The following is a 115,343-nucleotide window of genomic DNA, read 5'->3' on the forward strand; positions in this document are numbered from 1 at the left end:
TGAAGAACATCGGAAAGCCGTATGCGGGAAAACCGCACGTACGGTTTGATGAGGAGGGGCTGGTAATCCCAGCCCTTTACTCTACTATTTCCCTGAACAAGACCGGAAACCGACCAGATTCGGAGTAATAAGGGGTACAAACCGCTCTTAATCTTTAGCATTGGGCTGAAATCTGCCGAATAAGGGTCTCAAACCGCTCTTATGACGCCAACACTCCAGAACGTACGCCTTCGGAACGGCACGAAAGGTGGAATCCAGCAAACCCAACAAATCCAACAAACTTAGTCAATCCTGAGTCCGTGCCCGTCCGCCGCCGTACAGCACCAGACAACCAGCCGATTCGCTTCTATGTCCGACCAGCGCCGTATTTCGTCAGCCCTGCACGGCTTCCACGAAAGTAAGCAGTTCTTGCGCAAGCCGGCTTGGCCGTTCCATCATACTCATATGGCCGCTGTCCTTGATCAAAACCTGTTTGATCGAGTTGCCCGAGACCGAGAACGTCTTCTCCGGTTGAATGATCTGATCCGAACCGCCGGCCAGAAGCAATACCGGGCACGAAGCGTTCTTTATAACCTGATTCCGGTCGGGCCGTTCTCTCATCGCTTCAAGCGTTAAGACGGCTCCTTCCGGCGGAGTGATGTAGCCGATCTCTTTCGCTTCGGCAACTTTCCCTTTCATCGTTTCTACGTGATCCGGGGCGAACAGCTTCGGAATTAGTCCGTCGATAAACGGAACGATGCCGGAATCGAGTACGGTTTGGATCGATTTCAGGCGATTTTCTTTGCCCTTCTCGTCGTCCGGGAAAGCGGTGGAATGGACGAGCCCAAACGCTTGAACCCGATCCGGATGTCTCTCCGCCCCTGCAAGCGTGATATAGCCTCCAAGCGAGTGGCCGATCCATACCGCTTTCCCGACGTTTAATTGACGCAGCAGCTCCGCCATATCGTCAGCAAACGACTCGATGGCATACGGAGCCGCCGGGACTCCGGATTGTCCGTGACCGGGCAGATCGGGTACGATGACTCTGCATCCTTTCAATAACGGCACGACTTCATCCCAGTAATGGGAGCTGCCGCAAAAACCGTGCATCAGCAAGACGGGAAACCCGGTTCCTTCGTCTCTGTAGCGGATTTCGATGGAGCGTTCGGACAGTTGTATCGTATTCATCAGCATTCCTCCCGCATTTATTTTCTCCATGCTACCCAAAAAGAATCAGAAAAGCAAAATGTGCGCGAGCCAAGATTAATTACCCTTTTCCCATTTGTTCAAAACGTCCGTAACTTTCCAAGCTTTCATTCGTGGATACTAGGGAGGGGGAGCGAATGGAGACGAACAGTTTGGATTCCATATACCGTAAGTATGTCAAAGACATCTTTCGTTACTTGCGCTCTCTCTGTCGCGACGAGCATGCAGCGGAGGTTTTGCTGCAGGAAACGTTTTACCGGGCCTATCTGCATTTGGACGATTGCAAGGAAGATAAAATCAAGCCGTGGCTGTTCCGGGTCGCTTACCATGCGTTTATCGACTACATGCGGAAGGAAAGTCGCAGCTCGGTGTACGGAACGGATTACTTTCAACGTCTGGCCGATCGCGATACGCCGGAAACCGCCGTTCTCCGCCAGGAAATCTGGACGGAAATCGGAAAGGTTGTAGCCGGACTGCCGGACAACCAGAGGCATGCAATACTGCTGTACGATTTCCACCAGCTGTCTTATCAGGAGGCTGCCGATATTATGGGCATCCGGTTGTCCCATTTCAAAATCTTACTGTTTCGGGCCAGACAAAAGCTAAGAGAGTACGAAGAGTGGAGGAATCCGGATGAGCGAGGATTTTAAGCGAAAGCTGAAGCAATATGCGGAGGGCAGCCTGCCGGAAGATGAACGTGAAGAAGTGGAGCGGGAGATCGAGAAGCTGGAGCTGTACCAAGGCTACTTGGAGGAGCTCACGGAAAGTGTCGATTACAAAAGCGGAATACGGGGCGGGCGGCAGGCGGAACCGTCTGAAAGCGAGAACAAGCGGCAGCTGCGGAAGGAAGCCAATATTATTCGCAGAGGGAAATGGAAGGCACGCCTGTCCAATGCCCTGACGCTGCTTTCTTTGTTAATCGCTGTGACATTCGTCAGTTCCGCCTGTACGGCGCTTTTTTACAGTATGGGAGAGCCGGACCGTGTGGATTTATACAGAGACGTCGTATCGTCTGCGATCGCCGTTACAGAGCCTAATGTCGAGGTTCATCTGAACGCGCAGGGCAACGCGTTTTTTACGATGGATTTGAAAGGAGAACTCGTCAAGCAGATCGGAGACGCGAGGGTATCGGCGGGAGATTACTCGATCAGGTTTTTGCTTAATCGTACGAATGGCCCGGTCCTGTCATGGAAGGAGCGAAATACGAACGGACGCGGGTTTGCAAGACTTCCCGACTCCAGCACCTACAACGGGGATTCCGAATGGTCGATTCTCGAAAAGCTGCCGGAAGGTACCGTGTCGGAGCTGTATTTCTCGCTGGACCGGCTGTACGAGACGGAAGATCTGCTGAAGCTGCTGGAATCCCGAAATCTGACGCCGCTCTGGTTCGCCGTAGATAACGGCCAGGACAACTCAGGCAGAAGTTGGGTGAGTGATCCCATCGGCTTTCCCTATATGCCGATCTGGCACCATGACGATAAGAAGCTGGAAAGTTATTCGGAGGAAAAACGCGGCTTATTCAGCAAGGTTACGTCGAGCCTCTCTTCTTATCCGCAAGTACAAGCTAATGGCGACGGAGAGCTGCGCAACGATAATTTTAAGAAAACGTTGTACTTGTTGAGAGAGTACAGAGCGATTACGAAAAAAGCAGCCCCCTTCATGAAACTGGATGAAACGATTGGCTATGTGGAGCAGCATGGCGTCAAGCTGTACGGGGCGGTAGTCACCGGTCCGACCAAGGAGTTGCTGAAGCTGAAGCAGGAGCCCTGGGTGAGAGCGCCCCGGGTTGGGGAAGTGCGTCTATGGAACTGGAGGGATAGAGGGCATTAAACGAAGACAAACAAAAAAACGCGGCAGAAATGCCGCGATAGGATGTACAAGTATCGGAACGACAGGATTTGAACCTGCGACCTCTTGGTCCCGAACCAAGCGCTCTACCAAGCTGAGCCACGTTCCGTCAAGCTATGGTGGATTGATAAGCGCGCCACGGCGGGATTCGAACCCACGACGCACAGTTTAGGAAACTGTCGCTCTATCCAGCTGAGCTACGGGCGCATGTGAAAGAAAGATGCAAGGATTAATATAGCACAAGGTTGAGGGGAACGCAAGATCGTGTTTGTAATAAGGAAGGAAATTAAATGACCTCCCCAAGCGAAGCGGCGAATCGCCGGAACGAATGCAAAAGCCCCTGCCTAACCGGCAAGGGGCTTACCTGCATCGTCACGATTTGACGGTAGTCAGCTTCGGCAGCATTTTGGTTTCTAGCACCATTTCTTTGCTGCAGATCGGACAGGAAGGGCTCTCCTCGAACGCAAGATCGACCCTCATCCAACACGTGCACGAAGTATCGGAACATTTCCACACCGGAGTTTCGAACAAGGGAAACGGGCTCGAATTCCGCGGGAACCCTTTTTCCATATAGGATTTGCCGCTCATACAATCACCTTATCACTCGGAAGCCGCCTCGGATTTCCGTTCGTATTTTTTTAACTTCTTCTTGTTGCGGCACAGCTTGCATACTTGCCATACCGTACCGTCGTCTCGGGTAAGCTCGTGAACGAGTTTCACGCCTGTACTGGAACAGTTGGGACACGTGCCTCTTGTGCTTGGCTGCTGCTTCGGCAGCACTTTGATTTTCGGTTTTCTGGACGACATCTCTCGTCTCCTCCTTGTATTCGATAATAGGGATGAAGGGGAGGAGAATAGAGTCCGGCGGCATCAGCTCCCTCTTTCAGGCAAGGGACGAACCAAAATTGCAGGCTGCTGTCGACGATTGTCATCCGGATCTCTTTACGGCTTGTGCATCCGGCTCGGCGCCGGGTTTTGCATGATACACAATCATAATGCTTCTCTTTATGAAGGAGTGCGGTTCACCGGTTTGGATCAGCGCGTACTTGGTTTCGATATACTGACTGGCCTCCAGGGTGTCTAGAAACCGGTTTGCTTTTATTTCAGCAGAGGCATGCAACGTATCCGTAAACGTTTTAATCTGGATCATATTCACACGCGTCCTTATCAGTTAATTCGTCAAGCAAAAGGATTCTGAACGTCGCGCCCTGTCCGCCGGGCTTTGGAAAACGGCTACCCGGCTTGTATGACTAGCGGAACATGGCACCACCTCCTTCACATCCATTAAATGTAAACTGCCATATATAAGCGCAAAGGCACCCCGTTTCAGAAATGAAACGGAATGCCCAGTCCTACCACTCGTATTGCATTTATTATCTCCCGCCGTCTCACAAATGTCAACATTACTGGGATATGGAACCATTTAATGTAAGCTGGGGTAAAAAATAAAAACCAGCGGAAAGGAGGAAGTCAAGAACGGCAGCCGAATTGCTAACAGATACAGGACAGACCCGGAATTTGAAGCAGGGAAGGAGGGGCATGCGGTGGGAAGCCCGTTCCGTTTCGAACCGAGCCTATATCCCGAGGGACCGGGATGCTACTTGATGTTTCATGAACACGGCCAACTGCTGTATGTCGGAAAAGCGATCAATTTGCGCAAACGATTGGCGTCTTACTTCCATTCCAAGCCGGACCGGGAGAAAACGGCCAGACTGGTGCAGCAGATCGCCTCCATCGAAATTATGATCGTCCGGAATGAAAACGAAAGTTTCTCGCTGGAGACTAATCTGATCCAGCACTACCTGCCTCCGTATAACCGGTCCAAAAAAGGAGAGCCCTCTGTGTATCCGTACATTGCGGTCACGCGGGAGCCGCTTCCCCGTCTCGTTGCGGTCGATAAGGACCGTCTAACCCCGCAGTCGAAGGCGGAGAGTTGCGGAGACGGAGAGCTGATCGGACCGTTTCCGAATCCGGTATTTCGCAATTATTCGCTGGAGTTCGCGATCGCCCGTTACCGGCTGCGGACATGCGAGCCTTTAGAGCGGCGTCTGTGCATGCGCTACTATTTCGAAACTTGCGGAGGCATCTGCGAGCAGTTGGAGTCGGCCGAGCAGTACGCCGAACGTGTGGTTGGTGCTGCTCGGCTGCTGTCGGACGCCCGGGCGATTCCGGCAGAGATGGTCACGGCCATGGAGGAATGCTCGGAGAAGCTGCAATTCGAGAAGGCGAAGGAGCTGTACACGAGATCCAATACGCTAAAAAGCATGCTGGATGATCAGGCGGTTAACATCCCCCGCGATTTTTGCCAGATCGTCTTGTTGTTTGACGGCGATATACTGCTTGCGGCTCCGATCGAATACGGGATGCTTCGCAGCCGTTTCGTGGAGCGTCGGGTAGAGGAACCGGTGCCGGAAACCGGGGAGTGGGCGGAGGAGCTGCTCCGGATGGTCCCGTCCGAAGGCCGTGTCGAGATCGTCACGAACGATGCGGAACGTGCAGAGCCGCTCAGGCAAGCTGCCAAGAGCCGGGGGCTGCCCGCCAAAATAACGGTTCCGGTCAAGGGACCGAAACGTCATCTGCTGGATATTTGCGAGCGGAATATGACGTACCGCAGCGGGCTTCGTATGGAGCAGAGCGTTGTATGAGGCGGGGAGCAGCGGGCTTGACGCGAAGGAGGAGATCTATACCAAAACCGGCGCTTCATGGTATGATAAGGGGTGCAGGAGTGGACACTGAATACGAAGAGAAGAGGGGATTATTTCCATGGAGCAGGTGGCCGCTCTCATCCGTAAGATTCCTTTGTTCCAAGATTTGAACGAGGAGGAGCTGAAGAGCATATCGGCCCTTTTTTTCGAGCGGAAGTATAAGAAAAATACGATTTTGTTTCTGGAAGAGGACGAGGGCGAAGAACTCTTCATCGTCAGGTCCGGAACGGTCAAAATATACCGAATCGATAACAACAAGCAGATCACGCTCGCTCTGTTCCGAAGCGGGGATTTTTTTGGCGAGATGTCGATCATCGAGAAGGGCAGCACCCGCTCGGCCAATGCCGAGACGCTTGAGCCATGTGTTATTTATACGCTCAAACGGTCCACCTTTTACGAATATGTCGACCGCAATCCGGGGTTGTGCATGAGACTGCTGGAAATTACGATGAATCGGCTTCGCCGGGCGAACGAGCAGATTCGCAATCTGACGTTCCTCGATGTACGCACCCGCGTCTTAAAGATCGTGCACCAGCTCTCCAAGGAGTACGGGGAGCCGAAGGCGGGAGGGGTCATCCAGATCTCGATCAAGCTGACGCATCAGGAAATCGCCAATATGGTCGGTACGGTGCGCGAGTCGGTTACGAAAGTATTGCAGGAACTACAGGATGACCGGATCATTAGCATCCGCAACAAGATGATTCGTGTCGAAAGCATGGAAGGGCTGGTTAATAAAATCGTCGATTAGAGTCAATTTCATACCGGGCGGCTGCCGGCTAATACGGTACGGTCGCTGATCGCGTTATGAGATTGACTCATCCGGTATAAGAGGGCTAATAAAACGAAACTCGACTGTAAAGTTGTCGTCGAGATTATTGAAAGCGTTAGCATATTCGACTAATTTCGAGTAGGCTAGGTACAATTTCACAGTTTATCCTATGAATGAAAAGGAATTGCCAACGGCCAACTCCTCTTTTTCAAGCCACATCATTAGTTCTGAATTTGTACAAGGTATAAAAAACTACGATTCGGCAGGAAGTGACATCATGGACATTCAAAAGTCGATTAAACTGCAAGTCATGAGGAGAAAAAACACGGTCGTTTTTATCGCATTGGCCGTAACGTGTCTCCTGGCGTTAACGAGTATTTTGGCTCTGTCGGGCGCCTCCCGGGATGCGGGCAATTCGGGACTGCTTATGGGCTTACTGATCGGGCTGTTAGCCGTATTCGGTTTTTTGCATTTTACGAAACGGTACCCGTACGTTCTGCCTTACATAGCGATTATCGGCAACACCGCCATTTCGTTCACCACCGCTCTGCAAAGTGAGTCCATCGGCAATATTTTCAGCGTATACTACGGGCTGTTGCTGGGTGCGGTGTATATGAGCGTATGGCCAACCGTAGTCAGTCTGGCAGCCAGTTCCTCCTTGCTGGCTTATTTTCTGTTGGCTCAACATACGGTCCCGGGCATAGCCGGTAACGAAACGACGATCCTCATCTACTACGTGCTGATCTGCTCCATGATCATCGCTTTGCTGAGTACGGCTATGCATATGAGCAGAAGAATGGAAGCGTTCGGGATCGAGACGGTCAAGCTGTTGTCCCAGCAGAAGGAGGACAAGGAACGGCTGCTGGAAGGCGCGTCGGCCATCTCGTCCAATATGACGTTAATCGCCCAAGCGAGCGTAGAGAACAATGCGTCGTTCACAGAGATGAATACGGCGTTCCAGGAAATTGCCGACGGTGCGAACAGTCAGGTCGACTCTACGCTGTCCATTAACCGTTCGGTTCAGGAGACCGGGCATAAGGTCAACGGCATGCTGCAATCGATCATCGAGCTGAAGCACAAAACGGAAGGTGCGAGAGATCGCAGTATGGAAGGCAGCGACAAGATGGATACGATGTTCCGGGTGACGACGGAATTCCAGCAAAGCATCGAAACGATGTCAAACACGATCGCCGAGCTGACCGGGACGCTGCAGGAAGTCACGTTATTCAACGAATCGATTCACCAGATCGCGCAACAGACCAACCTGTTGTCGCTTAACGCCAGCATCGAAGCTGCCAGGGCGGGGGAAAGCGGCAAAGGCTTCGCCGTCGTAGCCCAGGAAATTCGCAAGCTGGCGGAGATGAGCCGACGGTCGGCGGAGGAAATATCGGAGAAGCTCGGTGAAGTATCGAAGCATGCCGCGGCTACAAGCGGCAATATGAGCGTCATCGCTGAACAGATGAAGCACAATGCGGCTACTGTACTGGAGACGCGACAATCGTTCCAGGAGATCAGCGAATCGGTTACCGAGCTTAATGAGATGTCGGTCGGTTACTCCGAGATGATGGAGTCGATCCGAAGCGCTACCGAATCGATCCAGGAATCGACCGAGCATTTCGCTGCGGTAAGCCAGCAGTCCTCGGCCACCTTGGAGGAGCTGTCGGCTACACTGGAGACGCTGCTTAAGCAGAATACGCAAATGCAACTGAACATTCGCGAGACGGATGAGAAAGTGAAACGGATGGTCGTCTAATTTGCGGCGGACAATCTGCCGTTAGCTGTGGGCAGGCATCCGGGCGGTATGCTACAATTGGGGGAGAGCCGGGACGTTCGGGTTCCGGTTTTTGGCTATAGAGACGGTTCGGGAGGGATAAGAGGATGCAATACCGGAGATTGGGCGGGTCCGGGCTGAAAGTAAGTGAGATCAGTCTGGGCAGTTGGCTGACGTACGGCGGTTATGTGGAGGAGCAAAATGCGGTAGGAACGATCAAGCTTGCTGTCGAATCGGGCATCAACTTTTTCGATACGGCCAACGTGTATATGAAGGGCGAGGCCGAGCGCGTAGTCGGCGAAGCGCTACGCGGCTACCAGCGCAATTCATACGTTCTGGCGACCAAAGTATGGGGTCCGATGGGCGACGGTCCGAACGACCGGGGGTTGTCGCGCAAACATATTATGGAGCAATGCGAAGCAAGTCTGAAGCGGCTTGGGATGGAATATATCGATTTGTATTACTGCCACAGTATCGATCCGTCGACGCCGATCGAGGAGTCGCTGCGGGCGATGGACGATCTGGTGCGGCAAGGCAAGGTGCTGTATGTAGGGGTCAGCAACTGGACGGCTTCGATGATGACCGAGGCGGTCGGGATTGCGGACCGCAAGCTGCTCGACCGGATCGTAGCGAGCCAGCCGCCTTACAGTATTCTAAGGCGGGATATCGAGCAGGAGATCATTCCGGTCGGTACGAAGTTCGGCATCGGTCAAGTCGTCTATTCGCCGCTCGCACAAGGGGTGCTTTCCGGCAAATACAAGCCCGGAGCCGAAGTGCCTAAAGACAGCCGGGCCGCGAGCGCAGGACAAGCGATACAGCGTTACCTCACTGCGGATAACCTGACTCGCGTGGAACGCCTTGGCGAGGTGGCCGCCGAGCTGGACTTGACGCTGTCGCAGTTGGCGCTTGCTTGGGTACTGCGCCAGCCGAACGTCTCGAGCGCCATTATCGGAGCGAGCCGCCCGGAACAGATCGAGGAGAATGTGAAGGCGTCGGGAGTCGTTTTGCCGGCTGAGGCGCTGAAGAAGATTGAGGCTATTTTAGCGTAAGCGATTTCGCCCGATCAGAATGTCTGCTCCGTTTGAGATTTTCATGCGGCAGGGGCAGGCAGCTGCGGCGATAGCTGCACAACCGGAGTATAGGCCGTTCACCTAGATAGAAGGTGGCGGCCTTTTCGCAATAGCTCGGGATATTGGATTATCATCGCGAACGCTACACCTACAGGCTGCTTGCTTATGCCGGTTCGATCGGAGCAGCCGCCTCAGCCGCCGGCTTCCCCCTCAAGCTGCGGAAAAAGTCAGTGAGCAGTCCGGCGCACCGCTCACGCAGAACCCCGTCTACAAGCTCCGTCCGGTGATTGAACCGTTCTTCCTGCAGCAGATTCATCAGAGTTCCCGCACAGCCCGCTTTCGGATCGGGGGTCCCATACACGACGGTTTTGACGCGCGCCTGCACGATCGCCCCGGCGCACATTGGACACGGCTCAAGCGTTACGTACAGCGTGCAGTCCAGCAGCCGCCAAGCGCCAAGCACTTCGCTCGCTTCCCGGATGGCGATCATCTCCGCATGGGCGGTCGGGTCATGCGTTGTTTCCCGCAGATTGTGTCCCCGGGCGATAATTCGCCCTTCCTTGACGATCACCGCCCCGATCGGAACTTCCTTCAGCTCCTCCGCCTTTTTCGCTTCCTTTATCGCTTCTTCCATCCATAACTCGTGATTATCCTCATAAGAGTCCATCGATTCGATCCTTTTCCGTTCCGTTATTCCCATGTGGATAGCGGGCGTCTAACGGCGAACATTTATTCTTGTTAACATGCTGTGGATAAAGTTGTGCATAAGTCGTTCGGAGCTGTAGATAACAACGGTGTGGCTGGGGATATTGTACCACAAATATACGCTTTCTCATCATTTTAGGGCAATATCTTCCTGGAAATCAAGGCTGGCGTTGGCAAGTAGTCCGGATGAACGGACTCAAGGCCCATTCGTCCTCCGGATAAGCTGAAAATCGCCGTCGAGCCTCGTCGAATCCGTATTGGCGGGCCTAATAAAGCGTTTAGGACAGCGGATAAAGCGGGAAGTGGCGGCAACGCCGAGTGTTCGGCGAAATCGTAAGATAGGTCTGACCATATGCATGAAAATAGGAAGCGGACGCACTTCAACCGGTAGAGAAATTTCGTAAAAATAGATGGGAAGTTCAAAATATTCAGACATTGTTGCTAACATGTGGATAACCTTTGGATAAAATGAGGATAACATCCACAGACCTGTGAATAGACTGTGGATAAGGAGCCGTTTTCTGCCATGCCGGGGATACAACGGGTCCCGGCAAAATGCCCTGCTGCGCGATTTTTTCCCCAGCTCTCTTCCTTCCAGCCGGAGCCTGATTGTATATAGTCCGGGCGTGCTATATAATGATGGGAGTATTCAGATTGGAAGATGAGGAGTTGTTTCGTTTCATGGCATTGAAAGCAGGCATAGTCGGACTTCCGAACGTCGGCAAGTCGACCTTGTTTAACGCAATTACCCAAGCGGGTGCCGAATCGGCCAATTATCCGTTTTGTACGATAGATCCGAACGTAGGCGTTGTAGAAGTACCGGACGAGAGACTGCAGAAGCTGGCCGACATCGTCGTTCCGGACCGGATCGTTCCGACCGCTTTCGAATTCGTCGATATTGCCGGTCTTGTCAAGGGAGCGAGCAAGGGAGAAGGACTCGGCAACAAATTCCTCGCTCATATCCGCGAAGTCGATGCGATCGTGCACGTCGTCCGCTGCTTCCAGGACGATAACATCACTCACGTATCGGGCAAAGTCGATCCGATCAGCGACATCGAGACGATCAACCTCGAGCTGATTCTCGCCGACATCGAGTCGGTGGAGAAGCGGATCGACCGTTCCCGCAAAAATATGAAGGGCGGCGACAAAAAGTACGCCCAGGAAGTAGAAGTGCTCGAGCGGATCAAGACGGCGTTGTATGAAGATAAGCCGGCCCGTGCGGTCGAGCTGTCCGACGAGGATAAATTGATCGTACGCGATCTGCATCTGCTGACGATGAAGCCGGTCTTGTACGCGGCGAACGTAAGCGAGAGTGAAGCGGCTAACGCCGACGGTAATCCGTATGTGGCCAAAGTGCGCGAATACGCGGCTATGGGCGGTGCGGAAGTCGTGCCGATCAGTGCGAAGGTCGAATCGGAGATCGCCGAGCTGGAGGGCGAAGACAAGGAGCTGTTCCTGGAGGAGCTGGGACTGCAGGAGTCCGGTCTGAACCGGTTGATCCGCGGCGCTTACAAGCTGCTCGGATTGTATACGTATTTTACGGCGGGCGTTCAGGAAGTGCGTGCTTGGACGATCCGCAAAGGAACGAAGGCACCTCAGGCGGCGGCTGTCATTCATACCGACTTCGAACGGGGCTTTATCCGCGCCGAGGTTGTCTCTTACGACGATCTCGTTACGAGCGGCTCGATGAATGCGGCGAAGGAAAAAGGCCAAATGAGGCTTGAAGGGAAAGAGTATGTGGTACAGGACGGGGACGTCATGCATTTCCGTTTTAACGTGTAAGTTGCGGGGTCGCCCCCAAAAGAGTTCGAACTGGCCTTCTACGGCGTTCTACCCTTTTGGGAGGAACAAGGAGGTGAAGGCGGAATGTTAGATCGGCTGCAGGCACTGGCGGACCGGTACGAAAAGCTGAGCGAGCTGCTCTGTGATCCGGACGTCGTTAACGATTCAAAGCGACTTCGGGACTATTCGAAGGAGCAATCCGACTTGCAGGACGCCTATCAGGCGTATACGGAATATAGAAGCGTCTCCGAGCAGTATGAAGCGGCCAAGCTGATGCTTGGCGAGAAGCTGGACGATGAGATGCGCGAACTGGTCAAGATGGAGCTCGACGAACTGACGGAACGGAAAGCCGAACTGGAATCGTCCATTCAAGTGCTGCTGCTGCCCAAAGATCCGAACGACGACAAAAACGTTATCGTCGAAATTCGTGGTGCGGCTGGCGGAGACGAAGCGGCCTTGTTCGCGGGTGATCTGTATCGGATGTACAGCCGCTATGCCGACGGGCAGGGGTGGCGTACGGAAGTGCTCGATACGAGCATGAGCGATCTGGGCGGATTTAAGGAAATCGTCTTTATGATCAGCGGCAAGGGCGCCTACAGCAAGTTGAAATACGAGAGCGGCGCGCACCGGGTGCAGCGGATTCCGGCGACGGAATCGGGAGGGCGTATCCATACGTCGACCTCGACTGTTGCGGTTATGCCGGAAGCGGAGGAGATCGAGGTGGACATCCACGAGAACGATCTCCGGATCGATACGTTTTGTTCCAGCGGTCCCGGAGGGCAGTCGGTGAACACGACGAAGTCGGCGGTCCGCATTACGCATCTTCCGACCGGACTCGTCGTCTCCTGCCAGGACGGAAAGTCGCAGAACTCGAACAAAGATAAAGCGATGCAGGTGCTGAGAGCAAGACTGTACGACAAGCTAAAGCAGGAAGAGGATGCGAAGTATGCAGGCGAGCGGAAAAGCAAAGTAGGGACGGGAGATCGAAGCGAGCGGATCCGCACCTACAACTTCCCGCAGAGCCGCATTACGGACCATCGGATCGGGCTGACGCTGCACAAGCTGGATCAAGTGCTGAACGGCGATTTGGAAGAAATCATTTCTGCGCTTACGCTGGAAGCCCAGTCCGAGCTGCTGGAAAAAGGAGAGTAAGGCGGTTATGAACGATACGCAATTTGCCGCTGCAACGACGATCCGGGAAGCCTGTTTGCAGGCTTCTTCTTTTTTGCTTGAGCAAGGCGTCCAGGATCACAATTCGGCCGCGGAATGGCTGCTTCAGCACGTGCTCGGGGTAAGCCGCAGCGAGTTTTTTATGCGCTGGAACGAGCCGTTCCCTGAGGAGTGCCGGGACCGTTGGAGCGAGGTGCTGACGCGGAGGGCGAAGGGAGAGCCGGTGCAATACATTACAGGGGAGCAGGAATTTTACGGGCTGCCGTTCCGGGTTACTCCGGCCGTCCTCATCCCGCGTCCGGAGACAGAGCTGCTGGTGGAGCGGATCGTCGCGGTCGGCCGCCGGTTGTGGCCGGATGGCCGACCGCTTGTCGCCGATATCGGCTGCGGAAGCGGGGCGATTCCCGTCACGATAGCCGTCCAATGTCCTTCCTGGGCCGTGACGGCTACCGATATATCGGCCGATGCGGTTAAGGTTGCCCGCTCGAATGCGGCGGCCAACGGAGTGGGCGACCGTGTCCGGTTTTACGGAGGGGACTTGCTGGAGCCGTATATTCGGGAACGGATCACGATCGACATTCTGGTATCGAATCCGCCTTACATCGAGAGCGGCGATATGCCGCACCTTCAGCCGGAAGTGAGGGAGCACGAACCGCATCTCGCATTGGACGGAGGGCCTGACGGCTTGCGGTTTTATAGGCGCATTGTGGAGCAGACCGGAGAGCTTCCTTCGCGGCCGGCGGTTATCGGATTCGAGGTCGGCAGCGGACAGGCCCGTCAGGTGGCGGAGCTGATCCGGGAAAGCGGCGGCTGGGAGCGGATCGAGATCGTGAACGATCTGGCCGGCATCGAGCGTCATGTGATAGGTTCGCCAAAAATTTAATAGATTCATAGTTTAAGACCCCTCGCGTCTGTCCATACTGGGTACCAGGAAGACGAAAGAGGGGTTGTTACTTATGGTGAAACGGTTGCCTTTCCGCTCTTATTGGTTAGTAGGATTTGCACTTATCGTTATGATGACATGCTGGGATTCGAACCGGACGCAAGCGGCTCTGCTCGAGTCGGGCATTCCGGAGGAAGCGATCCGGCTGCGTATATTAGCCAATTCCGACGCTCCAGACGATCAACTGGTCAAGATGCTGCTGCGGGACGAGGTTTCGCGTGAGATAAGCAGATGGGCTGGCGAGCCAAGCAACATTGAAGAGGCCAGAGACGCCGTTCGGGCTCATCTGCCGAAGCTGGAAGCGCTCGTACAGGAAGTGCTGACGCACAACGGGTACAGCTACGACTACAAGGTCGAGCTTGGGCAAGTACCGTTCCCGGCCAAAATGTACGGCAATCAAGTATATCCGGCAGGCAACTACGAAGCGCTCCGCATTACGCTGGGCAAAGGGGAAGGGCAAAACTGGTGGTGCGTTCTGTTCCCGCCGCTCTGCTTCGCCGGAGCTAAATCCGGCACCGCGGCAGCAAAAAAGACGGAAGAGCCGAAGGAAGCTGCAGCAGCAGCGAAAGCTGGCGACCAAGCGGGTACGAGCAAGGCGAGCGCAGCTAAAACCAATACAAGCAAGGCCGATACCGGCAAGAAAGAAACGGGCAAAGCGGAAGCCTCTAAACCGGAAGCAGGCAAGAAAGACGCCGGCAAAGCAGCCGCTTCGGACGAAGATGGTGCAGAAGAACCGGAGCTGAAGTTTTTCGTATGGGAAGTGCTGAAGAAAATGATCGGTTCGGTGAAAAGCGCAGTGGCCTAATATCCTCTATTATTATCTACAAGCTTGGCAGTGCTTATCGAATGCGGCGTGACAGTCCTGCGTATCCGCGCTATAATGGCAAGGACAATAATCGGGAAGGCCGGACCCCCGAACACGGTAAAGCAGGGATGAAACGAATGAATACGACGATATGGAAAGTACAATCGGATGCGTCCTCGGCGCATCCTTTCTTGACAGAAGCGGGAAGCTGGATAGCTCGCGGACGTACGGTCGCGTTTCCGACGGAAACGGTATACGGCCTCGGTGCCGATGCCGGAAATACGGTGGCGGTGGAAGCGATTTTCGAAGCGAAGGGCCGTCCGTCCGACAATCCGCTGATCGTGCATATAGCGGATGAAGAACAACTGGACGCTCTGGCCCGGCACGTTGACGACACGTCTCGCCTGCTGATGCGGGCTTTTTGGCCGGGGCCGCTCACGCTGGTGCTGCCGGCCAAGCCCGGTGCGGTGTCGCCCCGCGTCACGGCGGGACTGTCCACGGTAGCGGTGCGGATGCCCGCCCACCCGGTCGCGCTCGCGCTGATCCGCGCGGCCGGATGTCCCGTCGCGGCGCCGAGCGCCAACCGTTCGGGCCGACCAAGCCCGACGCTGGCCTCCCACGTCCGTGACGATCTGGACGGCCGCATCGGCGGCATCGTCGACGGCGGCCCGGCCGGAGTCGGCGTCGAGTCGACGGTCGTCGTCGTCGAAGCCGGCGGCAGCCGAATTCGCGTACTGCGGCCGGGCGGCGTTACGGTTGCCGACATGCGCCGCGCTGCGCCCGGCGTGGAAGTGACGGTGGAGACGGCGGCTGAAGAAGCGTTCGCCCCCCGTTCGCCGGGAATGAAATATACCCATTATGCGCCGCAGGGCAAGCTGACTCTCGTGCAGGGAGAACCCGGGGAAGTGGCCGCGTATATTCGCCGGACGCTGGCGGAAGCGAAACAGTCCGGCGAGCGGACGGGGGTATTAACCACCGCGGAGCGTACGGAACTGTACGAGGCCGATCGGGTCGTCCGCTGCGGCCGTGAAGACGATATGGAAGCTGCCGCCAGGGAGCTGTACGCCGCACTGCGGCAATTTGACGAAGCGGGGATTACGCTAATATGGGCCGATGGGTATACGGCTTCGGACGGGATCGGACTCGCCGTGATGAACCGGCTGAACAAAGCGGCCGGCCACCGGATCGTACAAGTATGACAAGCTAGAATGTTTCCCGGATTGTCCGCATATGTTGGTTAGGAACATTGTGGACACGGGGGGATATCATGACAGCGCTGGCAACTGCGGCCGAGATGGGGCAACTGATTACGATAGTCGTTATGGGCATTGCTCTCGGGATGGACGCTTTTTCCCTCGGAATCGGCATCGGTCTAAGAGGGGTTCGGCTGCTGGATATTGCTAGAATCAGTTTGATCATTGGGTTGTTCCATGTGGTCATGCCGCTCGCCGGCATGTTCATGGGGCATTATCTGGGCTCGCTGCTCGGCGATGTCGCGACGATGACCGGCGGAGGGCTTTTGGTGCTGCTGGGCGGACATATGATTTTCAGCTCGCTTCGGGGCCAAGAGGTAAAACCGATCGATCATCGCACGTTATGGGGACTGAGTTTTTTCGCATTCAGCGTCAGCATCGATTCGATGTCGGTTGGCGTATCGCTCGGCATGTTTTCCACCGACCTGGCTTTCACCGTCCTAATGTTCGGTTTGTTCGGGGGCGTGATGTCCGTATTCGGCTTGCTTCTTGGCCGTAGGGCGGGGCACTGGGTCGGAGAGTATGGGGAGGCGCTAGGAGGAGTGATCCTGCTGGCCTTTGGTATCCGATTTTTGATATAAACGAATGCATGAGGTACAATAGATGCGTAATCTGCCGGTCGTGGCTGCCTAACTACACTTGACTGACATGTAGAAGCGGGAAAGCGGGGGGAGACGGATGTACGAACGGATCTTATTTGTATGTACGGGCAACACGTGCCGCAGTCCGATGGCGGAAGGGTTATTTCGCAAGCTGGCGGCGGAGGCGGGGCTGAACACGGATGCCCGTTCGGCGGGCGTATCGGCATGGGACGGTTCGCCGATCTCGAAGCATTCCGCCAACATTTTGCGGAGCCGGGGATTTGCGGGTAGTTTGACATCAAGCGCGCTCACCGGAGAGACGATAGCTTGGGCGGATCTGATTCTGACGATGACGACCGGGCACAAGCAGACGATCCTTCGCCGGTATCCGGAATCTGCGGATAAAGTGTACACGCTCAAAGAGTTTGCCGAGGACGACCCTTCGGTTACGGAAACGGTAGCGGAGCAGCAGCGGTTTCACTCCGAGCTGCAAATCAAGCAGGCGCTCGGACAGACGATTACGGAGGACGAGCTTCGCCGGGCGAAGCAGCTTGGGCTCGGGATGCCTGATTTCGATATAGCCGACCCGTTCGGCGGGGACCAGGAAATCTACGAGCAGTGCGCCGACGAGATCGAATCTTATGTCGTGAGGTTGATACGCAAGCTTGCGCAGGGCTGACTCCGGGCGAGCAGTTGCCCGCCCGGAGTGGCAGCAGGTGCGGAGACGGGTCTTCCGTCTTTACAGCGCTGACAGGATGCGTTATGATACAGGTAAGAGTAAGGACTCCGATGTAACTGGCGACAAGTGGAGATTACCACAATGGAGCATCGGGGAATACGGCCGGTCGCCTGGGCAAAGAGCAGCGGCGTTTCCACGTGGAACGCAAGTCATGCTCTTTTTTCGCTTTCCGTCGGTTATACTAGTACAAAGTCAAAGCTGACGGCATATCCCGGAGACGGGGCGTGATCGCCGGCGGGCATTTGAACTTGTACCAGGCGCAAGTCTAACTTCAGGAACGGAGGTAGCACGAATGAAAATCGCAATCGGTGCGGATCACGCGGGTTTCCGATTGAAGGACGAGATCGTGGCTGTACTAAAATCGGAAGGGCATGAGGTGGAGGATTTCGGCTGCAATTGCTCCGATTCCATCGATTATCCGGACTATGCTGTGCCTGTGTGCGAGAAAGTGGCTGCGGGAGAGGCGGATCGGGGAATCCTCATATGCGGAACGGGGATCGGCATGACGATCGCCGCCAACAAGGTGCCGGGCATCCGCTGCGCGCTCGTGCACGATTTGTTCTCGGCTAAAGCGACCCGTGAGCATAACGACTCGAACGTGCTCGCTATGGGGGAACGGGTGATTGGACCTGGGCTTGCGCTCGAAATTGTGAAGGTGTGGATCGGAACCGATTTTTCCAAAGGACCGCGGCATGAAAACCGGATTCGCAAAATCAAAGAGCTTGAAGATAAATACGCGCTTCATCCATAAAGCCGGTAAAATGGCTCGGCTGAAGCAGACGGAAGGGGAGCGGCTTTCCGTGAGTAGCAAGCAGAAGGAAGAAGGGCTGAATCTGGCCCGGATCGGCAAAGACGTAGAGCAGGTTCTTCGCGAACTGGTGCAGGCGGGCGGCATACGGCCGGGCCAGATCGTCGTGATTGGGACAAGCACAAGTGAAGTGATCGGCCGGCGGATCGGAACGTCCGGCACCGGAGCGGTAGCGGAGCATATTTTTCGGGCTGTCGATACCGTGCGGCGGGAAGCCGGCTTTTATCCCGCCTTTCAATGCTGCGAGCATCTGAACCGCGCGCTTGTCGTAGAGCGGGAAATGCTCCGCTCCTATCCTCAACTGGAGGAAGTATCGGTTGTACCGGTGGGCAAAGCCGGCGGATCGATGGCCGCATACGCCTACCGCCATCTGCAGGACGCTTGTGTCGTCGAAACGATCGCAGCACATGCCGGATTGGATATCGGCGATACGCTGATCGGCATGCATCTTCGCCGCGTTGCCGTTCCGGCACGTCCGTCGGTAAGGACGATCGGTCATGCTCACGTCAACATGGCCTATACCCGTCCGAAGCTGATCGGCGGGGTGAGAGCCGTATACGAGCTGGAACAGCCCGATCCGGAGGACGGCGGCGGTACTTTTTGTGATTAGTCTGCAAGTGCGAGTTCAAAAAGTCCGGTTTTCAGCACCGAGAAGATGGGGTGAAGCTAGGAAATGAGGAGCGGAGCGTAGTGGGAGCTACGAGAGCACCGGAAGTTCCGGCTGAATTCCATATTCGATGTCGAGCAGGCTTCCTGATCTGCTTCGTGATCAAAAGTGGACTTTTTGAACAACCTTTACAAGATTTTATTATTATACACTTTACTACTATATAGCGGGAGGAACTGAATATTATGGAACATTTGCGTAAAGCCGATCCTAAGATTGTAGAAGCGATGAATTTGGAGCTGGGCCGTCAGCGCGACAAAATCGAGCTGATCGCTTCCGAAAACTTTGTCAGCCAGGCCGTTCTGGAAGCTATGGGAACCGTACTTACCAATAAATATGCGGAAGGATATCCGGGCAAACGTTACTATGGCGGCTGCGAATACGTGGATATCGTCGAAGATATCGCTCGCGACCGCGCGAAAGAGCTGTTTGGTGCAGAGCATGCCAACGTTCAGCCGCACTCCGGCGCTCAAGCGAACCTGGCGGTTTATCTGGCGGCTTTGAAACCGGGCGACACGGTACTCGGTATGAATCTGGCCCATGGCGGCCATTTGACTCACGGCAGCGCGGTTAACGCATCCGGTATTTTATATAATTTCGTAGCGTACGGAGTCAGCGAGACGGATTCCCGCATCGACTACAACGAAGTGCGCAAAGCCGCTTTTAAGCATCGTCCCAGAATGATCGTAGCCGGAGCAAGCGCATATCCGCGCATTATCGATTTCGAAGCGCTCGCTTCGATCGCGAATGATATTGGAGCCTTGTTCATGGTCGATATGGCTCACATTGCAGGTCTTGTTGCTGCGGGTCTTCACCCGAATCCGGTTCCGCACGCACACTTCGTGACCACAACGACTCACAAGACGCTTCGCGGTCCGCGCGGCGGGATGATCCTGTGCCGCAAGCCTTGGGCGGCAGCGATCGACAAAGCTGTATTCCCGGGCACGCAAGGCGGTCCTCTGATGCATATCATCGCCGCTAAAGCGGTAGCGCTCGGCGAAGCGCTGCAGCCGGAATTCAAAACATACGCGCAAAAGGTCGTCAACAACGCAAAAGCGTTGTCCGAAGCACTTCTCGCTGAAGGACTCGATCTGGTGTCCGGCGGCACGGATAACCACTTGATGCTGATCGATCTGCGCAATATCAATCTGACCGGCAAGGACGCTGAGCATCTGCTCGACGAAGTCGGCATTACTTGTAACAAAAACGCCATTCCATTTGACCCGAACAAGCCGATGCTTACAAGCGGCGTACGCGTCGGCACGCCGGCCGCTACTGCCCGCGGCATGGATGAAGCGGCGATGAAAACGATCGCGAAAATCATCGCGCTTACGCTTAAAAACCCGACCAGCGAATCGGCTCATAACGAAGCGCGCGGCCTGGTGAAAGACTTGACCGCTCAATTTCCGCTCTACGCGGGACTTGGCTATTAAAATGATAAGCAATCCGTTGAAGGGGACCGCTAACTTGCGGTCCTCTTTTTTCGTTCGAACGCCGCTTGTAGAATGTGGCCCATCGGATTGAGGAGAATGTAGTAGATCCCGGAATTTAGGGAATGCTAAATGCGGTTTAAAGCGCGCCGGGAGCGGGCAAAAGTTTCGTGCAACGAGATACGTACAGTGATATAATAGACAAGGTTCGCCTTCGACAGGAAAAACCAGATGCAACAAGCATTCGACGCCGATCGTACCGACGGATGCTGCCCGGGAGGACGTTTATGAGCAAGGTTTACGTGTGTGATCATCCGCTGATTCAACACAAAATGACTTACATAAGGGATAAAAACACGACCACAAAAGATTTCCGCGAGCTGGTGGACGAAGTGGCCACGCTTATGGCCTATGAGATTACGCGGGATATTCCGCTTGTCAGCGTAGAAGTGGAAACGCCGGTACAAAAGGCGGAGAGCAAAATCATCTCAGGCCGGATGCTCGGCCTTATCCCCATATTGCGTGCTGGGCTCGGCATGGTAGACGGCATCCTGAAGCTGCTGCCCGCCGCCAAAGTCGGACATGTCGGCTTGTACCGCGATCCGGACACCTTGCAGCCGGTCGAGTATTACGTGAAGCTGCCTACAGATGTGCAGGAGCGCGAGCTGATCGTCATCGATCCGATGCTGGCGACCGGAGGTTCAGCTAACGCCGCTATCGAAGTATTGAAGAAACGGGACTGCAATCAGATCAAGCTGATGTGCTTAATCGCCGCACCGGAAGGTATTCAGGCTGTACAAGAGGCCCATCCGGACGTTGACATCTACGTGGCGGCCGTCGACGAGTGTTTAAACGATCACGGCTATATCGTACCGGGATTGGGAGATGCCGGGGACCGGCTGTTCGGCACGAAATAAACGGAAAAAGGGGAAACGAAGCATGAGCCGCATTCGGGTAATGACGATTTTCGGCACACGGCCGGAAGCGATTAAGATGGCGCCGCTTATACTGGAGCTGAACAAGCGTACCGAGCAGATCGAATCTTTGGTGTGTGTAACCGCCCAGCATCGGGAGATGCTTGATTCGGTTATGGAGATTTTCGGAATTAAGCCGGATTACGACTTGAACGTGATGAAGGAAAGACAGACGCTCAACGAAGTTGCGATTCGCGTCCTCCAAGGACTGGAGCCGGTCCTGAAGGAAGCGAAGCCGGATATCGTGCTGGTGCACGGCGATACCGGGACGACGTTCCTGGCGAGCTATGCCTCGTTTATGCAGAAGATCTCGATCGGACACGTCGAGGCCGGTCTGCGCACGTGGAATAAAATGTCCCCGTATCCGGAAGAGATGAGCCGCCAGCTTACAGGCGTATTGGCGGACTTGCACTTTGCTCCGACGGACTGGTCTGCCGACAACTTGCGTAAAGAAAACAAGTCGGAATCGTCCATCTACGTGACGGGCAATACGATAACCGACGTGATGTCGCATCTTGTGAAGGAAGGGTACACCCATCCGGTGCTCGATTGGGCGAAGGGACGCCGTCTCGTACTTGTAACCGCTCACCGCAGCGAATCGCTTGGCGAACCGCATAGACGGGTATTCCGGGCGATCAGGCGGATCGCCGACGAATTTGACGATATCGCCATCGTGTATCCGGTGCATCCGAATCCTGCCGTTAAGGGACCTGCGCACGAGCTTCTCGGCGGGCACGAGCGGATCAAGCTGATCGATCCGCTGGATGTGACCGATCTGTATAACTTTTATCCGCATACGCATTTCATTCTTACGGATTCGGGCGGCATTCAAGAGGAAGCGCCTTCCTTCGGAATCCCGGCGCTCGTGCTGCGGGATACGACCGAACGTCCGGAAGGAGTCGAGTCCGGGGTGCTGGAGCTCGTAGGAACGGACGAGCAGCTCATCTACGAGCGCGCCAAAACGCTGCTAAGCGACAAGGCGGCTTACGAGCAAATGAGCAAAGCGGCGAACCCTTATGGAGACGGACGCGCTTCCGAGCGGATCGTCGACGCTATTTTGCATCATTTTGGCAAGCGCGAACAAGCTCCTGAGCCATTTCGCATATAATGTCGAGATAAACAGGGAGAACCGTACAGCACAACTGTACACTGTATGGTTCTCCGAATCCGGGAACCGTTGAAGCACAAGGGTTGATGCGTTTCCCGTTCACACAATGTTTGATTTTATATTGATTGACAAACCTCAATTTACTTCGCTAAAATAAATGAGGATTGTAAGGTGTTTCAAATGAGGAATCCGAACAACAATGATAGCCCTTGGCGTTTATTAGGCTGGTTTGGCGTCGCCGGAATGAATGTAGCCATTTGTGTAGTTATCGGGTACTTTCTTGGAAAGTGGCTGTCAGAATGGCTGGGCGGAGGGCCGATTTGGAGCGCTGTGGGTGCACTGACAGGGTTAGTCGTGGGAGTCGTCAACATCGTCTACTTCATTAAGAAACTGACGGAGGAAACAGATGGATGATTTGAATGCCCACCTAAGAATGGTAATGAGAGTATCGCTTCTTTTAATGTCCGCAACTTTACTCTTGTGGGCGAGTATGGTCGATTATCGGTCTTATGCAGCTGGGTTTGCTCTTGGTTTGGTCGTCAGTCTGATCAATACGTATTATTTGGGAATGAAGATCAAACAAATGACCATACTAATAACTAGCCAGACAGGTAAGCGGTTTAATCTCGGTTTTATGACTAGAGCAGCCATGGCTATTCTGGTAGTGATGCTTGCTCATCAGTTGGAAGGAACGAATGTTTATGCGACCGTAGGCGGGTTGTTTACCGCTCAGTTTATAGCCGCATTCGTTGGTATCTTTTCAAGTTTTAAAAGGAAAAAATAGCACGATTCTATCGGTTGAAGGGGGTGAAACCTAAAGATGCATGAATCACCGATTATCGATATCGGAGGCTTTAGACTCGATCTTTCAGTCGTTATTATGCTAGCAGTAACGTCTTTGATCGTATTCGTTATAGCGCGGCTGTCTGTTAGGAAGCTGTCGGTGGAAAGTCCTTCGGGCCTGCAAAACTTTATGGAATGGGCCGTTGAATTTATCCGCAACACCATTGCCAGCACGATGCCGATGAAGTATGGCAAAGCTTTCGTATCACTCGGGATGACCCTGATTATTTTCATTTTTGTAGGGAACATTCTAGGTCTGCCATTTGCCGTGATTACGGAGCATGACAAGCCGGTGGAAGCGATTGCGACGGCGAATTCAGCTGTTTTTGAGGAGTTGAAGGCTGAAGGAGAAGAGCATCCGCACGTAGGGTTGCTTTGGTGGAAATCACCTACAGCCGACCTGGGTGTTACATTCGGACTAGCTCTCGTTGTGTTTGTCATTGTTCACTACTTGGGTTTGACACGCAACCGCAAGCATTACCTGAAACATTATTTTCACCCGTACTGGTTTTTCTTGCCGCTTAATATTATTGAAACAATTGCAAAACCTGCGACACTGGGGATGCGTTTGTTCGCCAATATTTTCGCAGGGGAAATCTTAATATCTACGATCATTAAAGCAGGCTTTTATGGAATTCCGCTGTTGGTCGTGTGGCAAGGATTCAGTGTGTTCATCGGAGCTATCCAGGCTTTCTTGTTTACGATTTTGACGATGGTATACATCGCACAAGCTGCTGTACACGAAGAGCACTAAATCCGAATAAACTCGGCTTTTGGAGCACAGAGTTTCGGCAGCCTGAGATTATATAAATAAACTATACAATTTCAAATTCTGAGGAGGATTTTTCAAATGGCATTCTTAGCAGCTGCAATAGCGGTAGGTTTGGGCGCACTTGGCGCAGGTATTGGTAACGGTATGATCGTAAGTAAGACGGTAGAAGGTATCGCTCGTCAGCCGGAGCTTCGTGGCCCGCTGCAAACAACAATGTTTATCGGTGTAGGTATCGTAGAGGTTGTTCCTTTGATCGGCGTCGTTATCGCGTTCTTGATCATGGCATCCGCTTAATAAGATAGCTACCGTTTGGCGGGGAAGGCCTAAGCCATCCACGCCTTCGTTTTGTAATGAAACTTGTTTGCATATACGGTAACAGCTCTTAGAAGGGAGTGACGAGAACGTGTCAGTACATTGGGAGTCCCTGGTAATAGCGGCGATTGCGTTTGTCATTTTGTATTTCCTTTTGAATAAATACGCTTTCGGCCCGCTGTTTGGCATTATGGAAACACGCGCGAAAATGGTGCAAGACCAGATCAGCACCGCCGAAAAAAATCGTGCAGAAAGTGAAAAACTTCTCGCCGAGCAGAAGGAAGCCATTCAACAAGCCAAAAAAGAAGCTTACGATATAATAGAGCAAGCGAGAATCTCCAGCACGAAAGAAGCGGACAACTTGATTGCAAGAGCAAAAGAGGATTCCGAACGTCTGAAGCAGGACGCGCTGAAAGATATCGAAGCAGAGAAGAACAAAGCCATTGTCGCTCTGCGCAGTCAAGTTAGCGCTCTGTCCGTATTGATTGCTTCCAAAATCGTGGAGAAGCAGGTCGATGAGAAGTCGCAGCAAGATCTGATTAACCATTACCTGAAAGAGGTAGGGGGCAATAAAGTATGAGCAAGGAGACAGTCGTAGCGAAGCGGTACGCCAAAGCGCTATTCGAACTGGCCCGGGAGCGGGGGAAAGTCGCTGAAGTGGAGCAGGAGCTTCAGGCGGTCAGCAATGCTTTGGCCGACAATCCCGAATATGTGAAGCTTTTGGAACATCCGAATATCGGCGCTTCCGTTAAAACATCCATGCTCAAGCAAGTGTTCGAAGGCAAAGTGTCCGAAGAGTTGATGAACACACTTCAGTTGCTTATGCAGCGGGGAAGAGAAGCGATTATCCGCGATCTCGCCGTTCAGTATTCCCTTATTGCGAATGACGCGTTGGGTCAAGCCCAAGCGAAAGTATACACACCTCTTCCGCTGTCGGCGGAAGAATCCGACAAGATTGCAGCGGCATTCGGCCAAGTAGTTGGCAAGAAGATCCGCGTGGAGAACATTGTAGAGCCTAGTCTGCTGGGAGGACTTCAAGTCCGCATCGGCGACCGGTTGTACGACGGCAGCTTGTCCGGCAAACTGCAGCGGATGGAAAAAACGCTGAATCAAGCTTAAATGCCAAAGTTAGGGGTGAAGTTCGTTGAGTATCAGACCTGAAGAAATCAGCACGCTGCTTAAGCAGCAAATCGAGCAATATAAATCGGATATCCAAGTGTACGATGTCGGTACAGTTATTCAGATCGGGGACGGTATCGCCCGTGCACATGGTCTGCAAAACGTTATGGCCGGTGAGCTTCTGGAATTCTCCAACGGCGTCATGGGGATGGCTCTTAACCTCGAGGAAGACAACGTCGGTATCGTTATCATGGGTCCTTACACCGACATTCGTGAAGGCGATCAAGTAAAACGGACTGGCCGTATCATGCAGGTACCGGTAGGGGAAGCTCTTCTCGGCCGCGTCGTTAACCCGCTCGGACTGCCGGTAGACGGCAAAGGCCCGATCGACACGACTGAGTTCCGTCCTGTTGAATCGCAAGCTCCAGGCGTTATCGACCGTAAATCGGTTCATGAGCCGATGCAAACTGGTATTAAAGCTATCGATGCAATGGTTCCGATCGGCCGCGGTCAGCGCGAGTTGATCATCGGCGACCGTCAAACCGGTAAAACGTCGATCGCGATCGACACGATCATTAACCAAAAAGGCAACGGCGTGTTGTGTATCTACGTCGCAATCGGCCAGAAGCAATCCACTGTTGCAAACGTTGTGGAAACACTTCGCCGCAATGGCGCTCTCGATTACACGATCGTCGTAACCGCAGGTGCTTCCGAGCCTTCGCCGCTCTTGTTCCTGGCTCCATATGCAGGTGCTGCAATGGGCGAATACTTTATGTTTAAAGGTAAGCACGCACTCATCATTTATGATGACTTGACGAAGCAAGCAGCTGCTTACCGCGAATTGTCCCTCTTGCTCCGCCGTCCTCCGGGCCGGGAAGCATATCCGGGCGACGTTTTCTACTTGCACTCCCGTTTGCTGGAGCGCGCAGCGAAGCTGAGCGACGAGCTGGGCGGCGGTTCCTTGACTGCATTGCCTTTCATCGAGACTCAAGCGAGCGACGTTTCCGCATACATTCCGACGAACGTAATTTCGATTACCGACGGACAGATCTTCCTGGAGTCCGACTTGTTCAACTCGGGACAACGTCCGGCTATCAACGTCGGTATCTCCGTTTCCCGTGTAGGCGGATCCGCACAAATCAAAGCGATGAAAAAAGTCGCATCGTCTTTGAAGCTTGACCTTGCCCAATACCGCGAGTTGGCTGCGTTCTCTCAGTTCGGCTCGGACTTGGATAAGAGCACATTGGCTCGTCTGAACCGCGGTCAGCGCACGCTTGAGATTTTGAAGCAGGGCGTTAACCAGCCGCTTCCAGTCGAGAAGCAAGTTGTCTCGATTTATACAGCGGTAAGAGGTTTCCTCGACGATATCCCGGTGCAAGACGTCCTTCGTTTCGACCGCGAATTCCTCGCATATGTGGATGCAAACTATCCGCAAATCTATGCAAGCATCCGCGACACGAAAGACTTGACGGCTGATAACGACAAGCAGCTTGTCGAAGCGATCGAGAAGTTCAAAAAAGGATTCTCGGTGTCGGCTTAATGACTAACACAACGGTAGAGCGGCCTAGCGGCCGCTAGATCGTATTCAATAAAGGCATCTGCCGAACGTACGGAGATGCTTGGGAAGTTAAGCTTTTGCTCCGCAAAAGCTCAGGTTATGCTTACGAAGTTAGCTTTCCTTCGGAAAGCTCTAAGGTTATGCTTACGAAGTTAGCTTTTGCTCCGCAAAAGCTCTAAGGTGGTGAAAGCATGGCAAAAGGAATGCGCGAAATTAAACGTCAAATCAAGAGTACGCAAAACACGAAGCAGATCACGAAGGCGATGGAGATGGTCGCAGCTTCCAAGCTGAGAAGATCCCAAGAGGCGGCCGAGGCGGCCCGTCCTTATGCGGAGAAGATCAAGGAAGTCGTAACCAGCATCGCAGCGGGAACGAAGGGAAGCACCAATCCGATTCTCGTATCCCGTCCTATCCGCAAAACCGGCTATTTGGTCATTACCTCAGACCGCGGTTTGGCGGGTGGCTACAATGCGAACCTGCTTCGTAAATTGATGCTCACGATTCGTGAAAACCATAGCTCCAAGGACGAATACGTTGTATTTGTAGTAGGACGTAAAGGCCGCGATTTCTTGAAGAAAAGAGGCATTCCGGTCATCGGAGAAGTTACCGGTATTTCGGATGCGCCGAAGTTCGCTGATATCAAGGAGCTCGCATCGCTTGCAGTAAGCAACTTTGTGGATGGAAAGTACGATGAGCTGCATCTCGTCTACAACAAATTCCACAACGCCATTACTCAAGAGCCGGTCTTGAACCGGATCCTGCCTTTGGATATGGGCGAAGGCGGTCAGGCAGCAGATTATGAGTATGAGCCTTCACAAGAGGAAGTGCTTAACATATTGCTTCCGAAGTATGCAGAAACGCTTGTTTTCAGCGCGCTGCTGGAATCGAAAGCAAGCGAATTCGGAGCGAAAATGACTGCAATGGGCAATGCTACACGCAACGCCACAGAAATGATCGCCCGCTATACGCTTATGTATAACCGTGCTCGCCAAGCTTCGATTACCCAGGAAATATCCGAAATCGTCGCCGGAGCGAACGCGCAGGGCTAATAATTTCCACAAGATTTGATAGTTCCTGAAAGGGAAACTATTTCGCTTACAAATCGGGCTTCTCCGATGAGAATCTCGGATGCTTGATAACAAGTCGTTTTTCTGCAGTTAAGCTCATGCCGCATACGACAATCTGAGGTTTCCAGTTGGCAGCCCAGGCAGTTCCGAAACGATATGAAGTTTTCCTGCAGAAAATCAGGCTGTTGCTTGTGATGTACCGTTTTCTTTATGGAAAACTAAGCCGTTGCTTACGATGTGAGTTTTCCTACGGAAAACTCCTTAGGAGGGAAAAATATGAATAAAGGACGCGTTTTGCAGGTAATGGGACCTGTCGTCGACATCGAGTTCGATAAAGGCAACCTTCCTGAAATTTTGAATGCGGTCAAGATTCAAACGAAACCGCAAAACTCCAACGAGCCTGAAATCAACCTGACTGTTGAAGTCGCGGTTCACTTGGGCGACAACGTTGCGCGTTGCGTAGCGATGTCCTCCACGGACGGATTGGTCCGCGGCACGGAAGCGGTTGACCTCGGCAAGCCGATCAGCGTTCCAGTCGGAAACGCAACACTTGGCCGGGTATTTAACGTTTTGGGCGAACCGATCGACAATGCAGGCGATGTGGAAGCCGGACAAAGAGATCCGATTCACCGTCAAGCTCCTGCATTCGAAGAGCTTTCGGTACAAGCTGAAGTTCTTGAAACAGGTATTAAAGTCGTTGACCTTCTCGCTCCTTACGCGAAGGGCGGTAAAATCGGTTTGTTCGGCGGCGCGGGTGTTGGTAAAACGGTATTGATCCAGGAATTGATCAATAACATCGCGCAAGAGCACGGCGGTATTTCTGTATTCGCAGGTGTAGGGGAAAGAACTCGCGAAGGTAATGACTTGTACCATGAGATGAAAGACTCCGGCGTTATCTCCAAGACAGCGATGGTATTCGGACAAATGAACGAACCGCCAGGAGCGCGTCTGCGCGTTGCTTTGGCTGGGTTGACGATGGCGGAATATTTCCGTGACAACGAAGGAAAAGACGTTCTTTTGTTCGTCGACAACATTTTCCGCTTTACACAAGCAGGCTCCGAGGTTTCCGCTCTTCTCGGCCGTATGCCTTCCGCGGTAGGTTACCAGCCGACGCTCGCTACCGAGATGGGTCAGCTGCAAGAGAGGATTACTTCTACGAAAAAAGGTTCCGTTACTTCGATCCAAGCAATCTACGTTCCGGCGGACGATTATACCGACCCGGCTCCGGCAACAACGTTTGCTCACTTGGACGCTACGACAAACCTGGAGCGTAAAATTTCCGAGATGGGGATTTACCCTGCGGTTGACCCGCTGGCATCCAGCTCGCGGATTTTGTCTCCGGAAGTTGTAGGCGAAGAACATTACAATGTAGCTCAAGGCGTAAAGCGGATTCTGCAGCGTCAAAAAGAGCTTCAAGATATTATTGCGATTCTCGGGATGGACGAATTGTCCGATGAAGATAAAGTTATCGTACTTCGCGCCCGTAAAATCCAGCGTTTCTTGTCCCAAGCGTTCCACGTCGCCGAGCAGTTTAACGGGTTCCCGGGGCAGTACGTTCCGGTTAAAGACACGGTACGCAGCTTCAAAGAAATTTTGGAAGGCAAGCATGACGACCTTCCGGAAGCGGCGTTCCTGTTCGTCGGCACCATCGAAGAAGCGATCGAAAAAGCAAAATCGATGTAAGGAAGCCGGATGACCGTGCCATGCTGATGCTTCGATGAGATTATTCAATTTCGTCACGGGGAGCATCAGCTTTGGCACATGATGAAGCTTTCGGTATCGAAAGCTCTCAGGAGGAATTTGCGTGAGTACTTTTCTATTGGAAGTCGTGACGCCCGAGCGGAAAGTATACGCTCAGGATGTTAATATGATCGTTGTAAAAGGCGTAAACGGGGAGCTCGGAATTCTCCCGAACCATATTCCATTGGTATCCCCGCTAAAAATTGCACCAGTTGCCGTGAAAATAGGCAATAAAACCGAGTACATTGCAGTTAATGGCGGTTTTATGGAGGTGCGCAAAGATAAAGTGGTCATTTTGGCGGAATCGGCCGAAATGCCTGCAAGCATCGATGTCGATCGTGCTCGCGCCGCCAAAGAACGTGCGGAGAAACGCCTCGCCGAAGCAAGGAAGGACGAGATCGATTTCCGTCGCGCCGAGCTTGCTTTACAGCGTGCGATGAACCGGATCGATACTTCGACAAGAAAGTAATGCATATATGAGCAGAGGAACTGATTCCTTTGCTTTTTTTGTGTGCATAGATATTCGTTTGAATGGTATAATTACAAATGTTGGGATTTGCTGCGACCCATTGCATAGTTGGCTGGCTAATTGCGTAGATTTAACTTAGCCAGGCTTTGGATTAAATGCCGGAGCTTATAGGATGAGCGGGCAATAGTTATGCCGATCGGCAACCCGTTTCGGGCTGCTGGACTAGCTCTTCCTTTGTACTAGCCTGATTCGTGCGATTTAGAGTGAAAATTGTTTAGAGACGGATTATTGGCATAGACGAGGCTCCGAGCATTTGTTACCATTACGAGAGGTGGCTTGGCCGAGGGGATGTCGCGATGATCTTTGCTACTGGAGCGGCGCATCCGGAAGGCCCTTCCTTCATAGACGCCGTTACACCTTTTTGTTATAATTGTGTGGGTGTTTATTAGAAAAAATTTCTGGCTTCATCAGAAAATTCATAATACGCCATGAGGCGGGGAGGCGATGAAATGGCGCTTTACAGTAACAATTACGTGCTAGTTGCCATCTTTATTGGGCTCGGGATTATACTGCCGATCGCAGCTTTGACGCTCGGCCGGTTGCTGCGCCCGAACAAGCCGACGGCAGAAAAGCAAACGACTTATGAAAGCGGTAACGATCCGGTCGGAGAAAGCCATGTCCGGTTTAATATCCGTTACTATTTGTTTGCTTTGATGTTCGTTATCTTTGACGTCGAAACGGTGTTTTTATATCCTTGGGCTGTCGCGTATGACTTTTTGGGATTGTTCGCGCTGGTTGAGATGCTCATTTTTGTCTCCCTGCTCGTAGTAGGGCTAATTTACGCCTGGAAAAAGAAGGTGCTGCAATGGAGCTCAATTTAGAGAAAATCTCGCCCGAAGAGCGGAGCGAGTTCGAGCGCAACGTATTCACGACTACGCTCGACCAAGTGAAGGCATGGGCGCGCAGCAGTTCGTTGTGGCCGTTAACGTTCGGTCTCGCATGCTGCGCCATCGAGATGATGGGTACCGGCGGAGCGCATTATGACCTGGACCGTTTCGGCGTTATATTCCGGACGTCCCCCCGGCAGTCTGACGTTATGATCGTTGCCGGAACGGTGACGAAGAAGATGGCGCCGCTACTTCGACGTCTGTATGATCAAATGCCGGAGCCGAAGTGGGTTATTGCGATGGGGTCGTGCGCCACTGCCGGCGGACCGTATATTAAATCGTATGCTGTCGTTAAAGGAGTCGACCAGATCGTCCCTGTTGATATTTATATTCCTGGATGCCCGCCGAACCCGGCTGCTCTCATTTACGGGATCAATAAGCTTCAAGAGAAGATTCGCTATGAGGCGAAAACCGGGAAGAGGGTGACCAACTCGTGAGCGAAGAAAACAACAGCAACGACAAAAAGGTAGAAAGCGCAAACAATCCTGCGGCTGATAGTCCTGCTGCCGATCATTCGGCTTCGCCTCCTAAAGAAAGCGCTGCACCCGAACAGGCTGATGATGCAGTCGGTACCGCTGCAAATGCTGTTGAACCGACGGATGAGGAAAAAGAAGCGAAGGCAAAAGCTGCCGCAGAAGCAAGAGCAGCCCGTGCTGCAGCCCGCGCACAGAGATCTGAGGGCGGAGAAAGCGCCCCGGCGGCTGCGGAGCTGACCGACGAAGAGAAGGAAGCGAAGGCAAAAGCTGCCGCGGAGGCAAGAGCGGCCCGCGCCGCAGCCCGCGCCCAGAGAGCCGAGGGAGGAGAGGGTACGCCCGCTCCGGCTGCAGAAACTGGAGGCGATGAGGAAGCGAAGGCGAAGGCTGAGGCAAGAGCGGCCCGCGCCGCAGCCCGTGCCCAGAGAGCCGCAGGCGGTGACGGCGGAGCCGAGGACGGTCCCAAAGAACCGTCTCCGAAGCAGCCGCTGCTCGACCGGATCGTTCAGCTGATCAAGGAAAACGTATCGGATCAAGCGGTGGTGGAAGGGGTTATTAATGAAAGAGACCGCCATCTGCCGACGCTGACCATTCATCCCGATCACTGGGTTGCCGTAGCCGACTTTGTGAAGACGAACGAAGAATTGCAATTGACCTATTTGAGCAATTTGAGCGGGGTCGACTACGAGACCCATCTGGAGACGGTATACTACGTCTTGTCCATCTCCAGCAAGCAAGGCTATTGCTTTAAAGTAAAAACGAACCGGGACACCCCATCGATTCCGTCCGTGACTCCCGTATGGGCAACGGCCAACTGGAACGAGAGGGAAGTGTACGATTTGCTCGGCATCGATTTTCCGGGTCATCCAGACTTGCGGCGGATCATGATGCCGGACGATTGGGTCGGCCATCCGCTTCGCAAAGATTATGAACCGATTGATCCGGAGGTGTGACCTTTGATTCGGACCGAAGAACTGCTACTGAACGTAGGCCCTCAGCATCCGAGCACTCACGGCGTATTTCGCGTTATCGTCAAACTGGACGGAGAAGTGATCACGGAGGCTACGCCTGTAATTGGATATTTGCACAGGGGAACGGAGAAGCTTGCGGAAGATTTGACCTACACGCAAATTATTCCTTATACCGACCGGATGGATTACGTATCTGCGATGACCAACAATTATGTGCTCTGTCACGCCGTAGAGACGATGATGCAGCTGGAAATACCGGAGAGGGCGCAATATTTGCGCCTTATCGTCATGGAATTGCAGCGGGTTGCGAGCCATCTGGTATGGTGGGGCACGTACCTGCTGGATATTGGCGCGCTCAGCCCGTTTCTGTTTGCCTTTAAGGACCGGGAGACGATTGTCGACCTGTTCACCGAGCTGTGCGGAGCCCGGCTCACTTACAACTATATGCGGGTGGGCGGAGTGAAGTGGGATGCTCCTCCAGGGTGGATCGAGAAAGTGCGAGCGTTCGTGGCGTATATGCACGGGCAACTGAAAGTCTATGACAACCTGGTCAGCGGAAACGAAATTTTCCTGGCACGGATTAAAGGAGTCGGCAAATATTCGGCCGAGGAAGCGATCAATCTGGGGCTGAGCGGAGCGAACCTGCGCTGTACCGGGGTGAAGTGGGATTTGCGGAAAGACCAGCCCTACAGCATCTACGACCGCTTCGACTTCGACGTTCCGGTAGGCCAGAACGGAGATTGCTACGACCGTTACCTGGTCCGGCTGGAGGAGATCCGCCAATCGCTGCGGATACTGGAACAGGCGCTTGAGCAGTTCCCAGCCGGCGGCGAGACGATGGGAAAAGTGCCGCGGGTGATCCGCCCCCCGGAGGGCGAAGCTTACGTCCGGATCGAATCGCCGCGCGGAGAGATCGGCTGCCACATCGTATCTAAGGGAAAAGATAAGCCGTACCGGCTGAAATTCCGCCGTCCGTCGTTCGTTAATCTGCAAATATTGCCGCAGCTGCTTGTTGGCCAGCCGATGGCCAATATGATCATGATCTTGGGCGGAATCGACATCGTCCTCGGGGAGGTGGATGGCTGATGCTCAGTTTGTTAGCCGAACAACTGACTTGGGCGAACTTCGGCATTATGTTCGCTGTTGCGGTGTTATTCCTGCTTCTCATACTCGGTTATGTCACGTACGCGATTTATTTCGAGCGGAAAGTGATCGGCTGGATGCAGATGCGGCACGGACCGACCCGGACCGGACCGCTTGGTCTTCTTCAGACAGTCGCAGACGTTCTGAAGTTGCTTCTTAAGGAAGATACAATTCCGAAAAAAGCGGATCGCGAGCTATTTATCCTTGCGCCGGCGATTACGTTCGTCCCGGCCTTTGCCGTGCTCGCTACCTTTCCGTTCACGAAAACTTGGCAGTTTGCCGATCTGAATGTAGGGCTGCTGTATTACGCCGCCTTGTCTAGTATTTCCACGATCGGGATCGTGCTTGGGGGCTGGGCGTCCAACAATAAATACTCGCTGCTCGGCGGCATGCGTTCCGCAGCGCAGATGATCAGTTATGAAATTCCGCTTGTCATGTCCATGGTAGGCGTTATCCTTATGACCGGAAGCCTGAATATGCGCAAGATCGTCGAGGCGCAGGGCAACTGGTTCTGGGAATGGAACTTCCTTCCGCAAATTATCGGGTTCGCCGTATTTATTGTGGCAGCCATCTCCGAGCTCAATCGTACGCCGTTCGACCTTCCGGAGGCGGAGTCCGAGCTAGTGGCCGGCTACCACGTTGAATACAGCGGATTCCGTTTCGCTTTCTTCATGCTGGCGGAGTACGTCTATACGTTTGCAATCGCAGCGCTTACGACGGTATTGTTTCTGGGAGGATGGCATGCGCCGTTCCCGTTCCTGGACTTTGTGCCTGGAATTCTGTGGTTTTTAATTAAAATGTCGTTCTGCGTCTTCTTCATGTTCTGGCTGCGGGCCACGCTGCCGCGCGTCCGTATCGATCAGCTGATGGGGATCGGCTGGAAAGTGCTGCTGCCGCTTGCGCTCGCCAACATCTTTATTACGGCGATCGTGAAGGAGATCTTGCGTTAACATTACCGAACAGTACGAGAGACCGGAACCGACTCCGGTCTGTCGCACGTGATTGAGGGGGAACGACCTATGAAAGGGATAGTCAAAGGGCTCGGGCTTACATTCAAGACGATGATGCAGAAGAAGGTCACCTATGCCTACCCCGACGTGCCTTTGGAGCTGCCGGACCGCTTCCGCGGCATCCAGCACTTCGACCCGGAGAAATGCATCGTATGCAATCAGTGCGCGCGGGTATGCCCAACGGAATGCATCACGCTGACCGGCAAAAAGAACCCTGATCCAGAAAGCAAAATGAAGCTGGTTATCGATACGTACGATATCAACTTTGAAATCTGCATCCTGTGCGACCTCTGTACCGAGGTTTGTCCGACCGAAGCGATCGTCATGACGAACAATTTTGAGCTTAGCACCTACAGCCGCGACGATTTGTACAAAAACATGGACTGGCTGCACCAGAACAACACGAACGTGCGGAAAGAAAACAATTCGGCGGCACCTAAGGGAGGAGCCAAAAAAGATGCTGGGTAACATTGCAGACTTTTTCTCGAGCGGTGCCAACGTGATGTTTTTCGTGTTCGCTCTGCTCGCCATCGGCGGCGCGATCTTTATGATCAGCTTCACGAAGGTCGTCTCGATGGTCGTCTCGGCAGCCGTCACTTTCTTAAGTCTCGCCGGTCTCTATGTGCTGCTGGAAGCGGAATTTCTGGCAATGGCGCAAGTTCTCGTCTATGCGGGCGGCATCTCGATCCTGATGATCTTCGGTATCGTGATGACCCGCCATAAGGGCGAAGAGCCGGAGGATAAACGCCGCTGGCATCATATCGGGCTGTGGATCGGAATTGCCGGACTATTCGGTATCCTGTTCTATGCCTTTCAAAATGTGTCGTTCCCGAAAGGGGAACTCGCGACGCCGGAAGACAATACGCTTGAGATCGGGAAGCGGCTGTTCACCGAGCAAGTCATCCCGTTCGAGCTAATGTCGATTCTGCTTACCGTCGCGTTCATCGGCGCGATCATCCTGGCCAAGAGGGAGGAAGAGTAGGATGAGCGAACCGATTCTGCCTTATCTGACCTTAGGCGCGATTTTGTTCTGCGTCGGGTTGTATGGGGCGTTAACGAAGAAAAATGCCGTAATCGTCCTGTTGTCGATCGAGCTTATGCTCAACAGCGTCAATTTGAACTTCGTGGCGTTCTCCAAGTACGGAGTGGCTCCGTCTTTTCAAGGCCAGATCTTTTCTCTCTTTAATATGACGGTAGCGGCCGCGGAAGTTGCGATCGGGATCGCGATCCTAATTACGCTCTACCGGAACAAGGGCACTTCGAATGTGGACGACATGAACGAATTGAGAAAGTGAGGAGGATCAACGATGGAATCGTACGCACAAATCGCCTGGCTCGTTCCTCTGTTTCCGCTTCTCGCGTTCCTCGTTCTGCTCGCCGCAGGCCGACAGTGGAAGGAAGGCGGAGCATACGTCGGGATTATAGCGACACTAGCCTCGTTCATCGTGTCGGTGCTCATATTCGTGGAGCGTCTTGGAAGTGGCACGGAAGATTACACGTGGAACAGCTTGGAATGGCTCAAGCTTGGCGAATATTCGCTAGCTATGGGGTTCGAGATCAACAACCTGAACGCGCTCATGCTGATTATCGTGTCGCTCGTCAGCTTGCTGGTTAATTTATACTCCAAAGGATATATGCACGGAGACGATCGGATATCGGTCTTTTACGGATACGTCGCCTTGTTTACGTTCGCCATGCTGGGCGTGGTTATGTCGGAAAATATACTTCAGCTGTATATTTTCTGGGAATTGGTCGGTCTCGGGTCGTTCCTGCTCATCGGCTTCTGGTACTTCAAGCCGGAAGCGAAGGCGGCGGCCAAGAAAGCGTTCATTATTACGAGAATCGGCGACGTCGGCTTATTGATCGCGATCTTGCTCCTCTACTGGAATATGCCGGGGCATGCGCTCGATTTCTCCAGCATTCATAATGCGTTTGCCGAAGGCCGAATCTCCGAAGGCACGGCAACCTGGATTGCGCTGCTTATCTTCGTAGGCGCCGTGGGCAAGTCCGGCCAGTTTCCGCTGCATACATGGCTGCCGGACGCTATGGAAGGTCCGACGCCGATCAGCGCCTTGATTCACGCGGCGACGATGGTTGCGGCCGGCGTGTACCTGGTGGCGCGGACATTCGATATTTTTACCGCTTCTCCAGCCGCTCTGGAAACGGTGGCTTACGTGGGAGGCTTCACCGCAATTTTTGCCGCTACGATCGGCGTCGCTCAAAAAGATATTAAACGGGTGCTCGCCTACTCGACGGTCAGTCAGCTCGGGTATATGATGTTGGCGCTCGGCGTCAGCGCCACAATATCGGCGGGAATGTTCCACCTGTTCACCCATGCGTTTTTTAAGGCGCTTCTGTTCCTTGGAGCGGGCAGCGTCATTCATGCCGTACATACGCAAAACATTTTTGAAATGGGCGGACTGTCGTCCAAGATGAAAATTACGACTTGGACGTTCGCGATCGGGGCTCTGGCTTTATCGGGAATTCCGCCGTTCTCCGGCTTTTGGTCCAAGGACGTGATCCTGTCCGAAGCTTATTACAGCGGACATTACGGATTGTTTGCGGTCGGACTGATTGCGGCTTTCTTCACCGCGTTTTATATGTCCCGGCTGTTCTTTCTCGTATTTACGGGCAAGCCTAGAGGCACGCAGCACCAGCACGCTCACGAGTCTCCGGCCGTGATGACGGTTCCGTTGATCGTTCTTGCCGTCCTTGCGGTAGGAGCGGGCTTCCTGATGACCCCGTTTAACGGCTGGTTCGGAGAATGGCTGACCGGTAAAGCGGCCGAAGAGCACAATGCGGCGCTGGTTATGACACTGTCGACTGTTGTCGGATTGCTTGGAATCGGACTCGGATATTTGATGTACGTCAAAAAGAGCATCTCCGCGGACGCCATTCCGAATGGCGCGCCTTGGCTGCACCAGCTCGTGGAGCGGAAATATTACATCGACGAGTTGTACGGCCTGATTATCGTAAAACCGGTAAAAGCGCTCGGCAACGTGCTCACCTTGTTCGATCATTATGTTGTGGACGGCATCGTCCGGCTTAGCGCTTCGGCTGTATCCGGGCTTGGCCGCGTCGGGTCGCGGCTGCAGAACGGCCAGGTGCAGACATACGGGCTCGTTACGCTGCTCGGTATCGTCGTCCTGATGCTGGTGTTCGCCGGGAGGAGGTTTTTGAATGTTTGGTAGTTGGCCCATTCTGTCGACCATCCTCTTCTCGCCGCTGCTCGGCATTATTGCGCTGCTGCTGATTCCGAAGCATAACGGCAGGGCGCTGAAGACGACGGCGATCGTTGCTACTCTTATACCGCTTGTACTGGCAGCGCTGTTGTACACCGACTTTCAGCACGACACGGCTGATATGCAGTATAAGGAAAATGCGAACTGGATCAAAGTTCCTCTGAATAAAGAAATCGGCGACGATCTGAGCTCGCTGAAAGAATTTTTTTACGAGTTCAACTACACGCTGGCGATCGACGGCCTGTCTCTGCCGCTTGTATTTTTGACCGCACTCGTAACGGCTATGGCGGCTTTCGCCTCCGTGCATGTGAAGAAGCGGTGGAAGGCGTTTTACATCTGGTTTCTGCTGCTGGAGATCGGGATGTTCGGCGTATTTATGGCTCGTGATTTGTTCTTGTTTTTCCTGTTCTTTGAGCTTACGCTCATTCCGATGTTTTTCCTGATTGGAATATGGGGTTATATGGACAGGGAGCGGGCGGCCAACAAGTTTTTGATTTATAACGGGATCGGTTCAGCCGCCATGATTTTGGCGTTTTTCATTATCGTCAATACGGCCGGATTTACGATGCAGACGGTAGGCGACGCGACCTCCTTCTATTACAGCGGCAGCCTGGACGTGATTACGAAAAACTTGTTCGCCGACCAAGCTTCGCTGATTCATGCCGGGCCGGAGATGTTCCCGGACAATCCGTTTTATTTAAGCGAGACGATGAAGTGGACGCTGTTCATCATGCTGCTCATCGCATTCGGCATCAAGCTGCCGATCTTCCCGTTCCATACGTGGATGCTTAAAGTGCATACGGAAGCGCACCCGGCGGTCGTTATGATCCACTCCGGTATTTTGCTCAAGATGGGCGCCTACGGTTTGCTAACCTTTGGCATTATGCTGTTTCCGGTGCAGGCCCATACGGCGGCGTTTGCGATAGCGATTCTGGGCGTTATCAATATTTTGTACGGCGCGATACTCGCTCTGCGCCAAACCGATTTCAAGCTGATTTTGGCTTACTCCAGTATTAGTCATATGGGGATCGTCCTGCTCGGTCTTGCGGCGTTTAACGAAATCGGGCTAAAAGGGGCCATCTTCCAACTGGTATCCCACGGACTCATATCGGCGCTGTTCTTCCTGCTCGTAGGAAGCTTGTACGAGAGAACGGAAACGACGGAAGTGAGAAAACTGGGCGGTTTGTCGGCATCGCTGCCGTTCATTTGCGGCTTCCTGATGCTCGGCGGCATGGCGTCGCTCGGACTCCCGCTTTTGTCGGGTTTCATTAGCGAGTTCATGGCTTTCCTCGGCCTGTTCGAGACGATGCCAATCGTCACGGTGATCGGAGTGCTGGGCATTATTTTTACGGCGGTATATGTGCTTCGCGGGGTTATGAAGATCAGCTACGGACCGTTACCGGAGGCGTACAAAGGGCTTCGGGACGCCAGACTGGTGGAGGCGGTGCCGATGATTACTCTGACTGCGTTCATCGTACTGATCGGGATCTATCCGGCCGTGCTGAGCGAACCGCTGCAGCAAACCGTAAGCAGTATCGACGAATGGATTCACAACATCGTGAAGATGGGAGGGTAGACCATGGATCAACTTCAACGTTTGACGGCGGGGGACCTCGTTCATCTGGCGCCTGAGTTGACCCTGGTCATCTCGGCAATCGTCCTGTCGCTGCTCGATTTATTTATGCCCCGCTCGTTCAACCGTACCGTTCTGGGCTGGCTGGCGCTGGTGTCTGTCGGCATATCGGCTGTGTTTGTCCTTGGGGATATTAGTGCTCTGAACCGCATCGACGATGCTACCGGGCTCGTCCTGCCCACGGAGCCTGTATCGCTGCTGGGCGGCAGCTGGCGGGTCGACGATTACGCGAATTTGTTTAAACTGCTTTTCCTTGGCGGAACGGCGCTTATTTTGTTCATGAGCATCGGCAATGTAAAAGAAGACGAAATTCCGCACAAGGGCGAATTTTATTACTTGTTCCTGCCGGCTACGATCGGTGCGATGGTCATGGCGTCTTCCGGCGATCTGATCACCCTGTTCGTCGGACTCGAACTGCTTAGCATCACTTCTTATGTACTGGTCGGCATGCGCAAGAAGTCGTTTTCATCTAACGAAGCGGCGTTTAAGTACGTAGTTATGGGAGGCATCTCGTCCGCCGTAATCTTGTACGGAATGTCGTTCTTGTACGGGATGTCCGGATCGACGAACCTGGCGGAGATCAACCGGGCGCTTTCAGCCAACTACGCTGCGTTCGAGCCATTGATTTACGTCTCCTTTTTCCTGCTGCTGGCAGGATTCGGCTTTAAAATTGCGGCGGCTCCGTTCCACATGTGGGCGCCCGACGTCTACCAAGGCTCGCCGACGCCGGTTACGGCTTATCTCGCGGTCGTATCCAAGGCAGCCGGCTTTGCGATTACGTTCCGGGTACTGTACAGCGTGTTCGGCCTGGGCGGCTTGATCAGCCAGCAGATCCATACCGACGCCTTCACGGCGACGATGGTGGTAGCCGCGGCAGCTATGATATTCGGTAACTTCATAGCGCTCCGTCAAAAAAACATGAAGAGGCTGCTCGCCTATTCCGGGATCGCCAATGCGGGTTACCTGCTGGTGCCGATCGGCACGCAGTTCGGCATGGTGCATTTCTCGAACTTCTCGGAGATGTTTTTCTATCTGATCGCTTATCTGTTCATGAACATCGGAGCGATCGCCGTGTATATGATTGTGAGCGATTCGTCCAAAAGCGAGGACATCTCGGCCTTCGCCGGCTTGTATTATCGGGCGCCGGCGACTGCGGTGGCGATGGTCGTGCTGATTTTGTCGCTGGCCGGTCTTCCGGTAACGGGCGGATTTTTCGGGAAGCTGTACATCATGCTCGGTACTTTGCAACTGCAGCATTACTGGCTTGCCGCCATTATGATCGGTACGAGCGTCATTTCGTTTTATTACTATTTCAGCATCATCCGGCAAATGTTCCTGAGGTCGGGCGAAGTCGAAGCGGAGATCAAGTCTTCGCCAACCGCGCAAATTACGGTTTGGATTTGCGTGGCGGCTACGCTGTTGACCGGATTTTTCCCGCATGTGGTGCTCCGTTATATCGAGACGATTTTCAGCGTACCGATCGATTTGTTTATCAGTTAACTGTACAGCTAGTCCGTTTGCAGCCCTTCCGGGGAACCGGAGGGGTTTTCTTTTTTAAAGAGCAAATCGACGCAGCAAAAGCTTCGTTTTCAACATTTCTCTTAATCGGAATCGGGGAAGTTTAACGAAGAGTAAACCGGGTTAAAAAGATAGCGTATTCATTGTGGCGAATAACCAAATTTATTGGCGATGAGTGAAGCAGCCCTATATTCCAACCGTGAATCGGGTGGGCCTTTTGAACCGATTTTGTTACAATGGAAAGGGATGTCCGGCATAATGGCGAAATGTATACGTTCGGACAAAATCAAGAATGACATGAAGAGGACAACATCCATGATACGAAACGGGCGGAAGCGTTTAGCGTGGATCGGATTATTTGCGATTGTATGGGTTGCGCTGGACCTATACTCATTTTGGCTGCCGAATCGGGCGGAAGCGGCCTTGCCGACTATTTCCCCGGCAATAACGGAAACGGCCGATTCAGCCACCTATATTATAAAGTGGAAAGGGAGCCCCGATCCGACGTTTACAGCGAAAAGTATGATCGAGCGGGAGTATGGCTTGTCCGGCACAGTAGTAGCGCGTCCGGGAGCGGGTGTGAACAGTGCTGAGTGGCTGGCGGAATGGGAAAACTCTCCGGGAGTGCAGTATATTGTGCCCAACCGGAAGGTCGGGATCTCGGCCGCGGCTTCCAATGACCCTTTTATCGATAAACAAACGTATTTGCAGAGAACTCATACTATCGACGTCTGGCAAGAGGTTAGCGGAACGGAAACGGAATCGGTAGTTATTGCTATAGTCGATACGGGCGTGGATCTGAGCCATGCCGATCTGAAGGGCAATCTGGTGCCTGGCGTTAATCTGATTCAACCGAACATACCGCCGCGCGATGACAACGGACACGGGACCAATGTAGCCGGAGTTATCGCAGCTGTCGTGAACAATAGCAAGGGTGTAGCGGGGATGCTGTGGAAAGCCAGCATTATGCCGATCAAGGCGTTGGAGCCTAGCGGCCGCGGGGACGAGGACAAGCTGGGCGAAGGTATTCGTTATGCGGTCGACAACGGGGCCAAAATTGTCGTGTTATCCGTCGGACTTCTGCGCAACGACGCTTATTTGCAGGAAATTGTACAATACGCGGAAGATCATAATGTAATGCTGATCGCGGCTACGGGCAACGATGAAGGACGCAATGTCCGTTATCCGGCTGCCTATCCGACTGTGCTGGCGGTTGGAGGCGTGGGTGAAAATAACGCGATTGAGGAACGGTCGAACTACGGGCCGGAACTGGATCTGGTTGCGCCTTGGTCTGTTTTTACTACCGCTATCGGAAATAAGTACGAGTATCAGGACGGCACGTCGATGGCTGCACCGCAGGTGGCGGCCGCTGCTGCGATGATATGGGCGAAGTACCCGCATATGAAGGCGCATGAGGTGCGCAGCCTGCTGCGGCAGACGGCGGACGATATCGGCGAAGCCGGATGGGACGAGCGCACCGGGTACGGCTTGCTGCGGGTGGATCGGGCCTGGAACGAACCGCTCCTGCCGGACATGTATGAACCGAATAACAGCAGGGCGGAAGCGAAGCCTTATACGGCCGGCCGCATGATTTCCGCCGAACTGAGCGGCGGGACCGATGTCGACTGGTTTTATATCGATGTTCCGTATGACGGGACGCTTCATATGATGCTGCTCTCGGATGCGCCTGTGCCGTCGGATGTGAAGCTGACTCATGTCGGATCAGCGGGGGTTTATGCGTATAAGGCAGTACCGGGCAAGTACGTACAGTTGAAAGTATCCCAAGGAATAAACCGGATCGCGCTCCAATTTGAGAATAGCGGCGAACCGGTGTTATGGCCTTACCGTCTGACTAGCTATTTTTCCATTTATCGCGATTCTTTTGAAGATAACGATCGTCAATATCAAGCTTTTAAGCTGGCTCCGCGGAGCCAGTCTGTAAAAGGGACCTTTGATAAGGAAGGCGACGAGGACTGGTTCTCGATGACGTTCGAGCGGTCGGGCAACGTAACGGTAACGCTCACTCCGGACACGAAGCGGATGGATCCGGTATTAACGGTTCAGAAGAAGAGCGAGCGGGGCGTTACGATCGACGACAACGACGACGGGGAATTCGAGTCTCATTCGTTTCAGGCTTTTCCGGGCACTTATTATTTTAAGGCCGGCAAAGTAACGCCTGAAGCTACAATTGGGGAATATACGCTCGAAATCGTATACGAGCCGAAATATATGGACCCGAACGAACCGAATGATCGTCCGTACCAGGCAACGGTCCTCCAAACGGATACGGAATACGAGGGAGTGTTCGATCGATCGACGGATGTCGATTATTTCAAGTTCAGGATCGCGGAGCGCAGCCTGGTGGATTTCTCGATGACGGATATTCCGATCGGCCGGCAAGTAACCGCCATTTTACAGTCGAACGCGCTCTCCCCGGTCGTAAGCCAGCCAAGCGACCGGGCCACCGGCAAACTTGCGATGTCGATTCCGCTAGATGCCGGAACCTATTATATCCGTATGACACCGGATGAAGCATTTCAGGAACAACTGTACCGGCTTCGCCTGCATACGGATGTACTGGTGGGCGGCTTTACCGATATAACCGGTCATTGGGCGCAGGATGCGATCGTCGATTTGTCCGCCGCGAAAATCATAGAGGGCTACGGCAATTATACGTTTCGCCCGGAAGCGAGTATATCACGCGCGGAAGCCGTGACTCTCCTTGTTAAAGCGTTCGAATATTCGAAGAAACGCCCTGTCACTTTTCCGGATCTGCCTGAAAGCCACTGGGCTTACGACAGTGTATCGAAGGCGCTGCAAGCCGGTGTGGTGCAAGGATATCCGGACGGCCGATTCGATCCTGACGGCAAGCTGAGCCGTGTGGAGATGGCGTCGCTGTTCTCCAAGGCGCTACGGCTCGGCGGCAAGCTGCGCGGGGATGTTCCTTTTACCGATATCGGACATGACTTCTGGGCGCTTCCGATTTTGAAGCAAATGAAGGCGGAAGGCTGGCTTACCGGTTATGACGACGGTACGTTCCGTCCGGATGTGTCGACGACTCGGGCAGAGTTTACGGTTATGCTGCAGAGAATTATGAACCGATAATTGAAGCACGGCTTGCCAAACCGCGAAGCTGCGCTTCCGGAGGAAAGGATGATCGAATCGGATGGACATCTCGAATGCCTTGGAATTCTCCATGGGAATGACGGGGCTTGTCTCTATTACCGTCGTATTGCTCTGTATCGGGTTATCCTGGTGGGCGCTGCAGCAGTTCCGCTTCGATCTGTTCGTCAAGCAGCCGCGAAGCGCTCCCGCCAAAATGCTGCAAGTGCTTCTGTCGATCGCCCTTGGTTACCAGATCGCGCGATTCGTGCTTGATTATTACAACTGGTCGACGTTGCTCAAAGGGATGTTTTAACGCTACCGAATAACAATGTCGTATGTTGTCAACAATGGTAATACACCGAAATATATTGATTAGATGCGTAAGCCACCGTTCCAAATTGAGAAGCGGCTACGAAATCTTTAGCTGTATGCACGACGGGAGCCACGAATTTACAGTTGTCACGGTTAGACCCCGGGTGTAAACTGAACGTTGGGCATTGGAAACGCGGAGGGGAACAAGATGAGCAAAATAATCGTCCGCGGCGGCAAGCGATTGTCGGGTAGGATCAAAATTAGCGGAGCCAAAAACGCCGTGCTTCCGATTATCGCGGCATCGTTGCTGGCTACGAAAGGGGAGTGCGTCATTCATGACGCGCCGCCTCTAGATGACGTCATGACCATCAGTCAAGTCCTCAGATCGCTGGGTGCACGTGTCCATTATTATAATGAGACGATTCGGGTCAATGCCGAACAGCTGGACTCGTGCGAAGCCCCTTACGAGTGGGTGCGCAAAATGAGAGCGTCGTTTCTGGTCATGGGTCCGCTGCTCGCCCGAACGGGATATTCGCGGATCGCCTTGCCGGGAGGATGTGCGATCGGGACTCGTCCCATCGACCAGCATCTGAAGGGCTTTGAGGCGATGGGCGCCGAGATCGGACTCGGACAGGGTTATATCGAAGCCCGGGTGAAAGGCCGTTTGCGCGGAGCTAAAATTTATTTGGACGTGGCCAGTGTAGGGGCGACCGAGAACATTATGATGGCTGCGACTTTGGCGGAAGGAACAACCCTGATCGAGAACGCCGCACGCGAACCGGAAATTGTCGATTTGGCTAATTTCCTTAATGCGATGGGCGCCCGGATTCGGGGAGCGGGAACCGGAGTGATCCGGATCGACGGAGTGGATAGTCTGCAAGGCACGGTACATACAGTAATTCCGGACCGGATCGAAGCGGGCACGTTTATGATCGCTGCGGCGATATCCGGCAGCACGGTCTATATCGAAGGAGCGATTGCGGATCATCTCAGGCCGGTTATCTCCAAGCTTCAGGAAATGGGAGTGACGATCGGGGAAGACGAGAACGGCTTGCTCGTATCGATTGACCGGCCGCTGCGGGCAGTGGATGTGAAGACGTTGCCGTATCCGGGATTTCCGACCGATATGCAGTCTCAGATGATGGCGCTGCTTACCGTCTCGGACGGGACCGGCATCGTTACGGAGACCGTGTTCGAGAACCGGTTTATGCATGTGGAGCAGTTTTGCAACATGCAGGCACAGATCAAGGTGGACGGTCGCACCGCTATTGTAAGCGGCAATACGAAGCTCCGCGGAGCCAAAGTATGCGCTACCGACTTGCGCGCAGGCGCGGCATTGATTTTGGCGGCTTTGGTTGCCGACGGCGAGACCGAGATCACTGGCGTTCATCATATCGACAGGGGTTATGTCGATATCGAGCGCAAGCTTCGTGAATTGGGAGCGGACATTCGTCGCTACGAGCCGGAGGAACAGACCGAGCAAGTGGCCCAGGAAATGAAAATCTTTTCCATACAGCCCACATGGGCTTAAATCGACAACCCCTATCGTTTTGGGACAGCCGACCGGCACTCACTAGTAAAGTGAAGCCGGTTTTTTCTTTTCTATCACGGGTTGCAAGTGAGGGCCGGAACAGGTTCTATGAGCTCTACTCCTCTCATAAAATGAAAGCAAAGATCGCTAGAACAGCCGATCCTATTCATTTTACGGAGGAACCTGATGAGAAACCGTACTTCCATTCAGCCGTGGCTGCCCGCAACTACGATCGCCGCCGCGCTGCTGACCGTAACGCTGTTATTGCCGGGAATCGTAGCGAAAAGGAGCGGGTCCGTCAGCGTATTGAGCACGGCAGACTTCCCGCAGACCCGGCTGGAGCAGCAGACCAAGCCTTTGCTCGTACCGATCTATTTGACCCGGGAACAAAAGATCGACCAAGTGCCGCTGGAGACGTATGTCCGCAATGTAGTGGCTGCCGAAATGCCGGCGAATTTCGAGTTCGAAGCGTTAAAGGCCCAGGCGATCGCTTCACGGACATATATTGTCAAGCGGCTTCTGGAGGGCGACTCCTCTCAAGTGCCGGTTCAAGGAGCGGTCGTTACCGATACGGTAGCCCATCAAGCGTATATCGGCGAGGAACAAATGAAGGCGAACTGGGGAGAGGCCGATTATCCATCCCGGCTGGACAAGCTGAATCGCGCCGTCAACGAGACGGCGGGAGTGGTCGTAACGTATCAAGGCAAGCCGATCCAAGCCTCGTTTTTCTCCACCAGCAACGGGTACACGGAAAACTCGGAGGAATACTGGAGGGACTATATCCCGTACTTGCGCAGCGTACCGAGCCCATGGGACCAAGAACTTTCTCCGAAATATATGGAGACGAAAACCATGAGTCTGCAGGAATTTTTCAAGAAACTCGGCATTACGTCCGTACCGGCCGCCGCAACCGGCAGCGGAGCGATGAAGGTGCTGGCGACGACGTCCGGGCATCGGATCAAAACGGTGTCGGCCGGCGGGAAGTCTTTTACCGGCAGGGAGATGCGAGAGAAGCTGGAGCTGAACTCATCGCAATTCACCTGGAAAATAAGCGGCTCGCGGATTGAGATTACGACTTACGGATACGGACATGGTGTCGGTATGAGCCAATGGGGCGCGAACGGGATGGCCAAGGAAGGGAAAAGTGCAGAGACGATTCTCAAATACTACTATCAGGGGGTAGAGCTGAGCCGCGTATCGGCTTTACTAGGACCGCCCGTTTAAGCAAAGTGTTGATGCAAGCGGAATTTTTTTAAAAGGAAACTCAAAAAACTATCACCTCACGTATAAAACCTAGTGATCTGGCAACAATGGTGACTGAGGTGATATAACATGAGTGATCAAAACAAAGAACAAGAATTGAAGACCGAAGAGAGTGCTCCAAAATCGACCGATGGAGCCGTAAAGCCTTCCAGTTGGAAGCGACTGTTAGCCAAGAAGTGGGTGTTTCCGGCGACGTACATGGCAGCAGCGGCAATTATCTTAACGTTAATGTGGGTCTACACGGATTCGGGCGTCAAGAACTTGTCCGAACAAGACCTCGGTCTCGGCGTCTCGAAGACGCAGGACGTATCGGGTCCCACTGACAAGCTGGATGCTCTGCCTGTAGCCGCAACTGCCGAAACGATGCAATGGCCGGTGAAAGACAAAAACGAGGTGGAAGTGCTGCTGCATTTCTTCGACACGAAAGCTTCCCATGAAGTTCGCCAAGCCGCTATGATCGAGTATGGCGATACGCTTACGCCGCATGTCGGGGTGGATCTAGGTCGTGAAGACGATCAGCCGTTCGACGTACTGGCCGCTATGAGCGGAAAAGTAACCCGTGTCGAAAAAGATCCGATCGTCGGCCAACTGGTCGAAATTACGCATCAAGACGGAACGGTTTCTATTTACCAAAGCTTGTCGGACGTTAAAGTGGCCAAGGAAGTTCAAGTGAAGAAGGGCGACGTCATCGCCGTTGCCGGACGCAATGAGCTGGAGAAGGAAATGGGCACTCACGTTCACTTCGAAGTTCGCCAAAACGGATCGCCTGTTAACCCGGAATCGCTGATTATCGAGTAACAAGCTGGAAGCATTTAGCCGAAATGTTAGACGAAAGCGGAAGGATTTTCTTCCGCTTTTTTTGTTGGGAAGGAAATGGTATCGCATATGTACGGGGGATTTTCCAAAAATAATTGAACAGGCAAGCTTGTCAGGGTTGGAAACAAAGAATATATGGCCCTGCCCCTCATATACTGTACCAAACCAACTCGAGTAGGGAGGCGAGGGGCGTGCACGATTACATCAAAGAGCGTACGATCAAGATCGGGCGCAGTCTAGTGGAAACCAGGCAGACGGTCCGTACGATTGCCAAGGAATTCGGAGTATCGAAAAGCACGGTTCATAAAGATTTGACGGAACGGCTGCCCGAGATCAATCCGGAACTGGCCAACCAGGTGAAGTTGATTCTCGAGTACCACAAGTCGATCCGGCACTTACGGGGAGGAGAAGCGACGAAGGTCAAGTACAAACGGAGCCGCCAGCAGAAGCCTGCCGATCATCTGGTTACGGCCAGGTAGCCCGCCGCCTCAACTTTTACTCCGTCTAATTATTCCTACAAAAAGAGGAGTTTTGAAAAAGTTGTCGAAATAGGTATACTTATGTGTAAGCAGGAATGCCACGGATCAAATTCGCCCGCGGACGGTACAAGTGACGTCATGCGAGGTCGGCATGGCACCGTAACGTTCTCGGGAGGATTGTAGGATGATTAGCAAAGATATCGGAATCGATTTAGGAACGGCTAACGTACTTATTCATGTAAAGGGACGGGGCGTCGTCTTGGATGAACCGTCCGTCGTCGCTATTGAAAGCGATGCTAAGCGGGTTCTCGCTGTCGGGGAAGAAGCGCGCAGGATGGTTGGGCGTACGCCTGGCAATATTGTGGCGATCCGTCCTCTGAAGGATGGCGTCATTGCCGACTTTGAGATTACGGAACTGATGCTGAAGCATTTTATATCGAAGGTCGGGGGGAAGCGCTGGTACAGCCACCCGCGGATATTAATTTGTGCGCCTGCCAACATTACGTCCGTTGAGCAAAAAGCGATTCGCGAAGCAGCGGAGCGGAGCGGCGCAAGGGAAGTTTATTTGGAAGAGGAACCGAAGGCCGCAGCAATCGGGGCTGGAATGGATATATTCCAGCCTAGCGGCAATATGGTGGTCGATATTGGCGGCGGGACGACCGATGTCGCCGTATTGTCCATGGGAGACATCGTAACCTCATCTTCCATCAAAATCGCGGGGGACAAGTTCGACGCCGCGATTATGAAATACATAAAGTCGAAGTACAAGCTGCTGATCGGGGAACGGACTTCGGAAGATATCAAGCTGAAGATCGGAACGGTGTATTCTGATACGCGCAAGGAAGAGATGGACATCCGGGGCCGGGATATGGTATCAGGTCTGCCGCAGACGGTAACGATCCGTTCCGACGAAGTGAAGGAAGCGTTGTGGGAATCGGTATCCTCGATCGTATCTGCGGCCAAAGTGGTTCTGGAGCGGACGCCTCCGGAATTGTCGGCGGATATTATCGACCGCGGCGTTATTTTGACCGGCGGCGGAGCGCTGCTGCACGGTCTCGACCAATTGCTCGCAGACGAGTTGAAGGTTCCGGTCCTTGTCGCCGACAGTCCGATGAGCTGCGTCGTTCGCGGGACTGGAATTATGCTGGATAATCTGGATAAAGTTACAAAGAAAAAATTCGGGTGATTGTGCCGATATATAGAACGAGCAGGAAAAATTAGCCGGAGGCTTTCGCCGAAGGCGGTTTTTCTTGCGTAAGTATACCGATTCCGTGAAGCTGGCGTAAGGATGTGCACGCAGCGGAGCTTCACTTCCGGTTGATCTATAGAGGAGGCCTTCCCCATGCTAAGAGGATTGTATACCGCAGCATCCGGCATGCTGTCGCAGCAGCGCAAGCACGATACGATCACGAATAATATCGCCAATATCAATACGCCCGGATTCAAGCAAGGCAGCGCCGTATCCCGTTCCTTTCCCGAGATGCTCATCGCGCTGATGGAGGGCAAGCCGGGGATGGAGATGGTGAACCGGGGGCGGCTGAATACCGGCGTGCTGGCGGAAGAAGCGCTGACCGTGAATGTGCAGGGCGTTCTCCGCGAGACGTCCAATCCGTTTGATTTCGCCATCGTGTCTGATATTCAGGTGGAAGGGATGCAGTTTAACGGCGGCAAAACGATTACGGACGACGGACAGCGGATTTTCCAGCCGCAAGCTTTTTTCACCGTTCTGAATGAAGCGGGCGAGCAGCGCTACACCCGCAACGGCAAGTTTAACGTTAACGGGCAAGGCGAGCTTGTCACAGCCGAAGGATATCAAGTCCTCCGGGATAACGGGCAGCCGATCGTATTGATCGATCTGGATACGCAAATACCGATTACGAATATAACCGTCAACCGCTTCGGCCAATTGCTGGATTCCACGAATGGACAAGCTCTTCTCGACGCGGAGGACAATCCGGTCCGCATGCTGATCTCGCGCGTAGACAATCCGATCCGGATGATTCCGGAAGGATCGGGATTGCTGCGGTTGGAGGCGGAAGACGCCGGGAATGTCGTACAGGTGGCGGCGGGCGATAATGTGGAAGTGAGACAGGGCTTTGTGGAAAGCTCGAATGTCGACCCTGCTCAGGCGATGGTCGATATGATGACCGCTTCCCGGATGTACGAAGCCAATCAAAAAGCGGTACAAGCTTATGACAGAAGCTTGGAAAAAGCCGTGAACGAAGTCGGAAGAGTGTAGAAGGGGTAACGGCCTATGAACCATTCGATGATCAACTCATTCGTCTCCATGCAAGGTTTGCAGCAGAAGCTTGATATTATTTCTAATAATATGGCCAATATGAATACAACCGGCTTCAAACGACAAGAAGCGACGTTTCACGATATTTTGACCACGACGATGCGGCAGCCGGAAGCGTTCCAGCAGGCGGGCCGCATGTCCCCGCTCGGCTTGACTCAAGGCTGGGGCGCCAAGCTCAGTCAAATTCAGACGATCCTGGCACAAGGATCGCTGAAGCAAACCGACTCTCCTACCGATCTGGCGATCGAGGGAGATGCCTTGTTCGAGATTCTCATTCCGTCCCTGGATGAGAACGGCGAACCGGTACAGCGGGCGGCGTGGACACGTGACGGAGCGTTCTCGCTTAAACCGCAGCCGGGAGATACCGAGAACGTTTATTTAACGACAAGAGAAGGCCATCTGGTACTGAACGCCAACGACGAGCCTATAGCGATACCGAATAACCGCCGGATTACGGTGGAGTCGGACGGCACGATCTCGGTCTATAACGACCTTCAGCCCGATCAGCCGCCTGTTGCAGTTGGACAGCTCAAGCTGGTACAGGTGGTTCGTCCGCAATTGCTGCAGCAGTTGGGCGATAATCTGTATACGCTGCCGGACGAGATCGATCCGGCCCTCGGGGAAGTGCTGAGGGTCGCCGCTACCGACGGACAAAACCCGGAAGCCGCCAAAGTGAAAGTGCATCAAGGATTTTTGGAGCAATCCAACGTCAATATGGCCGAAGAAATAACGGAGCTGATGTTGACGCAGCGAGCGTACCAGCTTAACGCCAAAGCTCTCACATCCGCCGACAATATGATGTCTTTGGCGAATTCGCTTCGCGGCTAATCCGGCTTTTTTTAAGGAGGCCAGCAATGAATGAACATAATACCGATGTCCGTTCCAAACCAAAGCCGAACGTAGGGGGAGGGGCGAAAACGGTATCGAGCGGTCAGGCAAAAGCAAAGCCCCAGCAGGACGCCAAAGAGAAGCCGCAGCCGAAGCGAAAGCTGAGACGGCGATGGGTGAGGCTGCTGCTAGGCTTGCTGAGAGCGCTGCTAGTACCGGTTCTATGCGTAATTGCCGTCGTCGTCGGACTTTGGCTCGGATACGCCTACATCGGGGGCAGAGAAGGATCGGACATCTGGGAATGGGATACTTGGAAGCATCTGTTCGATCTGGTATTTGCCGGCTAGTGCAGGGCCGGAATGTACCAACTGTGCCAGGCGGAGACGGTCTATGGATCACGGAGCCAAGGCACAGTGTCCGTTCTGACTTCGCACCCACTATACGATCGTTAACTCCCCGCTTCGGGGAGTTTTATTTTTGGGTTAACAACGGTATAATGGATGGGTATGGAAGAAAGATTCGGGGGAGAGAAACGGGTGAACTTGCCGAACCTATTGACGTTAAGTCGATTCGCGCTGATCCCGGTATACGTCGTCTTTTTCAGCACGAATCAACTCAAAACGGCTTTTTTCATAGTCGTACTGGCAGGGGCGACCGATATATTGGATGGTTATTTGGCCCGCAAGAGGGGACAGATCACCCAGGTTGGCGTTATGCTCGATCCGCTCGCCGACAAATGCATGATGCTGACGGTGATCATCTCGCTGCTCGCATCCGGCATGATTCCGTGGCAAGCCGCTGTGGCTATGTTTATCCGTGATGCTGGCATGATCGCAGGCTCCGCGTTTTTCCATTTCCGGGGCAAACAAACGGTGCCGGCCAACAGCTTAGGGAAGCTTACGACTGTTTTATTTTATATGGCCTTTCTGTTTATCTTTTTTGATTTCTCGTTCGCGGTCGGCTACCTGTGGTTTGTTATCGGCGTATCGTTTATAGCCTCGGCTATTTATATCGTCTTGTTCCTGGCTTTGAACCGGGAAACGGACACCGCGAATTAACGATAAAAAGGAGCATATGTATAGACTGTATCGGAGTCCGCATCATATGCCCCCTTATATCAACCTTCACTACTGCAGGTCGTGAAGGGACATTCACTAGTTTAAGTTAACCGCTGGCATTTTATACAGCAGCAGACGGGAAAGGGGAAAACATTGATGATGGACATTACGGAAATTCAGGAAACGATACCGCACCGCTATCCGTTTCTCCTCGTGGATCGCATCTTGGAAGTGGAGGCCGGGGTACGGGCAGTCGGTCTCAAAAATGTAACGGTAAACGAACCGTTTTTCGCAGGCCATTTCCCCGGATACCCGGTTATGCCCGGCGTCCTGATCGCCGAAGCGCTTGCTCAAGTCGCAGGGGTTGCGATGCTGAAGGTGGAAGCGAATAAAGGCAAAATCGGACTATTCGCCGGCATAGACGGTTTCCGCTTCAGGGAACAGGTGAAGCCCGGCGATACGCTCATCTTGGAGGCCGAGATTACCCGGATGAAAGGGTCGATCGCCAAATGCCGCGGCGTCGCCAAAGTAGGAGAGAAGATTGTAGCCGAGGGCGAGCTGATGTTCGCGCTGGCCAATCCGTAAGCCGGTACGTAACGCGGTTACGTGCACGATATTGAGTTCGGGAGAGATGGCATTTGAGTTTGGAACAAGCGCTGGCCAAATACGAGCTGTGGCTGAACGATCCGTTGATCGATGACGAGACCCGGCAGGAGCTGAGCTCCCTTCAAGGAAACGACAAAGAGATCGAAGACCGCTTCTATCGCGATTTGGAATTCGGAACGGGAGGACTAAGAGGCGTCATAGGGGCGGGGACGAACCGGATGAACCGGTATACGGTCGCCCAGGCGACTCAAGGCTTGGCCCAATTTGTAAAGCAGGTTGCATCCGGTCAGCCTTCCGTAGCGATCGCTTACGATTCCCGCAACCAATCGCCCGAATTTGCCCTGGAAGCCGCGCTTGTGTTGGCGGGTAACGGCGTGAAGGCGTATGTGTTCGAATCGCTTCGCACGACTCCCGAGCTGTCTTTTGCGGTGCGTCACTTGGGAGCGACCGGGGGCGTTGTCATCACGGCCAGTCATAATCCGCCTGAATATAACGGCTACAAAGTGTACGGCAGCGACGGAGGACAGCTAGTTCCCCGCGATGCGGAGCGCGTCCTTGCGGAAATTCAGACGGTGGATGCGCTGGAGAAGGTCAGGCGGCTGGAACGCAGCCGGGCTGAGGCCGAAGGGTTTCTGGAGTGGATCGGGGAAGAAGTGGATGAAGCGTTCATCAGCGCTGTGGCCCAGATGAGCCTGCATCCGGAAGTGATCCGATCGGTCAGCGACCGTTTCCATCTGGTGTATACCCCCCTTCATGGTTCAGGCAATCTGGCGGTACGCAGCGTGTTGAACCGGATCGGCTTCAAGAACGTCCATATAGTGCCGGAACAGGAGCAGCCGGACGCTAATTTCTCGACCGTCAAGTCCCCGAATCCGGAAGAGCGGGAAGCGTTCACTCTAGCGCTTGCGCTGGCTAAGGAGAAACAGGCGGACATCCTGATCGGGACCGATCCCGATTGCGACCGGATGGGTGCGGTCGTCAAAAACGACCAAGGGGAATATGTCGTGCTCAGCGGCAACCAGTCCGGTGCGATCATGGCTCATTATTTGCTGGAGAGCTTGAAGCAGCGAGGGGAGCTGCCGGATAACGGCGTGCTGATCAAGACAATCGTTACGAGCGAGATGGGTGCGGCGATCGCCGAGAGCTTCGGAGTCCGGGTGATGAATACGCTCACCGGGTTTAAATACATCGGCGAGAAGATGACCGAATTCGAGCGAACCGGGCAATACCGCTTTTTGTTCGGCTATGAAGAAAGCTATGGGTATTTGGCGGGAACGTATTGCCGCGATAAAGACGCCGTGCTGGCTTCGATGCTGATCTGCGAAGCGGCCGCCTATTACAAAAGCCAGGGCAAGACGCTCTACGATGTTCTTCAGGAGCTGTACGCCGAACACGGTTATTTCCAGGAGTGTCTGGAATCGCGCACGCTGAAAGGGAAGGACGGCCTGGAACAGATCCGGGGCATTATGGAGGACTGGCGTCAAACACCTCCTGTCCAGATCGCGGGCGTCCCGGTCACTCGGGTACAGGATTATTCACAAGGCATAGACGGGCTGCCGGCGGAAAATGTGCTGAAGTTTACTTTGGCCGACGACTCCTGGTTCTGCTTGCGGCCGTCCGGTACGGAGCCCAAAATCAAAACGTACTTCGCCGTACGAGGCGCTACGGGCGAGGAAGCAAGCGCAAGGCTGGAACAGCTTCGGACCGACGTGATGGCCCGGGTCGACCGGTTTCAATAAATCAGGCTAATGGCGATGTCCGGCATCGCACCTTAGCTTTTGGTACAGGCAGCGGAACCTCTTCGGGCATCCGCGCCGCCCGCAGTTCTGTGCGGCGGCGTCGCTTCGGAGAGGTTTTCCGGGTTTTTTGCCGGGGGCCTTGCACGTACTTGCCGGCTGTTTATGGACGAGCCTATACGACATGCAATGAGGAGTGAATAGTTTGCTTCAGCGGTATTTATCGGTGAATGAACGCGCACGGAAATGGCTTTGGTGGGTAGTGATCCTAGGATTGCTCGCTTCCGTACCGCTCGCTTACGAGCGTGTGATTACGGAGCGGTCGACCAAAAACGTCGACATCGTCTTCGATTATCGCGATCTTCTCGAATCGGCGGCGTACAAGCCGAATCCGGAAGCTTATATTCAGGAATGGCTCCAGACGATGAAAGGGGCCGGAATCGAAAGCATGGCGGTGTATGAGAGCTCGCTGGAGGAACTGAAAAACAGCCGCCGCATTCAAGTCTACAACGCTCAGGAATATTCGCTCCTGACCGGCACCCCGATTGTTCAAGGGGAGAACAATACGTATCTGCTGTTCGCCACTCAGGAGGCAAAGGACAAGCTTCAACCCATTATGGAGCGGACGTACCGGGACCGGGTGAAGGCAAAAGTTACTACGTGGACGCATAACAACCGGCAGGGATTAATCATCGGTCTTCCGTACGAAGAAGCGAATACGAAGCCGATGGAGCCGGACCCGATCGCGATGGACATGCTGCAGAAGCAAGGGTTCCGCATCGTCGCGAGATTGTCCGACCGGATGCAGCCTTATTCCGAGTCGGAGCTGGAGGACTTGCTGAAGAAGCTTAGCCAGCGCGGCGTTAAGCGGATCGTCTTTGACGGAACGGCTGTTACCGGTTACGACGAGGACCCGGAGAAAAACAATGTTCCGAAAACCGCCGAGCTTATGAAGAAATACGGAATGGGAACGGCTGCGATCGAACGGTTGAAAGTCCCTCAGAAAGGGTTTACCGTAAGCTTCGCCGATCGTTTAGACAACAATGTGGTCCGGCTTTTCCCGTTATTCGAAACGGAAGCGAATCTGAAGCCGGAGCAAATTGCGGACAAGCTGGTGCTTGCCGTCAAAGACCGCAATATGCGGATGTTGTTCCTCAATACGAGAACAGCTAAAGATATGGACAAAGGCTTCATGAACGATTACCTCGAGAACATTATAACCGGGTTGAACGGTCCGGAAGGCGCCGTGAAACGGATCGAAGCGGCCGGCTATCAGCTCGGGGAAGCTCATCCTTTCGTAGAGCACGGAAAGGTGCTGGAGCCGCTTAAGCTGGTGCTGCTGGTCGGGGGAGCGGCGCTTATCGCACTTACGATCGGTCTGTTTCTTCCGGCGCTGGTCACTGCTTCGTTCGCAATCGGCACGGTTGGAGTTCTCGGCTTGTTCGTCTTGTCCAAGTCGCTGGCTCTGCAGGCGATGGCGTTCGGAGTCGGCGTATGCGCGCCTACGCTCGCCACGATAATGGCGATCCGCTATATTCAAACGCGGAAGTCCAGCAGGCCAAGCTTGAGCTGGATCGGGGCTCTGATGATATTCCTTGGAACTTCGCTCGTGACGGTAATCGGCGTGATGTATGTCGTCGGTCTGCTGAGCGGGATTACGTATTATCTCGTGCTGGAGCAGTACCGGGGAGTCGGGCTTTTGCATTTACTGCCGATTTTTCTCGTTGGCTTGTATGCTCTGTTGTTTGCGGAATCGAACGGGCTTCGGGACGTCTGGGAACGGGCGCGCCAACTGTTATTTGCTAAAATCACCGTCATCTGGATTGTTCTCGCGGCGGTATTCGGCGGTGTGATCTACTACTATCTGACGCGGACCGGTAACGAAGGACAAGCCTCGCAGATGGAAATGCTGATGCGTACCTATTTGGAGAACGGATTGGGAGTACGCCCGCGGTTTAAAGAGTTCATCTTTGCCCACCCGGTGTTTATTCTCGCAGCCTATATGTATGTGAAGCACCGGAGTGCGATTTTCCTGTTCGCCGGAGCGGTCATGGGACAGCTGTCGATCGTGGATACGTTTGCGCATCTTCATACGCCGCTTTATATTTCGGCGATTCGCGTCGGATACGGGATCGTGTTCGGGGTTGTCATTAGCTTGATTTATGTAGCGGCCTGGGAAGTGCTGGCGAGAGGATGGAGAAGATGGGGTCCGAAGTAAAGCGAATCGCGTTGTCCGGCTATTACGGGTTTCGCAACAGCGGCGATGAGGCGGTGCTTCAGTCGATCCTGCTGGCCCTTCAGGCGGAAGGAGAGCGTCAAGGCGTCCCTATCGAGCCCGTGGTGCTCTCTATACGGCCGGAAGAGACGTCCCGCATGTACGGCGTGTCCGCCGTTCACCGGATGCGGATGGGGGAGGTCGCCCGCGCGCTGCGCGAATGCGACGGGCTGATCAGCGGCGGGGGCAGCTTGCTGCAGGACGCGACGGGGCTGAAAACGATCCCTTATTACTTGGCTGTGCTGAAGATGGCGCAGTTTTACCGCAAGCCTACCTTTATATACGCTCAAGGAATCGGACCGGTCCACCGACCTATTTTTTACCCTTTCATACGAAATGTATTTAACAAGTGCCGGTATATTTCGGTTCGTGACGACGAATCGGCCGAGCTGTTGGCCCGGATGGGCGTGGCGAGGAGCAAGGTTGAAGTGGTGCCGGACCCTGTTATGGGCCTTCCTCTTAAGGATGGAGCGGTGAAGCGGGAGCGTGATTCAAAACCGGTGGTGGGCGTATCGGTCCGCTACTGGAACAAAGACCGTTCCGAGCTTGACGGTCTGGCCCGCACGATTCGGCAGATCGCGGAAAGCCGGCCGGTTACGATCCGGTTTCTGCCCTTTCATTTGCCGGATGACGCGGAGGCTTCCCGGTATGTGATCGACCGGCTTGGTTCGCTGCCAGGGACATCAGCGATTGAAGTGACGGAAACCGCCGTTCATCCGCAAGATATGCTGGCAGAGGTCAGCGGCTGCGATCTGTTGATCGGGATGAGGCTGCATTCCTTGATCTATGCCGCGTCACAGGAAGTGCCGCTGATCGGGATCTCGTATGACCCGAAGATCGACCAATTTCTGAACCGTCTCGGTATAAAGGCGGCGGCCTCCACTAGCAGCTTCGAATCGGAAACGGTGGCAACAGAGGCGCTCCGTCTTCTTGATGATCGGGCGGGCTGGAAGGAACGCAACCAGGAGGCTATTGTACGTCTCAAGAAGCAGGCTCAGTTGCCGGCGAGCCAGATCGTCGCAATGGTGGGCGGTATTCGTTAAAACAAGGATCATTGTTGCAGATTCAGCTATGAAAATGCAAGGCCAAGCGAGATACACGGCGATACGCATGTCGGCGCCATGATAATGTTCGGAAAGTTTCAACTTCACAATGAAAACCGCCCAAAAACAGCCGTTTTTGCATAATTTCGCATTGGTGTTTCCTCAGGATTGGGAGTATAATGGGTCCGTTGGTCTATTAGAAACGAATTTTTGGGGGATATGCAGACAGATTGATGGGGGTGGGGAAAGTCGGATGGAGTTTTACTACTACGGCATTGGATTTATCGCAGCATGCGTATTAGCCGTCATCCTGACGCCTGCAGTTAAAAGGTTTGCCTTCTTTGTCGGAGCGGTCGATAAGCCGAACCAGCGCAAAGTACATACGCGCATCATGCCGCGTCTTGGCGGACTAGCCGTATTTTTGGCATTTGTAGGAGCTTTTTTCGTCATCGCGCCGATGACGGATGATTTAAACTGGAGAGTCGCATCCGCTCTGCTGATCGGTGGGTCGATGATCGTGCTGGTCGGAGCGCTTGACGATAGATTCGATTTGTCGCCGAAGACGAAGCTGCTGGTCGAGATTCTTGCCGCGCTTGTCATCGTGTTTTATGGAGATATTCAGATCGATTTGGTCAACTTGCCGTTTGGCACCGAATTTGAAACCAAATGGTTAAGTGCGCCGCTTACGATTTTCTGGATCGTTGGTGTTACGAATGCGGTTAATCTCATCGACGGATTGGACGGCCTGGCGGCCGGCGTGTCCGGAATCGCGAATGGCACCATGCTCGTTATGGCGATTATGATGGGCAACGTAACGGTCATTTTGTTTAGCGCTTTGCTGCTGGGAAGCATCATCGGGTTCCTGTTCTACAACTTCCACCCGGCCAAAATCTTTATGGGCGATTCGGGGGCGCTGTTCCTCGGTTTTTGTCTGGCCACGCTTTCGGTGCTCGGGTTTAAACAGGCGACGCTCGTCTCGTTTATCGTGCCGATTCTGATCTTGGGTGTGCCGCTGTCGGATACGTTTTTCGCCATTGTGCGCCGGAAGGTGAACAAGCTGCCGATTTCGGTCGCGGACAAAAACCATTTACACCACTGCTTGCTGCAAATGGGCTTCGGCCATCGCAAGACGGTGCTCGTGATTTATGGAATCTCGATCTTCTTCGGCTTGTGTGCCGTTCTGATGTCGCAGACGTCGCAGTGGGTCGCGCTCGTTTTTGTCGCAGTCATTTTATTCGTTTTGCAGCTTGGGGCCGAGGCGATCGGCATCGTCAGCAAGGGCAAGCGTCCTGTATTGAATTTGTTTCTGCGGGCGCGTTCGAAGAACGTGACGAAGTAACATATAGAGAAGATAAGCAAAAAATCCCAGAGACTGAAAAGTCTGGGATTTTTTTGTTGCCCTCTTTTTGCACATGCTCTAAAATTTCGACTCGTTTCGACCGATAACAAAACTATTGGAAACTTTTCATGCGGGTCGGACGTCTAATGCTGTTGGAAAACCGCACATATAGAGGAAGGAGAAGGAAGGAACTGATAGTAGGCGACAGGCAATTACCCAAACCCGCGCATCATGCACTTATTCGTTTTATAAGGAGGAACCGGCTTTGAGAAAGTCCTATCGAAAATGGATGAGCATCGTTCTTATCCTGTCTATGATGATGAGCCTGCTTCCGGCCATGTCCGCGGTTGCGGCTACGGCAAGGATTAGCATCACTCAGCCAAGCTACGTAACTGACACCCAGCCGGATGTGAATGCAGCTGGCGTACCGCGTATTACATCGCTGCCGTATACGATTCGGGCTTCGGTTGAGAATATTAGCGATTCGCAGGTTGCAGAGATTTATTACGAAGTCACTAATATGACGACTACGAAAACTCCGGTTGTGGAGAAGGCCAACAAAGCCCAAAAGACCGGCCAGTTCGATATCGTTTTTAATAACGTTCAACTGACGGAAGGGTTGAACCGGATCGTGGTGAAGCTGGGGACATCAAGTGTCATTGCTTCCGCGCCGGCATGGGTGTATTTTACCCCGACCACGGCTTTGTCGACGATAAATGTGAACGGCGTTCCATTCGAAGACGGTAAAATCTACCCGGACAACCCGTTGCAGTCGACGATGATCAACATCTCCGGCAGCGCGCCAAACGCTTCGGAAGTTCGGGCTTACCTGGAAGGCGAAGCTCAACCGAAAAACGCATTTATTAATAACGGCGAATTTTTCTTCCTTGCCGATGATATTAACAAGCCGCAATCTACGGCCAACATGAAGCTTCGTCCGGGCGACAACCCGATGACGATCATGGCGATTAACAGCACGAAGACGTATCAGACGAGTAAAAACCTGATTTATGACAACGGGAAGCCGTTTGCTTTCGGGGCCAAGATTAAAGATTTTACCGGGGTTGAGAAGGAACTGATCAAAAGCCCTACGGTCGGCTCCAACAACGTCACGATCTCTGCGCTGCTGAAAAACGATCTGACGACTGCCGGTACGCTCCAGTATAACTTTGTGGAAGTATTGGTCGGCGGACAAAAGTTCGGACCTTATAATCTGTCGGGCGCGCAGGCGGCGCCGAAGGCGAATGCGATATCTCCGACGATTATCGGGGACTCGCATAGTGCTACGCATTTGATTGTGACTGGGGAAGAATTGAGCACGTCGAGCTTGCTACATATCACGGATAAAAATGGAACAACTGTGGGCACAGCAACTGGAATTGTGCCAGTATATATTAACGAGACCAAATCAGCGGCGGTTTATTCTTTGGCTGCCGGTTCGATGACACAAAGCAATAGCCCTTATTATGCAACGGTCAAAAACAGCTCGACCGAGCTGAACAAGCAGCCTTTTATGATTACAGTCACGGTCACTGATCCTGCCACTTTCCCTGTGATTACGAGTGCTGCCAATATTACAAACGACGTTACTTTGAATCCACCTTATCTCATGGGTAAAGCCGGGGATGATCTGACTACGACGCCCCGAGTATTAACCTTGGACAAAACGGTAACGAACGCGAGCGATCTTACGTTGGCGGTAACAGACTTGAAGGGCCAGCCGGTTGGAACGGCCGTAGCTACCCATGCTGGCGGTACGGACTATGAGTTCACGATACCGGCTATCCAGACGGAAGGGCTATATAAGTTCAAAGTAATCTATAACGGATCGGTTCTTACGGAGCGCACGTTTACGATCGCCAAGAAAGATCCGGCAGATCCAATTCTTTCGATGGTAGGACAAACGGAGATTACCCAAAGCAATTCCCCAACTACGTTGTATTTTGCGGGTACGAACTTGGGGACGATACCTGCGGACTATACAAATGTAAGATTGGTTAATTTGAATACAAGTGCTCCGGCACCGGGAAATGTTATTAATGCTACTGTAATAGAGGCAAGGGATAGTGCCTTGATCATTACGATCCCGACTCAAAACAATCTTGTACCCGGAGACAATTATGAGCTGAATTTCGATAAGCAGTTGAAATATCCGGACGGATCTGCTGCGGGGGCTCCTAAGCCTTATAAGTTTGGTTCGACTACTGCTAATTCGATCCATGTGCTTGCGACAGGACCGGTTGGTGAGGTTTCAAGCGTATCCATTCCACAGGTGCGTCCAACGGAGCTGAGCACGGCGATTATTACCGTTAACGGAACAGGACTGACTTCCGGCTTGTCCGCTACCGTAACCAACGAAGACGGCACGATGGCAAGAAATGCGAAGCTGGTATCTGTAGATCCAAGCACTAACTCGGCTAAATTTGATTTTTCTACAATCCCTGCATTCGCTGCAGGCAATTATTTCTTCCGCATCTCGCATAACGGAGTACTGCTTGGGCAGTATCCGTTTAGTGTCGTAGATCCGTTCCCAGGCGGTTTTGCGGAGCTTAAAGACGGCTCGAACGAGATTCTCGTGACTGGAACCAACTTCGGCTCGAATTCGCTGAAAGCTTCTTATCAGCTGCGCTACACGCCTACGGACAATCCGACGCAGTATATCAATATTACGGCGGACCGGATTGAAGCCGGCAGAAAACTGTTCTTTAAAAAGCCGGGCACCTTGTCGGGTGGCAGCTACACACTTGAACTGTTGTATAATAATCAACCGGTAGGCAATCCGTTTAACTATACGAACAGCGGAGCGGCTTCCAAGCTGAATGAAAACTCGACCTGGTCGAAGCCTGGCAAGTACAAGGTTTACGATTTCTCTGCCGATTTGACGATTCCATCGGACCGGAACCAGGTTGTCCAATTCCGTTTTTATAATATGTCGGACGATGACGCACCTGCTACAACCTTTAACTTTAGTTATGTCGATCCTAACTTGCCGTATGTGGAGTATGTAGAGAGCAATAATGTGCGTCTGTCGGATGCAGGAACGAATCCGATTACCGAGCTGCCGGTAGATATTAAAGTGTTCGCTAACAAGCTGACTACCGGTATGAACGTATACATCGGCGAGTATTTGGCAAGCTCCGTTCCCGATCAGACGTTAACGGCCGATACTTCGTCCTCGACGATTTACAACATTTTTACGCTAAACCTAGGTCAAACAACGCCTAACGGCTCTCGTAAAATTACGTTCGTACCGAAAAACACGACTTCGGCTGACAAAGTCGGAGAGAACTTGTCCGGACGTAAAAGCTACGATTTTATCATCACAAACACGCCTTACATTATTTTGAACAACATCTATAACGGAATGGTCGTAAAAAATCCGGGAACGGATATTACATGCAGTCTTGGCGGCGGATGCGTATCGGGCCGGACCATTAATATTCCGGTTGGAGCGGATTTGAATGGAACGACCAACAAAGTGGAAGTTTTCGTCAATGACGCTGCAAAAGCCATTAACATGAGTCCTGACGGCACCTTTACCTTTATGCTGGGTGCTCTGAATGAAGGCCGAAACAAAATTAAGTTCAACATCACCATCAATTCCGTGCTTGTAGCAACCAGTGAGTATGAAATCTTCCAGTTCAGCACGGATGCGCCGGAGTTTCTTTCGATAAAACCGATTGAAACCGGCGACGTCAAAAAGTTTATCGCAGGAACCACTCCGGAAACGTTTGCGACCAGCGAATCGTTTGTATCGTTCTCCGGTCAATTTGCCAACGGTTCGGATATTAAGATTACGACCCGGACGATTGATGAGAATAATTTATCTGTCGTCAAGTATGATCGCCGTTACGGAGCGAGCTTCGGATCGGCTGAACCGGCTGTGAACAACCCTGGCTACTTCAGATCCATCAGCGGGGCTACCGGACAATTCGAGTCGAATCTAATTCCGCTTGCGCCTAAAGGTCAGACCGTATTCGAGTTTGCCGTAACTAACGCTTCGGGAGTCACGGTCACCCGTACGATTACGATTGTCCGCGAACCGTTGCCATACGTGATCAAATCGCCAGTCCTAACCAAAAATACAAATGGCGAAGATCAGGCAACGATCAACAGCAACTATTTGGAGATTGAGCTGGAAGCGGAAGGGGCGACTTCTGTCGTATTCGGCAAAGAAGCTGCTGTCGAACGTGAAGTCAATGACAACGGTATTAAGAAGAAGCGTTATTATTATGAAGTAAAAGATCTGAAGTCCGGTAAAAATTCGATTAAATTTACCGTTAACCGCGGTAAAGACAAAATCAATGGCAGCTTTGTTTTGTATAACGTCAATACGACCGTCGACGGGGCCCAGTTCAAAACGGCTTTGAAACCGACGATGACCGCTTTTAACGGCGAAGTCACGCTGAAGTTCCCGAGAGGAACCAACTTCATGCGCAATGACGAGAATGCTGTTAACAAATATTTAACGTCCGATCGTAAAATATTGTTCGGCATCGCCAACAGCTTCGATGGCCGTGTAGACAAGTATAAACACCCGGCTCCGTATGACAACCAGTATTCCAATCCGAATCCGATGATCTCCGGTTTGGGCAAATTGATGTTGACCGAGCCGACGGCACGTTTCCGTCCTGCGGGTAATCTGATCTGGATTGACGCCGGTACGATTAAAGAAACGGAAACCGATATGGTCAAAGCGCTGAGCGGCAGCGGCCGTTTGCCGTACGACCAGGAAGAGTTCTATGTAAGAAACGGTAAAGACCAAGTGATACCGACCCAACGAGGAACGCTTACCCTTAAGTATGATCCGGCAATCCGTGATGATGCCTGGAAGTATTTGACCGTGTATCACTTCGATATTTATGAAGATTACACAGGTATTGTTCAATGGCGCTGGAAAAACATCGGCGGGGTGGTGGATGCGGCTAAAAACACCATCACCGTTCCGGTAGACACGTTCGGGTATTATCAGGTTATGTATATGGAGCACAGCTTTGACGACGTTACCGGGCATCCGTGGGCCCGCAACGAGCTGGATACGTTGTATGCCAGAGGGGTCATGTCGAATCAGGAGAGCTCCAATTTCGTTCCGAATGCTCCGATCACTCGCGGCGAATTCGCTACGATGCTGGTGAAGATCTTTGATATTCCGCTTCAATACTCGGATGTTCCTACGTTTACAGACGTCACCCGAGTCAACTTGTTGACGCGTCTGTACGACTACAAGTATATCGAGACGGCTGCCAAAGCCGGTATCGTCCGCGGTGCCGCTCAAGGCCGGTTTATGCCTGACAACGCGATCTCACGCCAGGATGCCGCTGTTATGATTGCCCGTGCGGCCAATCTGAAGCTGCCTTCGGAAGCCGATCAAAACAAGCTGATTGCCAGCTTGCGCAAGGCTTTTACAGATGCGGACAATATTGATGTATACGCGAGGACCGCGGTAGAAGCTGTTGAGAAGGCTGGTTTTATCGAAGGAAAAGAGAACGTACTGCTGCAGGGACAAAAGAAAGCGACCGTACGTTTCGATCCGCTCGAAACCTTTACGCGTGCGGAAGCTTCCGTAGTTGCGATGCGCGTTATGCGCAGCCAAGGCAAAGTGCCGAAATAAGCTGTTTAAACAAGCTGTTGGATGTTAAATCCTCAGCTTGTTTTTTTTATGAACGATTGGAGGTTACATGGAAAATACTTAGTAATGACGGATGTGATAGATGCAGGTATACTTAGTTTCGTAGCCGACACGATATACCCCAAGACATACGCTACGACGGATAATCCGAAGTTGGTGATGAACGGAACACATAAGAAAAATTATTTTTCAAAACGTCGCAACTTTTACCGAAACGCTGCGTTTATATAGGTGGAACATGAAACACAGCGGCACAAACCTGAACGCAGTGGGACATTTTCTCAAATTATGCTTTACGGTAATGATGCACCATTGTATAATGTTAAAGTGGTGTCTACATTTCTAGCTATCTATTTCGACAGTTTACTAGTTTCTGCGACAGAAGTTGCAGAGTCCCAATAGGAAGTAGTGCTCGACTCTGGGAAGGGGGTGAATCGGCCGATGAGTAATAAGAGCTTACAAATTAAATTAAACTCTCAAACATCGAATGTAAATCGAGGAGGAGAAAAAAAGGTTATGAAGAAAAGTTTGTCTGTACTCGTAGCAACAGCTATGGTGTCGTCCATGTTCGCATCGGTTGCATTTGCAGCTGAGCTGACGACTCAAGAAAAATTGGATGCTTTGATCGCTGCTGGCATCTTTGATAAAGACGGTACTGGTCAAGGTTCCGAACTGGAAGCTAACATGTCCCGTGAGCAACTCGCTAAAATCGTTGCTTTGCTGAAAAAACTGGAAGTTCAATCCGGTACTAGCTACACTGACGTAGCTGCTGACCGCTGGTCTGCTGGATTCATCCAAGCCGTTTCCAAAGTGAAGCCAATGATCATGGACGGAGTAGCAGATGGCGTCTTTGATCCGTCTGGCGACGTTACTCTTGAGCAACTGGCTACTGTAGCTGTTCGCGCTTTGGGCCTGACAGTTAAAACTGACGCTGAAGTAAAAGGTGATGTATCCGACTGGGCTAAAGGTTATGTAGCAACTGCAGTTGCTAACGGCTTGCTCCCTGACGCTGCTAACACTGATTTCACGAAGCCAGCGATCCGCGCTCAATTGGTAGAGGCTACTTATGCAGCTAAAGAAGTTTTGGATGAGTTGGTAAAACCGGCTAAGGTTTCCGTTAAAGAAGCTAAAGCAGTAGGTGTTCAAAAAGTCGAGGTAACTTTGGATCGAGATGTAGATACATCTAAAGCAAAGCTTACTCTTAAAAGAGGTTCGACGGAACTTGCGACTGATGTTAAATGGGCTGACGATAAGAAGTCTGCTGTTCTTACGTTGAAAGATGGCAAACTTATTGAAGCAAATTACAGCGTAACGATCTCTAACTTGGGCGAGGGTGAAATCGATAAAGCAACTGCTGAATTCAGCGCTCAAAAAGAAGTTGTAAAATCCATTGATTTCGTCAACTCTAATGATACGATTGCTCAGTCTAAAAAGGCTCGGGTTCAGATTGTAGCTAAGAACCAATATGATGAAGCTGTGTCTTTGTCTGCCGGATCTTTTACAGCTAACACCCCAGGTTTTACTAGCAACTTGACTAAAGATGGTGACTATCTTGTCTTGACAATCGATACATTGAGAACTTCTCCGAATGAAACGATTCCAGGGCAAACTATTATTCCTGTGTATATTACAGAGAATGAAAGTCGCGTCATGACAAGCAAAAACTTCAAACTTGGAACAAAGCCGTTTGTTACAAAAATTGAGCTTCAAGATGTCAAATATGGATCTGGCAAAACTTCTTTGTCTTCCAAAGGTGACACAGCTATTATTCCTTTGACTCAATACGATCAATTTGGAAATCCAGTTGCATACGATGACACTGACGCTATTGTTAACATTTATACTAACGTCAACCCGTACAACGAAGATATTAAAGCTGAGTATGGCGATTATGATAACAATAACTTTGGAGAAATTCGTGTATCCCTTCAAGAACGGATTGATAAGAGTGGAGACTATACTGTAAATGTTTACGCAGGTGGATCTTCGGCTACTGCTACAGTTAAAGTAAGCTCTGCGAAAGTTGCAAATAAAGTCGAGTTTGGTGATTACAACGATGTACTGGCAGAGCGTGATACTGACAAGTATATCCCTGTGATTGCTTATGATGAGCAAGGGAATAAACTTTCCTTGGATGATCTAGTTGACTCTGTTAACCTCGATCGTATTCGCATTGGAGGCTCTGGTGTTGCATACGCTCCGAAGTTGGTTAAATCGGGCGAGCATAAGGGTAAAATTCACGTTACAAGAGTAAATGCAACTGAGCATTCTGTTGCTGTCTTGACTCTGTCTATTACAGAGCCGGGCGTGAATGATTACAAAACCAAGCAATTCCAAATTGGTAAAGTTCGTTACCCAGATCGTCTCAAAGTGACAGGTGAACCTGCTAAGAAGATCTTTAACGATGGTACTGCCGCTGTTACTTCGGATGTTACTGTAAAGGTTTATGACCAATACGAACAAGAATTGAAAGAAATTAAACCGGTTGACCCTACTGCATCTACTTTGGATCGTTCGGTCAGAGAAAACAATAAAACTGTAGAATATGCAGTATATGTTTACACGCAAGCGGATGTTGGAACAAGTAACCTGAGTGTAACGGCTAGGTCTACGAATGCTTCGGCGCCAACATTTGCACCTTCTGGAACTTACTATACTGCAGATGTTCTCTCGACATTTAATGACGGACATAAGTTTAATTCTGCAGCTGGCGCTGTTACAGGCAAGATGCTGTACGGAGCAAAAATTGTTAAGAGAGAAGTCGGAACAACTGATTGGGTAGATGCTACAAGCCCAACAACTAGATCAATTCAAGCTATTACAGATAGCGCAGAATTGATGTACAGCATCACTAGTGTATCTTCACTCTTTGCGGCTCAAGACAGCAAATTGCTGACTGATGCTCAAAAAGATCCTGCCACAAGCAAGTTGGCTAAGAAGATCACTGTTTCTGCTAAAGACGGTGCGGGAGATACTGTTGCAATTTCGACTAACCGTGTAATGAGCGTGACAGGTTCTACTTATGATGTTGTAGTAACAAAAGAAAGTGGCGGAAATGCTTTCATTCTTGGTAACAAGAAAGGTAACGCAACCGTAACTGTTAACTTCAGGGATATTAAAGGAATCGCGAAATCTGCAACCTTGAATGTGGAAGTTAAAGATGATGCAGTTTCAGTTGCAAGTATGTCGGCTAACACGAACTTTAAATCATCAACAGTTACTCATACATTCCTTCGTGATTACATGGCTTTGAAGCCTAAGGATAACTATGGTAATGAGTACGGTTCACAAACTGATATTACAGCATATGACAATCTGTTAGGTGTCAGATATATTGTTGAGGATGCTGTAAATGCTGCAGGAAACGCTGTTGCAGTAATATACAACTCGACTACTGGTGAAGTTACTAACTTGAATGGCGCTGTACAGTTTACTGTTAAAGCGACTGCAGGTAGCGGAGTAAGCAAATCTACTCACGTCGACTTGCGCTAATAGCAAGTAACAGAAGAGACCCTTCAGGGTCTCTTTTTGTTGTTGCGCCTAGCCAACTAGGCACAACTACCGGTGAAAAGTCCGGTCGAGGTAAGAGCCAAGTCGCCTCGTAGCTGACGGGCGGTTGGTGGAGAAATCCTAAGGCTAAAGCCCCGTAACAAAGTAACCCTCTCGGGAGTGCGAGCAAATCAGCAGGCCGTAACATCGAAGTGAATCCTGCCGCATCGTCAAAAAGGATCCCTTCGGGACAAGAGAGTGCCGAGCCCCGAGCGATTGGGCGAAGGCAACGGAACACGTGAAGCCCTTGGAAACGCAAGCGCGGAAGAACTCTCCGGTGTATGGGGATCGGCATGCTGAGAAAGTTGTGTCTGCTAGGGATACCCTCCCCCGCACGATTTTTTTTGTAAGGAGCAAACCTATAAGCCCGAAAGGTGAAGTGGAGAGCTTAGGGAAGGCAGTCGGAGGGGGCCATATTACCTTTGAAGTGAGGACAACAAAACCTCATGGAGGAAAGGGCGGCGAAAGCCAATACCCTACTTTGTTCATGTACGGGAGGAGGTAAGAGTCATTGAATGCCCCAAAGACTAACTACGCCAAAGTAAAAAGCTCAACAACTCCAAAACGTACTATACCTCGGCTAAGAAAGTACCGTAACGCTGAAGGAAGAAGAACATCGGAAAGCCGGATGAGGGAAAACTTCACGTACGGTTGGATGAAGGGGGAGCTGAAATTTCTTGGAAGGCTTTCGCCCTCCAAGAAATTTCAGTTCTCTACTCTATAAGGAAATTATAAGCTGAAAAATTGTGGAACATTGCTCAGGAGGCAAGTGAACATGAGTATGGAAAGATGGGCTTGGAACCTTTAATTAAATAGACGAAGTTACCCGAAGGTAGATTTGTTAAAGAAAAAATGAAATTTAGCCTTGGAGACTTTGGAAGAAAGGGAATTTACATGGAGTCTCGCTTAAAGTATTTTGAACAAATCCGAAACAAAAATAGAAATACTTCGTCTATTAATGTAAGAGAATTATTAAAAAGGAGGCTTTATATGGCACATTCAATAAGATTTAAGCGATTGGCTATGCACTCTGTACTTGCATTAACTCTAATTACTGGAGCGGCCCCTATTTATACATACGCTGAAGGTGCAATATCAGAAACACATGGTACTTTCGATATTCCTTCAATCGGATCGGTTAAGATTAATGACAGCAGCTATTTTGAGTTAACCAATGTGAGGCTAACTTCAGGTTCGGATCAAAATCTTGTTTCATTCACAGTTAAAGCGGTAAATGGTGGAGCTAGTGATATTCAGTTTATCGATTATTGGATTCGTGTACAATCATCCACGGGTGCAAAATTCACAGTAAATGTTGTGCCGCAAGATAAGGATAAAAACATCATCCCGGCAGGGGGCTCACAAGAGATTCAATTTTCCACTCAGGTGACTCCTTCTCTTAACTTATCTGATCTCACATTTACCGTTATAAAATGGGATTTTTCTGCTGCAGATTATCAAAGGACTTTAGGGACATTAACTGTTCCTAGCGATTACAGCACCGTAACCCCCGCCAATTCTAAAGCAAATATTAAAATCTCAAAGACATCTTTTCAGGCATTTGTAAAAAAAGCGACAATCAGTAGCAATGAGGAGAATTACTTACCAACATTGCTGCTAGAGTTACAAAACAAAGATACGAGAAGCCTAAAGCTTCCAGCTGTGAAGTTTATGATTCGAACGGCTGACGGATTGCTTTATCCTTTACAGGCAAATGGTGTGAATGAAAATACAACGATTGATCCACTTATGAAAAAGGAAATTGCATTAAGTGGCAAGTTGCCTAGATCTATATCTAATGATGGATGGGAATTGGTTATAACTGAACCAACTGATACAGGTAGTAATAATAGCTCAAATGTAGTCGTGGGGGAGTTTTCAATTCCGAAAGCGACTGATGAGCAATTGTCTACAGAGAAAGAACAGTCTTTTTCGAACTCTGATGGGTCCTATATTGCTAAACTTGAAGCAATTCAGAGAGTGCCGTGGGAAGACGATGATTTGGTTATAGCCTCACTGCTGCTTCAAAGTAAGGAAAATAAATCATTACCACTACCGAATCTTACAGGATATATTCAATTGGATAATTCCGTTAAGGTTGATGTAAAAGTTATTCAAACAGATAATATAATTGGATTACAGCCAAACAGCGAAGTACGTATCCAGCTACTTGGTTCAATTCCTTATACCTATGATTTCTCAACACTCTCCATTCATTTACAAGAGAAAGTTGGAGGGTCCGATAGTTCAGGCAAAACGAATGATACATTAAATGATCTTGTCCAGTTCAAATTGGATTCGAAATTAGACAGTGTTCCATTAGTCAACGCTAACGAGCACTATAAAATAGGCGGGATTGGAAGAAGCGGGGATTACACTGTACATGCATTTCATAATTTCAAAGGCAAGAGTTCAGATATAATCACTGCCCAAGTTGAGGTTGAAAATCTTGAAAAACGGGCGAATGATTTATCTAAGCTTGTCGGGCATTTTAAAGGATCGGACGGAACTGTTTATCCAGCAACACTATCTGAGATTAAAACTAAGATTGGGCCTTCTGGTAAAGCCTTATTGTTCGTCTGGGCAAGCGTAGCTAAAAATAAAGGTGAAGACGTTACTCAACTGTTACTTGGAGAAGGAATAACAGAAGGTAAATATACAAAGTTAGATGGCAAGCCTGATGCATACGTCAGTGCGGTTTCATTTTTCCTCCCCCAAGAGAAGACAAGTGTTCAAAATTCTTTAAAAGAAATCGATATTTTCCCTTACACACTAAATCTAAAACGTGTTGGTACGCCTGTTGAAGATAATTTGTTGAAATTAAAAATTGAATATGAACTGGAAAAGAATATGCAATACGAAGTCGAAACTTCAGATTATAAGCTTATTATGGAAATTGTTGATGCTGATGGTAAAGCAACAGTTGAATGGGCATTAGATATTGAGAAAACTAAAGACGGTACGATCGACCCGAAAAGTACACTACAACTAGGTTCCAACAAGATAGAGCTTATTAACAACGACAAAGAATTTATATATAAAGTGTCTTATCTGAAGAAAATGAATCTTAACATCTACCAGCAATTCCAAGGTCAGAAGAAATTAATTGCAAGCAAAGGTCTTGACTGGTTTGTCTACTCTGAATAATTCCTTGAATCCTTTCGACTTCCCCCAGTCGAAAGGATTCTTTTTTCCAACGTCGAATCTAAATAAAGTCAGGAGGCGATCAATTCAATGGTGTTGAAGAAAAAACTTCTACTAACAGGACTTATTGGAATAGGCGTGCTAACGGGAGTATACATAGGGCAAGCTGCCATTATATCGAAGGCGGATGGTGCGGTGCAGCCGGGGAGTGCGGAAGACCCGTTAGTTACGAAGAGCTACTTGGATGAACAACTTAAGAAAATAACGGGTGGCCAGTGGACGGGATCGACGGGGACGGGGAACAGCGGACAAACGGGCGGACAGCAAGGAAATACCGGCTCGACGATTTCGGAAGCACGTATTCAAGAATTGATTTTGGCGGAAATCAATAAAGTAAAGCAGGAGCTGCAAAGCGGGTCCAATTCGACCGGCGGTACGACGGTGCAGCCGCCTGCCTCGACAGGAGCCGCTCCCACCCTTGAAGTCATTAAACTAGGGGCTGGTCAAGTGCTCTATGCGGGAGCCGGGACGGAAGTGATTGTCCGTACAGGCAAAACGATTGCAGTAAGCTCCGATGACGGTATTCCCGATGTAACCTCGGGTAAGGATATACCTGCCGGAACTGCAATTGACAATAACCACCTACTCATTTTCCCTCGGGAGGGGCGCGGTATTAAGCCTGATCCTAAAAACAAGGACGAGATCTACGTCATGGTACGCGGGAGCTACATTTTGCTAAAAGAGGATGGAACGAAATCCGCTCCATAATTTTGCCCCTTTTAGCAGTAATCGATACGGGTGAACGTTTGAAGCGGGGTCATACTACAGGTATACCATTCAAGGGAGGTTTACCATATGGCCAGCAATCGTAAAATCGTACCGGAATGTCATCAAGCCATCGATCAGATGAAATACGAAATCGCCGCCGAACTGGGCTTGCCTGTCGGTCAACACGCAGCACAAATGGGGAACGTAGAATTTGCAACTGAACTGGGTACCATTTCCGCCGGTTCGATCAAGGAAGATTACTGGGGACATATAACATCCCGCGATACCGGAGCTGTCGGTGGAGCGATCACCAGACGCCTTGTCCAGCAAGCGGAACAGACCCTTTTCGGACTCCACTAACTCTCCGAGTATTGCAATATTTTTACTATATTCATTTATTGACAGAGCCGGGCAAATCCAGTAACATCAATAACTGAAGGTCTTGCGAAGCAACCTTTTCCTAGTGGAAAAGGTTCCTTTTTTGCTATAGCGGAGATGTAGGTTCGCTATTCCTGAGTTTCGTACTTAGAGTAACCAACTATGACTGATGCTACACACCTGCAGCAGTCAAGTAACCATTAGATGCAGGAGGCACACGATATGACTTTGAGGAACGGTCGGCGTTTGTTCACTTCGGAATCGGTAACGGAAGGTCATCCGGATAAAATTTGCGACCAAATTTCTGACGCAGTCTTGGATGCGTTTTTGGCCAATGACCCTAATGCGCGCGTAGCGTGCGAAGTATCGGTAGCAACAGGCTTGGTTCTCGTTATTGGCGAGATCAGCAGCTCTGCGGATTACGTGGATATTTCGGCGATTGCCCGCAATACGATTAAAGAGATCGGTTATACCCGTGCGAAGTACGGTTTTGACGCTACTACTTGCGCTGTATTGACTTCGCTTAACGAACAATCCGCCGACATTGCCATGGGCGTTGACAAAGCGCTCGAGGCCAAAGAAGGCACGATGACGGACGAGCAGATCGAAGCTCTTGGCGCCGGCGACCAAGGATTGATGTTTGGTTTTGCGGTTAACGAAACGCCCGAGCTGATGCCGCTGCCGATCGCTTTGGCTCACCGCCTGTCGCGCCGCCTGTCTGAAGTTCGTAAGAACGGCACGCTTCCTTATCTGCGTCCGGACGGCAAAACCCAAGTTACGGTTGAATACGAAGGCGATAAGCCGGTTCGGGTTGACGCAATTGTCGTATCGACTCAGCACGCAGAAGAAATAACGCTTGAGCAAATTCAAAGCGATATTAAAGAGCATGTAATCAAACCGGTCGTTCCTGCAGAGTGGCTGGATGAGCATACGAACTACTTCATCAATCCGACAGGCCGTTTCGTTATCGGCGGTCCTCAAGGCGATGCAGGTTTGACAGGCCGTAAAATTATTGTGGATACGTACGGCGGATATGCCCGTCATGGCGGCGGCGCTTTCTCCGGTAAGGATCCGACGAAGGTTGACCGTTCCGCAGCTTATGCCGCTCGTTACGTTGCCAAAAACATCGTAGCAGCAGGCTTGGCGGATAAAGTCGAAATTCAACTCGCTTATGCCATCGGCGTAGCCCGCCCGGTATCCATTGCTGTGGATACGTTCGGAACAGGCAAAGTCAGCGAAGAGAAGTTGGTTGAAGTGATCCGTAATAACTTCGACCTTCGCCCGGCCGGCATCATCAAAGAACTTGATCTTCGTCGCCCGATTTACCGCCAGACAGCCGCTTATGGACATTTTGGCCGTATGGATCTGGATGTACCTTGGGAGCGCACAGACAAGGCGGACAAGCTGAAACAAGACGCTTACGCGTAAGGATTAGCATACGCGATACGAATAGTCACAAAAACCACCCCGCAACGGGTGGTTTTTTGGTATGGAAGCGTAAACCTAATTCGATCGTCCGCTCCCTCCAAATCTCCATCTCAACAACTTCTGTCGCCTTTGTAGGCATATCTCCCAAATCCATTAGAACCCCTTCCAAAAAAATCATAGAGTTGCTCGGAAAATACCCCATAAATCGTTCTATAGGCCCGAATGGTATAGGAGATTCGGGTAGGTTCGACAGTCTCTCTAGTTCAATCTCTCTAAAAACATCGTGATCCGTCCGGTCCTACGTAACTTTTTGGGGAAAAACGGAGTCTATATTGTTATGCAACAATTATGGAGAGAGATAGAGAGATTCGGAGAGGAGATTCAAATTGCTAGAGCTCAAAGACAACAGGCAGAAGAAAAGCAAGAGATTCAAAGGTTGGACGGCACTTGTGCTGGCCGCTACGATTGCGGTGCACCCGTTGTTTACCCCTCCTACCCTACAGGCCGCATCGGCCGCTGATTCCCAAGTCACGATGGTAACGCAGGACCCGCTTACGTATGGCGCTATTTTGCGAAAATATGTCTGGAGTTTTGATAGAGCCAAAAAGCCGGTAACGGTGAAAGCGAATGTCGTAGAAGTAGACTTGCAAAATCCGTACGTCAAGCTCGACACGATCGTCGGTACGGGAGGGAAATATACCAAAAAACAAAGTGTACGGAAAATGGCCAACGAAACGGAAGCTACGGCGGCGGTGAATGGCGATTTCTTCAATATGCAGGCGGACGGGGTTCCGATGGGGCCGCAGATCACGGATGGCAAGCTGCAGTCGACGACCATTGACATGCCGGGCTGGTACTCGTTTGCGCTCACGAAAGAAAACAAACCGGTTATCGATCTTTTTGCTTTCCAAGGAAAAATGATAGCGAGAGACGGCGCCTCCTATCCGCTTGGCGGAATAAACAAAACCTATTACTGGTATGAAGATGACGGCATTCATCAGGAGGGCGTACACAGCCTGATCGATGGACTGTATATGTATACGAGCGCCTGGGGAGACGTCAACCGCTCTAACGACGGGACGACGGTACCGACCGAAGTGCTGGTGCGCAACAATAGAGTTGTAGAGATTAAGCCAACCGGTATTTTGGACATGATGCCTCCCGAGGACGGATATATTCTCCGAGCATCAGGCAAAGCCGACGAATTCGTCCGTCAGCATTTGAAGGTCGGGGACCCCATCGTGGCCGATTACAAGATGTTCGCACAGGACCCGGGCAAATCGTATGATGTCGGCGGGTTTAAAACGATGATCGGCGGACATACCATACTGGTGGATCAGGGACAGCCGACCGCTTTTTCCCGGGGCGGGGTGGATGAAAAGTACAACCGAGCGCGGACAGCGATCGGTTACTCCAAGGACGAGCGTTACGTGTATCTGATCACTTTGGATGAGGGCGGTTCAAGCGCAGGAGCGACACTGGCCGAATTGCAGCAGCTGATGATCAAAATTGGCGTGTGGAAAGGAATGAACCTGGACGGTGGCGGTTCGACCCAGATGGTGACACGGAAGCTCGGCGATTTCCATACGACGCTGCTAACCGATGTCGGATACGAGCGGCCTGTAGTCAACGGAATCGGTGTTTATTCGTTGTCACCTGAAGGGGAAGCTAAAGGCATGAGCCTTCAAGGCCCGACAGCTTTGTTTATCGGGCAAAAAGCAACGTACGGCATTGAGAAAGCGTACGATGTGTTTTACAACCCGCTGGACCCCGAGCGGTTATCGCCGATATGGACGGCGTCGCAGCCGATCGGGACGTTTGAGGGAAGCACATTTACAGCCAAGGCAACCGGCAAAGCTACGCTGACCGCCAAAGTGGGACAAGCCGCGGAGAGTCTGGATATCGAGGTAATTGGCGGCGAAGATATTGCCAGCTTGAAAATCGACGCCTCTTCCACGGCGCTGCTGCGGAACTCGATCTATAAAATGACGGTGAAAGCGACCTCCAAATCCGGCAAAACCGGCAGTGTTCCGGCCGACGCGCTCCAATGGGAGTTTATCGGGTTCAAAGGACGGATGGAAGGGGACCGGCTGACTGTAGACAGTATCGATCCTAACGTGAAGGAAGGCCGGATGATTGCCCGGTATGACGGATTTTCCGCCATGCTGACCCTTCCGATCGCGGACCAGCGGATCGTGGAATCGTTTGAAGGTGCTACGCCGATTTCCTTTTCGTCGACGGAAGGCGTAACCGGTACCGTATACAAGGTGACCGAAGGTGCAGGAGCGTCTGCCAACAAGGCGCTCGCCCTCCAATACGATTTTACCCAAGGAACGAAAACGACAGTCGCTTACGCTACCTTCATGGGCGGTCTGAGGATTGAAGGAAGTCCGGAGTCGCTCAGCCTGAAAGTAAAGGGTGACAACAGCCGCAACTGGATTCGTGCGGAAATTCAGGATAGCTCCGGCGGCCTGCCCAAGCTGATCAGCTTGACGGAGAATACCGACTTCACGGACTGGAAAGTCGTTAGCGCGGATCTGAAAAAACACAACCTGACGTATCCGATCACCGTGAACAGGATCTATGTGGCCAATCCGGAAAACGGGCATAGCGGGCGCGGGATGAAAGGGCAAATCTTGTTCGACGACTTCACGTTCCATTATGCCAACCAGACCGAGCCATCGAAAAACACGGTGAAGCTGACGATCGACCAGAAGTCGTTGACGGTGAACGGAGCCGAGCTTCAATTGGATCAAGCGCCTGTCATTGTCGAAGGAAATACGCTCGTACCGGTCCGCTTTGTAGTGGAAGCGATGGGAGGAAAATTGACCTGGGTCGACGAGGAGCGTAAAGTAGTGATTATGAAAGACAACCATCTCATCGAGTTGTGGCTGGATAAGAAAGACCTCATTGCCGATGGAGAACGGATTACGGCGGAAGTGCCGCCGGTCTTGATGACGGAGCGGACGATGGTGCCGCTGCGGATTATCGCCGAGAATATGGGCTGGAAAGTGACATGGGACGAGATGACTCGTTCGGTTACGCTGCAATAAAAGGCTTTTGTTAGGAAATGATCTGATGGATTCATTCGTACTTGAGCGGTAGCCTGGAAGCCGCCTTCGCTTTAACTGATTAGCGGAGGCGGGCTTTCCAAAGCATGATAATCATCTTGCGCAGCCTGCCCACAGGGAGGGAAAAAAGCCCGATTTCGCTATGGCTCGCAAGGGCAAGGTAAACCTCCTGTACCGTTAAATTAGGGCCAATTATCCACTCCAAACCGGTCGAAATATGGTAGTATAGGATTCAGGGTCAAAAAATGGGTAAAGGGGCACGGGTTAGCTTGCAATTCGACGCGATCGACAAAGTCATTAAAAATGCGATTGGTGTCATGGAATCAAGCAAATATCAAATGTTTGAGATTTGCGAAAGCGCCCGTAACGAGTGGGAGGCGCTAAACAAGGAACTTCACCAGGTGATGGAAGAAGTCTCTCACACCATTGACCAAGTAGACAAGCTCGAAGTGGAATATAAACGTTCCCGCATCCGTCTTACGGAAGTGAGCCGGGACTTCCACCGTTTCAAGGAGGAAGACATTCGGGTTGCTTATGAGGCAGCCACGCAGATGCAGCTCCAGCTTATTATGGCCCGGGAAAAAGAGCATCACTTGAGAGCGAGAAGAGATGAGCTGCAAAAACGGATCCGAAATTCCGATAAAACGATAGAACGCGCCGAAGCGCTTGTCAGTCAAATGAACGTTGTGCTCCAGTATTTGTCAGGTGATTTGAATCAGGTGACCCGTATCCTCGAATCAGCCAAAAACCGGCAGCTGCTTGGCCTGAAAATTATCCTCGCCCAGGAGGAGGAGCGCAAGCGGATCGCCCGGGAAATTCATGACGGACCTGCGCAAGCGATGGCCCATATGGTACTTCGTTCCGAAATTGCAGAACGTATGATCGACCGCGAGGAATATGGCTCGGTGAAGGATGAGCTTAAGGATCTGAAGGGAGCCGTACGGCTCGGCCTGGAGGAAGTGCGCAAAATCATTTTTAACCTGCGGCCTATGGCGCTTGACGATTTGGGGCTCATTCCAACGCTTCGCAAATATATTCAGGACTTCGAGGATCGCACCTATATTCATGTCCGCTTCGATGTGGCCGGGGTGGAGACGAGACTTCCCTCCGCAATGGAAGTGGCTGTATTCCGATTAATTCAGGAAGCATTAGCTAACGTGTGGAAGCACTCCAAGGCTACCCGGGTGAATGTGGAAATTACATATCAGAGGCAAATGGTGAAAGTAGTCGTAAAAGATAACGGAGTCGGGTTTGCGCTCGATAAGCTGGAAGTAAAGATCGTAAAAGGAAGCTCGCATTTCGGCATTATGGGGATGCGGGAGCGTGTCGAGCTTCTGGAAGGACGGATGGATATCGAATCCGAGCCGGGTGCCGGCGCGAAGCTCACGATGATCATTCCGATCGGTTTAGAGCAAAGAGAGGAGTAAGCGGTATGGAATTGAAACGTAACGTACAGATCGTCATCGCCGACGATCATCAACTGCTGCGGGAAGGCGTCAAACGCATCTTAAATATGGAGAAAGATTTCGAAGTAGTCGGTGAATGCGGCGACGGGATTCAAGTTGTAGAGCTGTGCAATTCGCTGCGTCCCGATGTGGTCTTGATGGACATCAATATGCCGATTGAGAACGGTGTTGTCGCGACGGAGAGGCTGAAAGAGTTTTTCCCGGAAATCAAGGTCGTTATCTTGTCGATCCATGACGATGAAAGCTACGTGTTTGAGACGCTTCGCAAAGGGGCGTCCGGTTATCTGCTTAAAGACATGGAGGCCGAATCGCTGATCAATGCGATCCGGTCGGTTGTAGCAGGCCATGCGTACATACATCCGAAGGTAACGGGCAAGCTGATCAACCAGCTCCGGAGAATGACTTATCTCGATCCGGCCGGCATAGGCGGCGGAGACCAGAGTCCGAAGGAAGCCGGAGTCAAATATATTCATCAGCCGAACAGCCCGCTTACGCGGCGCGAAGCTGAAGTGCTGCGTTTGCTGGCGGAAGGCAAAAGCAACAAATCGATCGGCGAAATGTTGTTCATTAGCGAAAAGACGGTTAAAAATCACGTGAGCAGCATTCTGCAAAAAATGGAAGTGGAAGACCGGACCCAAGCGGTTATTATCGCAATCAAAAACGGGTGGGTTACCCTTTAAAACGAATCAGGCGCGGAGGAACCATGGACATCATAGTGGCATATAATGGCTGTAAGGGAGGGAGCCGCTATGATTGTCGGGTTGCTGTCGATTTTCGGGGCGTACGGTTTGGCAATCGCCATGGTTCATCTGAGTCGTGCCTGGTTTCGATCGGAACATCGGAGACCGATTCATTACGTACTTCTTACCAGAAACAATGCGATGCATATCGAATGGTATCTACGGACGCTGTTGTTCGTATCCAAAATGAAAGCCAGGGACATTCATGTCGTGGTGATGGATGAACGATCCGAAGACGACACCTTGGCCATAGCGGAACGGCTCGCTGAATCCCGGCCGAATCAGTTGGAGATTATGGAATGGGGCGGCGACGCTCAGCTCGACGAATGGATCGCCCGTTATGAGAGCGAAGAAGTGGTGCTCGTGCGGCTTAGCAATACGAAGGAGCTTCAACATATTCCGTTATATCAATAGTTAACCGCTTACAGGCGGTATGGAGGGGCATGGGTGAAGGTTCGATTGTATGGGGCCTCCGTCGGTCCGGGGCTGGAATGGCGAATATCGCTTGAATGGAATACGGATTGTACCTACTGGTTCGAACAGTATGGCGGGAAAGTATCCCTCCACCTGTTGGAACCAGTTTTGTCTTTAGGGGAGGCGTGGGCGCTGCTGAGAGAGTTGGACGGCACGAACAGTCTGCAAAGCTCGATGCAGCGAATAGCCGCAACGTGCAGAGCGTATGGGTTTCAGGCTGGTGAGCTTCGACTTCGTACGATTTCGTTTGAAGCGTACCGGGCAAACCGTGTGGAGTGTCCTGTACTGGGCCTGGAGGAGTTAGTAAGGATGGAGAGGTTATTGGCGGGGCGTTGTTTCTCCAAAGAGGAGCTTCTCCGTTTTCTGGACCATCACGGGCTTCAAAAGGCTTTATCGCAGTGGACGAGCTATGTGCAGGCCGCATACTTGAGAGGACGGCTGAAACTGACCGGGGGCGTAGAGCGGGAGAGACGGCGGCAGTTTCCCTGGTCCAGGCCGGAGCTGCATTACCGCTGCTGCCGATGCGGGACAGGTAATGAGAAGATGTATCCGGCGGACTGTATCCATTGCAGCGGTCCGTGCGTGTACTGCGAGGAATGCCTGACGATGGGACGGATGCAGACATGCTCGTTGCTGTTGTATGGCTTGTCTGTTGATAGAGAGGATACAAGGGGCTCCTTGGAGGGACAGGCAGATCGGGACAGTACGATCGCAAAATGGGGACTCAGTCCGGCACAGACTGAAGCGGCGCGGCAGGGTCTGGCGTTTCTGGCTGGGGGCAACAGGAGGGAGCCCGGCCGTTTCCTGATCTGGGCGGTGACCGGAGCGGGGAAGACCGAGATGATCTTCCCGTTTATCGACTACGAGCTGCACAGGGGGAGGAAGGTGCTGATCGCCACACCCCGGCGCGACGTCGTGCTGGAGCTCCAGCCAAGGCTGAAGCGGGCGTTTCCGGACCGGTCTGTCGTGACGTTATATGGGGGGAGTGAGGAGCGCTGGGATCAGGGGGAGATTACGCTGTCCACTACGCACCAGCTGCTGCGATTTTATCGAAGCTTCGATCTGGTTATTATCGATGAAATAGACGCCTTTCCTTACCACAATAATCCCATGCTTCAGGCAGCCGCGCAACGGGTGTGTACGTCTGACGGAGCTTACGTGCTGCTGTCGGCGACACCGCCGGCGGGTTTTATTCGCGACGCCGAACAGGGCCGGCTGGAACATGTGAAAGTACCGGTCCGTTTTCACCGGCATCCTCTTCCTGTCCCCCGCATATTGATGATCAAGGTGATGTCAGGCTGGAAGGGACGCTTGCCTTCGAATCTAAAAACGGCATTGCAGCGATCGATCGACAGGGGGGCGCAATTGTTCGTTTTCGTGCCGAAAATTCGTGAGGTGGAACCGACGGTGGAGGTGCTCCGCAGACAGTTTCCCGGCTGCAGCGTCGAAGGAACGTCCTCTCAAGATCCGCACAGGGCGGACAAGGTTACGAATTTTCGCCAAGGGAACATTCGCCTGCTGGTGACGACCACGATTCTGGAGCGGGGCGTGACGGTTCCGCGAACCGATGTTTTCATTCTGGAAGCCGACTCCGGAACCTTCGATTCTGCGGCACTCGTACAGATGGCTGGAAGAGCCGGCCGGTCGAAGGACGATCCGAACGGAAGGGTGTTTTTCGCTGCTGCGGCACATACCCAATCGCAAGCGCGTGCGATCCGGCAAATCCGGCAGATGAATCGGCTGGCGAAGCGGAAGGGGTACTTGTTGGAGCATCCCTAATATGCAGTTGAAGCTGTGAGGAAGCACCTCTCGCCGATGGAGGTGTTTCTTGTTTTTTTCGAACGATTAAATTTTTTAATGGGAGTGTTCGACTATGGTTCATTGGAAACAGCTTATGTCCCGGTTGATCCGCTCAGGGGAAGCTTGGCTGGGAACACCCACTCGTCCTTGCGCTTATTGCAATTGTCCTGTGAAGTCGTATGCGGTACCGTCCTTGAACGTATGCAACAGGTGCTACAGCCGCATACCGTGGATTGAAACGATTCGATGTGTAAAATGCGGGCGGGCGGAGCGTTGCCCCGACTGTGTGCGATGGGGAGCGGCGTCGCTGCAGCTGAGCAGGAGCGCGGTCCGATACGACGCCGAGATGAAAGAATGGCTCGCCGCCTACAAATACCGCAAAAATGAACGGTTAAGCGATCTGTTCGCCACGATGCTATACGCGACTTATAAGCGGCATGAGTGGGACTTTACCCGTTCAGGCGCTCCACATGCCGTCACCTACGTTCCGGTGAGCGAGGCGAGACTGTACGACCGCGGGTTTAACCAGGCGGCCCAGCTTGCCGCCAGACTCGGCGAACGGCTGAGCGTTCCGGTCGTACCGCTTCTAAGACGCAACCGGGACACGGTCAAGCAAAGCGGCAAGTCGCGCTCGGAGCGGCTGACCGATTTGAAGGACGTCTTTTCGCCCGAAATCTCCTCGATAAATCTGTTATTAAAAAAACCGCTCGATTCGCCGATAAACATAGTAATCGTAGACGATGTGTACACGACAGGAAGCACGCTGCATTATTGCGCCGACACCATTTGCAGCCGGCTGGAAGCGAACGTGTACGGTTTGACTTGGGCCAGATGACCGGAGCATAGATAGAAGGATCAGGAGAGCGGAGCCGATTTTTGACTATAGAGAAAGAGGGGCTGCGTTGTGAATTTATCCAATTGTCCGCAGTGCGGGAAAGTATTTGTTAATAACAGCTATAATATTTGTCCGGCTTGTATAAGAGAAATTGAAGACCATTACCGGAAATGCGTGGAGTTTCTGCGCAAAAACCGCGATAGCACGTTATATGAGTTAAGCGAGGGAACGGGCGTATCGGTACGCCTGATCACCCGATTTATCCGCGAAGGACGGATCGGAGCGAAGGATGCCCCGAATTTGATGCTGCCTTGCGAATCCTGTGGGGAGCTGATTAAAGACGGCTCGATATGCGACAATTGCCGAAGCAAGCTGTCTAAGGATGTAAGGCACCTTCATGAGGATGAGCGGCGGAGAACGGACAGGAACAACCATTTCGGCTTCGGCAGCACTTATATGAAAGACCGGGACAAATTCGGAAAATGATGCTGCTTGCGGATGCCCAGAAAACATTTGCACAGCTATAAACAATCAAACCCAGTAATCCGATATACTCGATATTAGCATCGTCGGAGTTGAATGGAACGAAGAGAGCAGGTGATCCCAATGAAAATTAACGGTATCCAGCGGGTCGGCGCGGCCAATCCGTACGCGAAGCACGAAGCGAGACCGGCAGATATAAAGGGCAAGCGGGAGATGCAGAAGGATGCGGTTCAGATCTCTCCGGAAGCGCAGGAGCTGCTGGACGCTAAAGGGACGGCTGAAGCCGCGCTGCGCAGCCAAAAGCTTGATCATTTGAAACAGTCGGTTTCGACCGGCACTTATTATGTGGAAGCAGGCCATATTGCAGAGAAGCTGTTTCCCTTTATCAAGTAGCAGGAGAGCGGGTGAGCGATAGACATGGAAGCGATCCTTCAAAGCTTGGATCAACTGATAGAAGTACATCGGCTCTTGCTCGAGCTCAGCCGGCACAAGCGGGAAGCGATCGTGCATAACGATGTGGAACGTCTGATGCAGATGACCCAGAAAGAAAACAAGTGGACGAAACGTGTGGAGCAACTGGATGCGGAACGAACGGAAGCGGTGCTTGCTTACATGCGCTCAAGAAAGATGTACGTCACGGGTGCGATTACCGTCAGCACGCTCAGCAAGATCGTAACCAGGCTGGAAGAGAAGGAAGCGCTTGTTGCACGGCAGCAGGAGCTGGTCCGGCTCATTGGCGAGATTAAGCAGGAGAACGAGCTGAACATGCAACTGGTCGAACAGTCGCTCGCTTATATTAACTATTCGATCGACGTGTTCGTAGGCTCGGATAACCAGGACGTCGTCTACCAGCATCCACAGCAGGAGCAGCACACTTACCAGGCAAGACCGATGTTCGATCAGAAAGCATAAACGTCATACCACCGACGAAAAGAGGAAACGGCAATGAGATCTACATTCGGCGGAATAGAAATATCCAAACGCAGCCTATTCTCCCACCAAGCGGCTCTGACGACGACGGGGCATAATGTGGCGAACGCGAATACGAGAGGGTACTCGAGACAAGTAGTGAACCTCGTGGCAGCTAAGCCGATGGAAGCGATCGGAATGATGAGAACAACTATTCCTGGCCAAAGCGGTCAAGGTGTAGAGTTCACTTCGATTACCCGGATTCGTGAACGGTTCTTGGACGGGCAGTACTACAACGAGAACAAATCCCTCGGAGAGTGGACCGTTCGCAATGATACACTTGAGAAAATTGAAGCGATTATTAATGAACCCACAGATACGGGAATTCGGCAAGTCATCGAGAATTTCTGGAATTCGTGGCAAGAGCTTAGCAAAAATCCGGAGAATTTAACGGCACGGTCGGTTGTTAAGGAAAGCGCGATCGCTCTAGGCGATGCTTTTAACCATACATCCAAACAGCTATCCGATTTATCTTCCGATTTAACGGACAATATCAATGTAAAAGTTACTCAGACGAATACGATGGTGCAGCAAATTGCACAGTTAAACGAGGAGATATATCGTGTCGAGGGACTGGGGAATGACGCCAACGATCTAAGAGACCAGCGGGATGTGCTGCTCGACGACTTGTCCAAGATCATCAACGTGAATGTTACGGAGACTGACAGCGGGTACAACGTTCGGATGGGAAATATCGAGCTGGTTAATGGTCGGGAAGCGGTGACTCAGTTTACAGCTGAGACTATGGAACAAGCCTACACGAGCCGGGATTTGGCGAGCGGAGAAGTGTACGGGATGATTTTGTCGCGGGACGGGTATGTCGCCAGCTACAGTAATGAATTGAACGCAATGATCAAGACTCTCGTTGAAGGAGAGACGGAGGTTACTCTTCCGGCGGGAGCTGTTATTCCCGCAGGTACCGTCCTTAATGGCACCACCTACACAGGAAGCATAGCCAACCGTACATTAGCCGAGCCGACCAAAGTCACGGTTAGAGGTTTTAACGGGCTCCACAGCTTAGGCTATGCTTTATCCAATGGAGAGGCTAAGCAGGGGGGCGTCTTCTTTCAAACAAACGACGGCAGCAACAATATCACGGCCGGTAATATTAGCGTAAATCCAGACATTGTTAATAACGTAGAGAATATTTCTTCTTCTATGAGAACGTATCTAGACCCTGCCGATAATAAGGTGAAAGTGGTCAAAGGGAATAATGATCTGGCCTTGTTGGCTGCAGGGTTGCGTTCCAATCGGTTCGACTTTATGGCAAATTCCACGGAGACCGTTGCACTTAACGGGGGTACTCTGGATGAGTTTTTCCGCGCCGTTGTCGGCCAGTTAGGGGTTCAGACACAGGAAGCGCATCGTCAAGCGACGAACCAGAAAATATTAGTCGAGCAAGTGGAATCCCGTCGTCAGTCCGTCAGCGGCGTTTCAATGGATGAAGAAATGACCAATATGATCAAATTCCAGCATGCTTATAATGCGGCTGCACGAGCACTAACCGTACAGGATGAAATATTGGATAAAGTGATCAACGGCATGGGAGTCGTCGGTCGATAAGATTGACCTACCCGGTTTTCATTACGTTTGAGAAGGAGGGCCCTGATGAGTTTTCGAGTAACCCAGAACATGATGAACTCTCAATTGCTGCGTAATTTAAACAATAATCTGCTGCGTTCCGAAGTTTATCAGAATCAATTGTCCACAGGGCGACAAATCAATAAACCGTCGGACGATCCGGTAGGAATCAGCTTTGCTATGAGATATCGGAGCGAGCTGTCTGCCAACGACCAATATCAGTCCAACGTGGATGCGGCGCTTTCCTGGATTACGTTTACCGATACGCTGATGGATCAGGCGGGCAGTGTGGTTCATAAGCTGCGTGAGATGGCAGTTAGCGCAGCGAACGGAACAAATCCGCAGCAAGCTCTCGATATCATGAATCAGGAAGTCAAGCAGCTGTACGAGCAGATGGTGGATGTCTCCAACAGTGAGTTTAATGGCAAACGCGTGTTTAACGGACAAAAGACGGATCTGCAGCCGTATACGCTGGAGGACGCCAAGAACCAGGTTACAGATGATGGAGCGATCCAGTTCGAGATCGGAGTAGGCGTCAAGCTGCCGATTAATGTAACAGGCAATCAAGTGTTCGGACTGCCTACGGATGAAGACAATATGTTTGCGATCTTCGGAGAAATATCGGAGGCGCTTACGAACGGGGATCATAAAGAAGTTAGCGCACTTATCGGCAAGATCGATTCCCGCATGACCAAAATGCTGGACATCCGTGCGGATATCGGAGCCAAAACAAACCGGATTCAGCTTGCAGAGAACCGGTTAAAGGATATCGGTCTTAACGTGCAGGAGCTGCAGTCCAAGACCGAAGATGCCGACATGGCCATCGTCATTACGAATCTCAAAATGAACGAGAATGTATACCAAGCTTCCCTATCTGCCGGATCCAAGCTGATTCAGCCGAGCCTGGTCGACTTTCTGAGGTAATAACAGCATCCTGATAAAGGAGTGAAGCATCGGTGCCCTCGATTCCCCAAATCCAAATATCGCAGCAGTATGCCAAGCTTGGCATCGATGCGGATCTTGGCCGTTATGAAATGAAGCAGCCCAGGCCCACACTCGAGCTCGAACAGCCGCAGGCTAAAGTAGAGATGAGACAGCCTCAAGGCGAGCTGAAGATCGACCAGAGCCGGGCGTGGGATGCTTTGTCCCGAACTAACATTTTGGAGGTTATGCATCGGATTTACGGGCAAGCCCGCGAACTCGCGATGAAGGGAACCGCCAGAATTGTTGAAGATGGGAACCGTATGGCGGCGATCCATAAATCGAAAGCCGATGCTATACCGGAACTCGCCATGGACGTAAGAGTAAGCTTCCCCGAGATGGTGTATGCCGGCGAGGCCTCCTTCGACAACGTGGACATCTCTTATACGGCCCGCAGGCCAGAAATTAACATTACGCCAAGTCCCGTCCATTCACGAGCGCAACTGAATCCTCCGCAGGTCGACTACTACAGAGGAAAGCTGGATATTTACATGCTGCAGTACAACAAGGTGGAAATAACTCCTCCTGCGTTTGATACAAGAGTATAGGAACGTATAAACTATAGGGTAACGACTATAGTTTTTTTGTAGTTTCCGAACCTGTAGGAGTGTGAGATGGATGATGAAGATACAAACATTGCAATTTGGCGAAATTGAGATCCGGGAAGACAGTATTCTCACGTTTGAACACGGCTTGCCGGGATTTGAGAACTTGCATAGGTTTACCGTGCTGACACCGGATCCGGAGCTTCCCTTCTCCTTTTTGCAGGCTGTTGATGACGGGAACACCGCGTTCGTGCTAACTGATCCTTTTCTATTTTATCCGGAGTACGAATTCGATGTGCCGGAGGAAGTACAGCAGCAGCTTCAGATCATCGAGGGGCAGGAGCTTACCATATGGGCGATCGTCTCGGTCCGAGAGGAGCTGGCCCATTCCACCTTAAATTTGATGGCTCCGGTGCTGATTAACGGCAGCAAGCGTCTTGGGCGGCAATGTATTCTGCATGGCAGCGGCTACTCGACCCAGCATCCTCTGCATGTAAAAGCTGAAACGGCTGCAACAGCTGAAGAGGGGGATGCACATGCTCGTATTAACACGTAAAAAGGGCGAGTCTATTATGATCGGGGATACGATCGAGGTCGTCGTCCTGGGTAGTGAAGGAGATGCGGTGAAAATCGGGATCAAAGCACCGCAGCAAGTGCAAATTTATCGCAGCGAAATATATGAGATGATCCAAGTATCGAACCGGGAAGCGACACAATCCGTCGGACTTGTCGATAAGTTGAGTCAATGGATGAAGAAACCGGAGAAAAATGGAGAAAACGATAGATGAATCTCGAATAGACGGGGAAAACAGCTGATAATTGTCGATTATCGGCTGTTTTTGTTTGAATTTGACATGAACATAAGTAACAGTTCCTTCCGATATATAAATCAGGCGCTGTATTGTCCGGGCGGCCGACCTGGCAAACAGTAAGACCGAGCTCCCACAAGGATGTGGGGATACCTTTCAAGGAGGAAGAAAAACAATGAGAATTAATCACAACATTGCGTCTCTGAACACACATCGTCAGATGACCAACAACACTGCTGCAACTAGCAAATCGCTTGAGAAGCTGTCTTCGGGTCTGCGTATCAACCGTGCAGGCGACGACGCTGCAGGTCTCGCAATCTCCGAGAAAATGCGCGGACAAATCCGTGGTTTGGAGCAAGCTAGCCGCAACTCGCAAGACTCCATCTCGTTGATCCAAACGGCTGAGGGTGCTTTGAGCACGACTCATAACATTCTGCAACGTATGCGCGAGCTTGCTGTACAAGCAGCGAACGACACTTCGACAGATGCTGACCGCGCAGAACTGCAAAAAGAAGTTTCTCAGTTGAAATCCGAAGTAGACCGGATTGCTAGCACGACTGAGTTCAACACTAAGAAATTGTTGAACGGTAGCTTGTCTGCTGCTAAGACGGCTCAAGGTACTGTAGCTAACTCGAATAAGTTTGATGTTTTGGATACAGCTGGTACAGGCGGCACTATTTCTGCAGGCGTTGAAGTAGCAATCAGCGATGCTGTTAATGGTGTGTCTGGAACTGGTGCTTCTGAAACTGCGGGCGCGGCTCTTGCTGATAGAACGATTATTCAAACAGGTGTGAACGATACTTTCTCATTAACTATAAACGGTACAGCTAAAGATGTTACGATTGCACAAAGTTCACCGGCTGGTTACACAAAAGCAGATTTTGTTCAACAGTTAAACTCCGCTGTGAAATCAGCTTTTGGTACAGAGTATGCTAACGAGTTTAATCAAGGTGTCTTCTCGTTAACATCCGAAGGTACACTTAAAATTTCCACAGCTTCCACTGGTGAGGCCAATACTGTTGTACTCGCAGCAGGTACAGTAGACGCTGATCAGTCCGCTCTTGCTGCGATGGGATTCGATAATAAACAAGTTTCGCTTCGTGCTTCGAAAGATATGTCCGGTGGTATTACTGGTTTGCTTGCAGCAGATGCTAAATTTGCAATTGAGTTGGGTAACAAAGAAGGCGCTGCGAAAATTGAGATAGACTTGGTCGCACACGGTACGGCTACGTCTAAATTGGTAGCAGGGCAAAACTACACATTCCAGCAAGTGAAAGACTCCATTCAAGCGGCACTCGATGCACAAGTTGGTAAGGGAGCTATATCGGTTGGAGATGATGGAAGCGGACGAATTACTCTGACCAACAATGTTGGATCTGTTAAGTTCGCTTTAGTTGCACCTGCAGCTGGTTCCGGTCACACGAACCTCTTTGGCTCAGCTATTGCAGGTACTGATGTTACTCAATCCGCTAACGTGAAGCTCGCAGGTACCAGTTCTACAATGCAAGTGAAGCAAGGAACAGTTATAACGAAAGGCGCTAATGACCAACTCGCAATTAGCGTGAATGGTGGAGACGCCAAAACAATTACGCTTGCCGCCGGAAACTATGCCAATAAAGCAGATCTGGTATCGGAAATAAACAACCAAATCAATTCCGATAAAGATCTTGTAGGCAAAGTAACTGCTAGCCTTGTTGATGGCAAAATTCAATTTACTTCTACTGCAATAGGTACATCGTCAAATGTAAAAGTATCTGACCCAACCTCCAAGCTGCAAAGCGCTCTTAGCGCAATTGGCTATACCGGAAGAAGCGGGACAATTGATGCAACAGCGGCTACAGATATCAAGGGTGGTATTGACTTAGCAACAACAGCTAGTGATAGAAAGTTTGATGTTACTCTTGGCAATAAAACGGTTACCATTGATCTTTCTTATGAAGATGGAATCAACACAACCACCGCTGGTGTAACTAATAAGGAATCTTCTCGTGATGCGATTGTAAAGGCAATCCAAAATCAATTGAATCAAGCTTTTGGTGATAACGCAATTACTGTAAGCACGAAGGAAGTAACAGCGGGCTCGGGTGCAAATAACCTCGTTCTAACTTCAAATGCAGCAGCGAATAACTTTAAAATTGCGGATGGAGCAACAGGCACTGGAGCTACGACGCTCTTCGGCGCCGCAGCAGTATCGGCAAGCGTCAGCGCAGCTGTTGCTAACACCGAAACAAATGGTACCGATGCAGTAGACAACACGCTTGACACATCCACAAAGCTTACTCAGCTGACTGATGTAGATGGCAACAAGCTTGGCTTGACTGAAGGTAACGTAATTAAAATTTCCGGTACGCAAAACGGAAATGCTTTCCAAGCCGAGGTTACTGTAAAAGCTGACTCGACAGTAGGTTCGATCATGAACGCACTGCGCGGTCTGGATGCTTTCAAAGGCGCAACGATCTCGTTGGATGCTAACGGTCAGTTCAAGGTGGCTGGTGCTGACGGACTGGATAAAGACATTTCCAACCTGTCCTTCAACGCACAAAAATCCGGAACGGACACTACGAAAGTAGCCAACTTCAACAAAATGTTCGGAAGCTTCAGCGAAACGCAAAAAGCGCAAAACGCCGCTTCGGACACGTCCCTGTCCATGCAAATTGGTGCCAATGAAAGCCAAACGCTGAATGTAGACGTAAACGACATGGGTTCGCAAGCTCTTCGCATCCAAGACGTTGATGTTTCCACTAGCAAAGGTGCTCAAACGGCGATCACTGTTGTTAACAACGCTCTGGAAACCGTATCTGCTGAGCGTTCCAAGCTTGGTGCATACCAAAACCGCTTGGAGCACACGATCAGCAACCTCGGAACTTCCGCAGAAAACCTGACGGCTTCCGAGTCCCGGATCCGCGATGTAGACATGGCGAAAGAAATGATGGACTTCACGAAGAACAACATTCTTTCCCAAGCTGCACAAGCGATGCTGGCTCAAGCCAACCAACAGCCGCAAGGCGTACTGCAATTGCTTCGTTAATCGAAGACAACATCAAAATTGGAGCGGGCTTTCCTACTGGGAGCCCGTTCTTTTTTTGTTTTGGATATTTTTTTAAAAAATCGTGTCTACAAAAAAATGGAGAGATGTCCGATATACTAAGAAGAGACTATTCTGCTAACACGAGCGAGGGGATAAATAATGGGAAAGAAAAGCGTAGTTCTTGTTCCTAGTTATATGAGAAAGTTCAGTTGCATCGGATCAGCTTGTGAAGATACTTGCTGTGCGGGCTGGAGAGTTGACCTCGATAAAGAAACTTACAAAAAGTACACAACGATTAAGGAACCGGATTTAAAACGTATTGTAGATAAGAACGTAACCAGAAATAGGTCCAACCCAACGGATCATACTTATGCCAAAATCAAGCCGGTGGGGGACAACTTGTGTCCTTTCTTAAATGAAGAAAAATTGTGTTCCATGCAGTTGAGAAAGGGAGAAGATTATCTTTCTACTGTGTGCTCAACGTATCCTCGTATTTCTAATATAGTAAATGGGGGCGTAGAGCGATCGGCCACGATGTCCTGTCCGGAGGCTGCCAGACTTGCATTGCTTAACCCGGACGGAATTGAATTTGATGAAGTGGAAGAAGAGGTTGATAATAAAGTCAATCTTAGCAAAGTCATAAACTTCAGTGCATCCGCTAAGACCAAGTTGGAGCATTACTTCTGGGAGCTACGTATTTTCACGATCCAAGTGCTGCAAAATCGAAAATACTCGGTGGCTGATCGACTGGTTATTCTCGGATTTTTTTATCAGAAGCTTGCCGAGATCGTGAAAAAAGGTCAAATCGATTCTATTGAGCAAACAATAGCTAATTTTATGACGATCATCGAGGAGGAATCTCTGCAGTCCACAATTCGTGAGATTCCGTCAAATACGGCGATACAAATGGAACTCCTGAAAGAGCTAGCTGATGAGCGGTTTTTCTCCGGTATTAACAGCCAACGATACTTTAAATGTTTTGGAGCGTTTTTAAACGGTATTGAATACAAGTTATCTGACAAGGTTGAGGAAATTGCAGAAAGATATCTGGATGCATACGAGAACTACTATAACCCGTTTATGAAAGATCACGAGTATATACTAGAAAACTATCTGGTTAATTATGTATTTAAGAATATGTTTCCTCTGTCCGGAAGTAAAGATATGTTTGAGGAATATATCCGCATGGTTCTCCATTTTGCATTGATAAAAATGAATCTGATTGGGATGGCGCGTTATCACAAAGAGGAGTTCTCGATTGATCACGTTATAGCATTGATCCAGTCGTTTTCAAAAACAGTTGAACATAATAAGCTATTCCTTAACCATGCCTATAAATTATTAGCCCAAAATGAGTATACAACCATGGCCTATATGGCAGTTTTAATCAAAAACTAGCAATCACTTAAATTCAACTAATAAATAGTCCTGCTTCCTCCGATATATACCCTATAGGAATGTTATACGGAGGGATTTTCATGGAAAATCAACCAATAGGGGGAAGTTATCCCAAGATCCCGTCTTTAGGAAGCGATATGACCAACACGATTCAGAATGCACAAGAGCTTAAGAAGGCGGAATTACAAGGAGAACATATCTCGATCAGTGAAGAGCAGCTTATTATGGCCATCGATAGAGCTGTACAAGCGGTACAGGGACCTGCAACAGTATTGGATTTCTCGATTCACAAAAGCACCAACCAAATTATGGTGAAAGTGTTAGAACGCGATACCGGGAAGGTTGTCAGGGAAATTCCTCCGGAAAAGATGCTGGATTTTGTCGCGAAACTATGGGAAATGGCTGGTATATTGGTAGACAAGAGAGCTTAACTATTGAAAGTAGGTGATAATAATGCCATTACGAGTGGCTGGACTGAGTGGATTTGATGTAGATAATACTGTAAAAGAGTTAATGAAGGCCCAGCGTGTGAAGTATGATGCTTTGGACCAAAAGAGACAAACGTTTGAGTGGTCTAGAGACGAGTACCGGGATACGAATCTTAAATTAACCGATTATCGTAACAATAAGTTATTTAAATTCCGGTTAGAAGGTACCTTTAATAAAAAGGAAGTAACGGTTTCCGGGGATTCGGAAGCGGTATCAGCCAAGGCGACTGCTTCCACGATGAACAGCAATGTCACGATCTCTGTTCAAAAGCTGGCAACCGCTGCATCCAACTTTAGCGATGCCGAAGTTGCAAAAAAGGAATTTGACCGGACAAAGCCTCTGGCCGAACAAAAGGATAATCTTCTTAACGGCGCACCGCTACAAACAACATACAAGTTTAAGATCAACGGCAGCGAAGAAATCGTAATCGATACAAGCAAAGAGTCGTTGAATGACGTTATCGCCAAGATCAATCAGAAAACGAATGTAACGGCCTATTACGACGAAAGCAAGAGACAACTGTCTTTTATGGCGAAGCAGACAGGACTTGTCGAGGGTCTAAATGAAGGTAAGATTGATTTCAAGGATACAGAGGGTAAGTTATTAGAAGAGGTTATGCAAATCAAGCCGGATAATGCGAAAGCGGCCAATGACGCAGAAGTCACAATCAACGGCCTGGTAACTACCCGCACTAGCAACACGTTTGCCGTAAATGGTATTGAGATTACGCTTAAAAAGGCTGGCGGCACAGAAGCCACGATCGAGCCCAAAACAAAGGTCGATGAGGTTGTCGAAGCCATTAAAACTTTTGTTACCGAATATAACGATTTTCTGAAGCAAACGCAGGACAAGCTTTCTGAAAAAAGAAATCGTGACTACCTCCCTTTGACAGATGCACAAAAAGAAACCATGTCCGAAAAGCAGATCGAGCAGTGGGAGAAGCTGGCCAAGAGCGGGATGCTGCGTAATGATTCCATATTGGCCAACCTGGTCACAGATTTGCGCTTCGCCGTTACTGGAACTGTTGATACCGGGCATTCGACCATCAAGTCCCTAGCGTCGATCGGAATTGACACCGGAGATTATACGGAAAAAGGGAAGCTAGTCATCAAGGACGAAACGAAGCTGCGTGCTGCCATCGAGAATAACCTTGAAGCGGTCCAGACGTTATTCACACAACCAATAAGTGAAGGCGAGGATGGGGCCAAAGGCGGCATTGCCAATCGGATGTACGCCCGGCTGAAGGATGGCCTTGATGAACTGATCGAGAAAGCGGGTGCTCCCAATACGACTTCGTTTGATCAGAGTATAGTGAGCACAAGGCTCCTCGAAGTAAATAAACAGCTTGACCAAATGGACAAGAAGCTCAGAACGATGGAAGATAATTATTATAAAAAATTTGCTGCAATGGAAGCTGCGCTTAATCGGTACAACTCCCAATCGGCCTATTTGGCAAACGCGTTTGGCACTGGCAAGAGCCAGTAACGAGGGAATGAGGAGGGACATCCATGATTCAATCACAGCCGAATAAGTATCTAGAAAATTCGATTCAGACAGCTTCTCCCGCACAGCTTCTCGTTATGCTTTGTGATGGGGCGATACGTTTCTGCAAACTAAGCATAGAGGATATTCGCAAAAACGATATTACCGCCGCCCACAATCATATTTTTAAGGTTCAGGATATCATTAGTGAGTTTGTGATTACCTTGGATCAATCTTTGCCAATCGCGAAAGACTTGTTGCGTCTATACGATTATTTAATTTACCGATTGATTCAAGCCAATACCAAAAAAGAAATCGAGCCGCTCGAAGAGGTTCTCGGTTACCTGCAGGAGTTCAAGGAAACGTGGATTCAAGCCGCCAAAATCGTAAACAGCCAAAGAAGCGGAATTCAACATGGATAGTTTGATTGGGAAGCTGGAGATTATCACGGAGCAACTCTTAGGGTCCTTACAATTCGCCAAGCAGGAAGAGTTAGAGGACTTTATTGAGCAACGACAGGCATTGATCAAGCAACTGATGGAATTAACGATTACCCCGGACCAAGCATCATTGCATCGTAACCGGGTGACCACTTTGCTTGAAAAAGATTCAATAATCACAGCGAGAATATCCGAAATCCAGGTTGAGAACCAGAGCGGTATAACCAGAATGAATTTGGCTAAAAAACAAAAAGCTACCTACGAGGCGGATTATGTAATGGATCCGTTCATGTTTGATAAAAAAAAGTAAAAAAGTACGATGATGAGCGCTGCATGGTTATGCAGTGTTTTTATTTTTTATTGGAGCAGCAGGCTGCGGCAAAATTCGGTCTATCTCGTTAATATAAAACAATTGAAGCAGGGGTGCACCCAAGCAGCTTTTTCAAGTGCATCTGCCCCTTCCATTTGTATTTTCTCCTGTGCACAACTGAATAACTACCCTGTGGATAATGTGCATAACTCTGTGAATAACTAATGAAAACAAGCTTTCATAATGTGTATTTCTTGTAAATAGCCAAATTTTCGTGCAATTCGGGCAAGCGAGAATTGGGCAAGGCTGGGAGAGAAAGATTGCGCTTTCACGTTGACATTCGGCAGGGCTGGTGGTATAGTCAGGGTGTGGGCAAGGCCCGCAGCTATTTGAAGATGAAGGGAATGTTTTGCATGCAAGGTAAAGTAAAATGGTTTAACGCAGAAAAAGGTTATGGATTCATCGAGCGCGAAGACGGCGGAGACGTATTCGTTCACTTCTCGGCAATCCAATCGGACGGCTTCAAGACTTTGGAAGAAGGCCAAGCCGTAGAATTCGACATCGTGGAAGGCGCACGCGGTCCGCAAGCAGCTAACGTCATCAAATTATAATCAACCGGCTGTCAGCCGCGATTGAATATATACGCTAGCAGCGAAGATGCCCCGGGAAACCGGGGTGTCTTTTTTGCATGAATTTTCCACTTTTTAAGGTGTGAACATTGTGCAACAACAATAATCAGAATTGTTTAATTATTTTGAATTATTGTAAAGTTTTTTTGAAGTAGGCTCCTTAATATGATATAGTAGAAGTATGAAAGGAGCTGTTGAACAATGAACTTTACCATTCGCGGTCAAAACCTGCTGCCCACCGACGCACTAAAAGAGTACGCTGCTAAAAAGATCGGAAGGCTGGAAAAGTATTTCGAAGCTGCTCCCACCTCTGACGTGAACGTCACGCTCAGCGTAGCCAAAAACATGCAAACGGTAGAAGTAACGATTCCGTTGCCTGGAGTGCTGCTGAGAGCTGAGGTTAAGAACGAGGATATGTACGCCTCGATCGATTTGGTTACCGAGAAGCTCGAGCGCCAAATCCGCAAGCATAAAACGAAAGTAAACCGCAAATTCCGGGGAGACGGTATTCGTACATTGTTCAGAGAAAGTTATGACGGCTCGACGGCAGTGAAACTGGACGAGGAAGACGAAGATCTGGAACTGGTTCGCACGAAGCGCTTCAATCTGAAGCCGATGGACGTAGAGGAAGCGATCTTGCAAATGAACATGGTCGGTCATAGCTTCTTCGTATTCGCTAATGCTGACTCTAAGGAAGTGAATGTGGTTTACCGGAGAAACGACGGCAAGTACGGTCTCATCGAGCCGAACTGAAGCCTAACACATAGTAACGAACGGCATCCATAACGTTTATAACCCGCCTGATCCTGAAACGGATCAGGCTTTTCTGCGTATAAGAATCTAATAACCAGCACGAAGAAACCGAATCCGGGGGACGCTAACCTAACGTAAGGTCTAACGTCATTACGGTCAGCACCATTAAAAATGAAAGTAGCGGTGAGTGAAGTAGCCGCAGGGAGGTTGGTACATTGGACAACAAGCCGGCCAAACGCAACGGCTGGTGGCTTTTGGGAGCCGCGGGGCTGTTTATTCTGAGCAAAGGCAAGACGCTGCTCGCCTTATTCAAATTCAGCAAGTTCGGCACAGCCATCATCAGCATGCTCGTCACCGTATGGGCCTATACGATCGTGTTCCCGTTCCAGGTGGCGGCAGGTCTGGTGGGGATGATCCTTATTCACGAGATGGGACACATAGTCGCAGCCAAGCGCAAGGGTCTTCCGGTGAGTGCACCGTTTTTTATTCCTTTTCTCGGGGCGATGATTATGCTAAAGCGGAATCCGCGGGATGCCGTAACGGAGGCTTATATCGCGTATGGAGGTCCGCTGATCGGTACGTTAGGCGCTACGGCGGCCTACGTCATCGGCTGGCTCGGCATTCAGGCGGGCGGCGGAACTGGATGGTATGTATGGATCGTCATCGCCAAGATCGGGTTTATTTTAAATTTGTTTAATTTGCTTCCGATGCAGCCGATGGACGGCGGGAGAATTGCTTCGGCGCTTAGCAGATGGCTGTGGATTGTAGGGCTTGTCGGCGGAGCGCTGCTTATCTTTTACTTGAACGCCTGGATACTGGCGATATTCTGGGTTTTGTTCGCCTACGATTTATATAAGAAGTATATCAAGCGGGTCAAGACGTCGCCTGTCCAATATACGGTGCGCTGGGAAACCTCGCTCGCTCCTTTACTGGAGGCCGGTTATTTTATCCCGGGAGAAGAGCACCGAAGAGAGCTTCCGTTCAGCACCTCCAGTACGATTGAGAACGGCGTGCAGCAGCTTCATGTGAAATGGGAAGGACTTGGTCTGGAGCATACGGCAGACTTGCAAGGACAATCGCAAATCCGTAAGGTGGAAGTCGTTCGGGTCTTCAAAAAGACGGACGAAGAGGAAGAGCCGAAGCTTGTCATATTTTTGCAGGTGCAGGGCGATACTCATGAAAATGATACGTACTATGAAGTTCCCCCAACAACCCGTCTGAGATACGGAATCGCCTATTTCGGGCTAATCGCTTTTTTGGTGTCGATGCTGTGGGTCATCCAATCTATGGCAATGCCGATCATTTCGTAACCCGATCAGGGCCCGTCGGTACAAGCCTGTTGTTGCGGCGGCTTGCGTTAACTGTTACAATTTATGCAAACGGTTTGTCGTGAAAAAGGACGTTATCCTGTAACATTCGGAACGATTGTCTCGTCTGAAACACGGAACGATTATTAAGGACCTTTACGGCGCTTTGCCTGATTGCAGCGGCACGAAGGTTTTTTAAAGCTTCATGGATTCGATGCTACAAAAAATTCGTTTGTTCCGTCCGACGGACTACGTATAGCGAAAGGGGTTCTCGCATGCTGGGACTCGTAAAAAAGATATTTGGCGATTCGAACGATCGCGAGATTAAGCGGTTGATGCGAACGGTAGAGATGATCAACGAGATGGAGCCTCAGATCAAGGCACTGTCTGACGACGAGCTTCGCAACAAAACGGCGGAATTCAGATCCAAGATCGAAGCCGGAACTGAATTAAACGAGCTTCTTCCAGAAGCTTTCGCGGTCGTACGCGAAGGGTCATGGAGAGCGCTGGGCAAACGTCACTACGATGTGCAGCTGATCGGAGGGATGGCGCTTCATGAGGGCAAAATCGCGGAGATGCGGACGGGTGAAGGGAAAACGCTGGTCGGTACGCTGCCGGTTTATTTGAATGCCTTGCTCGGCAAAGGCGTCCATGTCGTTACGGTCAACGATTATTTGGCCCAGCGGGACAGCAATGAGATGGGGAAAGTGTACGAGTTTCTGGGCATGACCGTTGGCGTCAACCTGAACAGCCTGTCCCATTCGCAGAAACAAGCGGCATACGCCTGCGACATTACGTACGGAACGAACAACGAGTTCGGCTTCGACTATTTGCGCGACAACATGGTGCTCTACAAAGAGCAGATGGTGCAGCGTCCGCTTTATTATGCGGTGATTGACGAGGTCGATTCGATCCTTGTCGACGAAGCGCGGACCCCGCTTATTATATCCGGACAAGCTGCCAAGTCCACGGACTTGTATTATGCGGCCGACCGGTTCGTAAGCCGGCTGGCTCCCGAAGAGGATTATACAGTTGATATCAAGGTGAGATCGGTCAACCTTACCGAAGCCGGCGCGGCAAAAGCGGAGAAGATGTTCGGCATCGAGAACTTGTACGATCATGCGAACGTCACCTTGAACCATCATATCTCCCAAGCGCTGAAAGCTCACGTTATCATGAAACGCGACGTAGACTATGTCGTCCAGGACGATGAGGTTATTATCGTGGACGAGTTTACCGGACGCCTTATGGTGGGCCGCCGTTACAGCGACGGTCTGCATCAAGCGATCGAAGCCAAAGAGCAGATGAAGGTGCAGAACGAGAGCATGACGCTCGCCACCATTACGCTGCAAAACTACTTCCGGATGTACCGCAAGCTGGCCGGGATGACGGGTACGGCGAAGACGGAGGAAGAAGAGCTTAAGAAGATTTACGGTCTCGAAGTTGTCGTCATCCCGACGAACAAACCGATGATCCGTAACGATATGCCGGATACTGTATACAAAAGCGTGAACGGCAAGTTCAAAGCGGTTGTCGATCAGATTGTAGAACGCCACAAAAAAGGCCAGCCGGTACTCGTCGGTACGATATCGATCGAGAACTCGGAGCGGTTGTCCGACATGCTGAAGAAAAAAGGCGTACAGCATAAAGTACTAAACGCCAAATACCATGCCGAAGAAGCGGAGATCGTATCCCGCGCGGGCCAGCCGAACTCGGTCACTATCGCCACCAACATGGCGGGACGGGGTACGGATATTGTGCTCGGCGATGGAGTTGCCGATATCGGCGGTTTGCATATTATAGGTACGGAGCGTCACGAGAGCCGGCGGATCGATAACCAGCTTCGCGGACGCGCGGGCCGTCAAGGCGACCCGGGTTCTTCGCAGTTTTTTCTGTCGATGGAAGACGAGTTGATGCGCCGTTTCGGAGCCGAGAACATCATGGGCATGATGGACCGGATCGGATTCGAGGAAGATCAGCCGATCGAGAGCAAGCTGATTACCCGTGCGATCGAGTCCGCCCAGAAACGGGTGGAAGGCAATAACTTCGATACCCGGAAGGTCGTCCTTCAGTACGACGACGTCATGAATCAGCAGCGTGAGATTATTTACAAGCAGCGCCGCGAGGTGCTGGAGCACGATAATATCAAGGAAATCGCGCTCGGCATGATTATGCCGGTCATCGAGCGGATCGTCAAAGCCCATACCCCGGAAGATCAAGTGCCGGAAGAGTGGGATTTGGCGGCGATCGCCGAATATGCGAATTCCACGTTCCTTCAGGAAGACCAACTGAGCGCCGACGCCTTGTGGGGCAAGGAACGCGAGGAAATGATCGAATATATCGAGAAGCTGGTTCAAGAGATGTACGACCAGCGCGAGCAGGAGATCGGTCCGGACAACATGCGCGAGTTCGAGAAAGTCGTTCTGCTGCGTGCGGTGGACAGCAAGTGGATGGATCATATCGACGCGATGGAGCAGCTTCGTCAAGGGATTCATCTCCGCGCTTACGGCGGAACCGATCCGCTTCGCGAATATCAGTTCGAAGGATTCGAGATGTTCCAGGAAATGATCGAAAACATTCGCGAAGAAGTGGCCAAGTATATCATGAAGGCCCACGTCGAATCGAACCTGGAGCGTCAGGCCGTAGCCGAAGGGCAAGCCGTCGATCCGAAGGCCGAAGCGGAAGGCAAGCGCCCGGCTCGCGCCGAGGACAAAACCGGACGCAACGATCCTTGTCCGTGCGGAAGCGGCAAAAAATATAAACAGTGCCACGGCAAATAAGCGAGCTTGCTATTGGCTAAGGCAAGGCGGCCCCCTTGACAGGGGGCTTCCTTTTGCCGATGGACCAGCGGGCGTGGCCTAACTTTGAGACAGAGGTGAACGGAATCATGTTGGAAGCAGATGTGAAGCAGGATTTACGGGAAGTGGCTAAGCGAATTCAAGACCTTAGGGGGTCTCTTTGACTTAGATCTGAAGCTGGAGCAGATCGGCAACTTTGAAGAGAAGATGGCCGCTCCCGATTTCTGGGACGATAACGAGAAAGCGCAAAAGGTAATCGGCGAGATGAATGCGGTCAAGTCGGTAGTCGACGAGTTCCAAGGACTCGCTTCGGCTTACGAGGATATCGAAGTGATGCTGGAGTTGGCCGAGGAAGAGGGCGACGACAGCATGGCGGCGGACTTGACCTCAAGCATTCGCGAACTGCATGCGAAACTGCAAGGCTTCGAGCTGCAACTGCTGCTGAATCAGCCGTACGATAAGTACGATTGCATTCTGGAGCTGCATCCGGGCGCCGGCGGTACCGAGTCCCAAGACTGGGCGGACCTGCTGCTCCGTATGTACCGCAGATATTCGGAGAAAAAAGGCTTTAAGGTGGAGCTGCTCGACTACCTGCCGGGTGATGAAGCGGGCGTTAAGAGCGTTACGCTCTCTATCAAGGGGCACAATGCCTACGGTTACTTGAAAGCGGAGAAGGGCGTGCACCGGCTGGTACGGATCTCCCCGTTTGATGCATCCGGACGCCGTCATACATCGTTTGTATCGTGCGACGTCGTTCCGGAGATCGAGGAAGACGTAGAGGTCGAGATCCGTACTGAAGATTTGCGGGTCGATACGTACCGGGCGAGCGGAGCGGGTGGACAGCACGTCAACCGGACCGAGTCGGCCGTGCGGATTACGCATATCCCAAGTGGAATCGTCGTAGCTTGTCAGTTGGAGCGGTCGCAGATTCAGAACCGCGAACGCGCCATGAAGATGCTTCGCTCGAAGCTGTACGAGAAAAAGCTGGAGGAGCAAGCCAAGCATCTGGCCGAGATTCGCGGCGAGCAATCCGATATCGCATGGGGCAGTCAGATCCGCTCCTATGTGTTCCATCCGTACAGCATGGTCAAGGATCACCGTACCCAAGCGGAGACCGGGAACGTTCAAGCGGTCATGGACGGCGAAATCGAGCCGTTTATCGATGCGTACTTGCGTCACCAAATAAAACCGGCTGACGTTTGATGAATATACAGGGAAACCTTTATCCTACACTATAGTGTAGGATTTATTTTTACACCGCACGGCTGAATAGAGGGAAGGAGAATGCCAATGCGCCGTAAACAGCCCGCAATCCGGATCGGAAGTCCGCTGCATCATACGATCGAATATATATTGTTGCTGACCGGCTGTCTGATCATTGCCCTTAGCTTTAATATGTTCTTGAACCCGAACCGGATCGCATCCGGAGGAGTGGCCGGCATCTCCACCATCATTCAGCATTTGTTCGGCATCGAGCCGGCTATTATGCAGTGGGTGCTTAACATTCCCTTGTTTATGCTCGGCCTGCTTTTTTTGGGCGGACAGTTTGGTTTGAAGACAGCGGTGGCATCGATCGTGCTCCCGCTTTTTGTCCTTTTGTCGCGTGATATCGGTCCTTTAACGACAGACCCGCTGCTGGCCACGATCTACGGGGGAATCGGGATTGGAGCGGGACTCGGCATCGTGTTCCGCGGCAGAGGTTCTACAGGAGGGCTCGATTCGGCGGCTCAGTTAATCCATAAATGGACGGGGATCGGTTACGGCATCGCTGTAGCCATGCTGGACGGGGCGGTCATTGTAACGGCGGGGATCGTCTTCTCGCCGGAGAAAGCGCTGCTGGCGCTGATCGGCCTGTTCGTCACGACGAAAACGATCGATGTCGTTCAGATCGGCTTCCGGTACTCGAAGGTCGCTTTTATCATGACCAAGGAAACAGAGGCGATCCGTGAGGCGGTCCTGTTCGAGCTGGACCGGGGCCTGACCGTATTGGCCGGCCGGGGCGGGTATACGGGGGAAGACCGGCCTACCCTGATGGTGGTCGTCAGCCAGACCGAGGAGACCCGGCTGAAGACGCTCGTCAAGGCGGTAGACCCTGCGGCCTTCGTTATTTTAGCCGATGCCAGCGAAGTGCTGGGAGAAGGATTCAAGCTTCATGGCTAAGCCCGGAAAAGCCAGTTGCAGTTCCGTTCAATATTCCGTATGATCGAAAAAGAGACGAATCGCTCGTGAGCCATCTGCTGCGTGGCGGGTTTTCTGATGGGGCATGATCCGTCGCTCTTCATAGAACATTTCGATTTGCTGCACTTCAATTGGAGAGATGTTCAGCACAGTGTTTTTGGCTGATTTTGCTGATAAGGGAAGACGGGAATCCGGATAAAAAAGCGATTGAATTATTATTCTTTTGAATGTATAATGATGCATATGTTTCGGGACGGAATCATAGGATTGCGAGAAACAACGATACAAAAACGGCAGGCAACACCGGTCCTGTTCTTGGGAGAAAGGAACGGAACTTTGCTGTTATGGGGAGGCATAATCATGAACGGTAAGCTCAGAACGGCTATCGTAGGCTCGACCGGCTACGGCGGCGTCGAATTGATCCGGCTTTTATTGCAGCATCCGAAGGCGGAGATTACATCGGTCATTTCTTCTTCGAACGCAGGAGCTTTGTATGCGGAAGGGTATCCGCACTTATCGGAGATCGTTACAGATCGGCTCGAGGCGATTGATGTTGCGGCCATGAAGAGCAAGGCCGATGTTGTTTTTCTGGCGACTCCGCACGGGGTTAGCACGGAGCTGTCTCCGAAGCTGATCGATGCGGGGCTGAAAGTCATCGACGTGTCCGGAGACCTCAGGCTGAAGCAAGGAGATGTATACGAGACCTGGTATAAACATAAGCCTGCAGATCCGGCTTATCTGGATCGGGCGGTGTACGGATTGTGCGAAGTATTCGGCGAAGACGTGCGCGGAGCCGATCTGATCGCGAACCCGGGATGCTTCCCTACGGCGACGTCGCTCGGTCTCGTGCCGCTTCTGGCGGAAGGATGGATCGATCCGTCTACGATTATATCGGACGCGAAGACGGGCGTATCGGGGGCGGGACGCGGACTCGGCCTGGCCTATCACTACTCGGAGATCAATGAGAGCACGCTGGCTTACAAAGTGAACCGGCATCAGCATACGCCGGAGATCGAACAGACGCTCAGCCGCGTAGCCGGCCAGGAAGTAACGATGACGTTCACGACGCATCTGCTGCCGATGACCCGCGGCATTCTGGTCACCAGCTATGCGAAGCTTACGCAGGCCCGGACGGACGAAGAGGTCGTGAATTTGTTCCGCAGCTACTACGAAGGACGGAAATTCGTGCGGATTCGCCCGGTGGGCAAATATCCGGCGACGAAGGAAGTATCCGGCTCGAACTATTGCGATATCGGCGTATCGGTCGACGCGAGGACAGGCCGGGTAACGGTCATCTCGGTCATCGATAACCTGATGAAGGGCGCAGCCGGGCAAGCGGTACAGAACCTGAACCTGATGATGGGCTGGGACGAGTCGACCGGGCTCGACTTTACTCCGGTATATCCGTAACGGTTTTCTATAGATGCACCAGGACGAAATGGCTCATGGCTTCCGGACGCTGCTGTCGCTTAATGGTACGACTTCGGCGGTCTCGGGGGCTGTTCCAAATTATAAGTATTTGCAGTTTGCAGAAAGATGGTGGTGGTTGCGATGGCGCAGCATGGCGAATTTGTAGTGGTGGAGAATGGCTCGGTCACGACGCCGAAAGGGTTTCGGGCCGGAGGCTTGCATTGCGGTCTGAAGAAGACCCAGCGCAACGATTTGGGTGTCATCGTATGCGACGTTCCGGCTTCGGCGGCGGGCGTATATACGCTTAACGCGTTTCAGGCGGCTCCGCTGCAAGTGACGAAGGACAGCTTGGCGGTGGAAGGGAAGCTTCAAGTCATGCTGGTCAACTCCGGCAACGCAAATGCATGTACGGGGAAACAAGGCGATGAGGACGCGCGGACGATGCGTTCGGAAGCGGCCAAAGCGTTCGGCGTGCCAGATCATTACGTGGGCGTTACGTCCACTGGCGTGATCGGCGAGCTGCTGAAAATGGATAAAGTAACATCTGGCATTGCCGGGCTGCCTGAGCGCGTATCCGCTTCGGACGAAGGCGGAGACCAGTTTTGCCAGGCGATTTTGACGACGGATCTGACCAAGAAGTCGGTTTGCGTCAAACTGACGGTGGACGGCCAAACGGTACATATCGCCGGGGCGGCCAAAGGATCGGGCATGATCCATCCGAATATGGCGACGATGCTGGGCTTCATCACGACCGATGCGGCAGTTCCTGCGGCTTCGCTGCAAAAGCTGCTTAACGGAGTAACGGATACGACGTTTAATATGATCACAGTGGACGGAGATACGAGTACGAACGACATGGTGGTCGTGATGGCGAGCGGACTGGCCGGCAACGGCGAGTTGACCGAGAGCCATCCGGACTGGGAAGCGTTCGCCGCAGGCTTCCGCTATGTCGGCGAGGTGCTGGCCAAAGCGATCGCCCGCGACGGCGAGGGCGCCACGAAGCTGATCGAGGTGAACGTGGTCGGCGCGGAATCGGTGGAAGCGGCTCGCGCTTTTGCCAAGACGGTCATCGGATCGAGTCTCGTGAAGTCCGCTTGCTTCGGCGCCGACGCCAACTGGGGACGGATCATCGCTGCGATCGGTCGCGCCGGTTATCCGGTAAATACGGAGACGGTGGATATCCGTCTAGGCGATATCGTCACGCTGGAGCAGTCGCGTCCGGTGAAGTTCGACGAAGAGAAGGCCGCCGAATATTTGAAGGGCGAGTTCGTGCTGATTCACGTTGATCTGCATATGGGGGGCAGCGGCGCTACCGCATGGGGCTGCGATCTGACCTATGATTATGTTCGTATTAATGCGGCATACCGGACGTAATTTCGCTATTATACCATCCATTTTCCATAGAGAAGCGGTACAGAAGTAAAGGAGAACCGATTCATGAGCAACAACTGTTTTGTGATGAAATGCGGGGGGAGCACGCTGGCCGCGCTGCCCGACGCTTTTTTTCTGGATCTGAAGAAGCTGCAGGACGAAGGAACGATCCCGGTTATCGTACACGGAGGCGGTCCCGCAATATCGGATACGCTGGGCAAGCTGGGCATCGAAACGGAGTTTGTGAACGGACTGCGGAAAACGAACGAAGCGGTGCTCGACGTCGTCGAGATGGTGCTGTCCGGGCAAATCAACAAAGAAATCGTCCGTAAAATCCAGAAGTCGGGCGCCAAAGCGCTGGGCTTGTCCGGTGTAGACGGCCACCTGATTCAGGCGAAGCCGGTAGCGAATGCGCACGAGGTCGGGCTCGTAGGCGACGTTACGCACGTCAATGCGGAGATCATCCAAGGGATCGTCCGGATGGGTTATATGCCGGTCGTAGCACCGGTCGGGATCGGAGAAGGCGCACAGCGCTATAACATCAACGCCGATACGGCGGCAGGCGCGGTCGCTTCCCATATTGGCGTTGAGCGGATGATCGTCGTAACGGACGTGCCGGGCATTATGAAGACGGTTGACGGTGAGAAGCGGGTTTTACCTGTCGTGACCGTGGCGGATATTGAACAGATGATAACCAGCGGCGAGATATACGGCGGGATGATCCCGAAAGTACGTGCGGCGATCCAGTGCATCCAGGGCGATGTCAAAGAAGTCGTAATCGTAAACGGCAGCGAGCCGGAAGTGCTCAGCAAAGTGCTGCGCGGAGACAAGATCGGCACTCGTATCCAGCGATAGCAGCTGCGAGTTGTGATGGAACGGACGAACTGAAAGAAACGGAGTGAGCACATATGAGCGAACAACAAAGCGCACTGTTCCCCACCTATGCCAGATTCCCGATTACGCTCGTAAAAGGGGAAGGCAGCCGGCTGTGGGACGATCAAGGCAAAGAATATCTCGATTTCGCAAGCGGACTGGCAGTGACGAACCTCGGGCATGCGCCGCAAAAGGTAAAAGAGAAGCTGGTCGAGCAGCTCGGCGAGCTGTGGCACGTCAGCAATCTGTTTCATATCCCGAATCAGGAGAAGCTGGGCCAGCTGCTGGTCGACAACAGCTGCCTGGACGCCGCCTTTTTCTGCAACAGCGGTGCGGAGGCGAACGAAGCGGCAATCAAGCTGGCTCGCAAGTATAACGCCAAGGTGCTGGGCAAGCAGCGCTACGAAATTATTACATTCCATACTTCGTTCCACGGCCGTACACTGGCTACGCTGACCGCTACCGGACAGGATAAAGTGAAGGAAGGGTTCCACCCGCTTCCGGAAGGCTTCGTATACGCTCCATACAACGACGCGGAGGCGCTGAAAGGTTTCGTAACCGACAAGACGTGCGCGATCATGCTGGAGCTCGTACAGGGCGAGGGCGGGGTCAATCCGGCCGAACCGGAGTTCGTACAGGAAGTGGTGCGTCTGTGCAAGGAGCACGATCTGCTGCTCATTATCGACGAGATTCAAACCGGGATGGGCCGTACCGGTAAATTGTTCGCCTACGAGCATTACGGCATCGAGCCGGATATTATTACACTGGCCAAAGCGCTTGCGAGCGGATTCCCGATCGGCGCCATGCTGGGCAAAGCGAAGCTGCGCGAGGCGTTCGGCCCGGGCAGTCACGGCTCGACGTTCGGCGGTACGCCGATTGCGACGGCGGCGGGGATCGCGACAGTGGAGACGATGCTTGAGGAGAACCTGGCAGGACGCGCTGCAGAGATGGGAGACTACATCCTGTCCGAGCTGCACGCGAAGCTCGCCGGCAACCCGCTGGTGAAACAGATCCGCGGCAAAGGGCTGCTGATCGGAATCGAGTGCACCTTGCCGGCGTCGGAATTTGTGCCGGTGATTCACGAGGCCGGGCTGCTCGTCACAGCGGCGGGTCCTAACGTCATTCGTCTGCTGCCGAATCTGCTCGTCACACGCGAAGAGGTTAACGAAGGGATCGGCATCATTGCCGATGTTCTCGCCCGGAAGGCGGCCGCTTCGGTTAAATAATGCAACGAAACGATCAGGCGGGCGCCGGATGGAGCTTCCCAAGGCGCCCTGACATAAAGGAGGAGCAAGATGTCTGATATCGCGATTCAAGATATGGCCGCAAGCTTAAAGGGCCGGGATTTTCTCGGGCTCGTTGATTATACACCGGAAGAAATTCGTTATCTGCTCGACTTGGCAATCGATTTGAAGAAAAAGCAGAAATCCGGTCAGCCGTTCCAGCCGCTCAAAGGCAAAACGCTCGGCATGATATTCGAGAAATCGTCCACCCGGACGCGCGTATCGTTTGAAGTGGGGATGTATCAACTGGGCGGTCACGCTTTGTTCCTGAGCAAAAACGATCTCCAGCTGGGCCGCGGCGAAACGATATGGGATACGGCGCAAACGATGTCCCGCTACCTCGACGGCATTATGATCCGGACGTATGCTCACCGTACCGTCATCGACTTGGCGCGGGGCGCTACCGTGCCGGTCATCAACGGGTTGACCGACCGCTCCCACCCTTGCCAGGCGCTGGCCGACTACCAGACGGTTCTGGAGAGAAAGGGCAAGCTGCAAGGACTCAAAATCGCATATATCGGCGACGGCAACAATATGGTACACTCCTTAATGATGGGCGCTGCCAAGCTGGGCATGCATATGGCGGTCGCTTCGCCGGAAGGTTACGATCCCGATCCGGAAGTTGTCAAGAACTCCCGTGAAAATGCGGCGTTAACCGGCGGTTCGCTCCTGCTGACCCGCGACACGAGAGAAGCGATCGAGAACGCGGATGTCGTCTATACCGACGTATGGGCGAGCATGGGCTTCGAATCCGAGCAGGCGGCCCGAGAGATTGCGTTTAAGAACTATCAGGTCAATGAAGAGATGACCAGCTACGCGAAGAAAGACTACCTGTTCATGCACTGCCTGCCGGCTCACCGCGGCGAGGAAGTAAGCGAAGGCGTTATCGACGGGCCGAATTCGATCATTTTCGATCAGGCGGAGAATCGTCTGCATGCGCAAAAAGCGGTTATGGCCGCATTAATGTCCTAATGGTGACGTTGTAATTTTAGCCCGGCCGCGCAGACTGTATCGGGTCTGTACCGCCGGGCTCCCATAATCCGATGGATTCGTTTAGAGAGGGAGATCAGATCACATGGCGAAACAAAAAATCGTACTGGCGTACTCCGGCGGGCTGGATACATCCGTCATTTTGACATGGCTGAAAGAAACGTACGACGCGGAGATCATCGCATTCACCGCCGACATCGGACAAAAGGACGAGCTGGACGGACTCGAGGAAAAAGCGCTGCGCACCGGCGCCACGAAAGCGTACATCGACGATCTGCGCGACGAATTCGCGAGCGATTTTATTTACCCGATGTTCCAGGCCGGGGCGCTTTATGAAGGACAATATTTGCTCGGGACAAGCATCGCCCGCCCGCTGATCGCCAAGCGCATGGTCGAGATTGCACGCGCGGAAGGCGCAACGGCCATCGCCCACGGCGCTACCGGCAAAGGCAACGACCAGGTCCGCTTCGAGCTGACCGCAGCCGCACTCGCTCCGGAGCTGGAAGTGATCGCACCTTGGCGGATCGAAGAATTCCGCGAGCAGTTCCCGGGCCGCGCCGAGATGATCGCGTATGCGGAGAAGCATGGCATTCCGGTTACCGCTTCGGCAGCCAAGCCTTATTCGACGGACCGCAACCTGCTGCATATCAGCTTCGAGAGCGGCATGCTCGAAGATCCTTGGTTCGACGCTGCGGCGGACTCCAACCGCGATATGTACGTACTGAGCCGTTCGCCGGAAGAAGCTCCGGATGAAGCGGAATACGTAGAGCTGGAGTTCGAGCAGGGCGATTGCGTAGCCATTAACGGCCAACGGATGAACGCGCTCGAAGTGATGGAGACGCTCAACGAGCTCGGCGGCAAGCACGGCATCGGCCGCGTCGATATGGTCGAGAACCGTTTCGTCGGCATGAAGAGCCGCGGTGTGTACGAGACTCCGGGCGGAACGATCCTGTTCGTGGCTCACCGGAAGATGGAGTCGCTGACGATGGACCGCGATGTTATGCATTTGCGCGATTCGCTGATTCCGAAATATGCGACGCTCGTATACAACGGCTTCTGGTTCGCGCCGGAGCGTCTCGCGATTCAGGCGCTCGTGGCGGAAAGCCAGAAAAACGTAACCGGAACGGTTCGTCTGAAGCTGTACAAGGGCAACGTGATGGGCGCAGGCGTCAAAAGCCCGGTCAGCCTGTACAACCCGGACATCGCTACCATGGAAGCGGACCCGTCCAAAGCGTACAACCAAGGAGACGCTACCGGCTTTATCCGCCTGAACGCGCTTCGCCTGCGCGTAGCTTCCGGCGTGGAGCAAAACGCGAAGAACAAATAACTTTTGCGAAATTGGAAAAAAAGGGCAAGGAGGCGTTCCGGCAAGCCCCGCTGCATGCAGGCGGGCAAGTTCGGAGCGATCCTTGCCTTTCGAGCGCATAGACGAGGGTGTACCTTGAGGAGGGAATATACAGCGTGTCGAAGCTTTGGGGTGGACGGTTTACGAAAAAGACGGACCAGCTGGTCGAGGAATATACGGCGTCGATTATGTTCGACAAGGAGTTGGCCGAGGAGGACGTTCAAGGCAGCCTGGCGCACGTGACGATGCTGGGGAAATGCGGGATTTTGCCTGCAGACGATGTGGAGAAAATTCAGGACGGTCTGCTGAAGGTGCTTCAAATGATCCGTCGCGGAGAAGTCGAGTTTTCGGTATCCGACGAAGATATTCATATGAATATCGAGAAAACGCTGATCGAGGAAATCGGCCCTGTCGGCGGCAAGCTTCATACGGGGCGCAGCCGCAACGACCAGGTGGCGACCGATATGCACTTGTACTTGCGCAAGCGCGTCGTCGAATTTGTCGGCATGCTCGTGAAGCTGCAGGAAGCGCTGATCGGACAAGCGAAAGCGAATCTCGATACGATCGTGCCGGGGTATACGCATCTGCAGCGGGCTCAGCCGATCTTGTTCGCTCACCATATGATGGCATACGTGTCGATGTTCGACCGCGATATCGAGCGTCTGCGCGACAGCTACAAGCGCATTAATGCTCTGCCGCTGGGAGCCGGCGCGCTGGCCGGGACGACGTTCCCGATCGACCGCCACTTCGTGGCCGAGCAGCTTGGCTTCGAACGCGTCTATGAGAACAGTCTCGATGCGGTCAGCGACCGCGATTTTATCGTCGAGTTTCTGGCGAATGCTTCGCTTATCATGGCGCATCTGTCGCGGCTGTGCGAAGAGCTCGTCCTCTGGTCGAGCACCGAATTCCAGTTCGTCGAGCTGGATGACGCGTTCTGCACCGGCAGCAGCATTATGCCGCAGAAGAAAAATCCGGACGTCGCCGAGCTGGTGCGCGGCAAAACCGGCCGTGTCTACGGCAACCTGGTCGGCATGCTGACCGTCCTGAAGGCTCTTCCGCTTGCTTACAATAAAGATATGCAGGAAGACAAGGAAGGCATGTTCGATACGGTACGGACGCTCCAAGGAGCGCTGCAGCTGTTTGCGCCGATGATCGTGACGATGAAAGTGAACCGCGACCGGATGCGTCAAGCGGTGAACCAGGATTTCTCCAACGCCACCGATATCGCCGACTATCTGGTCGGCAAGGGCTTGCCTTTTCGTCAAGCTCACGAAGTGATCGGCAAGACGGTGCTGTACTGCATCCAAAATAAGAAGTATTTGCTCGACTTGTCGCTGCAGGAATTTCTGCAATTTTCGGAGCTGTTCGACGACAAAATCTACCAGGTGCTCCAGCCGGAGCAAGTGGTCAACGCCCGCAACGTCTACGGGGGGACGGCTACCGTTCAAGTATCCGCCGCGATCGGCCGCGCCGAGCAGGCGCTTGCCGCGAGCGAAGCCTGGTTTGAGGAATATATGGAGAAGAGCAGCAAGTAAGAGCGGAGGGGAAGTCCTCACGCTAATCGTCCATGCTGCTATCGCATGGCTCACATGCTCAAGCACGCGAAAACCCTCCCGCCATCGGCGGGAGGGTTTCTTTATGACGATCAGGGACAACCTGCTCACAGCGTGTCTCCGTTCTCACTTCGCTTCGATCTTAATCGAGCCAAACTCCGATCTTGCCTTCAGCAAGGGGCCGCCCGAACCGACGCTGCCGTCCAGTGTATTGTTTGTTTTGGTACGGGTCTGCAGATCCGGCAGATCGGCGCTTATGCCGCCCAACTCGTTTTTCAGATCGAGGCGAATCGGCGCGGAGCGCGGTACTTTTACATTCAGGCTGCCTGCTTCCGTGGACAGTTCCATCGACTCCGCCAGTTTGTCAAACGACAAATCGACGCTGCCGAATTCCGTCTCCACCTGTACCGAATCGGAAGGTTCCAGCCGCTTTGCTTCAATACGTCCCACTTCGGAGGATAATTCCAGCTTGGAGCCCTGGAAGGCGTCCAGCGAAATGTTGCCTACACTCGTTTCCAGCCGTAGCCGTTCGGCGCGAACCACACTCCCTGCGTCGATATGACCGACATCGGTGTCCAATTCTACGAGCTTGAAGTTTTTGTCGGGAAGGGCTACTTCTACCTGCAGCTTGGTCAGAGAGCCGTCCATCAGGTTCAGGAGCTCGAACAAGTTAAATTGAATCCATTTATTTCGCTTTTGCAGCTCGACTTCCGCCGTTAAAGTTCCGTTTGCCGCATTCAGTTGAATATCCGCGTTATTGCCCGGCCGGTCCGACATCGGGCCGGTCAGCCTCAAGTGAATATCCGAGTCGCTGCTCCGGACGAATTTGATATTCGGATAGTCCGAATGAATCGCGATCCGTTCTATATCCTGCGCGGACACTTTTTTCTCCACGTCGATTTGCTCCGTTTTGCCGCGAAATCCGTCCGCCGCCGAGTACACGATGATCGAGCCGGCCAGACCGCCGCCGAGACAGATCAGCCCGAGAGCAAACAATGATTTACGAATCCAGCCCATCTTAATACCCCCTCGCGGCTTTGACATTCAGGCCGATATACTTTTTGATCAGCAGCATAAATTTCGGTCCAACGTAAGAGACGCCCACCGTCAGGATCAGTCCGAGCCCAAACAGCGCCGTGCAGGAGAAGATGACGAACAGCATCTCCAGCAAACTGTCCGGAATCCCGTTGGCAAAATAATAAACTAACGGGGAGGTCAGCAAAATGATTCCCGCCAGCCCTAAGCTGAACAGTACCGCGCAGACGGCGATGAAGGGACCTAACACGAAGATGAGATTAAACAGGATCAGGGCGAAGCCTCCCAGAATAAGCCGCAGCGAAGAATCGCTTTTTTTGGAGCCGGGAGCAGCCGGGGCCGCCGCTCCGCTGCCCTGATATAAAATCCGGTGCACGACTTGCTCCTCCGTCTCCCCGCTTGCCAAAGCGTGGTGAAACAGGTCCTCGTACCGCTGTATGATTTGCGTCCGGTCCGGTTCCGGCACGCCGCGCAGCTTTTGATCGAGCATATCGAAAAATTCCGCTTTCGTCATCGCTTGCATCACCCTACCGATTCGTTTATTTTCTACACGATTACTATACACATTATCGGTCATAGTCACATAGTCCCGATCGTCATATGACTGTCACGTTTCGCGTCTGTTTCCGTGCACAAAAAAAGAAGTCAGCGTCCCTTGGGAAATACGGGACCGCTGACTCCGTCTTCGACGATCGGCTTGCCGCCTCCGGGCGGGCCGTTTTTCTCCTCCGGCCTGGCTTCGCCGTTATTGATCGCCACGAGCGTCGTTTGGGGCTGATACGTATCTTTGGACAGTTTTTCTCTACCGGTCTCGGCGCCGTTTTCTTTGCGAATCCGGTAGGTTTCCACAACGAATCCCGGCTTGCCCTGCTGGAGCAAGGTCTGACCGCCGAGCGGCAATGTTGGATTATGGACGTATTGAACCGGGGGCTCCAGCGTCTGAATGACATGGGATTCGACATCGTACGTCACATTTTCCGGCAGCCGCCCGAACAGTTTTACTGTTACCCGGGATTCGTCCGTTTCGGTGCGGATGAGCAAATATTGATCGCTGCTGTTGGTGAATACGAAGTTGATATAACCGCTTGCAAATGTGGCGTCCAGACCGAGCGGCGCGTAGCTGATCGGCAGCGTATGATTGCGCCGTTCGTTCACTTTCAGGCCGGCTCGCAGAACGGCGTTATACAGCGTCGTCGACACTTGGCAGATGCCCCCGCCGATTCCCGGTACCAGCTTTCCGTTGTAGATGACCGGGGCTTCCTGGAAGCCGTGTGTTTTCTCCGTCTCACGGATAATAGCGCCGTAGTCGAATTGTTCGCCGGGAGCGAGCAGCTTATCGTGAATCGTTCCTGCCGTGACTCGGATATTATGGTTCCGGCCTGCGGCGCTTCCGGGAGAGGTCGTCGAATACTCGGCGATCTTCCGGTCGATGCCTTGCGCCTGGAGCCGATCCAAGGTCATCTCCGGAACGGCTTCCTTCATCGGCAGGACGACGAATGGCGGCGGATCGGCGTTCCCCTCTTCTGTAAGCGCGCGATCGTTGAACCGCGAATAGGCGAGATCGGTCAGACGCTTGACCAGCTCCGGTACGTCAACGGCTGCGGCACGCTGCTCCGGAACGTATTCCACACGGTCGTCCGCCGTAATGCGGCGAACTGCGTTTCTGGTGACCGGGTTCATGGGAGCGGGCCATACTTTGGATAAAGCTTCGCGCAAGGCCGTTTCCGACAATTCGAGATGAACCGGAAGGACGCTGCCGCGCATCTGCCATCTCCGCTTGATCGTTTCGAGCCGGCTCCCTCCGAACCAATAGTCGGCCCATTTCGACAGCTCTTCCTCCCGGACCGACAAGCCCAGCTGTCCCCAATTGAAGGGATGGCTTCCCTCCGGATTTTCCCCGGGCCCAAGCCGTACGGTCTCCCCGTACAAGTTAGCAAGCCGGCTCTGCAGCTCGAGCCGGAATTGCCGCTCCGGCATACCGCCGATCGGTAAGTCTCCCAGACGGACACCCGGAGGAACGACACGCTGTCCCGAATACCACCAGAACGCTATCCATAACGCAACCATGCACGCGACGGCGGCCAGCAGCAGCGAGTTCATCGTACGTCGTTTCATAGCAACGCTCCTCGATTTAAAGGGGTACAACCTATGTATATGCGGGGGGCGCAGGGTATTACGACTAGCAAAAAAAGCGGCGATTG

At 52.0% G+C, this 115,343-nt stretch carries 102 protein-coding genes, 2 tRNA genes, 1 pseudogene and 1 riboswitch; of the genes and pseudogenes, 95 read left to right on the top strand and 10 right to left on the bottom strand.

The window, feature by feature from the left end:
* Positions 1–372: 372 nt before the first annotated feature.
* On the bottom strand, positions 373–1,167 hold the full coding sequence (locus IDH45_RS16315) for an alpha/beta fold hydrolase (protein WP_190929194.1): 795 nt from the start codon (positions 1,165–1,167) through the stop codon (positions 373–375).
* A gap of 155 nt (positions 1,168–1,322) precedes the next feature.
* Between IDH45_RS16315 and IDH45_RS16320 the strand changes: the two genes are divergently transcribed.
* Positions 1,323–1,835, top strand: coding sequence for a sigma-70 family RNA polymerase sigma factor (locus IDH45_RS16320; RefSeq protein ID WP_190929195.1), 513 nt, complete (start codon positions 1,323–1,325; stop codon positions 1,833–1,835).
* Complete coding sequence (locus IDH45_RS16325; RefSeq protein WP_190929196.1) at positions 1,819–3,015, top strand: anti-sigma factor; 1,197 nt, start codon at positions 1,819–1,821, stop codon at positions 3,013–3,015. The genes IDH45_RS16320 and IDH45_RS16325 overlap by 17 nt, the downstream gene beginning before the upstream one ends.
* 53 nt (positions 3,016–3,068) lie before the next feature.
* Here the strand turns inward: IDH45_RS16325 and IDH45_RS16330 are convergent.
* The 5 genes from IDH45_RS16330 to IDH45_RS16350 form a co-directional block, all read right to left on the bottom strand.
* Positions 3,069–3,142, bottom strand: a tRNA-Pro gene (locus IDH45_RS16330).
* Between the two features lie 23 nt (positions 3,143–3,165).
* Positions 3,166–3,240 (bottom strand) — tRNA-Arg (locus tag IDH45_RS16335).
* A 165-nt stretch (positions 3,241–3,405) separates the two neighbouring features.
* Positions 3,406–3,621 (bottom strand): cold-inducible protein YdjO-related protein, encoded by a 216-nt coding sequence (locus IDH45_RS16340; protein ID WP_317891221.1) that lies wholly within the window; start codon positions 3,619–3,621, stop codon positions 3,406–3,408.
* 12 nt (positions 3,622–3,633) lie between these two features.
* Positions 3,634–3,840 (bottom strand): hypothetical protein, encoded by a 207-nt coding sequence (locus tag IDH45_RS16345; RefSeq protein ID WP_190929197.1) that lies wholly within the window; start codon positions 3,838–3,840, stop codon positions 3,634–3,636.
* A 121-nt stretch (positions 3,841–3,961) separates the two neighbouring features.
* A complete protein-coding gene (locus tag IDH45_RS16350; RefSeq protein WP_190929198.1) occupies positions 3,962–4,183 on the bottom strand; it encodes a hypothetical protein in 222 nt (73 codons plus the stop codon).
* Positions 4,184–4,637: 454 nt separating this feature from the next.
* Here IDH45_RS16350 and IDH45_RS16355 point away from each other — a divergent pair, with 454 nt between their 5' ends.
* The 4 genes from IDH45_RS16355 to IDH45_RS16370 all read left to right on the top strand — a co-directional run bounded on the left by IDH45_RS16355 (position 4,638) and on the right by IDH45_RS16370 (position 9,327).
* Complete coding sequence (locus tag IDH45_RS16355) at positions 4,638–5,678, top strand: GIY-YIG nuclease family protein (RefSeq protein WP_190929199.1); 1,041 nt, start codon at positions 4,638–4,640, stop codon at positions 5,676–5,678.
* A gap of 118 nt (positions 5,679–5,796) precedes the next feature.
* A complete protein-coding gene (locus IDH45_RS16360) occupies positions 5,797–6,486 on the top strand; it encodes a Crp/Fnr family transcriptional regulator (RefSeq protein ID WP_190929200.1) in 690 nt (229 codons plus the stop codon).
* Between the two features lie 298 nt (positions 6,487–6,784).
* A complete protein-coding gene (locus IDH45_RS16365) occupies positions 6,785–8,260 on the top strand; it encodes a methyl-accepting chemotaxis protein (RefSeq protein WP_190929201.1) in 1,476 nt (491 codons plus the stop codon).
* Positions 8,261–8,385: 125 nt separating this feature from the next.
* On the top strand, positions 8,386–9,327 hold the full coding sequence (locus tag IDH45_RS16370) for an aldo/keto reductase family protein (protein WP_190929202.1): 942 nt from the start codon (positions 8,386–8,388) through the stop codon (positions 9,325–9,327).
* Positions 9,328–9,511: 184 nt separating this feature from the next.
* Here the strand turns inward: IDH45_RS16370 and tadA are convergent, their stop codons facing one another.
* Positions 9,512–10,015: a tRNA adenosine(34) deaminase TadA gene (gene tadA, locus IDH45_RS16375; RefSeq protein ID WP_190929203.1), complete on the bottom strand. Its 504-nt coding sequence runs from the start codon at positions 10,013–10,015 to the stop codon at positions 9,512–9,514.
* A 719-nt stretch (positions 10,016–10,734) separates the two neighbouring features.
* Here tadA and ychF point away from each other — a divergent pair.
* The 89 genes and pseudogenes from ychF to argH all read left to right on the top strand — a co-directional run bounded on the left by ychF (position 10,735) and on the right by argH (position 112,089).
* On the top strand, positions 10,735–11,835 hold the full coding sequence (gene ychF, locus IDH45_RS16380) for a redox-regulated ATPase YchF (RefSeq protein WP_190929204.1): 1,101 nt from the start codon (positions 10,735–10,737) through the stop codon (positions 11,833–11,835).
* 84 nt (positions 11,836–11,919) lie between these two features.
* On the top strand, positions 11,920–12,987 hold the full coding sequence (gene prfA, locus IDH45_RS16385) for a peptide chain release factor 1 (protein ID WP_190929205.1): 1,068 nt from the start codon (positions 11,920–11,922) through the stop codon (positions 12,985–12,987).
* 7 nt (positions 12,988–12,994) lie between these two features.
* Complete coding sequence (prmC, locus tag IDH45_RS16390) at positions 12,995–13,888, top strand: peptide chain release factor N(5)-glutamine methyltransferase (RefSeq protein ID WP_190929206.1); 894 nt, start codon at positions 12,995–12,997, stop codon at positions 13,886–13,888.
* Positions 13,889–13,961: 73 nt separating this feature from the next.
* Positions 13,962–14,753 carry a stage II sporulation protein R gene (spoIIR, locus tag IDH45_RS16395; protein ID WP_190929207.1) on the top strand — a complete coding sequence of 264 codons (792 nt, stop codon included), beginning with the start codon at positions 13,962–13,964 and terminating at the stop codon, positions 14,751–14,753.
* Positions 14,754–14,881: 128 nt separating this feature from the next.
* Positions 14,882–15,952 (top strand): L-threonylcarbamoyladenylate synthase, encoded by a 1,071-nt coding sequence (locus IDH45_RS16400; RefSeq protein WP_190929208.1) that lies wholly within the window; start codon positions 14,882–14,884, stop codon positions 15,950–15,952.
* 68 nt (positions 15,953–16,020) lie between these two features.
* Positions 16,021–16,587, top strand: a complete 567-nt coding sequence (locus IDH45_RS16405) for a manganese efflux pump MntP (protein WP_190929209.1) — start codon at positions 16,021–16,023, stop codon at positions 16,585–16,587.
* 97 nt (positions 16,588–16,684) lie between these two features.
* Positions 16,685–17,266, top strand: a complete 582-nt coding sequence (locus IDH45_RS16410) for a low molecular weight protein arginine phosphatase (protein WP_190929210.1) — start codon at positions 16,685–16,687, stop codon at positions 17,264–17,266.
* A 102-nt stretch (positions 17,267–17,368) separates the two neighbouring features.
* Positions 17,369–17,449: riboswitch (ZMP/ZTP riboswitch) on the top strand.
* Positions 17,450–17,618: 169 nt separating this feature from the next.
* Positions 17,619–18,077 carry a ribose 5-phosphate isomerase B gene (rpiB, locus tag IDH45_RS16415; RefSeq protein ID WP_190929211.1) on the top strand — a complete coding sequence of 153 codons (459 nt, stop codon included), beginning with the start codon at positions 17,619–17,621 and terminating at the stop codon, positions 18,075–18,077.
* A gap of 49 nt (positions 18,078–18,126) precedes the next feature.
* Positions 18,127–18,744 carry a TIGR01440 family protein gene (locus IDH45_RS16420; protein ID WP_317891222.1) on the top strand — a complete coding sequence of 206 codons (618 nt, stop codon included), beginning with the start codon at positions 18,127–18,129 and terminating at the stop codon, positions 18,742–18,744.
* Between the two features lie 242 nt (positions 18,745–18,986).
* Positions 18,987–20,234, top strand: coding sequence for a serine hydroxymethyltransferase (gene glyA / locus IDH45_RS16425; RefSeq protein WP_190929213.1), 1,248 nt, complete (start codon positions 18,987–18,989; stop codon positions 20,232–20,234).
* 284 nt (positions 20,235–20,518) lie between these two features.
* Positions 20,519–21,148 (top strand): uracil phosphoribosyltransferase, encoded by a 630-nt coding sequence (gene upp, locus IDH45_RS16430; protein ID WP_190929214.1) that lies wholly within the window; start codon positions 20,519–20,521, stop codon positions 21,146–21,148.
* 22 nt (positions 21,149–21,170) lie between these two features.
* On the top strand, positions 21,171–22,313 hold the full coding sequence (wecB, locus tag IDH45_RS16435; RefSeq protein WP_190929215.1) for a non-hydrolyzing UDP-N-acetylglucosamine 2-epimerase: 1,143 nt from the start codon (positions 21,171–21,173) through the stop codon (positions 22,311–22,313).
* 180 nt (positions 22,314–22,493) lie between these two features.
* Complete coding sequence (locus IDH45_RS35285) at positions 22,494–22,727, top strand: AtpZ/AtpI family protein (protein WP_397327080.1); 234 nt, start codon at positions 22,494–22,496, stop codon at positions 22,725–22,727.
* A complete protein-coding gene (locus tag IDH45_RS16445; protein ID WP_190929217.1) occupies positions 22,720–23,097 on the top strand; it encodes an ATP synthase subunit I in 378 nt (125 codons plus the stop codon). Before IDH45_RS35285 ends, IDH45_RS16445 begins: the two co-directional genes overlap by 8 nt.
* 36 nt (positions 23,098–23,133) lie before the next feature.
* Complete coding sequence (atpB, locus tag IDH45_RS16450; RefSeq protein WP_190929218.1) at positions 23,134–23,910, top strand: F0F1 ATP synthase subunit A; 777 nt, start codon at positions 23,134–23,136, stop codon at positions 23,908–23,910.
* A gap of 96 nt (positions 23,911–24,006) precedes the next feature.
* Entirely contained in the window at positions 24,007–24,222 is a 216-nt protein-coding gene (gene atpE / locus IDH45_RS16455; RefSeq protein ID WP_190929219.1) for a F0F1 ATP synthase subunit C, read from the top strand.
* Positions 24,223–24,331: 109 nt separating this feature from the next.
* Positions 24,332–24,820, top strand: a complete 489-nt coding sequence (gene atpF / locus IDH45_RS16460) for a F0F1 ATP synthase subunit B (protein ID WP_190929220.1) — start codon at positions 24,332–24,334, stop codon at positions 24,818–24,820.
* Positions 24,817–25,359 (top strand): F0F1 ATP synthase subunit delta, encoded by a 543-nt coding sequence (locus tag IDH45_RS16465; RefSeq protein ID WP_190929221.1) that lies wholly within the window; start codon positions 24,817–24,819, stop codon positions 25,357–25,359. Before atpF ends, IDH45_RS16465 begins: the two co-directional genes overlap by 4 nt.
* Before the next feature lie 25 nt (positions 25,360–25,384).
* Positions 25,385–26,899, top strand: a complete 1,515-nt coding sequence (gene atpA / locus IDH45_RS16470) for a F0F1 ATP synthase subunit alpha (protein ID WP_190929222.1) — start codon at positions 25,385–25,387, stop codon at positions 26,897–26,899.
* A 209-nt stretch (positions 26,900–27,108) separates the two neighbouring features.
* Positions 27,109–27,966 (top strand): ATP synthase F1 subunit gamma, encoded by an 858-nt coding sequence (atpG, locus tag IDH45_RS16475; RefSeq protein ID WP_190929223.1) that lies wholly within the window; start codon positions 27,109–27,111, stop codon positions 27,964–27,966.
* A gap of 294 nt (positions 27,967–28,260) precedes the next feature.
* Complete coding sequence (gene atpD / locus IDH45_RS16480) at positions 28,261–29,667, top strand: F0F1 ATP synthase subunit beta (RefSeq protein WP_190929224.1); 1,407 nt, start codon at positions 28,261–28,263, stop codon at positions 29,665–29,667.
* Between the two features lie 121 nt (positions 29,668–29,788).
* Positions 29,789–30,193 (top strand): F0F1 ATP synthase subunit epsilon, encoded by a 405-nt coding sequence (locus tag IDH45_RS16485; RefSeq protein ID WP_190929225.1) that lies wholly within the window; start codon positions 29,789–29,791, stop codon positions 30,191–30,193.
* 509 nt (positions 30,194–30,702) lie between these two features.
* A complete protein-coding gene (locus tag IDH45_RS16490; RefSeq protein WP_190929226.1) occupies positions 30,703–31,074 on the top strand; it encodes an NADH-quinone oxidoreductase subunit A in 372 nt (123 codons plus the stop codon).
* Positions 31,059–31,577 carry a NuoB/complex I 20 kDa subunit family protein gene (locus IDH45_RS16495; protein ID WP_190929227.1) on the top strand — a complete coding sequence of 173 codons (519 nt, stop codon included), beginning with the start codon at positions 31,059–31,061 and terminating at the stop codon, positions 31,575–31,577. The genes IDH45_RS16490 and IDH45_RS16495 overlap by 16 nt, the downstream gene beginning before the upstream one ends.
* Complete coding sequence (locus IDH45_RS34995) at positions 31,574–32,566, top strand: NADH-quinone oxidoreductase subunit C (protein ID WP_190929228.1); 993 nt, start codon at positions 31,574–31,576, stop codon at positions 32,564–32,566. The genes IDH45_RS16495 and IDH45_RS34995 overlap by 4 nt, the downstream gene beginning before the upstream one ends.
* A 3-nt stretch (positions 32,567–32,569) precedes the next feature.
* Positions 32,570–33,670 carry an NADH-quinone oxidoreductase subunit D gene (locus IDH45_RS16505; protein ID WP_190929229.1) on the top strand — a complete coding sequence of 367 codons (1,101 nt, stop codon included), beginning with the start codon at positions 32,570–32,572 and terminating at the stop codon, positions 33,668–33,670.
* Positions 33,670–34,677, top strand: a complete 1,008-nt coding sequence (nuoH, locus tag IDH45_RS16510) for an NADH-quinone oxidoreductase subunit NuoH (RefSeq protein WP_317891223.1) — start codon at positions 33,670–33,672, stop codon at positions 34,675–34,677. Before IDH45_RS16505 ends, nuoH begins: the two co-directional genes overlap by 1 nt.
* 69 nt (positions 34,678–34,746) lie before the next feature.
* Positions 34,747–35,205: an NADH-quinone oxidoreductase subunit NuoI gene (gene nuoI / locus IDH45_RS16515; protein ID WP_190929230.1), complete on the top strand. Its 459-nt coding sequence runs from the start codon at positions 34,747–34,749 to the stop codon at positions 35,203–35,205.
* On the top strand, positions 35,195–35,719 hold the full coding sequence (locus IDH45_RS16520) for an NADH-quinone oxidoreductase subunit J (protein ID WP_190929231.1): 525 nt from the start codon (positions 35,195–35,197) through the stop codon (positions 35,717–35,719). The genes nuoI and IDH45_RS16520 overlap by 11 nt, the downstream gene beginning before the upstream one ends.
* Before the next feature lies 1 nt (position 35,720).
* Positions 35,721–36,032 (top strand): NADH-quinone oxidoreductase subunit NuoK, encoded by a 312-nt coding sequence (gene nuoK / locus IDH45_RS16525; RefSeq protein WP_190929232.1) that lies wholly within the window; start codon positions 35,721–35,723, stop codon positions 36,030–36,032.
* Between the two features lie 12 nt (positions 36,033–36,044).
* Positions 36,045–37,928: an NADH-quinone oxidoreductase subunit L gene (gene nuoL / locus IDH45_RS16530; RefSeq protein ID WP_190929233.1), complete on the top strand. Its 1,884-nt coding sequence runs from the start codon at positions 36,045–36,047 to the stop codon at positions 37,926–37,928.
* Positions 37,918–39,555, top strand: a complete 1,638-nt coding sequence (locus IDH45_RS16535) for a complex I subunit 4 family protein (RefSeq protein WP_190929234.1) — start codon at positions 37,918–37,920, stop codon at positions 39,553–39,555. Before nuoL ends, IDH45_RS16535 begins: the two co-directional genes overlap by 11 nt.
* Before the next feature lie 3 nt (positions 39,556–39,558).
* Entirely contained in the window at positions 39,559–41,112 is a 1,554-nt protein-coding gene (locus tag IDH45_RS16540; protein WP_190929235.1) for an NADH-quinone oxidoreductase subunit N, read from the top strand.
* A gap of 333 nt (positions 41,113–41,445) precedes the next feature.
* Complete coding sequence (locus IDH45_RS16545; protein ID WP_223836719.1) at positions 41,446–44,235, top strand: S8 family serine peptidase; 2,790 nt, start codon at positions 41,446–41,448, stop codon at positions 44,233–44,235.
* 61 nt (positions 44,236–44,296) lie between these two features.
* Positions 44,297–44,548, top strand: a complete 252-nt coding sequence (locus tag IDH45_RS16550; RefSeq protein WP_190929236.1) for a DUF1146 family protein — start codon at positions 44,297–44,299, stop codon at positions 44,546–44,548.
* Positions 44,549–44,755: 207 nt separating this feature from the next.
* Positions 44,756–46,078 (top strand): UDP-N-acetylglucosamine 1-carboxyvinyltransferase, encoded by a 1,323-nt coding sequence (gene murA / locus IDH45_RS16555; protein ID WP_190929237.1) that lies wholly within the window; start codon positions 44,756–44,758, stop codon positions 46,076–46,078.
* A 186-nt stretch (positions 46,079–46,264) separates the two neighbouring features.
* The gene (gene spoIID, locus IDH45_RS16560) at positions 46,265–47,302 is read left to right on the top strand and encodes a stage II sporulation protein D (protein ID WP_190929238.1); all 1,038 of its coding nucleotides are present in this window, start codon (positions 46,265–46,267) and stop codon (positions 47,300–47,302) included.
* A 108-nt stretch (positions 47,303–47,410) separates the two neighbouring features.
* On the top strand, positions 47,411–48,139 hold the full coding sequence (locus IDH45_RS16565; RefSeq protein WP_190929239.1) for a M23 family metallopeptidase: 729 nt from the start codon (positions 47,411–47,413) through the stop codon (positions 48,137–48,139).
* A 209-nt stretch (positions 48,140–48,348) separates the two neighbouring features.
* Positions 48,349–48,636, top strand: a complete 288-nt coding sequence (gene spoIIID / locus IDH45_RS16570; protein WP_190929240.1) for a sporulation transcriptional regulator SpoIIID — start codon at positions 48,349–48,351, stop codon at positions 48,634–48,636.
* Between the two features lie 184 nt (positions 48,637–48,820).
* A complete protein-coding gene (mreB, locus tag IDH45_RS16575) occupies positions 48,821–49,822 on the top strand; it encodes a rod shape-determining protein (protein ID WP_190929241.1) in 1,002 nt (333 codons plus the stop codon).
* Between the two features lie 156 nt (positions 49,823–49,978).
* A complete protein-coding gene (locus tag IDH45_RS16580; RefSeq protein ID WP_190929242.1) occupies positions 49,979–50,875 on the top strand; it encodes a flagellar hook-basal body protein in 897 nt (298 codons plus the stop codon).
* Between the two features lie 15 nt (positions 50,876–50,890).
* Positions 50,891–51,763 carry a flagellar hook-basal body protein gene (locus IDH45_RS16585; protein ID WP_190929243.1) on the top strand — a complete coding sequence of 291 codons (873 nt, stop codon included), beginning with the start codon at positions 50,891–50,893 and terminating at the stop codon, positions 51,761–51,763.
* A gap of 26 nt (positions 51,764–51,789) precedes the next feature.
* Entirely contained in the window at positions 51,790–52,110 is a 321-nt protein-coding gene (locus IDH45_RS16590) for a DNA-directed RNA polymerase subunit beta (RefSeq protein ID WP_190929244.1), read from the top strand.
* Positions 52,111–52,299: 189 nt separating this feature from the next.
* A complete protein-coding gene (locus IDH45_RS16595; protein ID WP_190929245.1) occupies positions 52,300–52,821 on the top strand; it encodes a CDP-alcohol phosphatidyltransferase family protein in 522 nt (173 codons plus the stop codon).
* A 156-nt stretch (positions 52,822–52,977) separates the two neighbouring features.
* Complete coding sequence (gene fabZ / locus IDH45_RS16600) at positions 52,978–53,406, top strand: 3-hydroxyacyl-ACP dehydratase FabZ (protein WP_190929246.1); 429 nt, start codon at positions 52,978–52,980, stop codon at positions 53,404–53,406.
* Between the two features lie 53 nt (positions 53,407–53,459).
* On the top strand, positions 53,460–55,166 hold the full coding sequence (locus tag IDH45_RS16605) for a phospho-sugar mutase (protein WP_190929247.1): 1,707 nt from the start codon (positions 53,460–53,462) through the stop codon (positions 55,164–55,166).
* A gap of 202 nt (positions 55,167–55,368) precedes the next feature.
* Positions 55,369–57,381, top strand: a complete 2,013-nt coding sequence (locus IDH45_RS16610) for a DUF5693 family protein (protein ID WP_190929248.1) — start codon at positions 55,369–55,371, stop codon at positions 57,379–57,381.
* Entirely contained in the window at positions 57,366–58,481 is a 1,116-nt protein-coding gene (gene csaB / locus IDH45_RS16615; protein WP_190929249.1) for a polysaccharide pyruvyl transferase CsaB, read from the top strand. Before IDH45_RS16610 ends, csaB begins: the two co-directional genes overlap by 16 nt.
* Before the next feature lie 253 nt (positions 58,482–58,734).
* Complete coding sequence (locus IDH45_RS16620) at positions 58,735–59,820, top strand: MraY family glycosyltransferase (RefSeq protein WP_190929250.1); 1,086 nt, start codon at positions 58,735–58,737, stop codon at positions 59,818–59,820.
* A gap of 265 nt (positions 59,821–60,085) precedes the next feature.
* Positions 60,086–65,431 carry an S-layer homology domain-containing protein gene (locus tag IDH45_RS16625; RefSeq protein WP_190929251.1) on the top strand — a complete coding sequence of 1,782 codons (5,346 nt, stop codon included), beginning with the start codon at positions 60,086–60,088 and terminating at the stop codon, positions 65,429–65,431.
* A 459-nt stretch (positions 65,432–65,890) separates the two neighbouring features.
* Positions 65,891–68,941, top strand: coding sequence for an S-layer homology domain-containing protein (locus tag IDH45_RS16630; protein ID WP_190929252.1), 3,051 nt, complete (start codon positions 65,891–65,893; stop codon positions 68,939–68,941).
* A gap of 1,047 nt (positions 68,942–69,988) precedes the next feature.
* The gene (locus IDH45_RS16635) at positions 69,989–72,145 is read left to right on the top strand and encodes a hypothetical protein (RefSeq protein ID WP_190929253.1); all 2,157 of its coding nucleotides are present in this window, start codon (positions 69,989–69,991) and stop codon (positions 72,143–72,145) included.
* 87 nt (positions 72,146–72,232) lie between these two features.
* Complete coding sequence (locus tag IDH45_RS16640) at positions 72,233–72,910, top strand: hypothetical protein (RefSeq protein WP_190929254.1); 678 nt, start codon at positions 72,233–72,235, stop codon at positions 72,908–72,910.
* A gap of 87 nt (positions 72,911–72,997) precedes the next feature.
* Positions 72,998–73,270, top strand: a complete 273-nt coding sequence (locus IDH45_RS16645; RefSeq protein WP_190929255.1) for an alpha/beta-type small acid-soluble spore protein — start codon at positions 72,998–73,000, stop codon at positions 73,268–73,270.
* Between the two features lie 240 nt (positions 73,271–73,510).
* A complete protein-coding gene (metK, locus tag IDH45_RS16650; protein ID WP_223836720.1) occupies positions 73,511–74,716 on the top strand; it encodes a methionine adenosyltransferase in 1,206 nt (401 codons plus the stop codon).
* Positions 74,717–75,102: 386 nt separating this feature from the next.
* Positions 75,103–77,769 (top strand): stalk domain-containing protein, encoded by a 2,667-nt coding sequence (locus IDH45_RS16655; protein ID WP_190929256.1) that lies wholly within the window; start codon positions 75,103–75,105, stop codon positions 77,767–77,769.
* A gap of 263 nt (positions 77,770–78,032) precedes the next feature.
* On the top strand, positions 78,033–79,214 hold the full coding sequence (locus tag IDH45_RS16660) for a sensor histidine kinase (protein ID WP_190929257.1): 1,182 nt from the start codon (positions 78,033–78,035) through the stop codon (positions 79,212–79,214).
* A gap of 5 nt (positions 79,215–79,219) precedes the next feature.
* A complete protein-coding gene (locus IDH45_RS16665; RefSeq protein WP_190929258.1) occupies positions 79,220–79,933 on the top strand; it encodes a response regulator in 714 nt (237 codons plus the stop codon).
* A 69-nt stretch (positions 79,934–80,002) separates the two neighbouring features.
* Complete coding sequence (locus tag IDH45_RS16670) at positions 80,003–80,407, top strand: glycosyltransferase family A protein (RefSeq protein WP_190929259.1); 405 nt, start codon at positions 80,003–80,005, stop codon at positions 80,405–80,407.
* Between the two features lie 33 nt (positions 80,408–80,440).
* Complete coding sequence (locus tag IDH45_RS16675) at positions 80,441–82,246, top strand: DEAD/DEAH box helicase (RefSeq protein ID WP_317891224.1); 1,806 nt, start codon at positions 80,441–80,443, stop codon at positions 82,244–82,246.
* Between the two features lie 94 nt (positions 82,247–82,340).
* Positions 82,341–83,102, top strand: coding sequence for a ComF family protein (locus tag IDH45_RS16680; RefSeq protein ID WP_190929260.1), 762 nt, complete (start codon positions 82,341–82,343; stop codon positions 83,100–83,102).
* A gap of 69 nt (positions 83,103–83,171) precedes the next feature.
* Complete coding sequence (locus tag IDH45_RS16685) at positions 83,172–83,588, top strand: TIGR03826 family flagellar region protein (protein ID WP_190929261.1); 417 nt, start codon at positions 83,172–83,174, stop codon at positions 83,586–83,588.
* A gap of 120 nt (positions 83,589–83,708) precedes the next feature.
* Entirely contained in the window at positions 83,709–83,978 is a 270-nt protein-coding gene (gene flgM, locus IDH45_RS16690; RefSeq protein ID WP_190929262.1) for a flagellar biosynthesis anti-sigma factor FlgM, read from the top strand.
* 24 nt (positions 83,979–84,002) lie between these two features.
* Positions 84,003–84,497 (top strand): flagellar protein FlgN, encoded by a 495-nt coding sequence (locus IDH45_RS16695; protein ID WP_190929263.1) that lies wholly within the window; start codon positions 84,003–84,005, stop codon positions 84,495–84,497.
* Positions 84,498–84,530: 33 nt separating this feature from the next.
* A complete protein-coding gene (flgK, locus tag IDH45_RS16700; protein ID WP_190929264.1) occupies positions 84,531–86,117 on the top strand; it encodes a flagellar hook-associated protein FlgK in 1,587 nt (528 codons plus the stop codon).
* 45 nt (positions 86,118–86,162) lie between these two features.
* Positions 86,163–87,059 (top strand): flagellar hook-associated protein FlgL, encoded by an 897-nt coding sequence (flgL, locus tag IDH45_RS16705; protein ID WP_190929265.1) that lies wholly within the window; start codon positions 86,163–86,165, stop codon positions 87,057–87,059.
* A gap of 32 nt (positions 87,060–87,091) precedes the next feature.
* The gene (locus IDH45_RS16710; protein WP_317891225.1) at positions 87,092–87,664 is read left to right on the top strand and encodes a DUF6470 family protein; all 573 of its coding nucleotides are present in this window, start codon (positions 87,092–87,094) and stop codon (positions 87,662–87,664) included.
* 70 nt (positions 87,665–87,734) lie between these two features.
* Positions 87,735–88,217 carry a flagellar assembly protein FliW gene (gene fliW, locus IDH45_RS16715; RefSeq protein ID WP_190929266.1) on the top strand — a complete coding sequence of 161 codons (483 nt, stop codon included), beginning with the start codon at positions 87,735–87,737 and terminating at the stop codon, positions 88,215–88,217.
* The gene (csrA, locus tag IDH45_RS16720; RefSeq protein ID WP_190929267.1) at positions 88,198–88,449 is read left to right on the top strand and encodes a carbon storage regulator CsrA; all 252 of its coding nucleotides are present in this window, start codon (positions 88,198–88,200) and stop codon (positions 88,447–88,449) included. Before fliW ends, csrA begins: the two co-directional genes overlap by 20 nt.
* A gap of 196 nt (positions 88,450–88,645) precedes the next feature.
* Positions 88,646–89,063: pseudogene (locus IDH45_RS35425) on the top strand (flagellin N-terminal helical domain-containing protein); the annotation flags it as partial.
* Between the two features lie 2,105 nt (positions 89,064–91,168).
* Complete coding sequence (locus IDH45_RS35430; protein ID WP_317891226.1) at positions 91,169–91,498, top strand: flagellin; 330 nt, start codon at positions 91,169–91,171, stop codon at positions 91,496–91,498.
* A 159-nt stretch (positions 91,499–91,657) separates the two neighbouring features.
* Complete coding sequence (fliB, locus tag IDH45_RS16735) at positions 91,658–92,896, top strand: flagellin lysine-N-methylase (RefSeq protein WP_190929268.1); 1,239 nt, start codon at positions 91,658–91,660, stop codon at positions 92,894–92,896.
* Positions 92,897–92,976: 80 nt separating this feature from the next.
* Positions 92,977–93,327: a flagellar protein FlaG gene (locus IDH45_RS16740; RefSeq protein WP_223836721.1), complete on the top strand. Its 351-nt coding sequence runs from the start codon at positions 92,977–92,979 to the stop codon at positions 93,325–93,327.
* A 22-nt stretch (positions 93,328–93,349) separates the two neighbouring features.
* Positions 93,350–94,870: a flagellar filament capping protein FliD gene (gene fliD, locus IDH45_RS16745; RefSeq protein ID WP_190929269.1), complete on the top strand. Its 1,521-nt coding sequence runs from the start codon at positions 93,350–93,352 to the stop codon at positions 94,868–94,870.
* A 23-nt stretch (positions 94,871–94,893) separates the two neighbouring features.
* On the top strand, positions 94,894–95,289 hold the full coding sequence (gene fliS / locus IDH45_RS16750) for a flagellar export chaperone FliS (protein ID WP_190929270.1): 396 nt from the start codon (positions 94,894–94,896) through the stop codon (positions 95,287–95,289).
* Entirely contained in the window at positions 95,282–95,617 is a 336-nt protein-coding gene (locus tag IDH45_RS16755) for a hypothetical protein (RefSeq protein WP_190929271.1), read from the top strand. The genes fliS and IDH45_RS16755 overlap by 8 nt, the downstream gene beginning before the upstream one ends.
* Before the next feature lie 413 nt (positions 95,618–96,030).
* Positions 96,031–96,228 (top strand): cold shock domain-containing protein, encoded by a 198-nt coding sequence (locus IDH45_RS16760; protein ID WP_131016797.1) that lies wholly within the window; start codon positions 96,031–96,033, stop codon positions 96,226–96,228.
* Positions 96,229–96,447: 219 nt separating this feature from the next.
* Positions 96,448–96,999 (top strand): ribosome hibernation-promoting factor, HPF/YfiA family, encoded by a 552-nt coding sequence (gene hpf / locus IDH45_RS16765; RefSeq protein ID WP_190929272.1) that lies wholly within the window; start codon positions 96,448–96,450, stop codon positions 96,997–96,999.
* A gap of 215 nt (positions 97,000–97,214) precedes the next feature.
* Complete coding sequence (locus tag IDH45_RS16770) at positions 97,215–98,309, top strand: site-2 protease family protein (RefSeq protein WP_190929273.1); 1,095 nt, start codon at positions 97,215–97,217, stop codon at positions 98,307–98,309.
* A 272-nt stretch (positions 98,310–98,581) separates the two neighbouring features.
* Entirely contained in the window at positions 98,582–101,086 is a 2,505-nt protein-coding gene (gene secA, locus IDH45_RS16775; protein WP_190929274.1) for a preprotein translocase subunit SecA, read from the top strand.
* Between the two features lie 107 nt (positions 101,087–101,193).
* Positions 101,194–102,307 (top strand): peptide chain release factor 2 gene (gene prfB / locus IDH45_RS16780; RefSeq protein WP_190929275.1). Its coding sequence is split into 2 segments (ribosomal slippage): positions 101,194–101,265 and positions 101,267–102,307, totalling 1,113 coding nucleotides; the frame shifts between segments, so codons are not numbered across the junction.
* Positions 102,308–102,394: 87 nt separating this feature from the next.
* Positions 102,395–103,264 (top strand): YitT family protein, encoded by an 870-nt coding sequence (locus tag IDH45_RS16785; protein WP_397327078.1) that lies wholly within the window; start codon positions 102,395–102,397, stop codon positions 103,262–103,264.
* A 378-nt stretch (positions 103,265–103,642) separates the two neighbouring features.
* Positions 103,643–104,692 carry an N-acetyl-gamma-glutamyl-phosphate reductase gene (gene argC / locus IDH45_RS16790; RefSeq protein WP_190929277.1) on the top strand — a complete coding sequence of 350 codons (1,050 nt, stop codon included), beginning with the start codon at positions 103,643–103,645 and terminating at the stop codon, positions 104,690–104,692.
* Between the two features lie 141 nt (positions 104,693–104,833).
* The gene (gene argJ / locus IDH45_RS16795; RefSeq protein ID WP_190929278.1) at positions 104,834–106,066 is read left to right on the top strand and encodes a bifunctional glutamate N-acetyltransferase/amino-acid acetyltransferase ArgJ; all 1,233 of its coding nucleotides are present in this window, start codon (positions 104,834–104,836) and stop codon (positions 106,064–106,066) included.
* A gap of 63 nt (positions 106,067–106,129) precedes the next feature.
* Positions 106,130–106,918, top strand: coding sequence for an acetylglutamate kinase (gene argB, locus IDH45_RS16800; protein ID WP_190929279.1), 789 nt, complete (start codon positions 106,130–106,132; stop codon positions 106,916–106,918).
* A 53-nt stretch (positions 106,919–106,971) separates the two neighbouring features.
* Positions 106,972–108,162, top strand: a complete 1,191-nt coding sequence (locus IDH45_RS16805) for an acetylornithine transaminase (protein WP_190929280.1) — start codon at positions 106,972–106,974, stop codon at positions 108,160–108,162.
* A 69-nt stretch (positions 108,163–108,231) separates the two neighbouring features.
* A complete protein-coding gene (gene argF / locus IDH45_RS16810; RefSeq protein WP_190929281.1) occupies positions 108,232–109,191 on the top strand; it encodes an ornithine carbamoyltransferase in 960 nt (319 codons plus the stop codon).
* A gap of 103 nt (positions 109,192–109,294) precedes the next feature.
* Positions 109,295–110,536 (top strand): argininosuccinate synthase, encoded by a 1,242-nt coding sequence (locus IDH45_RS16815; RefSeq protein WP_190929282.1) that lies wholly within the window; start codon positions 109,295–109,297, stop codon positions 110,534–110,536.
* A 134-nt stretch (positions 110,537–110,670) separates the two neighbouring features.
* Positions 110,671–112,089 (top strand): argininosuccinate lyase, encoded by a 1,419-nt coding sequence (gene argH, locus IDH45_RS16820; RefSeq protein WP_190929283.1) that lies wholly within the window; start codon positions 110,671–110,673, stop codon positions 112,087–112,089.
* A 144-nt stretch (positions 112,090–112,233) separates the two neighbouring features.
* Here the strand turns inward: argH and IDH45_RS16825 are convergent, their stop codons facing one another.
* The 3 genes from IDH45_RS16825 to IDH45_RS16835 all read right to left on the bottom strand — a co-directional run bounded on the left by IDH45_RS16825 (position 112,234) and on the right by IDH45_RS16835 (position 115,257).
* Positions 112,234–113,124, bottom strand: coding sequence for a DUF4097 family beta strand repeat-containing protein (locus IDH45_RS16825; RefSeq protein WP_190929284.1), 891 nt, complete (start codon positions 113,122–113,124; stop codon positions 112,234–112,236).
* A gap of 1 nt (position 113,125) precedes the next feature.
* On the bottom strand, positions 113,126–113,656 hold the full coding sequence (locus IDH45_RS16830) for a DUF1700 domain-containing protein (RefSeq protein ID WP_190929285.1): 531 nt from the start codon (positions 113,654–113,656) through the stop codon (positions 113,126–113,128).
* Between the two features lie 131 nt (positions 113,657–113,787).
* On the bottom strand, positions 113,788–115,257 hold the full coding sequence (locus tag IDH45_RS16835; protein WP_190929286.1) for a VanW family protein: 1,470 nt from the start codon (positions 115,255–115,257) through the stop codon (positions 113,788–113,790).
* Between the last annotated feature and the right edge of the window lie 86 nt (positions 115,258–115,343).

This window comes from Paenibacillus oceani, from assembly GCF_014705615.1.
In the GTDB taxonomy this organism is placed as follows: domain Bacteria; phylum Bacillota; class Bacilli; order Paenibacillales; family NBRC-103111; genus Paenibacillus_AB; species Paenibacillus_AB oceani.

Bases quoted from the DNA above. Each gene is read 5' to 3' on its own strand.
- glyA (WP_190929213.1), top strand. From the start codon at position 18,987: ATGGAACATTTGCGTAAAGCCGATCCTAAGATTGTAGAAGCGATGAAT.
- mreB (WP_190929241.1), top strand. From the start codon at position 48,821: ATGATTAGCAAAGATATCGGAATCGATTTAGGAACGGCTAACGTACTT.
- IDH45_RS16520 (WP_190929231.1), top strand. From the start codon at position 35,195: ATGCTGGGTAACATTGCAGACTTTTTCTCGAGCGGTGCCAACGTGATG.
- IDH45_RS16445 (WP_190929217.1), top strand. From the start codon at position 22,720: ATGGATGATTTGAATGCCCACCTAAGAATGGTAATGAGAGTATCGCTT.
- fliW (WP_190929266.1), top strand. From the start codon at position 87,735: ATGATGAAGATACAAACATTGCAATTTGGCGAAATTGAGATCCGGGAA.
- IDH45_RS16665 (WP_190929258.1), top strand. From the start codon at position 79,220: ATGGAATTGAAACGTAACGTACAGATCGTCATCGCCGACGATCATCAA.
- wecB (WP_190929215.1), top strand. From the start codon at position 21,171: ATGAGCCGCATTCGGGTAATGACGATTTTCGGCACACGGCCGGAAGCG.
- IDH45_RS16355 (WP_190929199.1), top strand. From the start codon at position 4,638: ATGTTTCATGAACACGGCCAACTGCTGTATGTCGGAAAAGCGATCAAT.
- fliB (WP_190929268.1), top strand. From the start codon at position 91,658: ATGGGAAAGAAAAGCGTAGTTCTTGTTCCTAGTTATATGAGAAAGTTC.
- IDH45_RS16825 (WP_190929284.1), bottom strand. From the start codon at position 113,124: ATGGGCTGGATTCGTAAATCATTGTTTGCTCTCGGGCTGATCTGTCTC.
- flgM (WP_190929262.1), top strand. From the start codon at position 83,709: ATGAAAATTAACGGTATCCAGCGGGTCGGCGCGGCCAATCCGTACGCG.
- fliS (WP_190929270.1), top strand. From the start codon at position 94,894: ATGATTCAATCACAGCCGAATAAGTATCTAGAAAATTCGATTCAGACA.
- IDH45_RS16630 (WP_190929252.1), top strand. From the start codon at position 65,891: ATGAGTAATAAGAGCTTACAAATTAAATTAAACTCTCAAACATCGAAT.
- spoIID (WP_190929238.1), top strand. From the start codon at position 46,265: ATGAGAAACCGTACTTCCATTCAGCCGTGGCTGCCCGCAACTACGATC.
- IDH45_RS16410 (WP_190929210.1), top strand. From the start codon at position 16,685: ATGTACGAACGGATCTTATTTGTATGTACGGGCAACACGTGCCGCAGT.
- IDH45_RS35430 (WP_317891226.1), top strand. From the start codon at position 91,169: ATGGGTTCGCAAGCTCTTCGCATCCAAGACGTTGATGTTTCCACTAGC.
- argF (WP_190929281.1), top strand. From the start codon at position 108,232: ATGTCTGATATCGCGATTCAAGATATGGCCGCAAGCTTAAAGGGCCGG.
- IDH45_RS16670 (WP_190929259.1), top strand. From the start codon at position 80,003: ATGATTGTCGGGTTGCTGTCGATTTTCGGGGCGTACGGTTTGGCAATC.
- IDH45_RS16660 (WP_190929257.1), top strand. From the start codon at position 78,033: ATGGGTAAAGGGGCACGGGTTAGCTTGCAATTCGACGCGATCGACAAA.
- atpD (WP_190929224.1), top strand. From the start codon at position 28,261: ATGAATAAAGGACGCGTTTTGCAGGTAATGGGACCTGTCGTCGACATC.
- tadA (WP_190929203.1), bottom strand. From the start codon at position 10,015: ATGGACTCTTATGAGGATAATCACGAGTTATGGATGGAAGAAGCGATA.
- metK (WP_223836720.1), top strand. From the start codon at position 73,511: ATGACTTTGAGGAACGGTCGGCGTTTGTTCACTTCGGAATCGGTAACG.
- IDH45_RS16360 (WP_190929200.1), top strand. From the start codon at position 5,797: ATGGAGCAGGTGGCCGCTCTCATCCGTAAGATTCCTTTGTTCCAAGAT.
- prmC (WP_190929206.1), top strand. From the start codon at position 12,995: ATGAACGATACGCAATTTGCCGCTGCAACGACGATCCGGGAAGCCTGT.
- IDH45_RS16490 (WP_190929226.1), top strand. From the start codon at position 30,703: ATGGCGCTTTACAGTAACAATTACGTGCTAGTTGCCATCTTTATTGGG.
- IDH45_RS16465 (WP_190929221.1), top strand. From the start codon at position 24,817: ATGAGCAAGGAGACAGTCGTAGCGAAGCGGTACGCCAAAGCGCTATTC.
- IDH45_RS16645 (WP_190929255.1), top strand. From the start codon at position 72,998: ATGGCCAGCAATCGTAAAATCGTACCGGAATGTCATCAAGCCATCGAT.
- IDH45_RS16620 (WP_190929250.1), top strand. From the start codon at position 58,735: ATGGAGTTTTACTACTACGGCATTGGATTTATCGCAGCATGCGTATTA.
- IDH45_RS16585 (WP_190929243.1), top strand. From the start codon at position 50,891: ATGAACCATTCGATGATCAACTCATTCGTCTCCATGCAAGGTTTGCAG.
- nuoK (WP_190929232.1), top strand. From the start codon at position 35,721: ATGAGCGAACCGATTCTGCCTTATCTGACCTTAGGCGCGATTTTGTTC.
- IDH45_RS16540 (WP_190929235.1), top strand. From the start codon at position 39,559: ATGGATCAACTTCAACGTTTGACGGCGGGGGACCTCGTTCATCTGGCG.
- nuoL (WP_190929233.1), top strand. From the start codon at position 36,045: ATGGAATCGTACGCACAAATCGCCTGGCTCGTTCCTCTGTTTCCGCTT.
- IDH45_RS16755 (WP_190929271.1), top strand. From the start codon at position 95,282: ATGGATAGTTTGATTGGGAAGCTGGAGATTATCACGGAGCAACTCTTA.
- csrA (WP_190929267.1), top strand. From the start codon at position 88,198: ATGCTCGTATTAACACGTAAAAAGGGCGAGTCTATTATGATCGGGGAT.
- atpB (WP_190929218.1), top strand. From the start codon at position 23,134: ATGCATGAATCACCGATTATCGATATCGGAGGCTTTAGACTCGATCTT.
- spoIIR (WP_190929207.1), top strand. From the start codon at position 13,962: ATGGTGAAACGGTTGCCTTTCCGCTCTTATTGGTTAGTAGGATTTGCA.
- IDH45_RS16805 (WP_190929280.1), top strand. From the start codon at position 106,972: ATGAGCGAACAACAAAGCGCACTGTTCCCCACCTATGCCAGATTCCCG.
- argJ (WP_190929278.1), top strand. From the start codon at position 104,834: ATGGCGCAGCATGGCGAATTTGTAGTGGTGGAGAATGGCTCGGTCACG.
- IDH45_RS16565 (WP_190929239.1), top strand. From the start codon at position 47,411: ATGAGTGATCAAAACAAAGAACAAGAATTGAAGACCGAAGAGAGTGCT.
- IDH45_RS16635 (WP_190929253.1), top strand. From the start codon at position 69,989: ATGGCACATTCAATAAGATTTAAGCGATTGGCTATGCACTCTGTACTT.
- ychF (WP_190929204.1), top strand. From the start codon at position 10,735: ATGGCATTGAAAGCAGGCATAGTCGGACTTCCGAACGTCGGCAAGTCG.
- IDH45_RS16580 (WP_190929242.1), top strand. From the start codon at position 49,979: ATGCTAAGAGGATTGTATACCGCAGCATCCGGCATGCTGTCGCAGCAG.
- IDH45_RS16680 (WP_190929260.1), top strand. From the start codon at position 82,341: ATGGTTCATTGGAAACAGCTTATGTCCCGGTTGATCCGCTCAGGGGAA.
- fabZ (WP_190929246.1), top strand. From the start codon at position 52,978: ATGATGGACATTACGGAAATTCAGGAAACGATACCGCACCGCTATCCG.
- nuoH (WP_317891223.1), top strand. From the start codon at position 33,670: ATGCTCAGTTTGTTAGCCGAACAACTGACTTGGGCGAACTTCGGCATT.
- IDH45_RS16830 (WP_190929285.1), bottom strand. From the start codon at position 113,656: ATGACGAAAGCGGAATTTTTCGATATGCTCGATCAAAAGCTGCGCGGC.
- IDH45_RS16340 (WP_317891221.1), bottom strand. From the start codon at position 3,621: ATGAGCGGCAAATCCTATATGGAAAAAGGGTTCCCGCGGAATTCGAGC.
- IDH45_RS16835 (WP_190929286.1), bottom strand. From the start codon at position 115,257: ATGAAACGACGTACGATGAACTCGCTGCTGCTGGCCGCCGTCGCGTGC.
- IDH45_RS16590 (WP_190929244.1), top strand. From the start codon at position 51,790: ATGAATGAACATAATACCGATGTCCGTTCCAAACCAAAGCCGAACGTA.
- IDH45_RS16740 (WP_223836721.1), top strand. From the start codon at position 92,977: ATGGAAAATCAACCAATAGGGGGAAGTTATCCCAAGATCCCGTCTTTA.
- prfA (WP_190929205.1), top strand. From the start codon at position 11,920: ATGTTAGATCGGCTGCAGGCACTGGCGGACCGGTACGAAAAGCTGAGC.
- IDH45_RS16640 (WP_190929254.1), top strand. From the start codon at position 72,233: ATGGTGTTGAAGAAAAAACTTCTACTAACAGGACTTATTGGAATAGGC.
- IDH45_RS16550 (WP_190929236.1), top strand. From the start codon at position 44,297: ATGGACATCTCGAATGCCTTGGAATTCTCCATGGGAATGACGGGGCTT.
- IDH45_RS16370 (WP_190929202.1), top strand. From the start codon at position 8,386: ATGCAATACCGGAGATTGGGCGGGTCCGGGCTGAAAGTAAGTGAGATC.
- secA (WP_190929274.1), top strand. From the start codon at position 98,582: ATGCTGGGACTCGTAAAAAAGATATTTGGCGATTCGAACGATCGCGAG.
- upp (WP_190929214.1), top strand. From the start codon at position 20,519: ATGAGCAAGGTTTACGTGTGTGATCATCCGCTGATTCAACACAAAATG.
- nuoI (WP_190929230.1), top strand. From the start codon at position 34,747: ATGAAAGGGATAGTCAAAGGGCTCGGGCTTACATTCAAGACGATGATG.
- IDH45_RS16545 (WP_223836719.1), top strand. From the start codon at position 41,446: ATGATACGAAACGGGCGGAAGCGTTTAGCGTGGATCGGATTATTTGCG.
- IDH45_RS16815 (WP_190929282.1), top strand. From the start codon at position 109,295: ATGGCGAAACAAAAAATCGTACTGGCGTACTCCGGCGGGCTGGATACA.
- flgK (WP_190929264.1), top strand. From the start codon at position 84,531: ATGAGATCTACATTCGGCGGAATAGAAATATCCAAACGCAGCCTATTC.
- IDH45_RS16365 (WP_190929201.1), top strand. From the start codon at position 6,785: ATGGACATTCAAAAGTCGATTAAACTGCAAGTCATGAGGAGAAAAAAC.
- IDH45_RS16785 (WP_397327078.1), top strand. From the start codon at position 102,395: ATGCGCCGTAAACAGCCCGCAATCCGGATCGGAAGTCCGCTGCATCAT.
- IDH45_RS16350 (WP_190929198.1), bottom strand. From the start codon at position 4,183: ATGATCCAGATTAAAACGTTTACGGATACGTTGCATGCCTCTGCTGAA.
- IDH45_RS35285 (WP_397327080.1), top strand. From the start codon at position 22,494: ATGAGGAATCCGAACAACAATGATAGCCCTTGGCGTTTATTAGGCTGG.
- IDH45_RS16400 (WP_190929208.1), top strand. From the start codon at position 14,882: ATGAAACGAATGAATACGACGATATGGAAAGTACAATCGGATGCGTCC.
- IDH45_RS16315 (WP_190929194.1), bottom strand. From the start codon at position 1,167: ATGAATACGATACAACTGTCCGAACGCTCCATCGAAATCCGCTACAGA.
- atpG (WP_190929223.1), top strand. From the start codon at position 27,109: ATGGCAAAAGGAATGCGCGAAATTAAACGTCAAATCAAGAGTACGCAA.
- IDH45_RS16695 (WP_190929263.1), top strand. From the start codon at position 84,003: ATGGAAGCGATCCTTCAAAGCTTGGATCAACTGATAGAAGTACATCGG.
- murA (WP_190929237.1), top strand. From the start codon at position 44,756: ATGAGCAAAATAATCGTCCGCGGCGGCAAGCGATTGTCGGGTAGGATC.
- IDH45_RS16760 (WP_131016797.1), top strand. From the start codon at position 96,031: ATGCAAGGTAAAGTAAAATGGTTTAACGCAGAAAAAGGTTATGGATTC.
- flgL (WP_190929265.1), top strand. From the start codon at position 86,163: ATGAGTTTTCGAGTAACCCAGAACATGATGAACTCTCAATTGCTGCGT.
- atpE (WP_190929219.1), top strand. From the start codon at position 24,007: ATGGCATTCTTAGCAGCTGCAATAGCGGTAGGTTTGGGCGCACTTGGC.
- IDH45_RS16495 (WP_190929227.1), top strand. From the start codon at position 31,059: ATGGAGCTCAATTTAGAGAAAATCTCGCCCGAAGAGCGGAGCGAGTTC.
- IDH45_RS16345 (WP_190929197.1), bottom strand. From the start codon at position 3,840: ATGTCGTCCAGAAAACCGAAAATCAAAGTGCTGCCGAAGCAGCAGCCA.
- argB (WP_190929279.1), top strand. From the start codon at position 106,130: ATGAGCAACAACTGTTTTGTGATGAAATGCGGGGGGAGCACGCTGGCC.
- IDH45_RS16320 (WP_190929195.1), top strand. From the start codon at position 1,323: ATGGAGACGAACAGTTTGGATTCCATATACCGTAAGTATGTCAAAGAC.
- IDH45_RS16325 (WP_190929196.1), top strand. From the start codon at position 1,819: ATGAGCGAGGATTTTAAGCGAAAGCTGAAGCAATATGCGGAGGGCAGC.
- rpiB (WP_190929211.1), top strand. From the start codon at position 17,619: ATGAAAATCGCAATCGGTGCGGATCACGCGGGTTTCCGATTGAAGGAC.
- hpf (WP_190929272.1), top strand. From the start codon at position 96,448: ATGAACTTTACCATTCGCGGTCAAAACCTGCTGCCCACCGACGCACTA.
- fliD (WP_190929269.1), top strand. From the start codon at position 93,350: ATGCCATTACGAGTGGCTGGACTGAGTGGATTTGATGTAGATAATACT.
- IDH45_RS16535 (WP_190929234.1), top strand. From the start codon at position 37,918: ATGTTTGGTAGTTGGCCCATTCTGTCGACCATCCTCTTCTCGCCGCTG.
- argC (WP_190929277.1), top strand. From the start codon at position 103,643: ATGAACGGTAAGCTCAGAACGGCTATCGTAGGCTCGACCGGCTACGGC.
- IDH45_RS16405 (WP_190929209.1), top strand. From the start codon at position 16,021: ATGACAGCGCTGGCAACTGCGGCCGAGATGGGGCAACTGATTACGATA.
- csaB (WP_190929249.1), top strand. From the start codon at position 57,366: ATGGGGTCCGAAGTAAAGCGAATCGCGTTGTCCGGCTATTACGGGTTT.